Annotated in this window: 101 protein-coding genes, 2 tRNA genes and 1 riboswitch (2 of these 104 only partly in view); of the genes, 68 read left to right on the plus strand and 35 right to left on the minus strand. The window is 67.3% G+C overall.

Annotated features, from left to right (window positions below):
• The 8 genes from D3226_RS07615 to D3226_RS07650 all read left to right on the plus strand — a co-directional run.
• Positions 1 to 482: the 3' portion of a DNA/RNA endonuclease G gene (locus D3226_RS07615; RefSeq protein ID WP_202381874.1), read on the plus strand. 100 nt of this gene lie to the left of the window's left edge; 482 of the gene's 582 nt are visible here — the last part of the coding sequence; the start codon falls outside the window, past its left edge; the stop codon is at positions 480 to 482.
• A complete protein-coding gene (locus D3226_RS07620) occupies positions 479 to 1,096 on the plus strand; it encodes an Asp23/Gls24 family envelope stress response protein (protein ID WP_202381876.1) in 618 nt (205 codons plus the stop codon). Before D3226_RS07615 ends, D3226_RS07620 begins: the two co-directional genes overlap by 4 nt.
• Before the next feature lie 39 nt (positions 1,097 to 1,135).
• A complete protein-coding gene (locus D3226_RS07625; RefSeq protein ID WP_202381878.1) occupies positions 1,136 to 1,351 on the plus strand; it encodes a hypothetical protein in 216 nt (71 codons plus the stop codon).
• Positions 1,352 to 1,434: 83 nt separating this feature from the next.
• Positions 1,435 to 1,608 carry a CsbD family protein gene (locus D3226_RS07630; RefSeq protein ID WP_202381880.1) on the plus strand — a complete coding sequence of 58 codons (174 nt, stop codon included), beginning with the start codon at positions 1,435 to 1,437 and terminating at the stop codon, positions 1,606 to 1,608.
• 68 nt (positions 1,609 to 1,676) lie between these two features.
• Positions 1,677 to 1,943, plus strand: coding sequence for a GlsB/YeaQ/YmgE family stress response membrane protein (locus D3226_RS07635; RefSeq protein ID WP_202381882.1), 267 nt, complete (start codon positions 1,677 to 1,679; stop codon positions 1,941 to 1,943).
• Positions 1,944 to 2,065: 122 nt separating this feature from the next.
• Complete coding sequence (locus D3226_RS07640) at positions 2,066 to 2,632, plus strand: RNA polymerase sigma factor (protein ID WP_202381884.1); 567 nt, start codon at positions 2,066 to 2,068, stop codon at positions 2,630 to 2,632.
• Positions 2,629 to 3,249, plus strand: coding sequence for an Asp23/Gls24 family envelope stress response protein (locus tag D3226_RS07645; RefSeq protein ID WP_202381886.1), 621 nt, complete (start codon positions 2,629 to 2,631; stop codon positions 3,247 to 3,249). The genes D3226_RS07640 and D3226_RS07645 overlap by 4 nt, the downstream gene beginning before the upstream one ends.
• Positions 3,246 to 3,617: a hypothetical protein gene (locus tag D3226_RS07650; RefSeq protein ID WP_202381888.1), complete on the plus strand. Its 372-nt coding sequence runs from the start codon at positions 3,246 to 3,248 to the stop codon at positions 3,615 to 3,617. The genes D3226_RS07645 and D3226_RS07650 overlap by 4 nt, the downstream gene beginning before the upstream one ends.
• A gap of 400 nt (positions 3,618 to 4,017) precedes the next feature.
• Here D3226_RS07650 and D3226_RS07655 read toward each other — a convergent pair.
• A tRNA-Arg gene (locus D3226_RS07655) sits at positions 4,018 to 4,090 on the minus strand.
• 96 nt (positions 4,091 to 4,186) lie between these two features.
• Between D3226_RS07655 and argS the strand changes: the two genes are divergently transcribed.
• Positions 4,187 to 5,857, plus strand: coding sequence for an arginine--tRNA ligase (gene argS, locus D3226_RS07660; protein WP_202381890.1), 1,671 nt, complete (start codon positions 4,187 to 4,189; stop codon positions 5,855 to 5,857).
• A 49-nt stretch (positions 5,858 to 5,906) separates the two neighbouring features.
• Entirely contained in the window at positions 5,907 to 6,668 is a 762-nt protein-coding gene (locus D3226_RS07665; protein WP_202381892.1) for a hypothetical protein, read from the plus strand.
• Between the two features lie 38 nt (positions 6,669 to 6,706).
• Here D3226_RS07665 and D3226_RS07670 read toward each other — a convergent pair whose 3' ends face one another.
• A complete protein-coding gene (locus D3226_RS07670; protein WP_202381894.1) occupies positions 6,707 to 8,143 on the minus strand; it encodes a PucR family transcriptional regulator in 1,437 nt (478 codons plus the stop codon).
• Between the two features lie 164 nt (positions 8,144 to 8,307).
• On the opposite strand from D3226_RS07670, the gene D3226_RS07675 reads away from it, so the two are divergent.
• Together D3226_RS07675 and D3226_RS07680 are read left to right on the plus strand one after the other, a co-directional pair.
• A complete protein-coding gene (locus D3226_RS07675) occupies positions 8,308 to 9,405 on the plus strand; it encodes a Zn-dependent alcohol dehydrogenase (RefSeq protein WP_202381896.1) in 1,098 nt (365 codons plus the stop codon).
• A 44-nt stretch (positions 9,406 to 9,449) separates the two neighbouring features.
• Positions 9,450 to 10,877 carry an APC family permease gene (locus tag D3226_RS07680; protein WP_237462569.1) on the plus strand — a complete coding sequence of 476 codons (1,428 nt, stop codon included), beginning with the start codon at positions 9,450 to 9,452 and terminating at the stop codon, positions 10,875 to 10,877.
• Between the two features lie 178 nt (positions 10,878 to 11,055).
• Here the strand turns inward: D3226_RS07680 and D3226_RS07685 are convergent, their stop codons facing one another.
• Genes D3226_RS07685 through D3226_RS07695 form a run of 3 tightly spaced genes read right to left on the minus strand, consistent with a single transcriptional unit; the run spans position 11,056 to position 14,513 of the window.
• Positions 11,056 to 11,721 (minus strand): SIS domain-containing protein, encoded by a 666-nt coding sequence (locus D3226_RS07685; RefSeq protein WP_202381898.1) that lies wholly within the window; start codon positions 11,719 to 11,721, stop codon positions 11,056 to 11,058.
• On the minus strand, positions 11,705 to 13,186 hold the full coding sequence (locus D3226_RS07690; RefSeq protein ID WP_202381900.1) for a serine hydrolase domain-containing protein: 1,482 nt from the start codon (positions 13,184 to 13,186) through the stop codon (positions 11,705 to 11,707). The genes D3226_RS07685 and D3226_RS07690 overlap by 17 nt, the downstream gene beginning before the upstream one ends.
• Positions 13,179 to 14,513, minus strand: coding sequence for a M20/M25/M40 family metallo-hydrolase (locus D3226_RS07695; protein ID WP_202381902.1), 1,335 nt, complete (start codon positions 14,511 to 14,513; stop codon positions 13,179 to 13,181). The genes D3226_RS07690 and D3226_RS07695 overlap by 8 nt, the downstream gene beginning before the upstream one ends.
• Positions 14,514 to 14,725: 212 nt before the next feature.
• On the opposite strand from D3226_RS07695, the gene D3226_RS07700 reads away from it, so the two are divergent.
• The 14 genes from D3226_RS07700 (at position 14,726) to D3226_RS07765 (ending at position 33,496) form a co-directional block, all read left to right on the plus strand.
• Complete coding sequence (locus D3226_RS07700; protein WP_202381904.1) at positions 14,726 to 16,558, plus strand: ABC transporter substrate-binding protein; 1,833 nt, start codon at positions 14,726 to 14,728, stop codon at positions 16,556 to 16,558.
• Between the two features lie 3 nt (positions 16,559 to 16,561).
• Positions 16,562 to 17,617, plus strand: coding sequence for an ABC transporter permease (locus D3226_RS07705; RefSeq protein ID WP_202381907.1), 1,056 nt, complete (start codon positions 16,562 to 16,564; stop codon positions 17,615 to 17,617).
• The gene (locus D3226_RS07710; RefSeq protein ID WP_202381909.1) at positions 17,614 to 18,516 is read left to right on the plus strand and encodes an ABC transporter permease; all 903 of its coding nucleotides are present in this window, start codon (positions 17,614 to 17,616) and stop codon (positions 18,514 to 18,516) included. Before D3226_RS07705 ends, D3226_RS07710 begins: the two co-directional genes overlap by 4 nt.
• Positions 18,513 to 20,291 (plus strand): nickel ABC transporter ATP-binding protein NikE, encoded by a 1,779-nt coding sequence (gene nikE / locus D3226_RS07715; protein ID WP_237462570.1) that lies wholly within the window; start codon positions 18,513 to 18,515, stop codon positions 20,289 to 20,291. The genes D3226_RS07710 and nikE overlap by 4 nt, the downstream gene beginning before the upstream one ends.
• Complete coding sequence (locus D3226_RS07720; RefSeq protein WP_202381911.1) at positions 20,281 to 21,234, plus strand: S66 peptidase family protein; 954 nt, start codon at positions 20,281 to 20,283, stop codon at positions 21,232 to 21,234. The genes nikE and D3226_RS07720 overlap by 11 nt, the downstream gene beginning before the upstream one ends.
• Positions 21,227 to 22,549, plus strand: coding sequence for a serine hydrolase (locus tag D3226_RS07725; RefSeq protein WP_202381913.1), 1,323 nt, complete (start codon positions 21,227 to 21,229; stop codon positions 22,547 to 22,549). Before D3226_RS07720 ends, D3226_RS07725 begins: the two co-directional genes overlap by 8 nt.
• Positions 22,546 to 23,811, plus strand: coding sequence for an NAD(P)/FAD-dependent oxidoreductase (locus D3226_RS07730; RefSeq protein WP_202381914.1), 1,266 nt, complete (start codon positions 22,546 to 22,548; stop codon positions 23,809 to 23,811). Before D3226_RS07725 ends, D3226_RS07730 begins: the two co-directional genes overlap by 4 nt.
• A gap of 256 nt (positions 23,812 to 24,067) precedes the next feature.
• On the plus strand, positions 24,068 to 25,516 hold the full coding sequence (gene lysA / locus D3226_RS07735) for a diaminopimelate decarboxylase (protein WP_202381916.1): 1,449 nt from the start codon (positions 24,068 to 24,070) through the stop codon (positions 25,514 to 25,516).
• Complete coding sequence (locus D3226_RS07740; RefSeq protein ID WP_202381918.1) at positions 25,513 to 26,823, plus strand: homoserine dehydrogenase; 1,311 nt, start codon at positions 25,513 to 25,515, stop codon at positions 26,821 to 26,823. Before lysA ends, D3226_RS07740 begins: the two co-directional genes overlap by 4 nt.
• Entirely contained in the window at positions 26,820 to 27,755 is a 936-nt protein-coding gene (thrB, locus tag D3226_RS07745; RefSeq protein ID WP_202381920.1) for a homoserine kinase, read from the plus strand. Before D3226_RS07740 ends, thrB begins: the two co-directional genes overlap by 4 nt.
• Positions 27,756 to 27,976: 221 nt before the next feature.
• Positions 27,977 to 30,130, plus strand: a complete 2,154-nt coding sequence (locus D3226_RS07750) for a hypothetical protein (RefSeq protein WP_337248934.1) — start codon at positions 27,977 to 27,979, stop codon at positions 30,128 to 30,130.
• Positions 30,131 to 30,275: 145 nt separating this feature from the next.
• Positions 30,276 to 31,349: a peptide chain release factor 1 gene (prfA, locus tag D3226_RS07755; protein ID WP_202381924.1), complete on the plus strand. Its 1,074-nt coding sequence runs from the start codon at positions 30,276 to 30,278 to the stop codon at positions 31,347 to 31,349.
• Positions 31,350 to 31,483: 134 nt separating this feature from the next.
• The gene (locus D3226_RS07760) at positions 31,484 to 32,023 is read left to right on the plus strand and encodes a GNAT family N-acetyltransferase (RefSeq protein WP_202381926.1); all 540 of its coding nucleotides are present in this window, start codon (positions 31,484 to 31,486) and stop codon (positions 32,021 to 32,023) included.
• 81 nt (positions 32,024 to 32,104) lie between these two features.
• A complete protein-coding gene (locus D3226_RS07765) occupies positions 32,105 to 33,496 on the plus strand; it encodes an MFS transporter (protein WP_202381928.1) in 1,392 nt (463 codons plus the stop codon).
• Positions 33,497 to 33,575: 79 nt separating this feature from the next.
• Here the strand turns inward: D3226_RS07765 and D3226_RS07770 are convergent, their stop codons facing one another.
• From D3226_RS07770 to cysK, 3 genes are all read right to left on the minus strand, one after another.
• Positions 33,576 to 34,118, minus strand: a complete 543-nt coding sequence (locus D3226_RS07770) for a ClbS/DfsB family four-helix bundle protein (protein WP_202381930.1) — start codon at positions 34,116 to 34,118, stop codon at positions 33,576 to 33,578.
• Between the two features lie 61 nt (positions 34,119 to 34,179).
• A complete protein-coding gene (epsC, locus tag D3226_RS07775) occupies positions 34,180 to 34,749 on the minus strand; it encodes a serine O-acetyltransferase EpsC (RefSeq protein WP_202381932.1) in 570 nt (189 codons plus the stop codon).
• Between the two features lie 132 nt (positions 34,750 to 34,881).
• On the minus strand, positions 34,882 to 35,817 hold the full coding sequence (cysK, locus tag D3226_RS07780; protein ID WP_202382170.1) for a cysteine synthase A: 936 nt from the start codon (positions 35,815 to 35,817) through the stop codon (positions 34,882 to 34,884).
• A 160-nt stretch (positions 35,818 to 35,977) separates the two neighbouring features.
• On the opposite strand from cysK, the gene prmC reads away from it, so the two are divergent.
• The 14 genes from prmC (at position 35,978) to D3226_RS07850 (ending at position 48,234) form a co-directional block, all read left to right on the plus strand.
• Positions 35,978 to 36,859, plus strand: a complete 882-nt coding sequence (gene prmC, locus D3226_RS07785) for a peptide chain release factor N(5)-glutamine methyltransferase (RefSeq protein ID WP_202382171.1) — start codon at positions 35,978 to 35,980, stop codon at positions 36,857 to 36,859.
• A gap of 94 nt (positions 36,860 to 36,953) precedes the next feature.
• On the plus strand, positions 36,954 to 37,619 hold the full coding sequence (locus D3226_RS07790; protein WP_202381934.1) for an L-threonylcarbamoyladenylate synthase: 666 nt from the start codon (positions 36,954 to 36,956) through the stop codon (positions 37,617 to 37,619).
• A 1-nt stretch (position 37,620) separates the two neighbouring features.
• Positions 37,621 to 38,826 (plus strand): MraY family glycosyltransferase, encoded by a 1,206-nt coding sequence (locus tag D3226_RS07795; RefSeq protein ID WP_202381936.1) that lies wholly within the window; start codon positions 37,621 to 37,623, stop codon positions 38,824 to 38,826.
• Positions 38,823 to 39,326: a Cg1360 family ATP-synthase-associated protein gene (locus D3226_RS07800; RefSeq protein ID WP_337248935.1), complete on the plus strand. Its 504-nt coding sequence runs from the start codon at positions 38,823 to 38,825 to the stop codon at positions 39,324 to 39,326. Before D3226_RS07795 ends, D3226_RS07800 begins: the two co-directional genes overlap by 4 nt.
• A gap of 198 nt (positions 39,327 to 39,524) precedes the next feature.
• Positions 39,525 to 40,349: a F0F1 ATP synthase subunit A gene (gene atpB / locus D3226_RS07805; protein ID WP_237462571.1), complete on the plus strand. Its 825-nt coding sequence runs from the start codon at positions 39,525 to 39,527 to the stop codon at positions 40,347 to 40,349.
• A 53-nt stretch (positions 40,350 to 40,402) separates the two neighbouring features.
• On the plus strand, positions 40,403 to 40,627 hold the full coding sequence (gene atpE / locus D3226_RS07810) for an ATP synthase F0 subunit C (protein WP_025133963.1): 225 nt from the start codon (positions 40,403 to 40,405) through the stop codon (positions 40,625 to 40,627).
• A 37-nt stretch (positions 40,628 to 40,664) separates the two neighbouring features.
• The gene (locus D3226_RS07815; RefSeq protein ID WP_025133964.1) at positions 40,665 to 41,210 is read left to right on the plus strand and encodes a F0F1 ATP synthase subunit B; all 546 of its coding nucleotides are present in this window, start codon (positions 40,665 to 40,667) and stop codon (positions 41,208 to 41,210) included.
• A complete protein-coding gene (locus tag D3226_RS07820; protein ID WP_202381938.1) occupies positions 41,210 to 41,986 on the plus strand; it encodes a F0F1 ATP synthase subunit delta in 777 nt (258 codons plus the stop codon). The genes D3226_RS07815 and D3226_RS07820 overlap by 1 nt, the downstream gene beginning before the upstream one ends.
• 56 nt (positions 41,987 to 42,042) lie before the next feature.
• Complete coding sequence (gene atpA / locus D3226_RS07825; RefSeq protein ID WP_202381940.1) at positions 42,043 to 43,668, plus strand: F0F1 ATP synthase subunit alpha; 1,626 nt, start codon at positions 42,043 to 42,045, stop codon at positions 43,666 to 43,668.
• Positions 43,669 to 43,746: 78 nt separating this feature from the next.
• The gene (locus tag D3226_RS07830; RefSeq protein WP_202381941.1) at positions 43,747 to 44,637 is read left to right on the plus strand and encodes a F0F1 ATP synthase subunit gamma; all 891 of its coding nucleotides are present in this window, start codon (positions 43,747 to 43,749) and stop codon (positions 44,635 to 44,637) included.
• Positions 44,638 to 44,661: 24 nt separating this feature from the next.
• Positions 44,662 to 46,125 (plus strand): F0F1 ATP synthase subunit beta, encoded by a 1,464-nt coding sequence (gene atpD / locus D3226_RS07835; protein ID WP_202381943.1) that lies wholly within the window; start codon positions 44,662 to 44,664, stop codon positions 46,123 to 46,125.
• Between the two features lie 3 nt (positions 46,126 to 46,128).
• Positions 46,129 to 46,389 (plus strand): F0F1 ATP synthase subunit epsilon, encoded by a 261-nt coding sequence (locus tag D3226_RS07840; protein WP_202381945.1) that lies wholly within the window; start codon positions 46,129 to 46,131, stop codon positions 46,387 to 46,389.
• A 133-nt stretch (positions 46,390 to 46,522) separates the two neighbouring features.
• Entirely contained in the window at positions 46,523 to 47,320 is a 798-nt protein-coding gene (locus tag D3226_RS07845) for a peroxide stress protein YaaA (RefSeq protein WP_202381947.1), read from the plus strand.
• 29 nt (positions 47,321 to 47,349) lie between these two features.
• Positions 47,350 to 48,234, plus strand: coding sequence for a PP2C family protein-serine/threonine phosphatase (locus tag D3226_RS07850; RefSeq protein WP_202381949.1), 885 nt, complete (start codon positions 47,350 to 47,352; stop codon positions 48,232 to 48,234).
• Positions 48,235 to 48,244: 10 nt separating this feature from the next.
• Here D3226_RS07850 and D3226_RS07855 read toward each other — a convergent pair whose 3' ends face one another.
• Positions 48,245 to 49,048, minus strand: a complete 804-nt coding sequence (locus tag D3226_RS07855) for an ABC transporter permease (RefSeq protein WP_337248936.1) — start codon at positions 49,046 to 49,048, stop codon at positions 48,245 to 48,247.
• Positions 49,045 to 50,010 (minus strand): ABC transporter ATP-binding protein, encoded by a 966-nt coding sequence (locus tag D3226_RS07860; RefSeq protein ID WP_202381951.1) that lies wholly within the window; start codon positions 50,008 to 50,010, stop codon positions 49,045 to 49,047. The genes D3226_RS07855 and D3226_RS07860 overlap by 4 nt, the downstream gene beginning before the upstream one ends.
• 130 nt (positions 50,011 to 50,140) lie before the next feature.
• Between D3226_RS07860 and D3226_RS07865 the strand changes: the two genes are divergently transcribed.
• Positions 50,141 to 50,920: a TetR/AcrR family transcriptional regulator gene (locus tag D3226_RS07865; protein ID WP_202381953.1), complete on the plus strand. Its 780-nt coding sequence runs from the start codon at positions 50,141 to 50,143 to the stop codon at positions 50,918 to 50,920.
• 105 nt (positions 50,921 to 51,025) lie between these two features.
• Here D3226_RS07865 and D3226_RS07870 read toward each other — a convergent pair whose 3' ends face one another.
• Complete coding sequence (locus D3226_RS07870; protein WP_202381955.1) at positions 51,026 to 52,411, minus strand: aminotransferase class III-fold pyridoxal phosphate-dependent enzyme; 1,386 nt, start codon at positions 52,409 to 52,411, stop codon at positions 51,026 to 51,028.
• 55 nt (positions 52,412 to 52,466) lie between these two features.
• On the opposite strand from D3226_RS07870, the gene D3226_RS07875 reads away from it, so the two are divergent.
• The 7 genes from D3226_RS07875 (at position 52,467) to D3226_RS07905 (ending at position 58,542) form a co-directional block, all read left to right on the plus strand.
• Positions 52,467 to 52,958 carry an OsmC family protein gene (locus D3226_RS07875; protein WP_202381957.1) on the plus strand — a complete coding sequence of 164 codons (492 nt, stop codon included), beginning with the start codon at positions 52,467 to 52,469 and terminating at the stop codon, positions 52,956 to 52,958.
• A 41-nt stretch (positions 52,959 to 52,999) separates the two neighbouring features.
• The gene (gene metG, locus D3226_RS07880; protein ID WP_202381959.1) at positions 53,000 to 54,610 is read left to right on the plus strand and encodes a methionine--tRNA ligase; all 1,611 of its coding nucleotides are present in this window, start codon (positions 53,000 to 53,002) and stop codon (positions 54,608 to 54,610) included.
• Positions 54,607 to 55,512, plus strand: a complete 906-nt coding sequence (locus D3226_RS07885) for a TatD family hydrolase (protein WP_202381961.1) — start codon at positions 54,607 to 54,609, stop codon at positions 55,510 to 55,512. The genes metG and D3226_RS07885 overlap by 4 nt, the downstream gene beginning before the upstream one ends.
• Positions 55,509 to 56,384 (plus strand): 16S rRNA (adenine(1518)-N(6)/adenine(1519)-N(6))-dimethyltransferase RsmA, encoded by an 876-nt coding sequence (gene rsmA / locus D3226_RS07890; protein WP_202381963.1) that lies wholly within the window; start codon positions 55,509 to 55,511, stop codon positions 56,382 to 56,384. Before D3226_RS07885 ends, rsmA begins: the two co-directional genes overlap by 4 nt.
• Positions 56,385 to 56,642: 258 nt before the next feature.
• A complete protein-coding gene (locus D3226_RS07895; protein WP_202381964.1) occupies positions 56,643 to 57,581 on the plus strand; it encodes a 4-(cytidine 5'-diphospho)-2-C-methyl-D-erythritol kinase in 939 nt (312 codons plus the stop codon).
• Between the two features lie 43 nt (positions 57,582 to 57,624).
• Positions 57,625 to 58,320, plus strand: coding sequence for a DsbA family protein (locus D3226_RS07900; protein WP_202381966.1), 696 nt, complete (start codon positions 57,625 to 57,627; stop codon positions 58,318 to 58,320).
• A 39-nt stretch (positions 58,321 to 58,359) separates the two neighbouring features.
• On the plus strand, positions 58,360 to 58,542 hold the full coding sequence (locus D3226_RS07905; protein ID WP_202381968.1) for a hypothetical protein: 183 nt from the start codon (positions 58,360 to 58,362) through the stop codon (positions 58,540 to 58,542).
• A gap of 17 nt (positions 58,543 to 58,559) precedes the next feature.
• Here D3226_RS07905 and D3226_RS07910 read toward each other — a convergent pair whose 3' ends face one another.
• Positions 58,560 to 60,350 carry an alkaline phosphatase family protein gene (locus D3226_RS07910; RefSeq protein WP_202381970.1) on the minus strand — a complete coding sequence of 597 codons (1,791 nt, stop codon included), beginning with the start codon at positions 60,348 to 60,350 and terminating at the stop codon, positions 58,560 to 58,562.
• 8 nt (positions 60,351 to 60,358) lie between these two features.
• Complete coding sequence (locus D3226_RS07915) at positions 60,359 to 62,164, minus strand: lipase family protein (protein ID WP_202381972.1); 1,806 nt, start codon at positions 62,162 to 62,164, stop codon at positions 60,359 to 60,361.
• A gap of 131 nt (positions 62,165 to 62,295) precedes the next feature.
• Between D3226_RS07915 and D3226_RS07920 the strand changes: the two genes are divergently transcribed.
• Complete coding sequence (locus tag D3226_RS07920; RefSeq protein WP_202381974.1) at positions 62,296 to 64,149, plus strand: ABC-F family ATP-binding cassette domain-containing protein; 1,854 nt, start codon at positions 62,296 to 62,298, stop codon at positions 64,147 to 64,149.
• A gap of 159 nt (positions 64,150 to 64,308) precedes the next feature.
• Entirely contained in the window at positions 64,309 to 67,353 is a 3,045-nt protein-coding gene (locus tag D3226_RS07925) for a LamG domain-containing protein (protein WP_202381976.1), read from the plus strand.
• A 75-nt stretch (positions 67,354 to 67,428) separates the two neighbouring features.
• Here D3226_RS07925 and pdxS read toward each other — a convergent pair whose 3' ends face one another.
• A complete protein-coding gene (pdxS, locus tag D3226_RS07930) occupies positions 67,429 to 68,343 on the minus strand; it encodes a pyridoxal 5'-phosphate synthase lyase subunit PdxS (RefSeq protein ID WP_202381978.1) in 915 nt (304 codons plus the stop codon).
• Positions 68,344 to 68,483: 140 nt separating this feature from the next.
• Positions 68,484 to 68,649, plus strand: a riboswitch (M-box (ykoK) riboswitch).
• A gap of 60 nt (positions 68,650 to 68,709) precedes the next feature.
• Here pdxS and D3226_RS07935 point away from each other — a divergent pair.
• Genes D3226_RS07935 through D3226_RS07955 form a run of 5 tightly spaced genes read left to right on the plus strand, consistent with a single transcriptional unit; the run spans position 68,710 to position 72,241 of the window.
• Positions 68,710 to 69,039, plus strand: coding sequence for a hypothetical protein (locus tag D3226_RS07935; protein ID WP_202381980.1), 330 nt, complete (start codon positions 68,710 to 68,712; stop codon positions 69,037 to 69,039).
• Positions 69,036 to 70,028: a CorA family divalent cation transporter gene (locus D3226_RS07940; protein WP_202381982.1), complete on the plus strand. Its 993-nt coding sequence runs from the start codon at positions 69,036 to 69,038 to the stop codon at positions 70,026 to 70,028. Before D3226_RS07935 ends, D3226_RS07940 begins: the two co-directional genes overlap by 4 nt.
• 51 nt (positions 70,029 to 70,079) lie before the next feature.
• Entirely contained in the window at positions 70,080 to 70,328 is a 249-nt protein-coding gene (locus tag D3226_RS07945; RefSeq protein WP_202381984.1) for a hypothetical protein, read from the plus strand.
• A 60-nt stretch (positions 70,329 to 70,388) separates the two neighbouring features.
• Positions 70,389 to 71,366 (plus strand): magnesium transporter CorA family protein, encoded by a 978-nt coding sequence (locus D3226_RS07950; RefSeq protein ID WP_202381985.1) that lies wholly within the window; start codon positions 70,389 to 70,391, stop codon positions 71,364 to 71,366.
• Positions 71,363 to 72,241 (plus strand): CorA family divalent cation transporter, encoded by an 879-nt coding sequence (locus tag D3226_RS07955; protein WP_202381986.1) that lies wholly within the window; start codon positions 71,363 to 71,365, stop codon positions 72,239 to 72,241. Before D3226_RS07950 ends, D3226_RS07955 begins: the two co-directional genes overlap by 4 nt.
• Here D3226_RS07955 and D3226_RS07960 read toward each other — a convergent pair.
• Together D3226_RS07960 and D3226_RS07965 are read right to left on the minus strand one after the other, a co-directional pair.
• Positions 72,238 to 73,683 (minus strand): ABC transporter ATP-binding protein, encoded by a 1,446-nt coding sequence (locus D3226_RS07960; RefSeq protein WP_202381987.1) that lies wholly within the window; start codon positions 73,681 to 73,683, stop codon positions 72,238 to 72,240. The genes D3226_RS07955 and D3226_RS07960 overlap by 4 nt on opposite strands.
• 62 nt (positions 73,684 to 73,745) lie before the next feature.
• Positions 73,746 to 75,515 (minus strand): ABC transporter permease, encoded by a 1,770-nt coding sequence (locus D3226_RS07965; protein ID WP_202381988.1) that lies wholly within the window; start codon positions 75,513 to 75,515, stop codon positions 73,746 to 73,748.
• A 123-nt stretch (positions 75,516 to 75,638) separates the two neighbouring features.
• Between D3226_RS07965 and D3226_RS07970 the strand changes: the two genes are divergently transcribed.
• Positions 75,639 to 76,064 carry an ArsR/SmtB family transcription factor gene (locus D3226_RS07970; RefSeq protein ID WP_202381989.1) on the plus strand — a complete coding sequence of 142 codons (426 nt, stop codon included), beginning with the start codon at positions 75,639 to 75,641 and terminating at the stop codon, positions 76,062 to 76,064.
• On the opposite strand, the gene D3226_RS07975 is transcribed toward D3226_RS07970, so the two are convergent.
• The 5 genes from D3226_RS07975 to D3226_RS07995 are packed head-to-tail and all read right to left on the minus strand — an operon-like array spanning position 76,061 to position 81,271.
• Entirely contained in the window at positions 76,061 to 77,257 is a 1,197-nt protein-coding gene (locus D3226_RS07975) for a thiolase family protein (RefSeq protein WP_202381990.1), read from the minus strand. The two genes, D3226_RS07970 and D3226_RS07975, sit on opposite strands and share 4 nt — an antisense overlap.
• Before the next feature lie 2 nt (positions 77,258 to 77,259).
• Complete coding sequence (locus tag D3226_RS07980) at positions 77,260 to 78,549, minus strand: ArgE/DapE family deacylase (protein ID WP_202381991.1); 1,290 nt, start codon at positions 78,547 to 78,549, stop codon at positions 77,260 to 77,262.
• Positions 78,550 to 78,596: 47 nt separating this feature from the next.
• On the minus strand, positions 78,597 to 79,253 hold the full coding sequence (locus tag D3226_RS07985; RefSeq protein WP_202381992.1) for a 3-oxoacid CoA-transferase subunit B: 657 nt from the start codon (positions 79,251 to 79,253) through the stop codon (positions 78,597 to 78,599).
• Positions 79,237 to 79,929, minus strand: coding sequence for a CoA transferase subunit A (locus D3226_RS07990; RefSeq protein ID WP_202381993.1), 693 nt, complete (start codon positions 79,927 to 79,929; stop codon positions 79,237 to 79,239). Before D3226_RS07990 ends, D3226_RS07985 begins: the two co-directional genes overlap by 17 nt.
• Entirely contained in the window at positions 79,913 to 81,271 is a 1,359-nt protein-coding gene (locus tag D3226_RS07995) for an MFS transporter (protein ID WP_202381994.1), read from the minus strand. The genes D3226_RS07990 and D3226_RS07995 overlap by 17 nt, the downstream gene beginning before the upstream one ends.
• Positions 81,272 to 81,376: 105 nt before the next feature.
• Between D3226_RS07995 and D3226_RS08000 the strand changes: the two genes are divergently transcribed.
• Complete coding sequence (locus D3226_RS08000) at positions 81,377 to 82,342, plus strand: LysR family transcriptional regulator (protein ID WP_202381995.1); 966 nt, start codon at positions 81,377 to 81,379, stop codon at positions 82,340 to 82,342.
• A 36-nt stretch (positions 82,343 to 82,378) separates the two neighbouring features.
• On the opposite strand, the gene D3226_RS08005 is transcribed toward D3226_RS08000, so the two are convergent.
• Complete coding sequence (locus D3226_RS08005; RefSeq protein ID WP_202381996.1) at positions 82,379 to 83,047, minus strand: GntR family transcriptional regulator; 669 nt, start codon at positions 83,045 to 83,047, stop codon at positions 82,379 to 82,381.
• 122 nt (positions 83,048 to 83,169) lie between these two features.
• Between D3226_RS08005 and D3226_RS08010 the strand changes: the two genes are divergently transcribed.
• Entirely contained in the window at positions 83,170 to 84,501 is a 1,332-nt protein-coding gene (locus D3226_RS08010) for an aminotransferase family protein (protein ID WP_202381997.1), read from the plus strand.
• Entirely contained in the window at positions 84,498 to 85,562 is a 1,065-nt protein-coding gene (locus D3226_RS08015; protein ID WP_202381998.1) for a phosphotriesterase family protein, read from the plus strand. Before D3226_RS08010 ends, D3226_RS08015 begins: the two co-directional genes overlap by 4 nt.
• Positions 85,563 to 85,705: 143 nt before the next feature.
• Here the strand turns inward: D3226_RS08015 and D3226_RS08020 are convergent, their stop codons facing one another.
• The 3 genes from D3226_RS08020 to D3226_RS08030 all read right to left on the minus strand — a co-directional run bounded on the left by D3226_RS08020 (position 85,706) and on the right by D3226_RS08030 (position 88,508).
• Positions 85,706 to 86,959: an alpha-hydroxy acid oxidase gene (locus tag D3226_RS08020; protein ID WP_202381999.1), complete on the minus strand. Its 1,254-nt coding sequence runs from the start codon at positions 86,957 to 86,959 to the stop codon at positions 85,706 to 85,708.
• Between the two features lie 115 nt (positions 86,960 to 87,074).
• Complete coding sequence (locus D3226_RS08025; protein WP_202382000.1) at positions 87,075 to 87,770, minus strand: FadR/GntR family transcriptional regulator; 696 nt, start codon at positions 87,768 to 87,770, stop codon at positions 87,075 to 87,077.
• A 39-nt stretch (positions 87,771 to 87,809) separates the two neighbouring features.
• Positions 87,810 to 88,508, minus strand: a complete 699-nt coding sequence (locus tag D3226_RS08030; RefSeq protein ID WP_202382001.1) for a TetR/AcrR family transcriptional regulator — start codon at positions 88,506 to 88,508, stop codon at positions 87,810 to 87,812.
• 168 nt (positions 88,509 to 88,676) lie between these two features.
• Here D3226_RS08030 and D3226_RS08035 point away from each other — a divergent pair, with 168 nt between their 5' ends.
• A complete protein-coding gene (locus D3226_RS08035) occupies positions 88,677 to 89,906 on the plus strand; it encodes an acyl-CoA dehydrogenase family protein (RefSeq protein WP_202382002.1) in 1,230 nt (409 codons plus the stop codon).
• Here the strand turns inward: D3226_RS08035 and D3226_RS08040 are convergent.
• A complete protein-coding gene (locus tag D3226_RS08040) occupies positions 89,903 to 91,459 on the minus strand; it encodes a PucR family transcriptional regulator (RefSeq protein ID WP_202382003.1) in 1,557 nt (518 codons plus the stop codon). The two genes, D3226_RS08035 and D3226_RS08040, sit on opposite strands and share 4 nt — an antisense overlap.
• A gap of 115 nt (positions 91,460 to 91,574) precedes the next feature.
• Here D3226_RS08040 and D3226_RS08045 point away from each other — a divergent pair, with 115 nt between their 5' ends.
• Both D3226_RS08045 and D3226_RS08050 read left to right on the plus strand, forming a co-directional pair.
• Complete coding sequence (locus D3226_RS08045; protein WP_202382004.1) at positions 91,575 to 92,462, plus strand: arginase family protein; 888 nt, start codon at positions 91,575 to 91,577, stop codon at positions 92,460 to 92,462.
• Positions 92,463 to 92,525: 63 nt separating this feature from the next.
• Positions 92,526 to 93,938 (plus strand): MFS transporter, encoded by a 1,413-nt coding sequence (locus tag D3226_RS08050; protein ID WP_202382005.1) that lies wholly within the window; start codon positions 92,526 to 92,528, stop codon positions 93,936 to 93,938.
• A gap of 56 nt (positions 93,939 to 93,994) precedes the next feature.
• Here the strand turns inward: D3226_RS08050 and D3226_RS08055 are convergent, their stop codons facing one another.
• The 3 genes from D3226_RS08055 to D3226_RS08065 all read right to left on the minus strand — a co-directional run bounded on the left by D3226_RS08055 (position 93,995) and on the right by D3226_RS08065 (position 98,640).
• Entirely contained in the window at positions 93,995 to 95,425 is a 1,431-nt protein-coding gene (locus tag D3226_RS08055) for an amino acid permease (protein WP_202382006.1), read from the minus strand.
• A gap of 170 nt (positions 95,426 to 95,595) precedes the next feature.
• On the minus strand, positions 95,596 to 97,026 hold the full coding sequence (locus tag D3226_RS08060; RefSeq protein WP_202382007.1) for an amino acid permease: 1,431 nt from the start codon (positions 97,024 to 97,026) through the stop codon (positions 95,596 to 95,598).
• Between the two features lie 81 nt (positions 97,027 to 97,107).
• Positions 97,108 to 98,640 carry an aminotransferase class I/II-fold pyridoxal phosphate-dependent enzyme gene (locus D3226_RS08065; protein ID WP_202382008.1) on the minus strand — a complete coding sequence of 511 codons (1,533 nt, stop codon included), beginning with the start codon at positions 98,638 to 98,640 and terminating at the stop codon, positions 97,108 to 97,110.
• 75 nt (positions 98,641 to 98,715) lie between these two features.
• On the opposite strand from D3226_RS08065, the gene D3226_RS08070 reads away from it, so the two are divergent.
• The gene (locus tag D3226_RS08070; RefSeq protein WP_202382009.1) at positions 98,716 to 99,621 is read left to right on the plus strand and encodes a LysR family transcriptional regulator; all 906 of its coding nucleotides are present in this window, start codon (positions 98,716 to 98,718) and stop codon (positions 99,619 to 99,621) included.
• Positions 99,622 to 99,696: 75 nt separating this feature from the next.
• Here the strand turns inward: D3226_RS08070 and D3226_RS08075 are convergent, their stop codons facing one another.
• From D3226_RS08075 to D3226_RS08095, 5 genes are all read right to left on the minus strand, one after another.
• Positions 99,697 to 100,827 carry an amidohydrolase gene (locus D3226_RS08075; protein WP_202382010.1) on the minus strand — a complete coding sequence of 377 codons (1,131 nt, stop codon included), beginning with the start codon at positions 100,825 to 100,827 and terminating at the stop codon, positions 99,697 to 99,699.
• A complete protein-coding gene (locus D3226_RS08080) occupies positions 100,824 to 102,245 on the minus strand; it encodes a YfcC family protein (RefSeq protein ID WP_202382011.1) in 1,422 nt (473 codons plus the stop codon). Before D3226_RS08080 ends, D3226_RS08075 begins: the two co-directional genes overlap by 4 nt.
• The gene (locus D3226_RS08085; protein ID WP_202382012.1) at positions 102,242 to 103,357 is read right to left on the minus strand and encodes a mandelate racemase/muconate lactonizing enzyme family protein; all 1,116 of its coding nucleotides are present in this window, start codon (positions 103,355 to 103,357) and stop codon (positions 102,242 to 102,244) included. Before D3226_RS08085 ends, D3226_RS08080 begins: the two co-directional genes overlap by 4 nt.
• Positions 103,358 to 103,532: 175 nt before the next feature.
• Positions 103,533 to 104,969: a hypothetical protein gene (locus tag D3226_RS08090; protein WP_202382013.1), complete on the minus strand. Its 1,437-nt coding sequence runs from the start codon at positions 104,967 to 104,969 to the stop codon at positions 103,533 to 103,535.
• A 4-nt stretch (positions 104,970 to 104,973) separates the two neighbouring features.
• Complete coding sequence (locus tag D3226_RS08095; RefSeq protein ID WP_202382014.1) at positions 104,974 to 105,558, minus strand: TetR/AcrR family transcriptional regulator; 585 nt, start codon at positions 105,556 to 105,558, stop codon at positions 104,974 to 104,976.
• Positions 105,559 to 105,658: 100 nt separating this feature from the next.
• On the opposite strand from D3226_RS08095, the gene D3226_RS08100 reads away from it, so the two are divergent.
• The 3 genes from D3226_RS08100 to D3226_RS08110 all read left to right on the plus strand — a co-directional run bounded on the left by D3226_RS08100 (position 105,659) and on the right by D3226_RS08110 (position 112,396).
• On the plus strand, positions 105,659 to 107,359 hold the full coding sequence (locus D3226_RS08100) for an amidase (RefSeq protein WP_202382015.1): 1,701 nt from the start codon (positions 105,659 to 105,661) through the stop codon (positions 107,357 to 107,359).
• Positions 107,360 to 107,603: 244 nt separating this feature from the next.
• Complete coding sequence (locus D3226_RS08105; RefSeq protein ID WP_202382016.1) at positions 107,604 to 109,505, plus strand: hypothetical protein; 1,902 nt, start codon at positions 107,604 to 107,606, stop codon at positions 109,503 to 109,505.
• Between the two features lie 80 nt (positions 109,506 to 109,585).
• Positions 109,586 to 112,396 (plus strand): Ig-like domain repeat protein, encoded by a 2,811-nt coding sequence (locus D3226_RS08110; protein ID WP_202382017.1) that lies wholly within the window; start codon positions 109,586 to 109,588, stop codon positions 112,394 to 112,396.
• A gap of 48 nt (positions 112,397 to 112,444) precedes the next feature.
• Here the strand turns inward: D3226_RS08110 and D3226_RS08115 are convergent, their stop codons facing one another.
• Entirely contained in the window at positions 112,445 to 112,972 is a 528-nt protein-coding gene (locus D3226_RS08115) for a MarR family winged helix-turn-helix transcriptional regulator (RefSeq protein ID WP_202382018.1), read from the minus strand.
• Between the two features lie 129 nt (positions 112,973 to 113,101).
• Between D3226_RS08115 and D3226_RS08120 the strand changes: the two genes are divergently transcribed.
• A tRNA-Gln gene (locus D3226_RS08120) sits at positions 113,102 to 113,173 on the plus strand.
• 74 nt (positions 113,174 to 113,247) lie between these two features.
• Positions 113,248 to 113,728: the 5' portion of a bifunctional UDP-N-acetylglucosamine diphosphorylase/glucosamine-1-phosphate N-acetyltransferase GlmU gene (glmU, locus tag D3226_RS08125; RefSeq protein ID WP_202382019.1), read on the plus strand. It continues 956 nt past the right edge of the window; the window shows 481 of its 1,437 coding nt (coding positions 1–481); the start codon lies at positions 113,248 to 113,250; the stop codon falls past the right edge of the window.

The raw sequence follows: 113,728 nt of genomic DNA on the forward strand, positions 1-113,728 counted from the left end.
TCTATGCGGGTATCGAACTCGTCCTTCGCCTGTTGGGTGCTAGTCCTTTGCTGATCTCGCCAGGGGCAGCGCTGACATGGCCGCAGGAGGTACCGCACCAACGAGAGGGCATGATTGTTGCAGGCGGGTTCCTGGTGGTGGTGGTCGGAACCATGCTTATCTGGTTCGCTCTTGGCCCTGGCCGGAGGCCGAAGCATGAACTTGAGGTCTCCTCGCACGCTGTCATCGTTGACAACGGGGTGATTGCGTCGGCCGTGGCCGAGCGGGTGCGGCGTGAACTGGACCTCTCGAAGGGCGCCGTCGTGGTGGGAGTCGGGCACCGCAGCGCGGATGTCACGGTCAAGCCAGAACCCGGGCAATCAGTCGACAGATATCAGGTAAGCACCATTGCGGAGGCTGAGCTCTCCGGGTATCGGCTGTCGCCTCCTGTGAAGGTACGAGCGCGTGTCGTCCGGCCCACAGAAAAGGACGGTGGGTCATGAACGCCACGAATCGAGGCCTGAACCGAGCAATCCTCTTCACCGTTGGCATTCTGATGATTGGCCTGGGAGGGGCAATGCTGTTGGCCATGTGGTGGCCCGTCGCAGGTGAACTTTGGCTGCGCTGGTCAGCGACCGGCAGGGAATGGCTGGTAGGTGCAGAGCAAGCGTCTCGCCTTGCTGCGGCCACGACAGTGAGCTGGCTCACCATCGCGATCCTCGTTCTGCTGCTCGTGATGGTGACGATCGCGGTGGTTGTCATCGCCCGGCTCGGAGGCGGGAGAAGCAACGTAGTGATCCGTGAGGATGCCGGAACTGGGGTGAGAGGGTCGGTTACCATACGCCAAGAGTTCGTGGCTGACGCGGTCACGCAGTCTCTTGCCTCGTATGACGAGATCCTCTCCTCTAAGGTAAACGCCCGCAGGCTTCGGGGTGCCGACATTCTCCATGTGAGCGTGACACCGAGACAGAACGTTTCTCCTGCTGATGTCTCCGAAACACTGGCGGAACTCATCGACCGTCTGGGGGTCTTAATGGGGCAGGAGATTCCGACTATTGTGACGATCCAGGCCGGGATTCGCTCGCGGCTCGCGGCTGACAAATCCCGGGTGAACTGACTCCCTCAAATGCGGGGGGAGCGACGAAAGGAACAAGCGATGCGCAAAAATGTACTGATACTCGGTGTGATCGCCGTCGCCGCCTATCTGGTCGGTGTTGAGTCGGCGAAAGCACGCGGGAAGAACTACGAAGACCTTCGGCATCAACTCGAACGGCTCTGGACCAACCCTGAAGCCAAGAAGTCGCGCAAACGTATGGCGAAGAACGCCAGAAGATCATTCGAGAAGGCTCGCAAAAACTTCCTTGGAAGCTAGCGCACACCGACAGTGCGCCACTGTCCACGGAACCTCGCTCCCCAATCTGGTGAGCGTTTCAGAGAATGGAAGGAAATCACGCTATGAGCGCAGAAGACAAGATCAAGGCCGCAGCTGAGAAAGTCGTCGGGGGTATTAAGGAGACAGCAGGCAAAGCTACCGACAACGACAAGCTCGTCGCCGAGGGGAAATCGGAGCAAGCGAAGGGCACGATTCGGGAGAAAGCGGAGGATATCAAGGACGCATTCAAGAAGTAACACTGCCACCGGGGCGGGGAATCCCCGCACCGGTTCCCAAATCTCGCACATTCGAAAGGACGGCTCTCATGAGCTTTTTCAGTTTCCTCATTCTCGGCTTGATCGCGGGAGCGATCGCCAAGCTGATTCTTCCCGGCAAGCACGGTGGCGGCTGGTTCGTTACGTTGCTGCTCGGCGTCGTCGGGGCGATGCTCGGTGGATGGCTCGGCGGTCTCGTTTTCAATGTCAACTTGCAGGGCTTCTTTAACCTTTCAACCTGGCTTCTCGCGGTTGGGGGCTCCATCCTGGTATTGCTCATCTACGGTTTGCTCACCGGGCGACGTGCGGAGAAGTGACACAACCTCCTATCCCGTGGACTAACTGACGCTTACCGGTCATGATGAGGGGAAATGGGTGGGCATCGCACCGCCCGTTGGCCCTCGCTGGAGAGGTGCCCTTCAAATCAGGGGGATGAAGGATGAGCAGTGAGCCTTACCGCAACCCGTTGGAGTACGCGGACGATCGGATTCTCGCCGGGCGTGCTGCAGACGGGGACACGGCAGCATTCGCCGCTCTGGTTCGCCGGCACACTCCGATGATGCGTGCGTATGCGCGACGGATTCTCCCCGGAAGCGCGGATGTTGATGACGTTGTCCAAGACGCGTTTATCGCCGCTTGGGACCAGCTGCCGAAGCTGGAAGACGCCGGCCGAGTGAGGAGCTGGTTGTTGCGGATTGCGGGCCGCAAGGCTATCGACCGCATCCGATCCACCGGACCCCGCGCTGATCTGAACGAGACGGAACTAATGGCGCCTGAACGGATGGCCCCGCATCGACAGGCTGAGGCTCGAGCAGGGATCGCGGCGCTCAGCGATGCGATCAACCAACTCCCCGATGCACAGCGTGAATGCTGGGTGCTGCGTGAGCTCGGGAGCTACAGTTATGAGGAAATCGGCCAAGACTTGGATCTCCCGGTATCGACAGTTCGTGGTTTGCTCGCCCGTGCGCGTAAAGACATCATTGTTCGAATGGAGCATTGGCGATGAATGATCAAGAGATCTCTGATCTGCGGAGTCCCATGCCCCGGTTCGAAGACCTCGACGGGCACACCATTGAAGAACTCTCCGATTACTTGGACGCTGGGCGCACACCCACGGACCCCTCTATCGAAGCATCGCCCGGCTGCCGCATCGCCCTGGACGCGTTGGGCCGACTTCGCGACCTCACTCCCGAGCTCCTTGCCTTCGATACCGCTGGAGAACCTGAACCCGAGGAGACATGGGTACAACGCATCCTCTCCGGTATCGCCCTGGATGCGCATGCTGGACGACGCATCCCCCTCACCGCCCCCACTCCCGATGTTGATCTCGGGATCACTGAGGGCGCGGTCAGGGGGATGATCCGCGCAGCAGAGGCCACTGTGCCTGGCGTAGTTATCGGCAAATGCCGGTTCGAGGGCGATGTCACGGTGCTGGGGGAGCCGGTGCGGGTTCACGTTGAGGTCAGCGTCCCGTACGGTGTGCCGATCCCAGATATTGCAGAACGCCTCCGTACTGAGATCAGCGCTCGATTGGACGCGCATACCACGCTGAGCGTGGATGGGATTGATATCACTGTGCGAGATGTTCAGCAGTTTCGACCTGCAAAGAAAGGAATCCGATGATCAGCCCGGTAGATCAGGCAATGACCGCGGATATCGAAGCTGCAATCCGAACCGTTCCGGGGGTGACTACACTTTTCCGTGCGGGTGGCGTCATCTCGAAAGCGGTCGATGTTGGCGCTCAACTCCTGGGAACCCCTCAGGCCGAGCTACCGCTCATCCGCTGGGAGCACCAATCGGCTAAAAATGCTCGAGTAGAAGCAGTATTCGGCGTGCATGCGGACGCGGGTGCTACTGAAACTAGTCGCAAAGCACACGCCGCGATCACCTCGCTGTGTGCTGACCGCGGCTATTCTCCTGTGGCGATCCATCTCACGGTTGTCCATATTGACGACGGTCGAGGCTCATATTCATCTGGCACAACAAGGTAGCGATATGCGTAACTAGTGAATCAGGAGCGCGACTATCCCTCGCGGGGATTGCCGACCGCTCGGGCACTCATCGATCAGCACGACCGAGCGCTACGCTCACCGCCGCTCCAAGGTGCGAGCCGAAGCCGCAACTGCCATCCGAGACCCACGTCTTGCCCCGGAAGAGCTGCCGGCACCACCGGCGCCTACGGACGAGCTCCCCGACAACGTGCTCCGTTTCCCACTCGTGCGATAACGGCTTGCCCCACGTTTGCCCCACGCCGACCTACGGACCTTCAGAACGCTGAGCCAGAGGAGCGAGCCGGCCCGACGGGCAGAAGGGAATAAAAAAGAGGCTGACCAGCTATTTCTAGCCGGTCAGCCCCTCAATAGAACTCGCTCTGCGAGCCAAGTGTTGCAGTGCCCCCGGAGGGATTCGAACCCCCGACCTACGGTACCGGAAACCGGCGCTCTATCCCCTGAGCTACGGAGGCGAGCATGTGCAACCCTCTCAGCCTAGCGCACAACGGAACGCCGGCGCGCACCGCGTGGGGCCGGGGCGCGCCGCTTCAGGACTAGAATGAGTCCTCGTGACGCCACAAGAACTCTCCTCCGCCCTTGCCCGCATCGTGACCGACCTCGTTGGGGCCCGCGGCCTCGACCTCGTGGTCACCGATTCCGACACGCAGGTGGAGCGACCCAAGAACCGAGAGCACGGGGACTGGGCCTCGAACGTGGCAATGAAGTTTGCGAAGCGCCTCGGGGTGAACCCCCGCGAGTTTGCGCAGGAGATCGCGGCGGCTGCCGAGGGGATCGACGGCGTTGCCAAGGCGGAAATCGCCGGCCCCGGCTTCATCAACCTGACCCTTGACGCCGCGAGCGCGGGCGAAACCGCACGCCGCGTTGTGGAACAGGGCGAAAACTACGGCCGCAGCGACACCCTCGCCGGCCAGCGCATCAACCTCGAGTTCGTTTCGGCCAACCCGACCGGGCCGCTGCACATGGGGCACACCCGCTGGGCCGCGCTCGGCGATTCGACCGCGCGCGTGCTGCGCGCTGCGGGCGCCGAGGTGACGAACGAGTACTACATCAACGACGCCGGCGCGCAGATGAACAAGTTCGGCCGCTCGGTGCTTGCCGCCGCGCTCGGCGAGGAAGCACCCGAGGACGCGTACCCGGGCGAGTACATCCAGACGCTCGGCGCACGCGTGCGTGAGCAGATCCCGGGCCTTGCGGAACTCGCTGCGAACGACCGCGATGCCGCGCTCGAGCAGGCGCAGGAGCTGGCGTACCAGCTGCAGCTCGCCGAGATTCAGGATTCGCTTGAGCGCTTCAACGTGCACTTCGACGTGTTCTACTCCGAGCGCACACTGCACACGGATGGACCGAATGGCGAGCCCAGCCCCATTGCTGCGGCGATCGATCGCCTGCGCGAGCAGGGGCACGTCTACGAGGAAGACGATGCGATCTGGGTGCGCACCACCACGTTCGGCGATGACAAGGACCGCGTGTTCACCCGCGGCAATGGCATCTACACCTACTTCGCCGCCGACGCCGCCTACTACCTCGACAAGATGGATCGCGGCTTCACCGAGAAGATCTACTTGCTGGGCGCGGATCACCACGGCTACATCGGCCGCCTGACCGCCATCGCGGGTGCCGCGGGCGACGACATTGAGACGAGCATCACAGTGCTCATCGGGCAGCTCGTGAACCTCAACGGGGCGCGCCTCTCCAAGCGTGCGGGCAATATCATTGAGCTCGACGATCTGCTCGAGTGGCTCGGCGCCGATGCCCTCCGCTACTGGCTCGCGCGTTACCCGGCAGACTCGCCGCTCGCGCTCGACGGCGAGAAGCTGCGCAGCCGCTCGAACGACAACCCGGTGCACTACGTACAGTACGCGCACGCCCGCACCTGCGCGGTCGATCGGAACGCTGCCGCCGCGGGACTTGAGCGGAGCGCGTTCGCGCCCGAACTGTTGACCCATGAGACCGAGACGGAACTGCTCGGCAAGCTGCAGCAGTACCCCGGCATCGTTGCAGGTGCCGCGGAGCTGCGCGAACCGCACCGCATTGCGCGGTTCCTCGAGGAGCTCGCTGCAGCGTTCCATCGTTGGTACGACAACTGCCGCGTGCTGCCGATGGGTGAGGAGCCGATCACCGATCTGCACCGCACCCGCCTGTGGCTAAACGACGCCGCCGGCCAGGTGCTGCGCAACGGTCTCGATCTCATTGGTGTGAGCGCGCCCGAGCGCCTCTAGCCGCGAAACCGCTAGGCTCGGATCACAATAGTCCCGAGGGAGTGTGGCAATGGCGCGAGGTACGTCCAGCTGGTGGAAGAAACTCTTGGGCGTGCTCATCGCGCTCGCCGTGCTCGCTGGGTTGGGGGAGCTGGGGCTCAGGCTTTTCCTCCCCGGAGTGATCGAGGGTGTGGCACGCGCGCAGCTAAAGATCTCAGACGATCACCCCGTAGACGTAGATCTAGGCGGATCCGCCCTGCTCAACGCCCTGCGCGGGGGTATTGGCGATGTGTCAGTGAGCGTGCCGGATGCGCCGATCACCGATGGGATCGTTGCTGACGCGAAGGTGACCGCTGGCCTTGTGCCCTTCAACCCGCTGAGCGGTGAGATTCGAGATGGATCAGTCCGCCTCACGGTGCCGCAGGATCAGCTCGGCTCGATCGTGTCTCTCGTGACGAAGGGTGTCGCGACGACCGGTGAGGTACGAGACGGCTCGCTCCTCGTTGGGCGTTCGATTCCGCTGCTCGGGCAAGAGATTCCCGTGACCGTTGCGCTGGATCTCGGCGTGGCAAACGGCGACGTCATCCTCACCCCAAAGCAGGTGAGCGCGGCTGGGCTCGACCTCACGGCGGAGCAGATTGCGGCAGCTACTGGGACGCTCCTTGACCCGATCTTGCGGCCGGAGCCGGTGTGCGTGCGTGATCAGCTCCCCGCGGGCATCACGCTCACGGACATCGCCCTCTCGAGTACGGGCTCAGTGACGGTGTCTGCGGATCTCGCCCCGACTGCTGTGTCCGACCCGAAGATGCGCGCGAAGGGCGTCTGCGAGTAGCGGCCTGCTGCTCGTTCGCGAGCGCCGGGCGTCCGGGCCTACACGCCGGTGGCCCGCAGCGCGAGCCACGCCGCAGTGCGGTCGTCGGCGCGGTCGAGGAAGAGCCCCGTGAGTTCCTCGATTCGACGCACGCGCGACACGAGCGTTTGGCGGTGGATGCGCAGGCGCTCTGCGCTTGCGCGGTGGGCGCCGAGCTCTGCGAGAAACACCCGCAACGTCTCCGTGAGTTCCCCGTGCGCGCCATCTGCCCCGCGGAGCGGATCAAGCACGCTGGCAATCTCCGTGCCCGCAGCGTGATCGAGCGCGGAGAACACGAGACCGACGGTTGAGAGCGTTGCGTACTCGACCGCCGGTTGCCCGTCCTCAAACGCGGCGTCGAGGGCTTGGCGCGCCTGCACCGCGCTGCGTGAGAGCGCGTCCACAGGCGCGGGCGACCCGACTCCGAGATGGAGCCGGCTGCCCGCCACGGGTGAGAAACTCTGCACGCGAGCGATGATCTCGGGGGTGAGTTCGGGGCGCATGAAGCCGCGCACTCGGCCGGGCCCCGCGGCAAACACGTGCTCTGCGCCCAGCTCGTCGAACCAACGGCGAAGCAGGCGTTCTGCGTCAATGGTGCGCGTCTTTGCCCCGAGCTCGAACGCGGTGAGCATGGGCTCGTGCACACCCCATCGGTGCAGCAGCCGCGGCGCGGCCGGCCCGCCGGCGAGCAGAATGTCGAGCAACGCCTCGCGCCCCAAGTGCTCGGTGAGGGTGGGGTCGTGGGTGCGCAGCAGGAGATCGAACAATGCCGCGGCGAGCGAGGCGAGGTCGCGGGCGTGACTCGTACGGCTGGAGCGGGTGGCGATCACGAGGCGACCGGCCAGATCCCGATCCGATCCGACCTGGTGGAGCTGCAGCCCGAGGTGACGCACGCGCACGGGGCGCCCAGTCGCGACGGCGATCGCGTCGGAGACGTGGAGGCGGCCGGCGCCCGCGCTCGCGATGAGCTGGCCCTGCGCATCGAGGAGGACCGCCCAGCCATCGATGCGGTGCGCGAGCTCGGCAATCACCGCGGTAATCCCGCCGCGGCGGGCGACCTGTGTCAGCACGTTCATGCCCGCGGTGACGAGCCGATCCGCTGCTGCGCGATCCTCCGAGATGATCGTGGTGAGCGTCGCATGCAGGGCCACGTCCGCGAGCCGGGTGCCGAGGATCGCGGTCATCCCGTGCTCGGCGAGCGCTGCCGCGAGATTGGGATCGCTGCTCGGGCTGACAAACACCGCGCCGAGCAGCGCCTCGCGTGCGGGGCCACCCGCGGCGAGCCGGTCGAGAAGGTCCTGTTCAGGGCCGGTAATGAGCGTGGCGTAGTTCGGGTTGCCCACCACGACGTACGCGTGCAGTGCGGTTACGCCGTCGACGGGCGTGCGTTCATCGAGCCGCTGCGGAAGGCAGCGTCCGCCGACCGCGCGGACGACCGCGGAAAGGTCGAGAGCCATGCCTCAAGTGTACCAAGTGGTGATCTGAGTGTTCAGGAACCGACACCTGGTGCAGTGACAGTGCGCACCGAAGCTCCGTACGATCGCCTGAGTCGTCCTCGCGCCGAGCCACACTCCGGCTGGCACGCGAGCCGAATGAATCGAATTACGAAGGAGTTTTCCTGATGAAGGCTGTGGTGTTCCGCGATCCGGAGACCCGCGTCGAGGTTCTCGACGTCGAGCTCGCTGCCCCGAAGGCGGGGGAGGTGCGCGTCAAGATTGCCGCCGCCGGTGTGTGCCACTCGGATCTGCACGTGAAGCGCGGCGAGTGGGATGCGCCCGCCCCGATGGTGATGGGCCACGAGGGCTCTGGCGTTGTCGTCGAACTGGGTGAGGGCGTCACCTCGCTCGCAGTGGGCGACCACGTGGTGCTCAGCTGGGTGCCGCCGTGCGGCGAGTGCCGCTACTGCCTGCAGGGGCACGAGGCGCGCTGCCAGAAGGTGGCCACCGTTGTTGCGCCGCAGGGCGTGCTCTTTGACGGCACCTCGCGCCTCTCGGCCGGCGAAGAGCCGCTGCACCACTACCTCGGCGTCTCCTCGTTCGCCGAAGAGGTCATCGTGCCCGCATCGGGCGCGATCAAGGTGCGCGACGATGCCCCGCTCGATGTCATCGCCGTGGTCGGCTGCGCCGTTGCGACCGGTGTGGGCGCGGTGCTGAACACCGCCGCCGTCGAGCCAGGCGCAACCGTTGCCGTGATCGGTTGCGGTGGCGTGGGCCTCAACGTGGTGCAGGGCGCGAAGCTCGCGGGCGCCGAGCGCATCATTGCGATCGACGTCGTGGCCGAGAAGACCACGATGGCGCTGCAGTTCGGCGCGACCGACCGCATCGACGCGTCCGAGCGCGACGCGGTCGAGCAGCTGTTCGAGCTCATGCCTGACGGCGTGGACTACGTGTTCGACGCGATCGGCCGCACCTCGACCACCGAGCAGGCGATCCAGATGCTGGGCCTCGGCGGCGCTGCCGTGATCGTCGGGCTGCCGCCCACGGGTGCGAAGGCTTCGTTCGAGCCGCTCGTGCTCGCGGAGGCCGACCAGCGCATCCTCGGTTCGAACTACGGTTCCGTGCGTCCGTCGATCGACATCCCCGCGCTCGTCGACCGCTACATGGACGGCCAGCTGAAGCTCGATCCGCTGATCTCGGGCCGCCGCCCCCTCGACGAGGCCGCTGAGGCGCTCGACGACCTGCAGGCCGGCGGCGTGCTGCGCACGCTGCTCATTCCGTAACCCGACCCACTTCCTCGACGAAGAGAAAAGACTCACGTACTGACATGACTCAGACCACAGAACGAAAGGTCGACGCCGGCCTCCGCGAAGGGGTGATGTCTGGCCCCGAGCTCGCGGCCCAGGCCATCGCCAACATCGCGCCGAGCGCCGTCATCGCCTTCACCGCCGCCTCGATCTTCCTGGGCGCGGGCAACGGCACGATGTTCGCCTTCGTGCTCGCAACGATTGTGATCCTCTGCGTCGGCTACATCATCTCGATGTTTGCCCGTCGCCACGCCTCCGCGGGATCGCTCTACACCTACGTGTCGAAGGGCCTCGGCCCGACGGGCGCGTTCGCCGCAGGCACCGCGCTGCTCATCGGCTCGTGGGGTATCGCCGCAGGTTCGCTCGGCGGTGCGATCTCGTACATGTCCGACCTGCTGCAGATCTTCGGGATCTCGCAGGCCGGCAGCACCGGCTGGCTGATCGCGCTCGCCATTATCATCGGTGGCCTTGGCACCTTCTTCACGATCCGCGGTATTCGGATCTCGGCACGCGTCTCGCTCGTGCTCGAGCTCGCCTCCGTTGCGATCATCCTGATCCTGCTCGTAGCCGCGCTCGTGTGGCTCGGGCCGGACGCGTGGGATCCCACGCAGTTCTCCTTCGAGGGCGTGCCTTTCCAAGGCGTCGCGGCGGGCATGGTGCTCGGTATCCTCGGCTTCGTCGGCTTCTCCTCTGCTGACGCGCTTGGCCGTGAGGCACGCAACCCGCACACCGCAATCCCGCGGGCGATCATGTGGAGCGCCGTCGTGGTCGGCGTGCTGTACGTGTTCGCCGCGTACACGCAGATTGCCGTGCTGGGCGATGAGCTCGGCAAGGTGGCGAGCCCCCTGCAGGCGATCAACGACAAGATTGGGATGCCTGGCTGGTTCGCGCCTGTCCTGGTGTTCGGCGTCGCAGCATCCTTCTTCGCCGTGGTCGTCGCCCCGCTCAACGTCGTGGGCCGCATCGTCTACGTGATGGGCAAGGAGGGCATCATGCCCGAGCGCTTCGGCCGCACGCATGAGACGCACCTCACCCCGCACCGCGTGCTGCTCATTGCCGGCCCCGCCGCGATCATCCTCGACATCATCCTGTTGCTCGCGGGCACGCACCCGATGGATATCGTCGTGTGGGTCGACACGTACGGCACTTACGGTTACATGGTTGCGTACGCGCTCGTCGCGATTGCAGGTGTGGTGTACACGACGAAGGCCGGGATCCCGAACCGACTCGTGTGGCTCTGCGCGGTCATCGCAGTGGTGGCCATGGGATACGTCTTCTTTGCGAACGTGTGGCCCGTACCCGCGTTCCCGATCAACGTGATCCCGTACCTGTTCGCGCTCACGATGCTCGCCGCGTTCGCTCGCTTCTGGTGGGTGAAGCGGAACCGCCCCGAGGTGCTCGCCCGGGTGGGCAACACGCACACGGAGATGATGGAGGGTGTGGGCTAAATCCCCACCCTGTGGCCCGCCACCCGCAATGCCGGCGGGCGGGCCACGCCTCGCAGGGCACTGCATCCCGTGGCGAAATCGCGGTGTGCGGAGGAAAACGGAAGGTTTCCTCCGCACACCGCGATTTCTTTGTTCAGGGGGGAGAGAGGCTGTGCGCGCGTTCGCGGCTTGCGGCCGGCTAGACCACACTCCCGCCGAGGCGGGGATCGGGTGCGCGACCGTCCCACCGCTGGGCTGGGACGTAGAGATCGAGTGCCTCTCCCAGGCGGTCACGCTCCTGGGCCCGCCGCGTGGCCCCCTTAGAGCTTGCGGCGGCGAGGTCGGCGAGCAGTCGAAGCGCGAGCACGATGCCGGCCGAGGTGTCTCCCAGTTCCCGGTCCTCGGTGTCGACAATGACCTGTTCCGCCGCGAAGGCGCTCAAGGGGGAGTCCGCGCTGTCGGTCACAATGATGAGCGTGCCGCCAGCCGCGACGTACTGGCGCGAGATCTCCACGACGTCGCGCCGGTATGGACGCGTGCAGAGCGCGATGAGCGAGTCCCCGCCACGCACGTCTGCGAGGAGATCGAGCGCTTCGAGCGCCGGTGGTGCCGCGAGCGTCACCTGGCTAAAACTTGCGCTGAGCGCGGTTGCCAGCGCGGTCGCGAGCCCGTGTGAGGCGCCCCTGCCGAGCACGAAACGGCGGCGGCTTCCTGCGATCACGGAGGCTGCACGCTCAAGCGCCGCATCCGTTTCGAATGCAACGGCTGCGCGTTCGAACGCGGCCCGCTCAGCCTGCAGTATCCGTGACTTCAGCGCCGACGACCGACGCCGCGGGGTCGAGCTGCTGTCAGGGCTGGGGGGCATGCGCGTCCTCTCGGTCCGACCTGCGGTACACGCGAAGCGTGATCCGTTGAATGCGAGGCGGCTCGGTGGGGCTGAGGTCCACGCCGAGCTCGCATTCCTGCTGCCGCCCGATCATACGCCAGAGCGCGCGTGCGGCGGTGGGAAACCAGGGACCTGCGGGATCGGGGGCGGCGTCTGGCCCGAGCGCCACGCGTGCTCTCGCGAACTCATCACTTCGTTCAGCGAGCGGGAGGTCCTGCGCGACGCAGGCCGCGAAAGAAGTGCGTTCTGCCGCGGACCACCCAGAGAGCTCGGCCGGACGATCGAACAATTGCTGCACGGTGGTAACGGCCGCCCGGGTCTCCGGCCACGGCGAGGCCAGTTCTGTTGACGGCACGGGAATGAACGGCTGGGGATCGCCCAGCTCGACAATCGGCTGGGCGCGTTCCTGGAGCCGCGCGAATGCTCCAGGAACCGTGTCGTAGAGTCCGGAGTAGCCCGCGTTCTCGAGGCCGCACATGGCGAGCCCGGTCGTAGGGCTCCAGCGGAGGTGCGCGGAGAATCCCGGATAGCCACCGGAGTGTGAGATGACTCTGCCGTGCTCGGGGGTCTCCTCCACGATGAGGCCGTACCCGTATCCGGCGGTGGGGGAGAACGCGCACTGCACTCGCTGCATTTCGCGCCGACTTGCCGCGGAGAGTACGTGATCCTCGGCGTCGGAGGGCACTGCTGCGCCCCCGCCAGAAAACGCGGCGGCCAACCATGCAGCCCAGCGGAGCAGATCGGCCGCGGAAGCAAACAGCCCGCCGATCGCGGAGAAGGCTCCGGGCCCGGTGAGTGGCTGCGGAATCCACGTGCCACGCCTGCGCGCGTGACCCACCGCGAGCGGTCGTCCGGCGGGCGGGGTGAAACGCACGCCGGTGAGGCCCAGAGGTACGAGCACCTCTGCTTCGACCTGGGCAGGGAGCGGTCGGCCATCGATGCGCTCGGCGATCCTGCCGAGCATTGCCCAGCCGAGGTTTGCGTACTCGTATCCCGTGCCGGGAGCGCGGACGAGACGGATGCCGCTCTCGAGCAACGCGTCAAACTCCGCGGCCGGGAGCGCCTCGAGTCGATCGGCCCAGGCGTCATCGGTGGGGAGCCCGCCGGACATCGCGAGGAGATGACGAAGCCGAAGCTCAGCGGCCCAGTGCGCCGGGGTCATGCGTGCGCCTGGGAGGTATGCGGACACCGGGGCCTCGAGATCGAGAAGTCCGGCATCGCGCAGTTGGAGGATGCGCACCGCGGTGAATGACTTCGTCACCGAGGCAATCCGGAACACCGTCTCGCAGTCCGGCGGGAGGCCGTCCCCGCGGTCGCCTACCCCGGCCACGCGTGCGAGATCGGCTCCACTGACGGCAAGCACGGAAGCCGGGGAGCGCAGAGCGGCGACCCGCTCGGTAGCAAAGCGCTCTGCGTCGAACGCGAGCGATGCGGGATTAGACATGTCGGAGAAACTCCTCGAGAATCCGCTGACCACCGTTGATCGAAGCGACTGGCATCCGCTCGTCCGCGCCGTGGGCGCCGGCGGGGCGACGCCCGCCCGGGTCGGCCGTGAGCGGAGCAAAACCGTAGCCCGCGATGCCGAGCTGCGCGAACGCCTTTGCGTCGGTGCCGCCACCCATGCAGACGGGAGGCACGACCGCCTCGGGGTCGTGCGCGAGAATGGCGTCGCGCATCGCATCGAACCAGGGGGAGTCCGCGGGGGCGCTGACCGGGGACTGCCGATCGACGAACTCCCAGTCGAGATCGGGGCCGATGAGTTCACGAAGCGTCTCGACGGCTTCTTCCTCCGTGCCGGGGAGGCACCGCACGTCGACGAGCGCCTCGGCAGAGCCCGGAATCACATTGACGGTCATTCCCGCGTTCACCACCGTTGTCGTCGCCGTGCAGCGGATCGTCGCTGCTGCGACGTCGCCCGCGGGGCCGAGTCGATCGATCGCAGCGAGCACGCCGGCTTCGCTCTCCAGATCGGGATCATTGCCGAGCGCGCGGTCGATCGTCTCGATGTAGCTCCGGACGGTCTCGGTGAGTCGGAGCGGCCACGCGTACGTGTTGATGCGGTGGCAGGCCGCGATGAGTCGCTCGAGCGCGTGCCCGGGATGCGGACGCGACGCGTGCCCGGCCGTGCCGCGCGCGCGCAGGCGAAGGTGGAGCGTCCCCCGTTCCCCGGTGGCGATGGGATAGCAGCGCACGGGAGTGCCGTCCGCCGCCGCGAGTTCGGTCGCGTCACCGCCCGATTCGCCGATCGCGAAGCTCACCCCGGCGAAGAGCTCCGGCCGGTTTCGTACGAGCCAGAGCGCTCCGTGCTCGCCGCCCGACTCCTCATCCGCGACAAAGAGCACGACGATGTCGCGGCGCGGCCGGGTCCCCGCGCGGGCCCACTCGAGCAGCGTCGCGAGCGTCATCGCCACCATGTCCTTCATATCGGTCGCACCACGACCCCACACATAGCCGTCAGAAATGCGGCCCGCGAATGCGGGGACCGTCCACTGCGAGGGTTCGACGGGCACCACATCAGTGTGCGCGTGTACGAGGAGCGCGGGCAGCGTGGCGTCGGTGCCGGGAACTCGCAGCACCACGGATGCGCGCGCGGGCGACGGGCCGACGATGTGCGGTTCGTAGCCCGCCCGCTCAAGCGCAGCGTGAATCCACGTGGCGAGATCTGACTCTCCTGCGCTGCGACCCTCACCGTAGTTCGAGGTGTCGAAACGGATGAGCCGCGCACAGAGCTCTGCGGCGGTAAGGCGGGCGGCGGTGTCGGGTTTAGACATCGGATCCTCCTGGGGTGGGCGACCGCGCTGTCGCCAAAAGTTGATCTTGTGATTCCTATCATTCACCGATACCTTGTCGAGTGCAAGCTTCGTTCGGATTGAATTTCCTTGATTTTGTGCGGTTTTCCCGGGATATTCACGCGAAGGGCCCAGGCGGTCACTCACCGACGAATTGCACATTTGGGAAACGTAAACACAAAGGAGTGGCAACGATGACGGCACACACAACTGGGCGCGCTTCGCGCTGGCGGCGGCGCACTGCGCGCACGCTCGCCGGGCTGGGCGCGGCGAGTATTCTTCTGGCAGGGCTTGCCCCAGCTGCGAACGCTGAGGCGCAGAAGCCCGCGATTCGCGTCGCGCTGTTGGGCGACGTCGACACAATGAACCCCTTTCTCTCAGTCCTCTGGACGAGCCTCGAGATCATGCGGCTGCAGTACGAACCGCTCGTGGAATGGGCGGCGGAAGACAACACGGAGACGCCCGCGATCGCTGAGTCGTGGGAGGCGAGCGACGATGCCAAGGAGTGGACTTTCCACCTGGAGCAGGGTGCGAAGTGGTCGGACGGCGAGCCGATTGTCGCCGACGACGTGATTTGGACGGTCGAGGCAATTCAGGGCGACGACGCGCTGAAGATGGCCAACGGCTCGCTCGTGGAGAACATCGAGAGCATCTCGGCGCCCGACGCGGAGACCGTCGTGATGCAGCTGCGCGACCCGCAGGGCGCGAACCCCGGAACCGATCTGCCGATCGTTCCGAGCCACGTGTGGTCCAAGATCGACGACCCCGCAGGGTTCGCGAACGACGCGGATGCCGTGGGGTCTGGCCCGTTCATTGTGCAGTCCTCCTCGAAGACTGATGGGGTCGTGATGACGGCGAACCCGAACTACCGCCACGGGATTGCGCCGTCCGGCGGTGTGACGTGGATTCCCTTCAAGAACTCGGATGCCGCAGTGCAGGCGCTCAAGACCGGTGAGCTTGACATGATCGGCGATCTCACGGTGGCGCAGTTCGAGGCGCTCGAAGGAATTGACGGGATCACCACCGTTTCGGGTGCGGGCCGCGGCTACTCCTCAATCGCGATCAACCCGGGGGCGACCGACATTGACGGCAAGCCTCTGGGCGATGGGAACCCGGTGCTCCACGACCCCGTCGTGCGGAGCGCGATTATCCGCGCGATCGACTCGAAGACTCTGCTTGACAAGGTGCTTGGCGGGCACGGTGCGCAGGCGACCGGTGAGGTGCCGCCGCTCTACCCGAAGTTCTACTGGGATGTTGACCCCGCCTCGCTGCCGCTCGCGTTCGACCCTGCTGCGGCGAACAAGATGCTGGACGATGCGGGCTACGAGATGGGACCGAACGGTTTGCGTCTTGACAAGAACGGGGCACCGATCTCCCTGCGCCTCATGGGCAACTCTGCGAGCTCCACGCACCAGCAGGTCGCTGACTTCGTGAAGCCGTGGCTCACAGACATCGGCATCGAGATCAAGACCACCATGCTGTCCGCGGCACAGGTGAACGACGAATCGGTTCTGGGTCGCTACGACCTGTACTTCACCGGCTGGTCGATGGGACCCGATCCCGACTTCCTGATGGCGCTCAACCAGTGCAGCTCGCGCCCGAACGCTGACGGCTCAGGCGCAACCAGCGAATCGAACTGGTGCTCACCGGAGTTCGACGCGATGTACGCGCAAATGCACTCGGAGCTCGACGCGGACAAGCGTGCGGAACTGATGGTTGGGCTACAGAAGCTGATTTATGAGTCGGCCTCGAACAATGTGCTCTACTACGGCGATGCCTTCCAGGCGTACCGCTCCGACCGCTTCACCGATGTCCAGAAGCAGCCCGCTGAGGGTGGCGTGATTCTCGCCCAGAATGGGCCGTGGGGTCTCTACTCGGCCACCCCGCTCGCGGCTGCTCCCGCGGGCGATGGCGGGTCCGGTGCTGGTGCGACCTGGTGGATCGTTGGCGGCGCGGCGGCAGTGCTGCTCCTCGGCGGTGTCCTCTTCGCGCGGCGCCGCGCAACCGCTGCGGACGATCGGGAGTAACTGATGACCGACGTCGTACTGACCGGCGGGGCCCACCCGGGCCCCGCCGGGGCGTCGGGGCCCGACCCCGATGAGCCGCGCCGCAGCGGCAGCTGGTGGCGTTTTGCTGGGACAAAGGCAGCAGGGGCGCTGGTGTCGCTCCTCATGGTCGTTGTGCTCGGCTTCTTCGCGTTCCGCATCCTGCCTGGCGACCCGGTGCGTTCGCTCGCCCAGGGCCGCCGGGTAAGCCCCGAACAGCTCGAGGCGATGCGCGTCGAGATGGGGCTTGATCAGCCGCTCATGTCGCAGTTCTGGCGATACCTCACCAATCTGTTCAGTGGCGACCTGGGCTACTCGTACACCTACAACCAGCCGGTGCTCGAACTGATCGGTGAGCGCATCGTGCCCACCCTGCTCCTTACCGGAACCGCGTTTCTGCTTTCGCTGGTGCTGGGACTCTGGCTCGGACAGCGCGCAGCGTGGCGCCGCGACTCGTTCTTCGATCGCAGCCAGACCGGCATCGCGCTGACGCTCTGGTCGGTGCCAACGTTCTGGCTCGGACTGCTGCTCCTGCTGGTCTTCGCCGGCACGCTGCACTGGTTTCCCACCGGGGGCATGGTGACTGTCGGTGCGCAGCACACGGGGCTCGCATACGTGCTCGATGTTGCCCACCACATGGTGCTCCCCGTGCTCACTCTCGCTGCGGTCGTGTATGCGCAGTATCTGTTGGTGATGCGGGCGTCGCTGCTCGAGGAGATGAGCTCCGACTACCTCACCACGGCCCGCGCGAAGGGCCTGCACGAGAGCGGGGTGCGTCGCCGCCACGCGATCCCGAATGCGCTGCTGCCCACCGTCACACTGGTGTTTCTCGCCCTGGGCGGGCTGATCGGTGGTGCCGTGACTGTTGAGGCCGTGTACTCGTGGCCGGGCCTCGGCTACCTCACCTTCCAAGCGCTCCGGGCTCCTGACTTCCCCGTTCTGCAGGGCACCTTCGTCGTGTTCTCCGCGATCGTGATTCTGATGAACTTCATTGCCGATCTGCTGTATCGATCGCTCGACCCGAGGTTGCGCACCGCATGAGTACTCCGACCCTCACCGCCCGCGGCGTTGCCGCCGCTCGCCGCCGCGCTCGTGCGGCCGAAGTCTGGCGCGAGTTTCGCGCTCAGCGCTCCGGCATGATCGGCCTCGTGCTGCTCGCGATTGTGGTGGGCCTCGCGCTCGCCGCACCGCTCCTGTTTCCCGCAGTGACGCTTGACGTGACGCGGCTCACCACGCTGCCCAACCAGCCACCCAGCTGGGAGCTGCCGCTCGGCACCGACCCGCAGGGGCGCAGTGTGCTCGCGCTGCTGGTGTGGGGTGCACGGGCATCCTTGCTCGTCGGCTTCGCCGCGACGCTCGTATCGATGGTCATCGGGACCGCGGTGGGCATGGCGGCAGGCCACTTCCGCGGGGCGACCCAGGCGATCCTGCTTCGGGTGATCGACTTCTTCCTCGTGGTGCCTTCACTGGTGCTCGCCATTGTGCTCTCCAGTGTGCTCGGTCCTGGCGTCGTGACGATCATCATCGCGATCGGAGTGACGTCCTGGGCCTCGACGTCGCGCCTCGTGCGGGCGCAGACCCTCACCGTCGAGTCGCGCGGATACATCGAGCGCGCCTGGGCACTCGGCGCGGGTGACGGGCATGTGCTCGTGCGCCACGTACTGCCCGCGGTGCTCCCGCTCGTGCTCGCGAACACCACGCTGACGGTTGGCTCCGCGATTATCTCGGAGTCGACTCTGTCCTTCCTCGGCCTCGGCGACCCCAGCACCATCTCCTGGGGCTCGATGCTGAAGCTCTCGCTCGACACCGGGGCCGCGACCGGCGGCTACTGGTGGTACGTGCTGCCACCCGGTATCGCGATCGCTGTCGTGGTGCTCGCGTTCACGCTCGTTGGCCGCGCGTTCGAGTCCGTGATCAACCCCACACTGCGAGGTCGATGATGCCCCAGCTTGTTTTTGACAATGTTCGAATCAGTTACCGCACGCACGATGGCCGCGGTCGCGGCACCGTCGAGGCCGTCCGCGGAGTGAGCCTCACGCTCGCCGCGGGCGACACGGTTGGCCTCGCTGGAGAGTCCGGGTGCGGGAAATCAACGCTCGCCATGAGCGTGCTGCGCCTCCTCCCCGCGAACGCGAAGATCGAGGGCCGCATCCTGCTCGGAGACGAATCGATCGCGGATATGCGCTGGGGTCGCCTGCGCGCCGTGCGCTGGACGGAGGCCGCGATCGTGTTCCAGGGCGCAATGCACTCCCTGAACCCGGTGCAGCGCATCGGCGACCAGATCGGCGAAGCGCTGCGCCTCCACGCGAGCGGCGATCGAGCGCAGTACCGTGACGCGGATCGGCGGCGCGCTCGTGTCGCCGAGCTGCTCGGTCAGGTCGACCTTCCCGCTGGTAAAGCCGCGAGCTATCCGCACGAACTCTCGGGCGGCCAGAAGCAGCGCGTCATGATCGCGATGGCGCTCGCCTGCGAACCGGAGATCATCATCGCCGACGAGCCGACCACCGCCCTCGACGTGATTGTGCAGGACCAGATCCTGAAACTGCTGCGCGCAATGGTGCGCGAGCGTGGGCTGACGCTCCTCATGATCAGCCACGACCTCTCGGTGCTCGCATCAACCTGCGAGCGGATCGTGGTCATGCAGCACGGCCAGATCGTTGAGGAGGGGCCGTCTGCCGAGGTGATGGGAGCGCCGCGTCACCCGCACACGCAGGCGCTTGCCGCAGCATTCCCCACCATCGGTGATTGGGCCTCGCGTTTGTCGCTGCCCGGCTACACGGCACCAGACGCGCCGGGGCCCGACGGTCCGGGCTCCCGCCCGCGTCCGGAGCCGACGGCCATCTCCGCGACGCCAACGAGCGTGCTCTCGCTGGAGGACGCGGTGATCTCGGCGCGCGGGTTGAACGTGGTGTTCGGTCGTGGTGAGCGTGCGCACGCCGCTGTGAAGGACGTCGACCTTACCTGCCGTCCGGGGGAGATTATCGCCCTCGTGGGGCAGTCAGGCTCCGGGAAAACCACGCTCGCGCGTACCGTGCTCGGGCTGCAGGAGCCCAGCTCGGGTGAGCTGAACTACCGCGGTGCGCCGCTTTCGACCCGCCGACGCGATCTCAAGGAGTACCGACGTCGTGTGCAATTTGTGTTGCAGGATCCCTCCGCGGCGCTCAACCCGAAGCACACGGTCTATGAGGCTGTGGCTGAGGGGCCGCGACTGCACCGGCTGCCGGGCGACGAGCGTGAGCGGGTGGCCCGAGCACTCGCTGACGCTGAGCTCACGCCGCCCGAGCAGTTCTTCGAAGCGATCCCGCAGGAGCTTTCCGGCGGCCAGCGTCAGCGCGTGGTGATCGCGGGCGCACTCGCGCTCGGCCCCGAGTTCCTGGTCGCCGATGAGCCGGTTGCCAGCCTCGACGCCTCTGTGCGTGCGGGCGTGCTGTCGCTCCTACTGCGGCTGCGGTGCGAGCTCGGCCTCGGGGCGCTCGTGATTACGCACGACCTGGGCCTTGCCTGGAACATCGCGGACCGGGTCGCGGTGATGTATCGCGGCGAGATCGTCGAACACGGCACGGTCGAGCAGGTCTTGCTTGATCCCCAACACGAGTACACCCGTCGACTCCTCTCGGTGGTGCCATCGCGGCAGCTGCGAGACACCGGCGCCGAGCCCGCCCGCACGCACGAGAACACGAAAGTGAACACGAAAGAGAACACCCATGTCGCTTAGCACTCCCGTTCCTTCAACGTCGTCGCTCGCGCTCAGCCCGGAGCCCGTGCGCCCGGGCGATCGCGTGGGCCTCGTCTCGCCCTCCAGTGCGGTGCCCAAGAAACGATTGCGCGAAGCGGTCGCGCTGCTCGAATCGTGGGGCCTCGTGCCCGTGGTGGGCGACCACGTGCTCGACACGCACCCGCGCGCGGGAAGCTACCTTGCGGGAGAGGACCGCGACCGGGCGGAAGACCTGCGTCGCGCCTGGCTCGACGATTCGCTCGCTGCGGTGTTCTGCATGCGCGGCGGGTACGGGGCCGCGCGGATCCTCGATCTGCTCGATCCTGCTGAATTGCGCACCGCTCGGCCGAAACTGCTCATCGGATCTTCGGACATCACGGCGATCCACGAGTTCTGGGAGCACGAGCTCAACGTGGTCACGCTCTTTGCGCCGATGCTGGGTACGGGAGATCTGATGGGGGATCCGGGAAACGTTGCTGCGCTGAAGCGCGCGCTGTTCAACCCGATTGCTGGTCGGGTGCTCACCGGGCCGGGGGTCGACCCCATCGTGCCGGGCACCGCAGAGGGTCGCATTGCTGGGGGAAACCTCAGCCTGCTTGTCATGACCGCGGGTGCGCATCCCCGCGACCGGGTGCGGGCAGACGGTCGCATTGTGCTGCTTGAGGACGTCACGGAGGATCCGTATCGAATCGATGGCTTCCTCCTGACCCTGCTCCGCTCTGGCTATTTCGAGGGGGCGCGCGGCATCGGACTGGGCACCTGGGTGAAGTGTGGCCCGCTGCAGGAGATTCACGCGATCGCCGAGGAGATGCTCGCGCCGCTCGGGGTACCGCTGCTGTGGGGGCTGCCGTTCGGCCACGGCTACGGTGTCGACTGCGTACCGCTGGGCGCGCGCGGTCGACTTGTCGCCGAGGGTGCTTCGCCAAGGCTCGACATTGTTTAGTGAGCGGCCCGATTCGGGGGAGCACGGCGCCTACTCCGACGGGATCCCCGTGCTTGCCTGGCAGCTGGTTGTGGAGGCGGACGCAGGAGACGGGAGCGCCCGCGCCGTCGGGTTTCGTGCTGCGGCACCGTTCGCGGGCGATGGTTTTCCGGAGCGGCCTGACCCAGCTGCGCGGCACCCGGTGACCGCGGCGAGTATTGCCGATTGGCTCGAGCGCGACGCGGCGTGGGGAGCCCAGGTCCCTGGGGCTGCTGAGGGGCCGATCCGCTCCGCGCTCCGTGACGGCGCGGTTGAGCGCGAGGTGTGGGGCGGTCGTGGCGGCCTGCGGTTCCACGCGGCACGGATCCGCACGGGATCGGGGGTGCGTCGCGTAGCGGTCGTCACGCGCGCGTTCTCGGCGGCGGACGCCGCTGCCGCTGCCGCCGCCATCTGCGCGCTGCTGTGCCCCGACCTCGCTCGAGACCAGGCCGTGCCCACGGATTCATCCGTGGCGGGCACCCACGACACCGCGCCCATCGCGACGTTCGCGGTGCTGGCCGCCGGGGGCGAGCAGCTTGCAGCGCGTGGCTCTCAGCGCGTGTTCTACGCGGCGAGCACGATCAAGCTGGGGCTCGCGCTCGCGGTGCTTCGGGCGGTCGACCATGGCGCACTCGACCTCGACGAACAGGTGGTGAGCCAGCACCATTTCGCGAGCGCGGTCGCCGGCGCGGGGAGCTTCGGATTCACACCCGACGAGATCGACGCGGGCTTCCCGCCTGAGGGGCGCCAGGTATCGCTCGCTGTGTGCCTCGCCCGCATGATCGAAGTCTCGGCGAACGAGGGCACAAACATGCTGGCGCAGCGCGTGGGTCTTGCGGCGGTCACCGCGGCATTTGGTGCAGCGGGCGCCCCGACCGCGCGCATGACGCGGCTCATCGGTGACTACGCGGCGCGCGAGCGTGGCGACACCCACGAAGCGAGCGCCTCGGATCTTGCCGCGACGATGCGTGAGATCATCGCGGGCACCCTACTCAGCCCCGACTCCGCAGCTCGGCTGCAGCGCCATCTCCGTGCGCAGCGCTTCCCGGTGCTCGCAGACGGCTTCGCCGATGTGCGCGAGTGGGGATCCAAGAGCGGCTGGGTGACGGGCCTTCGCCATGACGTCGCCTGGTTTACCCGCAACGGTGAAGACACCCCCACCGTGATCGCCGTGTGCACCTCAGGATTTGAGACATCCGCGGCGCTCGAAACGATCCGCGCGCTCGGCGCTGCTGCCGAACGCGGGCTTCCCACGGCTATCCTGGCCGCAACGAACAAAGGAGTTCACCAGCAATGACCCAGCAGCACATCGTTATCGTCGGCGGCGGGCTCATCGGCCTGTGCTCTGCATTCGCGCTCGTGCGGGGCGGCCACCGCGTCACCATCGTGGAGCGCGACCACCTCGGAGCGGGGGCCGCAACCGGCAATGCCGGGGAGCTCACCCCGCAGCAGGTCGCACCGCTCGCATCCCCGAACACCGCGCGCGACATCTTCACCGGCCTCTTCACTCGCTCGTCGTACCTGTCGATCGCGATCCCGAGCCTGCCCAAGCTCGCTGGCTTCGGGCTGGGCTTTCTCCGCGCTTCGATGCGGGCACCCGCCGCCCGCGGTGCTGCCGCGCTCGCACAGTTCGCTGACGAACTGTTGCCCGCGCTGCACCGCTTCGCTGCCGCGGGGATCGACACCTCCGGCGGCGGGATGGGGTACCTCATGACGTGCTCCGACGAGGTGGACCTCCGCGCAGCACACGCGAACTATGCGGCGCGCGCCTCGCGCGGGTGGGGCGAGGCCCCAGGGCCCGTGCTCCGCGGCGCGGCGCTGCACGCGCAGGAACCCGTGCTCGATCCCGCCATCGACGGCGGCTTCCTGCTGCCCGGGGAGCTCTCACTCGACCCGGTCACATTCGTGGCGAGCCTCATTGCCCACCTGGAAGCGGCCGGCGTCACGGTGCGCACGGGGCTCACCGCGCTTCGATTGGGATCAGGGGCCAGCGTCATCTGCCGTGACGCCGCAGGTGGCGAGACGACGGTGACGGGAGACCGCGTGCTCGTCGCGGCGGGAGCCTGGACGACCCCGATCCTGCGCCGCTCCGGTATCCGCTCCGCATGCGTGGTGTCAGGAAAGGGGTACAGCTACACCGTGCCCGTCGAGCGCATGCCGAGCACGCTCATTCATTCGATGGATCGGCACTGTGTGGTCATCCCGATGCACGATCGACTGCGCGTCGTCGGCATGATGGAGTTCGACGGGAAGCCAGAACAACTGAATCGGGATCGCTTCGACGTGCTCACCCGCGCCGCCCGCGGCCTCATCACCGGGGCCGACTGGGCCGGCCGCACGGACGAGTGGGTGGGCGCCCGCCCCATGACCTCGGACGGCATGCCGCTGCTCGGCCCCGTGCCGGGCCGCCCGGAGATCATCGTCGCGGCGGGGCACAACATGCACGGGCTCTCGCTCGGTCCCATCACTGGTGAGGTCGTCGCGCAACTTGTCGCGGGGGAGACCCCTACCGTGGGCGAGCGCCCGCTCGACCTCTCTCCGTTCGCCGTGCGGCGCTGACGACGTTCGCACTCAGCGTGCGGCCCCGGGCAGAAGTCCGGGGCCGCACTGCGTCACCGCGCGGTACAGACCCACCCGCGCGGCACCCCTGTAACACTCCCGATTCGGCATGCGCAGCACGCTAAGCTAGACGGGTCCGTTCTGAGCTCCGGCTCCGTTCGCACGGCTTCAGGGGCCAATCCGGGTCCGCTCGCCATCGGTCGCCCGTTGCGACCCGCGAGCGTTGACGACACGATTCACACCCCAGGAGCACACCATGACCCAGGCGACCCGCACGGACACGTCCAACGCGATCGACCCACGCGTCTTTCCGCCGACCGCGCGCCGCGGCCGGAACTGCGGCGAACTCAAGCTGAACGGCATTCGCGCCACCGCGCTCACGGAGCAGTTTGGCTCCCCGCTCTACGTGGTCGACGAGAACGCCGCCCGCGCACGCGCCATCGAGGTGCGCAGTGCCCTGCAGTCCGAAGCCGAGCGCATCGGTACCTCCGCCACCGTGTACTACGCCACGAAGGCGTTCCTCTGCATCGAGGTGGCGCGCTGGATGGCCGAAGAGGGCCTCGCGATCGACGTTGCGAGCGGCGGGGAACTCGCCGTTGCGCTCGCCGCAGGTGTTGACCCCGCGCGTATCGGCTTCCACGGAAACAACAAGTCCGTGCAGGAGATTGAGCGCGCGGTAGCTGCCGGGGTGGGCACGATCATCCTGGACAGCGAGTTCGAGACCGAGCGCGTCGCTCAGGCCGCAGCGCGTGCGGGGATTCGCCAGCGCGTGCGCCTGCGCGTGAACAGTGGGGTGCACGCCTCCACGCACGACTTCCTCGCGACCTCGCACGAGGACCAAAAGTTCGGCCAGCCGCTCAGCGAAGCCCCGCGCCTCGTGCGCGACATCCTGCGCCACGACAACCTGTTGTTCGTTGGCCTGCACTGCCACATCGGCTCGCAGATCTTCGCGACCAGCGGCTTCCGCGAGTCTGCGCGCCGCCTGTTGGGCGCCTACCCGGAGCTCGCCGCGATCACTGGCCGCCCCATCCCCGAGCTGAACCTCGGCGGAGGGTTTGGTATCGCGTACACGAGCGCCGCGGCAGACGAGGAGCCGGCCGTTGCGGACGTGGCCCGAGAACTCGCCGACATTGTCGCGGAGACCGCGAGCGAGCTGGGCGTGCCGCTGCCGCACCTCGCGTTTGAGCCCGGCCGCTCGATCATCGGCCAGGCCGGTGTGACCCTCTACACCGTTGGCACCACGAAGTCCGTGCAGCTTGCGGGCAGCAACGTCGCGGCGGACCCGGCCGACCTCGGCTACGCGGAGCGCCTGTACGTCAGCGTTGACGGGGGGATGAGCGACAACGCGCGCCCGGCCCTCTACGGCGCTGACTACCAGGTGCGCATCGCCAACCGCGTGAGCGAGGCCGAGCCGGCCCTCGTGCGCGTGGTGGGGAAGCACTGCGAGTCCGGCGACATCGTCGTGCAGCGCGACGAACTGCCGGGCGACGTACGCCCCGGCGACACGCTCGCCGTCGCTGCGACTGGCGCGTACTGCTGGTCACTCTCCAGCAACTACAACTACGTGCCGCGCCCGCCCGTCGTCGCGCTGCGCGATGGCGAGGCCCGCCTCATTGTGCGCGGCGAAACCGAAGACCAGCTGCTCGCGATGAGCGTGATCAGCGAAACACACGACACCCCCGATACGAACGGAGCAACCAAGTGAACGGATACCGTGACCTGCGCGTTGCGCTACTGGGCTGCGGCTCGGTGGGCGCACAGACGGCCCGCCTGATCCTCGAGCACGGTGAGGAGCTGGCTGCGCGCATCGGGGCGCGGCTGACGCTCAGCGGGATCGCGGTGCGCGACGTGAACGCGAAGCGCGACGTCGAGCTGCCGCAGGAACTGTTCACCACCGACGCCGAGCGGCTCGTGCAGGGCGCCGACATCGTCATCGAGCTGATGGGTGGCATCGAGCCCGCAAAGACCCTCATCATGCAGGCGCTGCAGGGCGGCGCCGACGTGGTGACCGCCAATAAGGCGCTCATCGCCGCGCACGGCCGCGAGCTCTCTGACGCCGCCGAGCAGGTTGGCGCACAGCTGTCGTACGAGGCGGCAGTGGCGGCAGCGATCCCGATCCTGCGACCGCTCCGTGAGAGCCTCGCCGGTGATCACGTGACCCGCGTGCTTGGCATCGTCAACGGTTCGACGAACTACATCCTCGATCGCATGGACCGCTTTGGTGATAGCTCGGAAGACGCGATGCGCGTTGCCAGCGAGCTCGGCTATCTCGAGGCGGATCCCACGCTCGATGTTGAGGGCTACGACGCCGCGCAGAAAGCAACGATCCTCGCCAGCATGGCTTTCCACACCGAGGTGCCGGTCGACGCCGTGCACCGCGAAGGCATCGCGAACATCACGCTCGAGCAGATCGAAGCGGCGAAGCACGCCGGCTACGTGATCAAGCTGCTTGCCATCGCCGAGCGCATCACCTCATCCGCGGGCGTCGACGGCGTCTCCGCGCGCGTGTACCCCGCGCTGATCCGCCGCGATCACCCCCTTGCCGCGGTGCACGGGGGGAAGAACGCGGTGTTCGTCGAGGCTGAGGCCGCGGGCGAGCTCATGTTCTACGGCGCCGGTGCCGGTGGCGCCGAGACCGCCTCCGCGGTGCTCGGTGATCTTGTGTCGGCCGCGCGTCGCCACGTGGTGGGCGGCCCCGGCATCCCGGGATCGCTCCACGCAGAGCTGCCGCTCTTGCCCGTCGGTGAGGTGAACACGGCCTACCAGGTGATGCTCGAGGTGCGCGATCAGCCCGGCGTGCTCGCCGGGATCGCCGGTATCCTCGCGGAGCACGGTGTTTCGGCCGCGAGCGTTGAGCAGACCGGTGTCGAGGGTCAGGACGATCGCGCCGCGCTCGTCATCGGCACCCACGTTGCGCGCGAGGCCGATCTCGCCGCGATGGTAGAGGCGCTCCGGGGCTCCGACATGGTGCTCGGCGTGACGAGCGTGCTGCGTCTCGAGGGCAACGCGTGAGCGGGGGAGCGCAGCGCGCTGTTCGCGTCCGCGTCCCGGCAACGAGCGCGAACCTCGGGCCCGGTTTCGACACGCTCGGGATCGCACTCGCGTACGGCGATGAGCTGACCGCGGTGACTCGCGACGCGCCCGGCGCCACGGTGCACGTCTCTGGCGTTGGTGAGGGGGAAGTTCCCACAGATGCGTCAAATCTTGTGGTGCGCTCCGCAGCGCACGTCTTTGAGCAGCTCGGGCGCGAACTGCCCGGGCTCGAGGTCTCAGCCACGAACCGCATTCCGCACGGCCGCGGCATGGGATCCTCCGGCTCCGCAATTGTCGCCGGCGTGATGATCGCGGCGGGCCTCCTGGAGAGCGATCCCGTCGCGCCGCTCGAACTCACGGAAGAGCAGCTGCTCGCGTTCGCCACCGAGCTTGAGGGGCACCCGGACAATGTTGCGCCCGCGCTGTTCGGCGGCCTCACGATCGCATGGTCGACGGAGAACGGGCCGAAGTTCAAGCGACTCATGGTGCACCGCGGGGTCGCCCCGCTCGTGCTGGTGCCGAGCTTTACGATGTCCACCGAGCTGGCGCGCAGCCTGCAGCCGAAGCAGGTGCCGCACGAGGACGCCGTGTTCAATGTGTCGCGCTCCGCGCTGCTCATTGCCGCGCTCACGCAGAGCCCCGAGCTGCTCATGGAAGCCACGCAGGATCGCCTCCACCAGGACTACCGTGGCGAGGCGATGCCCGCCACACGTGACCTGATTCGGGAGCTGCGTGACGCCGGGTTCCCCGCAGTGGTCTCCGGTGCTGGGCCGTCGATTCTCGTGCTGAACAGCGGTCCCGCAGAGCGGCTTGCCGCGGCGGATCTCGTCGCGGAGCGTCACCCGGATTGGCGTGTGCTGCTCCTCGCGGTGGACACGAAGGGTGCTACAGTGGAGTCGATCCCCGCGTAGCCGCGCTCTCTTCGTGAGTGGTACGGGTGCCCGAGGCCGAGCCGATTTCGGTGCTGACTTACACGGTCGGTTGCTGGTGAGCGGTTCTGGCCCGGTGGTGGATTGTTTTCCTCACCGCGACGCTCATGTCCGGTGATCCCGACGCACCTCGAGGTGCACCACCGCGGGGGAGCGGGCCAGAGCGCTCGCGCACACCCCACGGCGTTCCGAAAGGAAGAAACGTGGAATCCAACGTAGAAGACCAGAACACTGCTCCCGCAGCCGAGGAGACCGCGGCGCCGCGGCGTCGCGCTTCGCGACGCGTGAGCGCCGCGGCCGGCGCGACGAGCGACGCTGCGGTTACCGTCACGGCGACCGAGGCTCCTGCGGCTTCCCCCGCTGCGGAGGCCCCCGCCGCTGAGGCGGCACCGGCTGAGGCGCCGGCTGAGGCCGCGCCGAAGAAGCGTGCGACGCGCAGCCGCAAGAAGGTGGAGGAGGCGCCGGCCGAGGCCGAGGCTCCCGCCGCCGAGACTTCTGCGGCTGAGGCCCCCTCCGCTGAGGCCGCACTGGCTGAAGCGCCGGCTGAGGCCGCGCCGAAGAAGCGTGCGACGCGCAGCCGCAAGAAGGCGGAGGAGGCGCCGGCCGAGGCCGAGGCTCCCGCTGCTGAGGCTCCCGCGGCTGACGCTCCCGCCGCAGACGCCGCGGAGGAGACCCCGGCCGCACCCGCGAAGCGTACGCGCAGCCGTCGGGCCAAGACCGAAACCGCTGCCCCCGCGGAGTCCACCGAGGCTCCCGCCGGCGACGCTTCCGCTGCAGGAGAGGCCGAGGCAGCTGCCGAGACCCGTGCTCCCGCTCAGCGTGGCCGTGGCCGTGCTGCTGCACAGGCGAGCAACGCCGCGGACGCGGCCGAGGCGGAGGCGCCCGCGGCCGAGGCTGAGACCGTCGCCGCACCGAGTGAGGCGAAGACCGAGAATCAGGATGGCGACACGGCCGAAGGCGAGAAGCCGAGCCGCAACCGTCGTGGCCGCGGCCGTGGTCAGAAGGGCGAGTCCGCCGAGCAGAACGACTCGGCTGAGGCACACGCCGAGGGTGACGACTCGAACAAGGGTCGTGGCCAGAACCAGGGCCAGCAGAACCAGCAGGGCCAGGGTGGCGAGCGCGGCGGTCAGGCGAAGAACGGCGCGGATCAGAGCGCACGCTCGAGCCGTACGCGTCAGCGCGATCGCAAGCGCCGGGGCGCGGGCGATGAGCTCGAGCTCGAGATCACCGAGGACGACGTCCTGCTGCCCATCGCGGGCATCCTTGACGTGCTTGACAACTACGCCTTCGTGCGCACGAGCGGGTACCTGCCGGGCACGAGCGACGTGTACGTTTCGCTCGGCCAGGTGAAGAAGTACGGTCTCCGCCGCGGTGACGCAGTGGTGGGCGCGATTCGCCAGCCCCGCGAGGGCGAGAGCGGCAGCCGCCAGAAGTACAACGCGATCGTGAAGATCGACTCGGTCAACGGGCGCACGCTCGAGGAGAACGAGAAGCGCGCCGACGTTGCTGAGCTCACGCCGGTGTACCCGGAGACCCGCCTGCGCCTCGAGCGCGCGGGTGACGCGCTGCTCGGCCGTTCGGTCGATCTTGCTGCACCCCTCGGCCTGGGGCAGCGAGCACTCGTCGTGCTGCCGCCTCACGCAGACGGCACCGCAATTGTTACCGAGCTTGCGGAGTCCGTGAGCGCAACGACCCCGGACGCCCACCTCATGGTGGTGCTCGCTGATGCTCACCCGGAGGACGTTACCCACCTGGAGCGCACCGTTCGCGGTGAGGTCGTCGCGGCGACCTTCGATCGTACGGCCGAGGACCAGGCGACGATCGCTGAGCTGGCCATCGAGCGCGCTAAGCGCATGCTCGAGCTCGGTCACGATGTGGTCGTGCTGCTCGACTCGCTGAACAGCTTCGCTCGTGCCTACGCACAGGCGCAACATGCGCAGGCACGCCCCGCACACGACGAGCTCGACGAGTTCGCGCTCGGCCAGATCAAGAAGCTGCTCGCAGGCGCACGCAACGTGGAGAACGGCGGCTCGCTGACGCTCCTCGCGACTGTGCACCGCGGCACGAAGATCGCCGCCGACGAGACGCTGCTGCGCGAGGCACGTCGCGTTGCGAACAGCGAGATCCGCATCAAGAAGACCCGCGCCGGTCTCGCTGCGGCCGTCGACATCACGGACTCGCGGACGAGCCGCACCGCGGCGATCCTCAGCGAGGACGAGGCGCGCGTGCTCGAGTCGCTCCGCGCCGCGCTGCACGATGACGACGATGCCGAGAAGAAGCTGGTGTCGCGCATGCGCGAGACCGCCTCGAACGCCGCGCTGCTCGCAGAGATCCAGCGCACCGGGAAGCTCTCCTAGCACCCCGCGCGCTCCGCGACTGATCACGGGTTCCCGTCATCCTGCGCGCGCGGAGCTGGCCGTGAGGCCCACCCCGGTGGGCCTCACGGCTCCGGCCGTTCATCGCCGGGCGCAGGATGCGTGAACGAACAAACCCGGAGGAATCATGTTCGAACAGGTGACGGGGCTGCTCGCTGAGCACGAGCAGCTGCAGGAAGAGCTCGCCGATCCGGCGCTGCACGCGGATGCCGCGCGCGCGAAGAAGGTCAACCGGCGCTACGCCGAGCTCAGCAAGATCAAGGCCGCACACGAGCACTGGGTGCAGCTCGGGGAAGACCTCGAGGCCGCGCGCGAGCTCGCGAAGGAAGACGAGGCATTCGCCGAGGAGATCCCGGAGCTTGAGGCGGGACTGGCGGAGGCGCAGGAGAAGGTGCGCCGCCTGCTGATTCCGCGCGACCCCGACGACGCACGCGACGTCATCCTTGAGATTAAGGGCGGCGAGGGCGGCGCGGAGTCCGCGCTCTTCGGCGCTGACCTGTTGCGCATGTACATGTACTACGCAGAGTCGAAGGGGTGGAAGACCGAGATCCTCGAGAAAGACGAGAGTGATCTCGGCGGCTACAAGAACGTGCAGGTGGCCATCAAGGCGAACCCGAGCGATCCGTCGCAGGGCGCCTGGGCACACCTGAAGTACGAGGGCGGCGTGCACCGTGTGCAGCGCGTGCCCGTGACCGAGTCGCAGGGGCGCATTCACACGTCGACTACCGGTGTGCTCGTGTACCCCGAGGTGGACGAGCCCGAAGAGGTCGAGATCCACCAGAACGACCTCAAGATCGATGTCTACCGCTCCTCGGGCCCCGGTGGGCAGTCGGTCAACACGACCGACTCCGCCGTGCGCATCACGCACCTGCCGACCGGCATCGTGGTCGCGATGCAGAACGAGAAGAGCCAGCTGCAGAACCGTGAGGCCGGCATGCGCGTGCTGCGTGCCCGCATCCTTGCGCGCCAGCAGGAGGAAGCGGCAGCCGAGGCCAGCGCACATCGCTCGAGCCAGATCCGCACGATGGATCGCTCGGAGCGCATCCGCACGTACAACTTCCCGGAGAACCGCATCGCGGATCACCGCACGGGCTTCAAGGCGTACAACCTCGATCAGGTGATGAACGGTGCGCTCGACGCAGTGATCGAGTCGTGCATTCGTATGGACGAAGAGTCCCGCCTGGCCGCGCTCGGTCAGTAATTCGCAGGCGGGTGTGCCTCGCCCCGCAGCGCCACTGTGGCCCCGCGTCCGCATCCATTTCCTCGGAAGTGGACTGCGTGTGCGGGGCCAAATTGGTCTGCTCGGCTGTGTCGTCTGCGCACTACGCTGAAGCCATGACTGAAACAGCTTTGCCCCTCGTTGGCCCCCTGGTGACGCTCCGCGCCCCCCGCGCAGAGGACCAGGCGCCTCTGGTAGCGATCTTGAGCGAACCTGAGGTGTCGGTGTGGTGGGTTGGGTACACCCCGGAGCGCGTGCAGGCCGAGTTCATCGAGGACTCCGCGAACGTGCGCATCATCGAGGTTGCGGGGGAGTGCGCGGGAGCGATGTACGTGCTCCGTGGCGCCGATGCGGAGTACCCGACCACCGTGATGCACCTCTTCATCGGCACGCGCTTCCGCGGCCGCCGCGTTGGGGAGGAAGCACTCGCCCTCGCAATCCGCGCGGAGTTCGCTGACGGCATCAGCCGCATCACGCTCGATCCCAATGTCAACAACGGCGGCGCCATCCGCGCCTACGAGCGAATGGGCTTCCAGCGCATTGGCGTGCTGCGCGACTACCAGGTGCGCCCCGGTGGCCACCTTGAGGACGCGCTGTTCCTCGACCTCACTCGCAGCGACTTCCCGGACGGCCCGCCGCTCCCCGAACGCGCGTAGCACGGCGGCGGTGCGGCGCCACTGAGCTCCGCGCCGCGCCGTGCCCCAGCCGTGCTGGCCCGCAGGAGTAGCATGGTGAGCATGCGCGCCGCACGACCATTCCTCCCCTGGGTGGTGTGGGGAATGGCCGCCCTGCTCTACGCCGTGGCCATCATCAACCGTTCCTCGCTCTCGGCGCTCGGGCCGGCCGCGCAAGACCACTTCGGTATCGACGCGACGACGCTCGCGTTCTTCCCGATGATTCAGCTCATCGTGTACGCGGGGCTGCAGATTCCGGTCGGCGTGCTGCTCGATCGGATGGGCGCAACATCAATGCTGCTCGTCGGCTCGCTGCTCATGGTGGTGGGGCAAGCGTTGATGGCCACGGTCTCTGACGTGAGCCTTGCGATCCTCGCGCGCGTGCTCGTGGGCGCGGGCGATGCCTGCACATTCATCAGCGTGATGCGAATTCTGCCCGAGTGGTTCGCACCACGACAGCTCCCCACAGTCAGCCAGCTCACGGGCCTCATTGGCCAGGCCGGGCAGCTCGTCTCGGTTGCGCCACTTGCGTTGCTCGTGAGCGTTGCGGGCTGGATGACGGGCTTCCTCGGGCTCGCCGCGGTGGGCCTGCTCTCCGCGCTGCTTGCGGCGCTCGTGCTGCGCAATCGGCCGGGGGACGGCACCTTCGCGGAACGTCTCACGGGGCGCACGAGCAAGCTCACACGTAACGCCCGTGGACTCGGTGGACTGAACCAGGGTGGGGCGGTCGAGATGGCCCCGCCGAGCACGGAGATGCTCCCGGTGATCAAGGAGCCGCGCGTGCGCGGGCTGCGATTCTGGACACAGGCTCGCCGCCTCCTCCGCCTGCCTGGGGTGCGCCTTGCGTACTGGGTGCATTTCACCTCGCCGTTCGCGATGAACGTGTTCCTGCTGCTCTGGGGCACCCCCTTTCTCGTCGGTGGTGTGGGACTTTCGCAGCCTGCCGCCGGCGGCATGTTGAGCTTCATGGTGGTCTCTTCGATGCTCGCGGGCCTCGTGCTCGGACCCATCAGCTCCCGCTTCCTCGAGCGCCGCGTCTGGGTCAACCTCGGCATCTCGATCGGGATCGCGTCCGCGTGGATCGCCGTACTCGTCTGGCCGGGAACACCGCCCATGTGGCTCCTTGTGGTGCTCCTCGTTGTGATGCCGCTCGGCGGGCCCGCTTCGATGATCGCGTTCGAGGTGGCGCGCTCGCACACGCCGCGGAGCCTCTCCGGTTTCGCAACCGGGCTCGTCAACACGGCGGGGTTCACCGCCTCCCTGCTGGTCATCCTGCTGATCGGCCTGGTGCTCGATCTCCAGGGCGCGGGGTCGCCGGAGCACTACTCGCTGGGTGCCTTCCGCGTGGCGTTCGCCGTGCAGGTGCCGTTCTGGCTGCTGGGCATCGTGATGGTGATCGTGGAACAGCGCCGCACGGGCCGCTGGATGCGCGAGCACGGCCGCCGGCTGCGCTGAGCGTGTTTCGTTGAGCTGCCTTGCGCGGGACGCGGCTGTGCTGGGGTTGGTGCACTGAAAGCCGCTGTGCTGGACGCCGCTAGGCCGCGCGCACCGCTCGGAGATAGGCGCGTAGCTTCGTGGTCGCCCAGCGGGTGTGTGCGGAGGTTGCCGAGACGCAATACGAGCCCAGCGAGGTCGTGCCTGTCCACGTGAAGTGGCGCTTCTCGAAGAGCTCCGCCTCTGTGTGGCGCTCGATGAGTGCGATGACCTGGGCGTGGCTCGTCGCGAACCGGGTGCGTGCCTCGCGAAGACTCAGCTGCGCCGCCGCATCGCGGAACGCGACGTTCATGGGCGCGTAGTCGCGCCAGCTGTACGGGGCCGGCAGGAACGGTTGCTCGTCGCCCGCCTCGTTGCTCGCCACCCAGTTGAGCAGGAGCTCGTGCCACGCGGACAGGTGCGCGAGGACGTCGCGCACGGAGCGGTCCCGCTGCCAGTGCGCCTCGGTTCGCGTGGTACTCGCCGGGAACACGAGTTCACCCTCCTGCTCCGCGGGAGTCATGCGGTCGATCAGCGCGTCAAGGTCTGCAGCTCCCTGGGCGGCAGCGGCGAGGAGCTCAGGCTTGCTGGTGGGGCGGGCCATGCAGACTCCTCACGTGTGCGGGTGTGGCGCAGCCGGCCGTGCGGGGAAGGGCGACGTGCACCTAGATGATGTAGAAGTCTGCCATGTCTGGCTTCTCCGCGACGGGAGCGCCGCGCCGCGGCCGTCCCTGGGCGGGAATACCCGTGAGGGTGGTCCACTCAGGCGCAGAGCGCACCACCACGGCGTTCGCGCCGACCGCCGAGTCTGCGCCGATCTCGATGGCGCCGAGGAGCTTGGCGCCCGCGCCTAGAACGGCGCGGTCGCCCACGGTGGGATGGCGTTTGCCGGTGCCGTGGCCGGTGCCACCGAGTGTGACGCCGTGGTAGATGAGCACGTCGTCGCCCACTTCAGCGGTCTCGCCGATCACCACGCCCATGCCGTGATCGATGAAGAGCCGACGGCCGATGGTGGCGCCGGGATGAATCTCGATGCCCGTGAAGAAGCGAATAAGCTGCGAGAGCGCTCGGGGAATGAAGCGCATGCCCCGCGTCCAGAGCGCGTGCGAGACCCGATGCCACCAGACTGCGTGCAGGCCCGAATAAATGAAGAACACCTCCGCGCGGCCGCGCGCTGCCGGATCGTGCGCGCGGGCTGCGTCGATGTCTTCGCGCATGCGGGAAAAGATGCTCACGCTTCGGGATCCTCCTGTGCTGAAGCCGCGCCGTGCTGAGGCTGTGCCGTGCTGGCGGTGGGTGCAACAGCGGGCCCGGGGGTTTTATGCCCGGGCCCGCTCGTGTGTGCGGCGCTGTGCGCCGGATGTTCCTTAGACCGCGAGATCTTCGTAGAGCACGGTCGAGAAGTAGCGCTCACCGAAGTCGGGGATGATCACGACGATCTTCTTGCCCGCGTTCTCGGGACGCTGCGCGAGCTGCGTCGCGGCCCACACTGCGGCACCGCCCGAGATGCCTGCGAGGATTCCCTCATCGGTGCCGAGCGCGCGCGCCGTGGCGATCGAGTCGGGGAGTGCCACGTCGATCACCTCGTCGTAGACGTCCCGGTCCAGGATGTCGGGAACAAAGTTTGCGCCGAGGCCCTGGATCTTGTGGGGGCCAGCCGTGCCCTCGGTGAGCAGCGGCGAGTCGATGGGCTCGACTGCCACGACGCGCACGTTCGGGTTCTGCTCCTTGAGGTAGCCACCCGCACCCGTGATCGTGCCGCCCGTGCCGATGCCGGCGACGAAGATGTCGACCGCGCCATCGGTGTCTGCCCAGATCTCGGGTCCTGTGGTGGCCCGGTGGATTGCGGGGTTCGCGGGGTTGCCGAACTGGTTCGCGAGGATGGCGCCCGGCGTGTTCGCGACGATCTCCTCGGCCTTTGCCACCGCGCCCTTCATGCCCAGCGGGCCCTCGGTGAGCACGATCTCTGCACCGTACGCGGCGAGCAGCTTGCGGCGCTCCACGCTCATGGTCTCGGGCATCGTGAGGATCACCTTGTAGCCTCGTGCAGCTCCGACGAACGCGAGCGCAATGCCGGTGTTGCCGCTCGTGCCTTCCACGATCGTGCCACCGGGCTGCAGCGCGCCCGACTGCTCCGCCGCGTCGATGATCGCGATGCCGATGCGATCCTTCACCGAGCCGGCGGGGTTGTAGAACTCGAGCTTCGCCAAGACCTCGGCGCCAGCGTTCTCGGTGACGCGGTTGAGGCGTACGAGCGGGGTGCCGCCGAACGCCTGGGTGATGTTGTCGTGAATCCGTGCCATGGGTGGGACCTCCGGGATGTCGAGTGCGGCCATCGAAAACTATAGCTCCACCTTATTGGAGAAGTATCTGGGAGTTATAGCCTGTGACGCCGTGTGACCTGCTCCCTGAGGTGCTGGCCGAGAGCACGGCGACCCGGTATGGCAGGGTTGAGGGGTGCAACTGCAGGAGAACACTGGAATCGACGCGGCCCTCGCTGCAATTCGCGGCGCGCTTGAGGCGGGTGGGATCGAGGACCCCTACGCCGATAGCGAGCTGATCGTGGGTCACGTGCTCGGGGTGTCCCGTGGTCGCGTGCAGGCGCTTGCCGTGCTCGGCGAGCGACTGTCCGGAGAGCAGGCCGAGCGGGCAACACTGTTGACCGAGGAGCGTGCGCGGCGCGTGCCGCTCCAGCACCTCACCGGACGCGCGCCGTTCCGCGCGATCGAGCTTTCGGTGGGCCCCGGCGTGTTCGTACCCCGGCCCGAGACTGAGACCGTCGCGCAGTTTGCCATCGACGCGCTGCAACTCGCGCCGACCGCGGAGCCGATCGCGGTCGACCTGTGCACGGGGAGCGGCGCGATTGCGCTGTCGCTCGCGCATGAGGTGCCTCGCGCGCGCGTCTGGGCGCTCGAGAAGAGCCGCGAGGCGCATGCCTGGGCGACCCGCAACGTTGCGGAGTGGGGCGACGATCGCGTGAGACTCGTCCAGGGCGACGTGGCAGATCTCGAGCGAATCCCCGAGTTCGCCGCCCTCGCGGGGCGTGTGCACGTGCTCATCTCGAACCCGCCGTACGTGCCGGCTGACATGGTGCCACGCGATCCCGAGGTCCGCGACCATGATCCCGAGCTTGCGCTCTATGGGGGCCCGGACGGTCTCGATGTGGTGCGCATCATCAGCCGCGCCGCACGCGAGCTGGTGCTGCCGGGCGGCCTGCTCGTGCTCGAGCACGCGGAGCTGCAGGGCGCGGCGATTCGCGCACTGCTCGCGGCGGACGGCTGGCGTGCGGCGGCAACGCACCCCGACCTCACGGGGCGAGACCGCACCACCACGGCGCTGCGCTGAGCAGGCCACCCCAACCAAGCACTCCGCGCGAGTTTGCCCGTCCTGCGCGGGTGCGCGCCCGTCGTCCAGGGGCGCAGGAGTAGAATCGGGCGCTATGTCCGAGGTCTTCGATTGCTCTGATAACTCCCAGCTGCTGAGCGGCACCCGCACCGCTCGGCGCACCATCGGGCAGGGGGCGCTCGTCGTGCTCCCCACCGACACGGTGTACGGGGTTGCCGCCGATGCGTTCTCGCCCGAGGCCGTGCAGCGATTGCTCGACGCCAAGGGGCGGGGCCGACAGTCACCGCCGCCCGTGCTCATCCCAAACACGAGCACGCTCGCGGCGCTTGCGGCCGAGGTCACGGAGCCGCTCACCGCGCTCGCCGAGGCGTTCTGGCCTGGGCCGCTCACCATCATCACTCACGCGAACCCGTCGCTCAGCTGGGACCTGGGGGAGACGCGCGGCACGGTTGCATTGCGTATCCCCAACCATCCCCTGGCGCTCGAGCTGCTGCAGGAGACGGGGCCGCTTGCCGTCTCGTCCGCGAACAAGACGGGAGAGCCCGCCGCACGCACCGCGGCGGCCGCCCAGGAGATGCTCGGCGACAGCGTTGCCGTGTACCTCGAGGCCGGTGAGGCTGAGGGCGATGGCGTGGCCTCCACGATCATCGATGCGACCGGGCTCACCGCCGAGGGCGGCTCGATCCGGATTCTGCGTGCTGGCGGCGTGACCCGCGAGGCGCTCAGCGAGCTCCTGCCCCAGGTCACTGTCGAGGACTAGCGTGCTGCCCTACCTCGTGGTCGTCGCGGTCGCGGCGCTCGTCACCGGCGCCGCGTCGTACGCGGTGCTGCGGCTGAGTCGACGCTTCCGGCTTGCGCCCGAGGTTCGCGCACGAGACGTGCACCGGACTCCCACGCCCCGACTGGGGGGAGTGGCCATGTTTATCGGTGTCCTCGCCGCCTTTGCGCTCGCGAGCACGCAGCGCGAATTCCACTCGCTCTTCGCGGACAGCACCAAGATGTGGGCGCTCATCGGCTCGTGCGCAATCATCGCAGTCGTCGGTGTGCTCGACGACCTGCTCGACCTGGACTGGATGATTAAGCTCGCCGCGCAGCTTGCCGCGGCGGGGCTCCTCGCATGGAATGGCGTGCAGATTCTGTCCTTGCCGTTCGGCGACGCGCTGATCGTGGGATCGCCGGCGGTGAACTTCGCCCTCACCGTGTTCCTCATGACCCTCGTCATGAACGCGGTGAACTTCGTTGACGGGCTCGACGGACTCGTCGCGGGCGTCGCGCTGATCGCCAACGCACTGTTCTTCATCTATACCCGCATTCTCAACGAGCAGACGGGGCGCGTCGATTCCGTGACGCTTGCCAGTCTCATCGCCGCGGTTCTGGTGGGCATTTGCGTTGGCTTCCTGCCCTTCAACTGGCACCGGGCGAAGATGTTCATGGGGGACACGGGAGCACTGCTCGTCGGTCTGCTCATGGCGACGTCGACGGTGTCGGTCACGGGACAGCTCAATCCGGCGACCCTCGACGTGAAGCTCGTTCTCGCGAGCTACATCCCGATCCTGCTGCCGGTCGCCGTGCTCGTGCTGCCGCTCGCCGATTTCACGCTCGCGGTGGTGCGCCGAATGAAGGCGGGGAAGAGCCCGTTCGAGGCCGACCGGTTACACCTGCACCACCGCCTCCTCGACATGGGTCACTCGCCCGTGCAGGCAGTCTGCATCTTCTATCTTGGTACCGCAGTGCTCTCGGTGGCGCTGCTGCTCGCGTTCACGATGCAGACGCTGTTGGTGCCGAGCATTGTGCTCGTGCTGGGCACCGCCGCGTGCGCGCTGCTCCTCTTCTTCCCCGCACAGCGGGTACGCGCAGCTCTTGACGCGCGCGGCTTGGTACCGTTGTTCCGGCGGGGCGCACCCGCCGACGCCCCGGACGCGGCCGCCGCGACCGGAGGCCCGCCCAACGAAAGGACCTCCGAGTGAGCACTCCCGCGCAGCCCGAATCGCCGCGGACGCCGACCACCCCCGAGAGCAGCGGGAGCGCTGCCGAGGAGTACCCCATGCCCACCTCGCAGCCGATGCTGCTGCGCGGCGTGCGCTGGGGCATCATCACCACGGTGGTCGCGATGGCGGCGTTTGCGGGCATCGGCTTCGCGGTCAGTGGAAGCCGAGGCCTTGCCGGCGGTTTGCTCGGCGCAGCGATCGGTGGCGTTCTGCTGCTCATCACGGTGGGCAGCATCGCGTTTGCGAACCGTTTCGTGGGCAGCCCGATGTACCTGCAGATTTTTTTCAGCATCGTGCTGGGGGCGTGGGTCGTGAAGCTCATCGGCTTCGTCGTCGCTGCACTGTTGCTGCGGGACCAGCCGTGGCTCGATCCCAAACTGCTCTTCATTGCGCTCGTGGCGACCGTGCTCGCCTCCATCGTGATCGACGTCATTATCGTTGCCCGCGCACGCGTGCCGTACGTCGCTGACACCCCGTAGGGGAGCGGGCGGGCAGAAAACTGCGAAAATTTCGCTTTTTCCCCTCGCCAGGCCGGGCCTCGAGTTTCGCTCGGGGTGAAATGTTGTTAGGATAAATTCGTTCCCTGCTGGGCTGCGGTGCTTCTGAGTGCCCGCTGGCTCCGGGGGCACGACCATCGTTCGAAGCCGTGCGGCCACGCCGCACCCCGAATCAGGAGAATGGCGCTGTTCGCTAACGCTATGCACCTCGTTGCCCCCGGACTTGTCCGCACCGAAGAGGGCGGGTTCCACGGCCCCACCCTGGATGACTTCTTCCCGGCCGCGCTGCTCTTTGAGGGCACGCCGTTCGAGATGAACCGCATCATGATCATCCGAGTGATCATGGTGCTCGTCCTCCTCCTGCTGTTCTGGCTCGGCACGCGCAACCTGCGTGTCATTCCGGGTCGCGGCCAGGGCGTGCTGGAGTTTGCACTCGACTTCGTTCGCAAGAACGTGATCGAGGAGCAGCTCGGTGTCAAGGAAGGGCGTCGATTCGCGCCCCTGCTGATGACCATCTTCTTCCTGGTCTTCGCCTTCAACATCACCGGCGTGATCCCCGGCTTCAACATCGCGGCATCCTCGGTGGTCGGCTTCCCGATCTTCATGGCCGTGGTTGCATACATCGCCTTCATCTACGCGGGCCTCAAGAAGCACCCGGGCAAGTTCCTCAAGAACTCGCTGTTCCCGGCTGGCGTGCCCAAGGTGATGTACCTCCTCGTCACCCCGGTTGAGTTCCTCTCGACCTTCGTGATGCGCCCCGTGACGCTCGCGCTGCGACTCCTCATGAACATGCTCGTGGGTCACATGATCCTCGTGCTGCTCTTCGCTGCGACGAACTTCTTCGTCACCCAGGCCGGCGGGCTCTTCCCGGTCCTCGGCGCGGGCACCTTCGCCTTCGGCTTCGCGTTCACGCTCTTCGAGATCTTCGTCTCGGGCCTCCAGGCATACGTCTTTACTCTGCTCACCGCTCTGTACATCCAGCTCGCGCTGGCTGAAGAGCACTAAAAACCTCTGGGTTCGGCGACCGCCGCACTCATATACGGAAGGAAACACATACTGTGTCTGTTCTCGCTGAAATCTCGGGCAACATTGCAACCGTCGGCTACGGCCTCGCAGCTATCGGCCCGGCCATCGGTGTGGCCATCGTCGTCGGCAAGACCATCGAGAGCACCGCTCGCCAGCCTGAGCTCGCGGGCAAGCTCCAGGGCATGATGTGGATCGGTATCGCCTTCACCGAGATGCTCGCGCTCATCGGTGTTGCTACCTACTTCATCTTCGCGTAACCCGTCCACCTTTCCCTAGTCTCGAAAGGGAGGCACGATGAATTCCGCAGTGCAGATCGCTGCAGAGAGCGCGCCCAACCCGCTGCTCCCGGCGACCTACGACATCGTCTGGTCGGCGATCGCGTTCATCATTATCCTCATCGCTTTCTGGAAGGTCTTCCTCCCGAAGGTGCAGGTCATGCTTGACGCTCGCGCCGAAGCGATTGAGGGCAACATCGCCAAGGCCGACGAGGCTCAGGCGAAGGCCGAGGCGGCGCTGCAGGAGTACACCGCGCAGCTCGCTAGCGCTCGTCAGGAAGCCGGCGAGATCCGAGAGGCCGCCCGTGCGGATGCCTCGAAGATTGTTGCCAAGGCGCAGGAGGATGCAACCGCCGAGCAGGCACGCATCACCCACGCAGCCCAGGTGCAGATCGAGGCGGAGCGCCAGAGCGCTGTCGTTTCGCTCCGCAAGGATGTCGGATCGCTCGCGATCGACCTCGCCTCGAGCGTGGTCGGCGAGTCGCTCACCGATGATCAGAAGGCGTCCGCTCTCGTGGACCGCTTCCTCGCTGATCTCGAAGCATCCGAGAAGGCGGCTCAGTAATGGGCAGCGCGTCACGCGAAGCACTGGCTCAGGCCCGGACCGCAATCACTGGGCGACTCGCTCAGAGCGCCGGTGCCGAGCTGCTGCAGGCCGCGAGCCGTCTCGCTGAGAACCCCGCGCTGGCCGCGGCCCTCGGCGACGCCGCAGCTCCGGCTGAGGCGAAGGCCCAGGTCGTTGAGCGGCTCTTCGGCGGGTTCTCCGCGGGCGCGCGCTCGGTGCTGTCCGCAGCCGCCCAGGGCCGCTGGTCGAACACCGACGAGTTCGTCGACGGTGTGGAAGAGCTCGGCCTCCGCGCCGAAAGCGTCTCGAACGCTGCGCTCTCCGACGAGCTGCTCGCAGTGGCCGACGTTGTCGGCAGCAGCCACGAGCTGCAGCTCAACCTGGGCAGCAAGCTCGCTGAGCCGGCCGGCAAGGTCGCGCTCGTGCAGAGCCTGCTGAACGGCAAGATCTCGGCGCAGTCGACTCAGGTCGTCAGCTACCTCGTCGCGAACTCGCGCGGTCGTCGTCTCGACACGATGCTCCGCAACGGCGCGCGCGTTGCTGCCGATCAGGCCGGCACCGAGCTCGCCACGGTCACCGTCGCTGCACCGCTCTCGGCTGATCAGCAGTCACGTCTCGCACGTGCGCTCGAGCAGACCGCCGGCCGTCCGGTGAAGATCACCACCGTGATTGACCCCGCCCTCGTCGGCGGAATCCGGATCCAGATCGCCGACGACATCATCGACGGCAGCGTTCGCGCTCGCCTCGAGGAACTGCGTCAGCAGCTCGCAGCGTAGAGCACCTACTTTTTACCCCCGGGGGCGGCGCTTCCGGAACAGACAGAGGAAACGAAATGGCAGAACTCTCCATCAGCCCGGACGAGATCCGGAATGCGCTGAAAGACTTCGCAGCGTCGTACGAGCCGACCCAGGCGGGCAAGACTGAGGTCGGTACCGTCGTGGACGCCGCTGACGGCATCGCACACGTCTCGGGTCTCCCCGGCGTGATGGCGAACGAGCTTGTCCGCTTCGCGGACGGCACCCTGGGCCTCGCTCAGAACCTCGAGGAAGACGAGATCGGCGTTGTGGTGCTCGGTGAGTTCACCGACATCGCAGAGGGCCAGCCCGTCACCCGCACGGGTGAGGTGCTCTCGGTTCCCGTGGGCGAGGGCTACCTCGGCCGCGTGGTCGACCCGCTCGGCAACCCGATCGATGGTCTCGGCGAGATCGCTGGCGTTGAGGGCCGTCGTGCGCTCGAACTCCAGGCTCCCGGCGTGATGCAGCGTAAGTCGGTCCACGAGCCGCTGCAGACCGGCATCAAGGCGATCGACGCGATGATCCCCGTTGGCCGTGGCCAGCGTCAGCTCATCATTGGCGACCGCCAGACCGGTAAGACCGCGATCGCGATCGACACGATCATCAACCAGAAGGCCAACTGGGCTTCGGGCGACAAGACGAAGCAGGTGCGCTGCATCTACGTCGCGATCGGCCAGAAGGGCTCGACCATCGCTTCGGTGAAGGGCGCGCTTGAAGAGGCTGGCGCGATGGAGTACACGACCATCGTGGCCTCGCCCGCATCGGATCCCGCTGGCTTCAAGTACCTCGCTCCCTACACGGGCTCGGCGATCGGTCAGCACTGGATGTACGACGGCAAGCACGTCCTGGTCATCTTCGACGATCTGTCGAAGCAGGCTGAGGCGTACCGTGCTGTGTCGCTGCTTCTCCGTCGTCCGCCGGGGCGCGAGGCGTACCCCGGTGACGTCTTCTACCTGCACTCCCGTCTCCTGGAGCGTTGTGCAAAGCTCTCCGACGAGCTCGGCGCAGGTTCGATGACCGGTCTGCCGATCATCGAGACGAAGGCCAACGACGTCTCGGCGTACATCCCGACCAACGTGATCTCGATCACCGATGGCCAGATCTTCCTCCAGTCGGATCTGTTCAACGCGAACCAGCGCCCCGCAGTTGACGTGGGCATCTCGGTGTCGCGAGTCGGCGGCGACGCACAGGTCAAGTCGATCAAGAAGGTTTCGGGCACGCTGAAGCTTGAGCTCGCTCAGTACCGTGCGCTCGAGGCGTTCGCGATGTTCGCATCGGACCTCGATGCGGCAAGCCGCAAGCAGCTCGAGCGTGGCGCACGCCTCACCGAGCTCCTGAAGCAGCCGCAGTACACGCCGTACCCCGTCGAGGAGCAGACCGTCTCCATCTGGGCCGGCACCAACGGCTTCCTTGATGAGGTTCCGGTTGAGGACATCCTGCGCTTCGAGCGCGAGTTCCTCGACTTCCTCGGCCGCAACTCGGAGGCGCTCGCAACGCTTCGCTCGACCAACGTGCTCGACGACGCAACTGTCGCTGAGATCACCGCGCAGATCGAGAAGTTCAAGAGCGAGTTCCGCACCTCTGCCGGCAAGAGCCTGAACGAGCAGTTCGAGCAGCTCGACGAGGCCGAGATCAAGCAGGAGCAGCTGGTCGTCAAGAAGTAGTGCGCTGTCCGGTGGGGGCTCCCAGCCCCCACCGGCTCCACCACTTGATCAGTAAGCCCCGACCACTACAGGAGAGACATGGGAGCGCAACTTCGGGTCTACCGGCAGAAGATTCGTTCTGCCCAGACGACCAAGAAGATCACCCGTGCGATGGAGCTGATCGCAGCCTCTCGCATTCAGAAGGCAAAGGCACGCGTCGAAGCTTCGACGCCCTACGCCACCGCGATCACCCGCGCCGTTTCGGCCGTTGCGACGCACTCGAACACCGATCACCCGCTGCTCACCGAGGCCGACAAGGTCGAGCGCGCAGCAGTGGTCATTTTCACCTCTGATCGCGGCCTCGCCGGCGCGTTCAACTCGCAGGTGCTGCGCGAGGCCGAAGAGCTCTCCGAGCTTCTCCGCGCCGAGGGCAAGGACGTCGTCTACTACCTCATCGGCCGCAAGGCTCAGGGGTACTTCGCGTTCCGACGCCGCGCGTCTGAGCGTATCTGGGCCGGCGACACCGAGAACCCGACCTTTGAGACCGCGAAGGAGGTCGCCGAGGCACTCCTCGAGATCTTCGGCCGCGATGCCTCTGAGGGCGGCGCTCAGGAGCTGCACCTGGTGTACAACCGCCTGATCAGCATGGTGAGCCAGGTTCCCGAGGTTCACCGCCTGCTGCCGCTCCAGGTGGTCGAGGGTGTTGCTGAGCCGACGGACGAGCCCGCACCGCTGTACGAGTTCGAGCCCGAGCCCGATCTCGTTCTGGAGCAGCTGCTTCCCGCCTACATCGAGTCACGTATCTTCAACGCGATGCTCGAGTCGGCCGCTGCGAAGCACGCCGCAACCCAGAAGGCGATGAAGTCGGCAAGCGACAACGCCGACACGCTGATCCGCGACTACACCCGCCTCGCGAACAACGCTCGCCAGGCCGAAATCACCCAGCAGATTTCCGAGATCGTCGGCGGCGCTGACGCGCTGTCAAGCTAATCTGAAGCACGAAGAGAGAGAATCATGACCGAATCCGCCGCTGTGGCGACTGAGGCTGCCGCACAGGTCATCGGGCGCATCGCCCGCGTGACCGGCCCCGTCGTCGACATCGAGTTCCCGCACGACGCGATCCCCGCTGTCTACAACGCGCTCCAGACCACCGTCGATTTCGGTGACGGCCAGGAGCCGCTGAAGCTCGTCCTCGAGGTTGCTCAGCACCTCGGCGACAACCTGGTTCGTGCAATCGCCCTGAAGCCCACCGACGGTCTCGTCCGTGGCCAGGAAGTCTTCGACACCGGTGAGTCGATCACCGTGCCCGTCGGCGACATCACCAAGGGCAAGGTTTTCAACGTCACCGGTGATGTGCTCAACCTCCCCGAGGGCGAGACCATCGACGTGACCGAGCGCTGGAGCATCCACCGCACCCCGCCGGCCTTCGACCAGCTCGAGTCGAAGACGCAGCTCTTCGAGACCGGCATCAAGTCGATCGACCTCCTGACCCCCTACGTGCAGGGTGGAAAGATTGGTCTCTTCGGTGGCGCTGGCGTCGGCAAGACCGTCCTCATCCAGGAGATGATCCAGCGTGTTGCGCAGGATCACGGTGGTGTGTCGGTGTTCGCCGGTGTGGGCGAGCGTACCCGTGAGGGCAACGACCTCATCCACGAGATGGACGAGGCTGGCGTCTTCGACAAGACGGCACTCGTGTTCGGCCAGATGGATGAGCCCCCGGGGACGCGTCTGCGCGTCGCTCTCTCGGCCCTCACCATGGCTGAGTACTTCCGCGATGTTCAGAAGCAGGACGTGCTCCTCTTCATCGACAACATCTTCCGCTTCACGCAGGCCGGTTCTGAGGTCTCGACGCTGCTCGGCCGTATGCCCTCCGCTGTGGGCTACCAGCCGAACCTCGCCGACGAGATGGGTATCCTCCAGGAGCGCATCACCTCGACCCGCGGTCACTCGATCACCTCGCTGCAGGCGATCTACGTCCCCGCGGACGACTACACTGACCCGGCTCCCGCGACCACGTTCGCGCACCTCGATGCGACCACCGAGCTTTCGCGTGAGATCGCCTCGAAGGGCCTCTACCCCGCGATCGACCCGCTGACCTCGTCCAGCCGCATCATGGATCCCCGCTACTTGGGCGCGGACCACTACCGCGTTGCGACCACGGTCAAGCAGATCCTCCAGAAGAACAAGGAGCTCCAGGAGATCATCGCGATCCTTGGTGTCGACGAGCTCTCCGAAGAGGACAAGATCACGGTATCGCGCGCACGTCGCATCCAGCAGTTCCTCTCGCAGAACACCTACATGGCGAAGAAGTTCACCGGCGTCGAGGGCTCCACGGTTCCGCTCAAGGAGACCATCGAGTCGTTCGACGCGATCGCCAAGGGCGAGTTCGACCACGTTGCTGAGCAGGCGTTCTTCAACGTCGGTGGCATCAGCGATGTCGAGGAGAAGTGGGCTCAGATGCAGAAGGACATGGCCTAAACCATGGCTTCGCTGAACGTGAGTGTCGTCTCGGCCGACCGTGAGGTCTGGACGGGCGCTGCCTCCCAGGTCGTCGCACGGACGGTCGAGGGCGAGATCGGCATTCTCGCGGGCCACGAGCCGCTCCTGGCACTGCTGGGCGCCGGCGAGGTCCGCGTGACCACTGGCTCCGGTGAGAAGGTGACGGTCGACGCAGAGGGCGGGTTCCTCTCCGTGGATCACGACACCGTGACCATCGTTGCTGGCAAGGCGACGCTCGCATAGCGAGCCGCCTGCACACGAGCTTGAGGCCGGCGGCCACCCCACGGGGTGTGCCGACCGGCCTCGAGCCGTACTCAGGGTCATTCTGCGCACGGCGACGTGCTGACCCATCACCGATACTTCGTGAAAGGCTCTCGTGCTGATTCTCCTCCCGCCGTCCGAGACGAAGCGTTCAGGCGGCACTGGGACGTTCGTGCCTGACCGTCTGCGCAATCACGATGCGCTCGGCGCTGCACGCGCCTCGGTGCGCGCGGCGCTCGAGGAGCTGAGCGAGGATCCCGTGGCCTCTGCGAAGGCGTTGAAGCTCGGCGTGAAGAACGGCGCTGAACGCGAACACAACCTCGTACTGCGTGAAAGCGGAGTGCTCCCGGCAATCGAACGCTACACGGGCGTCCTCTACGACGCGCTCGATGCACCATCGCTCGATGCGCCCGCCCGAGCGTGGCTCGACTCGCACGTTGCGGTGCAGTCCGCGCTCTTCGGCTTGATCGGTGCGGGCGAAGAGATTCCTGCATACCGGCTCTCTGCGGGATCGCGGCTCCCCGGGCTCGGCACGCCGCTGAAGCGCGTGTGGGGGAGCGCACACGCCGCCCTGCCCTGGGCTGAGGCGGGGCTCGTCCTCGACCTTCGCTCCCAGGACTACGCCGCCCTCGCATCGGTACCCGGGGATCGGAGCTGGTTCTTGCACGTCGCCCAACGCGGAGAAGACGGAGCCGTGCGCGCGCTGAATCACTTCAACAAGGCCGCGAAGGGCGACTTCGTGCGACGACTCGCCCGATCCCAAGCTGATTTCACCACCGTCGAAGACGTCGTCGAATGGGCGCGTGAAGCGGGGCTGGAACTCAGCTGCAGCGCAGATTCCCACGAGCTGACGCTCATCACCGAACTGGGTGCGCCGGGAGCCGCGTCCGCGCGCTCGGCTGCGGCGCGGTAGGATACTCGGGTGCTGAAGAGGTGGACGCGATGACCGTGCGCGGGGAGAATGGCTCCCGGCGCCGTTTGCGCTACCGTGCAGACTCCGAGCTCGAGATTGAACTCTCGTGGTGCGGCATTACAGATGTCGGTCGCCGCAGGGAAACGAATCAGGATAGCTACGTGACGACGCCGCCGATCTTCGCGGTGGCGGACGGCATGGGGGGTCATTCTGCGGGCGAGGTCGCCTCCGCGGCCGTCGTGCGTCGGCTTGCCGAGCTCGGGGGCAACCAGACGGTGCTCGAGACCGACATCGACGCGATGCTCTCCGACGCGGTCGACGATATTGAGCTCGACGCGGGGGAGACCGAGCTGGGTGCCGGCACGACGGTCACCGGCGTGTGCTTCGGCTCGGCCGAGGCCCCCACCTGGACCGTCTTCAACATCGGCGACTCGCGGGTGTACCAGTACTTCAAGGGCGCGCTCAGCCAGATCACGGTCGACCACTCGGTGGTGCAGCATCTGATCGACACCGGCGCGATCACCGAAGAGGAAGCCGAAACGCACCCGCACGCGAACGTGATCACGCGCGCCGTTGGATTCAACGAGGCGCCCATTCCGGACTACACCTCGCTCGCCCTGATCCCGGGCCAGCGGCTTCTCATCTGCTCCGATGGTCTCACGAAGGAACTCACGGACATCGGGATCCAGCACTTCCTGGCGACGCAGGCCACGGCTGAGGATGCGGCGCGCATGCTCGTGCAGCAGGCCGTCGACAACGCGGGCCGCGACAACGTGACCGCGATCGTCATCGACGTGCACGCCGTCGGCGACGTGATCGACACGGGCAGCATGGAGTCGGCGGGTATCTCGCTCGATGAGCTGGGCGACCCCGAGGTGGACACGGAACCGGTTCCCGTCCCCACCTCGGAGTAGCGCGTTTGAGCTAGCCGCGACGACGCAGCGCGAGGATGGCGGCCACGACCGCGGCGGCGCACCAGATCAGCACGACCGTGAGGTCGCGACCCGACGCTGTGAAATCGTTGCCGGCGAGACCCGCGCGCATCAGATTGGCCATTGGCTCGATTGGCAGGATCGCGTGTACGGAGCGGAGCCACTCAGGAAGGTTTTCCGCCGGGAAGCTCACGGGGGAGAAGAGCAGCAGCAAGAACACCAGGAGCTGGGTGAGTAGCTGCGCCACTACGGGCGGGAGCAGCACCGCGAAGGCGTAGCCGATCGCCGCCGCAGTGAGTGAGATGAGGAGCGCCACGGGCACGATCCACGGCTGGATCGAGTAAGCGATGTCGTAGCGCAGCGCGCCAGCGAGCGCTCCCAGCACGAGCCCGGGCAGCGCAAGGAGCGTCCACACGGAGAGATCGGCGATGAGAAACGCTGCGCGTGGAACTGGGAGTGTGCGGAGCCAGTCGGCGCTTCCCTCGGTGCGCGACTGCGCCATGAGCTGCGGCGTCATGACGAGGCCGACCGTGATGAGCGTGATGGTGGGCGCGCCCGTCGCGAGGAAGAGCGCGGCTTCGGGCTGCACATCGCCGATGAGGATGCCGTAACCCAGCACCGTCGACACGGCGAGCGCCGTCTGCACGACGACCATGAGCGGGAGGAACTCGGCTTGGCGTCGCAGCTGCCACACCAGCAGGAAACGGGTGCTCGCGAGTCCGCCGCCGCGCGCAGCCGGGGCCACGTGGGCGAGTGCGGGTGTGCTGCGGTCTGTAGTGGTGCTGATCGTGCTCACGCTGCGGCCTCCGATTCTGCGCCAACAAGTTCGAGGTATGCGTCTTCGAGCGACGGGGGCGTGAGCGCGAAACGCTCGATCGTTCCGCGCGCCTGTGCCGACTGAGCCCAGTCGACGACTTCCGCGCTTCGAGACGTGGGCACCGCAACGGTGGTACGGCCGCTGTTCGAGCTGAGGGGATCGAGCCCCGCGGGAAGTGGCGGGAGGGCCGAACTGTCGAGTTCAAGGAGGAGCTGATCGCTCAGGTGCGCAGTGAGGTGCGCCGGCGTGCCCGCGGCGATGGTGCGGCCGCGATCGAGCACGATGAGCTCGTCGACCGCGCGCTCCGCCTCACGCACATTGTGCGTCACCAAGAGCACCGCGGCCCCCTCGGCTGCTGTGGCGCGAATCGCGTCCCAGAGCAGCCGGCGGCGGGCCGGGTCAACATCGTTCGTTGGCTCATCGAGGATAACGAGTGCTCCCGGGCGCACAACGGTCATGCAGAAAGCGGTGAGCCGCGCGACGCCGCCGGAAACCTTCTGCGCCGGGGTGTCGGCCCACGCGCCGAGATCCAGCGCCTCGAGGAGATCGCTCGCTCGGGATCGCACCTCCCGCTTCCCGCCCCCGCGGATCCGGCCAACAAGTTCAATCGCCGCACGCGGGGTGAGCCCGGTGATCGGCACATTCGCCTGTGCCTGCACGGAGACGAGCTCGCGAGCGCGGGCGGGGTGTGCGATGGCATCGACCCCGGCGAGCGAGATCGTGCCCGAGTCTGGGCGGAGCAGGCCCACGATCTGGTTGACGAGCGTGGTTTTGCCGGCGCCGTTGTGGCCGAGCACTCCGAGCACGCGACCCGGCCGCGCAGTGAGCGTGATCCCGTCGTTTGCTGGAGCGCTGCGGCGGCGGTACCGCTTTACGAGATCGGTGACCTCGAGAACGGGCGGCGGTGCCGAGCCGTGGGACTGCGGGGGAGCGCTGGGCATGGTGGATCCTCTCTCGACTGGGCGTGTGCCACAAAATACCGATTGGTATGAACATACCGACCAGTATGTTCCGATGCAATCGGGATTCCCATAAGTATTTTTCCGGCCTGCCCCGCGCTAGACTGCAGGCATGGCAGCACGGCAGAGTGATCAGGGGCCCGCGGGCAACGGTGAGCAGAAGCTCCGGGACGCGGCGAAGGCGCTCGCCGATGCTGCGGGCCAATTGGGGCAGAGCCTGGGCGTCGCCGGTGCCTCTGCCGAGACCGGGGTCACGAAGGGATTGCTCGCAGCGGCGCAGGCGCTTGCCCAGGCCACGGCGTGGGTCGAGCAGCGCGCAAAGCCGCTGAGCACGCGCGAACAGCTGATGGAGCAAGCCGCACGACTCTTCGCGGAACGCGGCTTCTCTGGGGTGTCGCTCGAGGACATCGCCCAGGCCGCCGGGTTTACGAAGGGAGCGGTGTACAGCCACTTCGGGTCAAAGGAGCAGGTGTTTCTTGCGGCGGTGCGCAACACGATCGAGCGGATCGAAGCCGGACTCGCGGTGCTTGACGCGGGGGGCGACGCTGCCGGGCTGACCGAGGCGGCGGAAGGTGCGGCGCCGAGCGCGGTGGGTGGGGTCGGGGCTCCCCTCAGTTCCCAGCTCTCCCGTGCGGGGCTTTCAGCAGCTGCGACGCTCGGCGTTGAGGCCCTGCTCTTCGGTAAACGCGTGCCCGAGCATCGCGCCGAGGTGCGTGAGCTGAGCGCGGCGCTCATTGCTGTCCTCGCGCGTGCGGATGAGGGGCTGCGGGACGAGGGGCTGCGGGGTTCGGAGGAGCCCAGTGATGAGCGGGTCCTGGCGCGCGACGAGGCACAGTACGCGGTACTCGCCTTGCGCGCGCTCCTCGCGGGAATCGCCGAGCCTACGGCCTAGACGCTCTTCCACCGCCCGCGCTCACCTGCGGTCGGGGCCCGGGGAAACGGCTGAGCGCCCGGACTCCGAGGGGAATCCGGGCGCTCAGTTCGTGTTCGCGTGTGGCTATGCGCCGGCGGCGGTGAACGCGGCGTCGAGCACGCTCACCACGTCTTCCAGCAGCTCGTCCGTCATCTTGAGCGACGGGAGGAAGCGGATCGCCTGGTTGTGGACGCCCGAGCTGAGCAACAGCACGCCCTGCTGCGCGGCGAAGTCGATGACCTGTGCCACGAGCTCGGGGTTCGGCGTGAGAGTGCCGGGCTGGACGACCTCGATCGCGAGCATCGCGCCCTTGCCGCGAACCTCAGCGATTGCGGGGTGCGCGGCCTTCAGACGCTCGAGCCCTGCACCGAAGACGCGCTCAATGCGCTTGGCCTCGGCGAGGAGATCCTGCGACTCGATCTGCTCGAACACCGCAACCGCCGCGGCGCACGAGACCGGGTTGCCGCCGAAGGTGCCGCCGAGCCCACCGGGCTGCGACTTGTCCATGATCTCGGCGCGGCCGGTGATGCCAGCGAGCGGGAGGCCGCCGGCGATGCCCTTTGCGGAAAGCACGATGTCGGGCTGCACGCCGAACTGCTCGATCGAGAAGACCGTGCCGGTGCGGGCCATGCCGGCCTGCACCTCGTCGGCGATGAAGACGATGCCGTTCTCGCGGCACCACTCGGCGAGCGCGGGGAGGAAGCCCTCCGCGGGGACAATGAAGCCGCCCTCGCCCTGGATCGGCTCAACCACGAGGCAGGCGAGGTCCTCAGCGCCAGCGGACTTCTCGAGGTAGGCGATGGTGCGCGCGGCAGCCTCTGCGCCGGTCAGGCCATCCTGCAGCGGGTACGAGTTCGGCGCCTTGTAGATATCGCCGGCGCGGGGGCCGTAGCCCAGCGCGTACGGTGCGCCCTTGTGGTTCATGCTCGAGGTGAGCATGGTGCGGCCGTGGTACGCGTGCTCAAGCACGGCGACGCCGGGGCGCCCGGTGAACTTCCGCGCAATCTTGACGCCGTTCTCCACCGCCTCGGCTCCCGAGTTCATGAGCAGCGTCTTATAGGGCGCGGCCTCCGTCGAGCCGGGCACGTTCTTGGCAAGGTGCTCGGCGACCGCGACGTACGGCTCGTAGGGGGTCATCGTGAACAGCGTGTGCGTGACCTTCTGTAGCTGAGCGGTTGCCGCCGCAACCACCGCGTCGTCGGTGTGGCCGATCGTGGTGACGCCGATGCCGCCGCACACATCGATGATGTGGTTGCCGTCGACATCGACCAGGATCGAGTCGTGCGCGCGCTCGATGTAGACCGGGAGCACACTGTGCACCCCGGGCGGCACAACGGCCTGTCGACGAGCGTGGATTGCCTGGGACCTCGGCCCCGGAATCGCTGTGACGACGCGGCGCGCTTGGGGGACGGTGGTCTCCGGCTGCGACGCCTCAGAACTGACAGGTGCTTCGATGGTGCCTTCGGTCATGCACTCGATACTACTCCGGGGGCGAGAACATGGGGGAGCGCGCTACGCTGACCCCATGAAGGATGTGCACGAGTACCAAGTCGGTGTCGAGTGGGTGGGAAATCGCGGATCCGGCACGAGCGGGTATCGCGACTACGGCCGCGAGCTGCTCATTCACGCCGCAGGGAAGGCCGCGCTCGAGGGCTCGGCGGATCCGACCTTCCGCGGCAACGCTGAGCGGTGGAATCCCGAGGAGCTGCTGGTCGCGGCCCTCGCGCAGTGCCATATGCTCTCCTACCTCCACATGGCGGTGCGTGCCGGTGTGGTGGTCACCGCGTACGAGGACGCGGCGTCCGGCACGATGCGCCAGGACGGGATCGGCGGTGCCTTTGAGGAGGTCGTGCTGCGCCCGCGCGTCACCGTGACCGACGCGGAAATGGTCAAGCCCGCCCGCGCGGCACACGCGGAGGCTCGGGCGGCCTGCTTTATTGCGAACTCGGTGAACTTCCCCGTGCGCCACGAGCCAGAGATTGTAGTCGCTGGCGCCGCTGCGAGCACCGCGCTGTAACACGGGGCACAAGTGCCCGCCGAGCGAATAGACTGGTGGGTATGCCCAAGACCCCGTCGTTCTCCGTCTCCACCCCGATCTTCTACGTCAACGATGCGCCGCACATCGGACACGCGTACACCGAGGTGGCCGCCGACGTGCTCGCGCGCTGGCACCGCCAGGCGGGTGACGACACGTTCTTCCTCACCGGCACGGACGAGCACGGTCAGAAAATTCTGCGCACCGCGACCGCGAACGGTGTCGCACCGAAGGAGTGGGCTGATCGCCTCGTCGAGACCGCGTGGAAGCCGCTGCTCGACACGATCAACATCTCGAACGATGACTTCATCCGCACCACCGACGCGCGGCACGAGGCGGGCGTCGCCACCTTCCTCCAGAAGCTCTACGACGATGGGCACGTGTACGCGGGCGAGTTCGAAGCGCTCTACTGCGTAGGCTGCGAAGAGTTCAAGCCGAAGAGCGAGATTGTCGACGGCGAGGGCGCCTTCGAAGGGCAGAAGGTGTGCGCCATCCACTCGAAGCCGCTCGAGCTGCTCCAGGAGAAGAACTACTTCTTTAAGATGAGCGCGTTCCAGGACCGACTCCTCGCGCTCTACGAAGAGCGCCCCGATTTTGTGCAGCCGGCGAGCGCGCGCAATGAGGTCATTGCGTTTGTGCAGCAGGGGCTCGAGGATCTCTCGATTTCGCGCACCTCGTTCGACTGGGGCATTCCGATTCCCTGGGACTCCTCGCACGTGACCTACGTGTGGTTTGACGCGCTGCTGAACTACATCACGGCGCGCGGGTACGGCACGAACCCCGAAAACCCAACCGCGGATCTGCAGCACTGGCCCGCCGTGCAGATCGTGGGTAAGGACATCCTCCGGTTCCACGCAGTGATCTGGCCCGCCATGCTCATGGCGGCAGGGCTCGAGGTGCCCTCGAACGTGTTTGCGCACGGCTGGCTGCTCGTGGGCGGCGAGAAGATGTCGAAGTCGAAGCTCACCGGCATCGCGCCGAATGAGATCACCGACACTTTCGGGGCCGACGCGTTCCGCTACTACTTCATGCGTGCGGTGTCGTTCGGTCACGACGGTTCGTTCAGCTGGGAGGACCTCGCTGCGCGCTACCAGGCCGAGCTCGCCAACGGGTTCGGCAACCTCGCGAGCCGCGTGCTTGCAATGAACGCGAAGTACTTCGAGGCGCGTGTGCCCGAGGCTGGCGCGGAGACTCCCGCCGATGCCGCGATCCGTGAGCTTGCTGCGAGCGTGGCGCGCCGCGCAGACGAGAAGATCGAGGCGTTCGCGATCCACGAGGCCATCGCTGCCATCTGGGAGCTGGTTGACGCGCTGAACGGATACATCACGGAGCAGGAGCCCTGGGCGCTCGCGAAGGATCCGGCTCAGCGCGATCGCCTGAGCACCGTGCTCTACACGACGAGCGAGGGGCTCCGCGTGCTCGCTGAGCTTCTCGCGCCGGTCGTTCCCGAAGCCACTGCGAAGCTGTGGACCGCGCTCGGTGCAGAGGAAGCGCTCGGCGCCCTCGCTGCGCAGCCAATCCGCGAGGCTGGCGCGTGGGGTCGCCTGCCCGCCGGGACGCAGCAGCACTCGCTCGCGGTCCTGTTCCCGCGCATCGAGACCGAGACTCCTGCCACGGGTGGTGCCGCGAAGTGAGCGCTGAAACTCCCGCACCCGGCCTGCGCAAGCGGGTCGGGGCTCCGGGGCGCGATCTGACACGCCCGGAAGCGCCCGAGCCGCTTCCGGTTCCGCTCTACGACAACCACACACACCTCGAGTTCGAGGATGGGATCGACCAGCTCGAGCCGCTCGACTCGCTCGACCGGGCCGCCGCGGTGGGCGTGCGCGGTGTCGTGCAGGTGGGAACTGACCTCGAAACGAGTCGCTGGAGCGCGCAGCTCGCAGCGAGTGACCCGCGCGTGCTCGCCGCGGTCGCGCTGCACCCCAACGAAGCGCCGAAGCTCTTCGCGCGTGGGGAGCTGAGCGCACACCTCTCGGAGATCTCGCGGCTCGCGGCGGAACCACGTGTTCGCGCGGTCGGGGAGACCGGACTCGACTTCTTCCGCACGGGCGAGGACGGGCGCGAGGCCCAGATCGAGGCGTTTGAGACCCACATTGAGATCGCGAAGGCGAACGGGATCGCGATGCAGATCCACGATCGAGACGCGCACGATGAGGTCGTTGCGACGCTCACTCGCGTCGGCGCACCAGAGCGCACCGTGTTCCACTGCTTCTCGGGCGATGCGCGCCTCGCCCGTATCTGCAACGAGCATGGGTGGTACATGTCGTTCGCGGGCACCACCACGTTTAAGAACGCCCCCGCTCTGCGAGAGGCGCTTGCGGTCGCCCGGCCCGAGCTCATCCTCGCGGAGACTGATGCCCCGTTCCTCACCCCCGAGCCGCACCGGGGCCGCCCGAACGCGCCGTATCTCTTGCCGGTGACCGTGCGACGTATGGCGGAGACCCTGGAGATGCCGCTCGCCGAGCTCTGCACGCAGATTGCGGCGAACACCGAGCGCGTGTACGGTTCCTGGGATCCTGCGGAGGACGCCGCGTGAGCGCGGCCGAAACCCCCGCGCTCCTCGGCCCCGCCGAGGTGCGCGAGCTCGCCGAGCGGCTGGGCGTCTCGCCCACGAAGAAGCTCGGGCAGAACTTTGTGATCGACCCGAACACCGTGCGCAAGATCGTGCGCCTCGCCGGGGTTGAGGCGGGCGACCGTGTCATCGAGGTGGGCCCCGGGCTGGGCTCGCTCACGCTCGGTGTTACGGAGGCCGGCGCTGATGTGACCGCGGTGGAGATCGACCATCGCCTGGCGGCTGAGCTCCCCGCGACAATTCGCACGATGCAGCCCGAAGCTGCCGAACGCTTCCGTGTGGTGCGCAGCGACGCACTCGAGGTGACCGCGGAGATGCTCGCCGAGCTTCCCGCTGCCCCCGAGCTCCTGGTCGCGAACTTGCCGTACAACGTGTCGGTGCCGATCCTGATGCACTTCCTTGAGCTCATCCCCGAGTTGCGCGGTGGGCTCGTGATGGTGCAGGCGGAGGTGGGCTACCGGATCGCCGCGCAGCCGGGCAGCAAGGAGTACGGTGCGCCGAGCGCGAAGGCCGCCTGGTACGGTCCGTGGCGGATCGCCGGAACGGTGAGTCGGCGCATCTTTTGGCCGGTTCCCGGAGTCGACTCGGTTCTCGTGGGATACGAGCGCCGCGCAGAGCCCCGCGGCACGATCGAGGAGCGGGATCGCACCTTTGCGCTCGTGAACGCGGCGTTCGCGCAGCGGCGCAAGATGCTGCGTCAGTCGCTTCAGGCGGTGCTGGGGCCGTTCGAGGGCGCGGTCGCCACGATTGAGGCGGCGGGCATCGATCCGACGCTGCGCGCGGAGCAGCTCAGCATCGACGACTACCTCGCGATCGCCCGCGCGCAGGCCCGCTAGCCCGAGCTCACCCGCACGCCCCGCCCGCGGGAGAAATCCGCGTTCTCGGTCGAATCCGTTCGAATACGTCCGAGAGTTCAGATTTCTCCTGCGCAGTGGGGCGCGGGGAGGTGAGTGTCTGCAGGGGCGCCGTCACCATGCGGTGACAGGAAACCCCTCACTCTTGCGTGCAGGGTTCGCGCGCGTGGCGAGACCACCGAAAGTCGCCGTGTGACCGGGTGGGAAAGCACCGGTGTCCGGGTGCGCTAGTTTGTACATATGAGCCCGATTTCGAAGCGCACGGTCACCGTGCGGGCACCGGGGAAGATCAATGTCTACTTCCGTGTGGGTGCGTTGCAGGAGGACGGCTACCACGACGTTGCCTCGCTCTACCAGGCGGTGTCTCTCTTCGAGGAGGTCACCGCGACCGCCGCTGACGATTTTACCGTGCGCTTCACCGGTCCAATCGACTCGAGCGAGCTCGCAACCGACCATTCGAACCTCGCGATCATTGCCGCGCGCCGGCTCGCCGAGCACACCGGCTACACGGGCGGGGTCGCGCTCACCATTCTGAAGCGGGTGCCCATCGCGGGCGGCATGGGCGGCGGCTCCGCTGACGCCGCCGCGACCCTTGTTGCGTGCGATGAGCTGTGGGGTACCGGCCTCGGACGCGCGGGCCTGCTGCCACTTGCCGCTGAGCTCGGCGCAGATGTGCCGTTCGCGCTCGAGGGCGGCACTGCCGTCGGTACAGGCCGCGGTGACGAGCTCAGCCCCGCGCTTGCGAAGGGCAACTTCCACTGGGTGTTGGCGCTGTCCGATCTCGGGCTCAGCACTCCGACGGTGTACGGCACGCTCGACCAGCACCGCGACACGTACGCGGTCGACCTCGGGCCGCAGCCCGACCTCGTGAAGGTCGACACTGCGGTGCTACAGGCGGTGCGCATTGGGGACGCGGATTCGCTTGCCGACTCCATGCACAACGATCTGCAGGTCGCCGCGCTGAAGCTCGCCCCTGAACTCGCCGAGCTCCTCGAATTGGGCGAATCACGGGGTGCGCTCGCGGGCATTGTTTCCGGTTCGGGCCCCACCGTTGCGTTCCTCGTCGACGATGCGCAGTCGGCAGCCGAACTGCGCAGCCTGCTCGTGAAGCGCGGCATCCGTGCCCTCACGGTCACGGGTCCGGTGCCGGGCGCACGCCTCCTCGACTCGCAGCTCTAGGAATCCCGGGAATACTGCGCTCGCGGACGTGGTTGCACCGGACGTGAGTGAAACGATCCGCGTAGATATTTGGTCCGACATCGCCTGCCCGTGGTGCTACATCGGCAAGCACCGCTTCGAGGCCGGCGTTGCCGCGTTTACGGCGGAGCACCCCGGCGTTGAGATTGAGGTGGAGAGCCACAGCTTCGAGCTGGCTCCGGATACCCCGCTCGACTTCCAGGGCAGCGAGATCGACTTCCTGGTGAAGCACAAGGGCATGCCCGTTGCACAGGTGGAGCAGATGCTCGGTCAGATGACCGAGATGGCCGCTGCCGAAGGCATCACCTTTGACTTCTCCCGCGTGAAGCACGCGAACACCCGTCGCGCGCACCGCGTCCTGCACCTCGCGAAAGCGGAGGGCGTACAGCCGGCAATGCAGGAGCGCTTGTTCCGCGCATACTTCGCGGAGGGGGCGGACATGTCGGACCCCGAGACCCTCGCCGCGCTCGGTCAGGAGATCGGTTTGGACCCCGCCGCGGTGCGTACGGCACTCGATGACGAGGCGCTCGGCGCCCAGGTCGATGGCGACATCACCCGCGCCCAGATGCTCGGCATCAGCGGCGTGCCGTTCTTCCTGCTCGACCAGAAGTACGGCGTTTCCGGCGCGCAGCCCGCTGACGCGTTCGCGAACGTGCTTGCACAGGTGCTGGAGCTCGGCCGTGCGGGCGAGAAGAACGAAGCCGCACCCGCCGACGCCTAGACCGCGATCCCGTTTCCACACCCGCTGAGAGGACACATGATGACTGAGACCACGAAGACGACCCCCGCCGAAACCGCTGCAGAGACCGCTGCTCAGACGAACCCGGCCGCGGGACTCGAGAGCGCCGCGAGTTTCGCGGACGCGGAGACCCGCGAAATTCTGAACCTGCTGGGCGACAGCGAGGCCGGCGGTTCCTGCTGCGGCGGTTCCTGCTGCATCTAGCGCTCCGCAGCGTGCGACTACTTCGCCTGGACTCCGAATAGTCCAGAGCCATACTTGGTGAGCACTCGGTAGGCCTCGCCGAAGGTCTCAGGCGGGCTTTCCCGCTCCGTTGCCGTACCAAACTCATGCAGGAGGAGCCCGATCAATCCGCGCGCGGGCGGACTCAACGGGCGCTCGGAGTCGACCTCTGCAGGGTGCGCCTCAGGGTTTGGCGGAACGTATGCTGGAACGGGCTGCGGCCAATCTGCGACATGCCGGGGAACGGGGCGGTTGAACGCCCCTCGGAGCGTGCGTGCGCCATGATCGCGCTGAGTCAGCGCTTCGATTCCGAAGCGCTCTGAAAGCGTGGCCGCGAGCGAACCATGGTGCATCTCCTCGGTGAAGACACTCCCGCGCTCGGTGTGTGCGGAGACGATGATTGCGGGAACCCGGCAACCCAGCCTGTCAAAACCGAAACCCATCTCGCCAGCGCCGGACGCATCAGGAGGAGTCGCGCGGGGAGGCGGGACATGGTCGTACGTTCCACCATGCTCATCGAAAGTGATGAGCAGCGCTGTGTTGAGATAGTTGGATCCTTGAGCCGCGGTCGAGTTTCGAATTGCGGCATACACCTCGTTGACCAGCGCTTCGCCTGCCCGGACGTCTGAGATCGCGCCAGAATAGACGCGTTCACCGTCCTCGCTGCCCTCGCGGAGCCTCCCGACCGGTGGATGGAAGTCGTTGTGGTTGAAGACCATGCGTGGTTCGACGAATGCGTACTCGGGGAGAGTCCCGTCTGCGACGTCGCGGTGGAACTGCGCCATGGTGGCGAACCGCTCGGTTCGCCAGTACTTCCGTAGAACAGGCGCGTGCAGCACACCCGTGAAGGAGACCAGCTGCAGCTCATCGAAGTAAATGCGCCAGCTGAGTCCAGCGTCCTCCAAACGGGTGAACACCGTCGGGGTTGGTGCGGCATCGAGCCACTTGCGATATCCGCCGTTCAGCATGTTCGTCACAAAACCATGCGAGGTCGAAGCATGGAAAAAACTCCGGTTGCAAAACGTCTGGCTTGGCACAGCACAGAACCAGTGATCATACACACCGAACTCGCGCGCGAGCGTGGAGAGTACGGGCAGCATTTCGGGCGAGAACGACCCCATGATCTGGTTGCGCTCGCTCGCCGTGGGTGGGCGGCCGGTTCTGGTGCTGAAGTCGTGCTCGTAGTCGAGCACGAAGCCGGACATGGTCGCGGGAGTGCCGGGCGGCGGTGCGTGGAAGGGCACGGTGAGGTCGGCAAGATCCTTGCCGCGATTGTGGTCGTCAATTCTGCCGAACAGCTGCGTATTGACGTGCGGATATTCTTCGCCGGGATCGGGATCAGGGCTGCCCATGATCTGATCAGTCGGGCCAGAGTAGACGTGCGCGGGCACGACGGAGCCGTCCTCCGCGGTGTTGCTGTGGTTCGCAAAGGCGAGCCCCTCGAAAGACTTTCCCGGCGCGGGTGAGTCCGGCGAGTAGAGATATCCGAGGAGGTTGTCGAATGAACGGTTTTCACCCATGACCACGACAAGATGGTCGAAACCTGGTTCTGATCGAGGTTTCGGCCGCGCAAACCGCTCGGGGATATACGGCGAGCCTGGGTCAGGAGAACTTGCCGCGGATGTGATGGCGGCTCCTGCCGCTCCGCCCGCTGCAATTCCCGCGGCAATGGCGCCGCCCGTGCGGAGAAAGCCCCGCCGGCTCGTGAGCCGTGATTTCTCCGTCGGCGTGGCCTCTGGTCTCTCGGGCTCCGTCGGCTGTGGTGACCGCGGCTGTGGGGTCTCGCTCATGCTGCTCCTTATGACGTCGAAGGTACCTCGGCGGATGATTCGTCTGTTGTCCACGCAGTGCAGGTGCCCCTTGTCGGGGTCCCCGCCCAGCGATCCAGCGTCCAGGTGACGAGCTCGGTCGTGAGGGGCGAATCCGCCGCCACCAGGGACAGATGATCGAGCCCCGCGTATTCGCGGTACTCGAGCTCGGCGTCTGCCGCGCAGCGGTCAGCGACCCACTCGCGCTGCTGCTCTGGCCGTACGAGCGGATCCGCGAGCCCCTGAGCGACGAGCACCGGCGCGGGGAACGGGCCGGTGGGCGTCTGCTCGCGGAGCAATCGACCGAAGTCTCCCGCAAGCACGCTATCCGGGAAGATTTGGTTCGGCACCTGCGTGCCGCGAAGAATCGCGGCCAAAACGTCCTGCCCGTTGAAGCAGAGATCCTGGATCTTCTCGACGCCACGCGAGGATCCCGGGGTTAGCTCGGCAGCGAGGTCAAGCTCCGGGAAAAGCTCATTCCAGGTTGCCGCGATGTAGGCGGACACGGTCTTGCCCGTCGCCTCGTTCTTGTTCACCTCGGCCAAGCCGTACAGGTTTGCGGCAGGCGCGAAGGCGGCGACGCCCGCGATCCCAATCTCTGGTGCGTACTCTGCCGCAAGCTGCCCGGTCCAGAGCGCACCCTGCCCGCCCTGCGAGTGCCCCCACACGACCGTGTTGCTGGTGAGCGTAAGCTCCGTGAACTGATGCGCCGCACGCGCCGCATCGAGCACGTTGCGCGCCTCGGCCTCGCCCACCAGGTATGGGTGCGTTCCTGCGGTGCCGAGCCCGATGTAGTCGGAGGTCACCGCCACCCAGCCGTGCTCGGTGACCATCTGCTCAAGCGCTGCGCCAGCGCCGTCCGAAAACGGAGTTGCGCTGAGCGACGGCGCGCACTTCGCCGCGACTCCGGTGGTGCCGTGTGCGATGGACAGGAGCGGGAGCGGATCGGAGCCGCGCTGCTTCGGCGCGATGATGGTTCCGCTCGAGAGCGCTGCCGTGCCGTCGGCGTTGGTGGTCGTGTAGAGCATGCGCCACGCCTCAGCGCCATGAGGCACGCCCTCGCTGAGGCGCTCGGTTCGCAGCAGCTGCCCGGGCTCTGTCGGCACGCTGTCGGGCGCCGCGTAGAACCGCCCCGGCTGGGGGAGCGGAACGCCGCCGAGGATCCACCCTGTGCCGAGCGCGAGGGCAACGGCGAGTACGAGCGCGAGCGCTGCCCCCGCAGTGCGCGACCAGCGTGCGAGCGCGCTGCGCGGCGCGCGTGGCCCCGGTGCGCGCTTCGTCAGCGCGAAAAACACGATCTGCAGCCCGAAGAACACAAGGAACGCGCCGGTGCCGAGGCGGAACACGGTGAGCGTCAGCACGGGCCACGAGAACGCGACGATGCCGAACACGACGCTTGCGAGCGCCCCAATGATGCTGGTCGCCCGGGAATCGCCGCCGTTGCGCACGACCTGCACAACCTGGAATATCCCGGAGCAGACGAGCGCCGCGCCGACCAGGAACGCCAGCCAGGGCGCGCCAGCGGTGGGCCAGAGCGCGAGGATCCCACCCACGACAACGAAGACGATGCCGAGTGCGCGGGCCGCCGCGCGGGTGACGCCGTCAAGTGTGGGGAAGAGGAGCGCCGCGGAGCCGATCAGTGCGAGACCGAGCCCTGTGACAATCGCGACCTGTTGCACGGAGAGCGGGGCGAGGATCAACACACCCCCGAGTGCGGCGGCGGCGAGGCCGATGAGCGCGCGTGCCGGGCCGGCGAGCGGCGCAAGGGCCTGGGTGATCCGAGTCCGAACGGGCACGTGCGTTCCTCTTTCTTCGGCGCCCGGGTCGCTCCGGGAGGGGCCTGCCGCGCAGGGCGACGCTCCTAGCGTAGTGGCGGGCGCGCAGGGTGCGGGGGATCCTCATCGAACTGAACTACGCTGGAGGGGTTATGGCACATCTTCTCGGGGCTGAAGCCCTCCACCTCGAAGTTCCGACCAAGACCGTGTTCGACTCGGTGACGCTCGGCGTCGCTGAGGGCGACCGGATCGGTATCGTCGGCCGCAATGGCGACGGCAAGTCGAGTCTCCTCATGATGCTCGCAGGACGCCGCGAGCCCGACAGCGGCAAGGTGACCGTCCGGGGCGGCACGACGATCGGGGTGCTCGATCAGGCGGATGTGTTTGATGCGGGTGAGACCGTGGGGCACGCGATTGTGGGCGACCGCGTGGAGTACGAGTGGGCGGGCGACCCGCGCACTCGCGAGGTCATTGCGGGGCTGGTGTCCGATCTCGACTGGGAGGCGCCCGTCGACTCGCTCTCGGGAGGCCAGCGCCGCCGTGTGGCGCTCGCGCGTCTGCTCTCCGGTGACTTCGACATTCTCTTCCTCGACGAGCCCACGAACCACCTCGATGTTGAGGGCATCGCGTGGCTCGCCGAGCACCTGAAGCGCCGGTGGCCGCGGGGTCAGGGCGCTCTGCTCGTCGTGACGCACGATCGCTGGTTCCTCGACGAGGTGTGCAACACCACGTGGGAGGTGCACGATCGCATCGTGGAGCCCTTCGAAGGCGGCTATGCGGCGTACATTCTGCAGCGGGTGGAGCGCGACCGCCAGGCGGCAACCATTGAGCAGAAGCGCCAGAACCTCGCACGCAAGGAGCTCGCATGGTTGCGGCGCGGTGCCCCCGCACGCACCTCGAAGCCGAAGTTCCGCATCGACGCCGCAAACGAGCTCATCGCTGACGTGCCGGAGATTCGGGATCGCGTGTCCCTGCAATCGATGGCGGTAGCTCGACTCGGCAAGGAGGTCGTCAATCTGCTCGACGCGGGGGTGAGCTACGGCGATCGCGTGATCCTCGAGGATGTCGAGTGGCGGCTCGCGCCCGGTGAGCGCACCGGCATTCTGGGCGTCAATGGCGCGGGCAAGTCGACCCTGCTCGGGCTTATCTCGGGCACCACCGAGCCCACGAGCGGCTCGGTGAAGCGCGGCACCACCGTGAAGGTCGCCACGCTCACGCAGCGCCTCGACGAGCTCGAGGAGCACTTGAACGAGCCGGTTCGCACGGTGATCGGGCGTCTCCGCTCGAGCTTCACGGTGGGCAGCGGCTCGAAGGCGCAGGAGCTCACGCCAGGCCAGCTACTCGAGCGCATGGGATTCTCGAGCGCGCAGGTCTCTACGCCCGTGAAGGATCTCTCCGGTGGCCAGAAGCGGCGCCTCCAGCTGCTCCTCATCCTGCTCAACCAGCCGAACGTGCTGATCCTCGATGAGCCCACAAACGACCTCGATACGGACATGCTTGCCGCGATGGAGGATCTGCTCGACTCGTGGCCCGGCACCCTCATCGTGGTGTCGCACGACCGGTACTTCCTCGAGCGGGTCACCGATCAGCAGTACGCCATTTTCGATCGCACGCTGCGTCACCTCCCTGGCGGGGTCGACCAGTACCTCGAGCTGCGTGCGGCCGAGGAAGCTGCGAAGCGCGATGCCGCGGTGAGCGGGGGGAGCGCGGCAGTGAGCGCTCCGGCCGCGAGGTCCGCGGCATCACCCAGCGCGGGATCGGCTCCGGCCGCCGCCCCGAAGCTCGGCGGTTCCGAGCTGCGCGCGGCGCAGAAGGAGCTGTCTGCGGTGGAGCGCAAGATGGAGAAGCTGCAACAGCAGATCGTGAAGGATCGGGATCGGCTCGCAACGCTCGACCAGAGTGACTACACGCTGCTGAACGCGGAGATGGCGAAGATCGCGGCGCTCGAGGCCGAGGTAGGCGAGCTCGAAGAGAAGTGGCTCGAGCTGTCCGAAGAGATCGGCTAACAGACCGCACCGCTGCGCAACTGTGCACAGCGGTGCAGGGATGTGGGGCGCGGCTAGCGCTTGTTCGCGGTGCGTTTACCCGGGCGACACCGGTCGACCCCCTGCGAGTGGATGAATGATGGGGCACCTCGGTGCATCTCCCCATCTGAAAGGACATCCATGTTGCACGCCCACCGCCCGCCGCAGCAGCCCGCCTGCCTCGCGGCATCCTCGCGTCGTGCCCTGCGAGCCGGCACCGTCGCCGCGTTCACCGCGCTCACGCTGCTTGTTCCCGCGCTGCCCGCGGTCGCCGTGGAGCAAACGCCGGCCGCCTCCGGGGCCCCGCAGGCGATGACGCAGGAACGCATCGACGCCGCAAACGATGCCTACAACGGCGCCGACGCGAAGCTCGAGTTCATCACGATGTCGGACACCGAGCTCGGCGGCACAGCAACCGCCGACAAGACCTCGGAGCAGGTTGCATACGAGGGGGCTGCGCGTCACTTCGAGAGCATTCGCAAGTGGGCGGACGCGAAGGGCTTCGACCCGAAGGCCGTGGTCGACAACGGTGACGTGGTCGGGGCGAACGACCCCGAGTACTCCGCGCACCTCGCGGGCGACAGCGAGAAGGTACGCGGCTGGTACCGTGCGATCGAACGCGTGTTCCGCGAGAACTTCCCGGACTCGCAGGTGCTGCTTACCCAGGGCAACCACGACATTGCGGACCTGATGGGGAAGTCGATTGCGGAGGCGCGTGCCGAGCGCGCACCGGCGGGAGCTCCCGAGTGGTTCTACCCCAACGCTGACACGGAGTACGTCAGCAACTTCCACACGACCATCGAGGGCATCGACTTCATTGGCCTGGACTACAACGGCAAGGAAACGTTTGGCTACGGCGGTCAGCGGAGCGGTTACCAGGCGTTCTTGAAGCAGACGCTTGCCGACATCGCGGCGAAGCCCGACTACGACCCGGCACAACCAATCTTCGTCTCGATTCACAGCGGCTACGCCGGCACCTCGTTGGGTGGCCCGTTCCACGGCGACTACGATCTCGCTGGCCCCGAGCTGCAGCGCATCCTTGCTGAGTACCCGCAAGCGGTGCTCGGCTCGGCGCACACGCACTTCTCGTCGAACCCGGAGACGAGCATTTACCAGAAAGACTTCACCGTCTACGAGAACGCCTCCATGAACTACATCTACCAGGATGTGCCGGGCGACTTTATTGGCGGCGGCTATTTTGGGGGCAACCAGGGTGACGCGAAGAATGGGACTCCGCAGAAGAGCGCAAACTTCATCACGGTGCTCGAAGACGGCGAGACGGTCATCCGCCGCTTCGACGTCACGCACCAGCGCTGGATCGGCATGCCCTGGGTTGTCGACACCACCCAGGGGAAGGCCGGCTTCACCTACACGAAGGAACAGCGCAGCACCGTCGCACCCTGGTGGGACGCAGCCGCGGTGCGCGCGAGTGACGTGACCGAGACTTCGCTCACGCTCGGCTTCGATCAGGCGAAGGACGACGAGCTCGTGAACTACTACGAGGTCTCGATCACGGACGCTGCGGGGAAGCCAGTAACGTTCACCGCGAACCAGGTTCCTGACTTCGGGAGCAACGCGGCAAAGTCGTTCTCTGGCACGTTCAAGGCGTACTCGCGCTTCTACATGACGCCGAACATGATGGGCTTCGACATCCAGGGCCTTGACTCGGCAAAGAACTACACCGTGTCCATCACCGCCTTCGACGACTTCCAGAACAAGTCGGAGCCCCTCATCGGCACGGTCCGCACCGCAGGCACACTCGAGTTCCCTGAATTCCCGGAAGCACCGGGCGAGGCTCCCACGGGCGAGTTCCTGAACCTTGAGTTCGAGGGCGACCTGAGCGACACAGGTTCGGCATCCGCCACGGCTCCGGTCGCGCAGCCCGTCGGCTCCGTCACCTACGTCGACACGGATCGTGCGGGGGCCGATGGGCAGGCGCTCCGGGTTGGCGCGGGCGCCGGCAGCTACGTCGACCTCGGCTCGCGTCCCGAGTTCGATCTCGGCACGGACAAGAACCTGACCATCAGCTTCTGGACGAAGGTCACCGGGGTCAACGGCTACGGTGCGATTATCAGCAACAAGAACTGGGCCAACTGGTACCGCTCGGGCATCAATCTCGCGCCGCAGGGCGGGGACACCAGCAAGCTCGAGTTCACACTCGGCGATGGCGTCAACGGGGTCTACGCAACGGGCGACGTGACAAACTACCGAAACGCCTGGCATCACATGACGCTCACCGTCGACCGTGCACAGAACGTGGCACGCGTGTACATGGACGGCGAGCTCGCGAAAGAGACGAGCATCGCCCAGATCGGCAGCATGACGAGCGGACTCAACATACTCGTCGGTGTTGATGGGAGCAAGAGCTATGGGGCGGGCCTCGATATGGACGACCTCAAGATGTGGGACTCTGCACTGTCTGCGGAGGAGATCGCCGGTCTGTTTGCCGCGGATGATACCGGAGCCGAAACGACGGCGCTGACGCGCGCCGTTGACTACGCGAAGGAACTCATCGCCGCCAACGCGGTCGAGGCCGAGAATGGGCGCGTCTTTGACGCCGCACTCGGCGACGCGCTCGCCGCAGCTACCGAGGCAAGCGCTCAGCTCGTGGCGAGCGCTGCGCCCACGAAGGACGCGTTGCGCACGAGCTTCGCGTCGCTCAAGGGTGCCGTTGACGCGGTGGAGGCGCAAACGGTGCGCTTCACGTACCAGGTCGCGGCGCAGGGCGGCGCGGTGACACCGAGTGAGGGCGTTGCAGACCGAGGTGCCGAGGTGCGCCTGGCGCTTGCTCCCGCGGCCGGCTTCCAGATCGCTGACGCGGAAATCACCGTGACCGGTGCGGAGAGCTTCGCCCTTGTGGGCGAGGAGCTTGTGCTGAGCGGCGTGAACGGCAAGGTGCTCGTGTCGGTGGCATTTGCGGCGATCACCGATGGCGGCGAGAACGGCGGCGAGAACGGTGGGAACACCGGCGGTGAGAACGGCGGGAACACCGGTGGTGAGAACGGTGGGAACACCGGCGGCGAGAACGCCGGAAGCACGGTCGGTGCGGGAGCTCAGCCGGCCGGAGGCGCGCTCGCCGAGACCGGCGGAAACGCGATGACGAGCTGGGCGCTGGCCGGCGGCGCTGCGGCGCTGCTCGCGGCTGCGGCGGGTGTGTTCGGCCTCCGTCGCGCGCGCAAGCAGTAGCCACGACGGCGTACACGGGCGGGGGCCGCATCATTTGGTGCGGCCCCCGCTCCTGCTACGGCGAGAAGCTCGCGCCTACCAGCCGCGCTCGGCGAGCCGGTGCGGAGCCGGCAGATCCGCAACGCTGATGCCGACCATGGCGGGGCCGAGCCCCCGGGACGCAGCGAGTACGGCCTCGGGGTCCGTGAACTGCTGGGTTGCCGACACAATGGCCGCGGCTCGGCGGGCGGGATCGCCGGTCGTGAAGATGCCGGATCCCACGAAGACGCCGTCAGCACCCAACTGCATCATCATTGCCGCGTCCGCTGGGGTCGCGATTCCTCCGGCGGTGAGCAGTGGCACGGGCAACCTGCCCGCGGCTGCGACCTCGCGCACGAGCTCGAGTGGGGCCTGGAGCTCTTTCGCCTCGACGTACAGTTCAGCTTCATCCAGCCCCTTCAGGCGTGCGATTTCCGCGCGAATCGTGCGGAGGTGGCGGGTGGCCTCAGAGACGTCGCCCGTCCCTGCCTCGCCCTTCGAGCGGATCATGGCGGCGCCCTCGGCGATGCGACGGAGCGCTTCGCCAAGGTTGGTGGCCCCGCACACGAATGGGGCACTGAACGCGTGCTTGTCGATGTGATGCGCATAGTCCGCGGGGCTCAGCACCTCCGACTCATCGATGAAGTCGATGCTTAGGGTCTCAAGGATCTGGGCCTCAACGAAGTGCCCGATGCGAGCCTTCGCCATGACTGGAATAGCTACCGCGTCTTGAATCCCCGCGATCAAATCGGGATCGCTCATGCGGGCAACGCCACCCTGTGCGCGAATGTCCGCGGGCACCCGCTCGAGCGCCATCACAGCGACCGCGCCGGCCTGCTCAGCGATGCGGGCCTGCTCGGGCGTCACGACGTCCATAATGACGCCGCCGGTGAGGTGCTCGGCGAGGCCGCGGCGTACGCCCGCGGTGAGGAGCGGGGCGGGGAATGCTGGTGGGGTATCGGTGTGTGTCATGCAGCCAGCCTGCCCGGCGTTTTGGTTCTCCTCAAGATCCACTTTTATTCGTATGGAGTGGACCAATTCGTCTTGCGTGCCTCTTGGCATTGCTGTTCATGCAGTTATTTGCGCAAGTGGTTGAATGTTGTTAGAGTGGTGCTGCGCTTCGTTCGGTGAGGCTCTTGCGTGAACACAGGCCACTGATCTGACGACATCGAGAGATGCCCAAGATCAGGACAGGTTCCCTCGGATTAAGGGGGTGCCCCAAGTGGCTGCCACAGGATTACGTCACGCAATGCCGAAGCTCTGACATGGAAGCGCGGTCCCTGAGTCGACGGCTTCGTCGTCGGCTCCACTCTGCGTGCCGTGAGAGGAAACAACGCTATGCCCGCAGCGATCATTGAACCCATCCTGTTCTGGCAGGTCCATCAGCCGCTTCGCCCGGGAGCGCCCCCGCAGTCGGGTGACGACGACCCGCGACCGACCCGGGAGGCCGAGCCCTGGCGCAGCCAGTCATTCAGCCGCACCGCGAGCGACTCACGTTCGCGCCGCAAGCCCACCCGCTACGAGAAGTTCACCACCCGAATCGTGGCGGTGAGCAGCGTGCTCACGCTCGGTATTACCGCGTGTTTGCACGTCTTCAATTACGACCTTGAGACCCAGACGTCCTCAACGTCCGGGACCCACAGCGGCTTCTACAAGGAAGGCGAGTGAGCGCGGAATCTCCGCGCCTCACGAAAGAGAGCGACATTATGTACACCATCGAAGAACAGATCGCCCGCTTCGGCCGGATCGAGCGGCTGAGTGGCGGCCGCTGGGTGCGCTTGGTGGGGGACGACCCCCAGCTCGTCGAACAGGTGCAGAAGGAGACCGGGGTTACGCTCCCCGCTCCCGGCACCCCGGCGTTCGCGGCGGACGGCGAGGTGACCCACATCGCTGTCGGGACCGTTGAACGCGACCATCTCTCGTACTCCGAGACGCGCATCGCAATTGCAGTGAGCGCGGATACTGTCGTGACCGTGGAACCTCTGCGAGGCTGCGCGTCGCTCGACCTCGCGGTGACGCGGATGGCTCGTGACTCGCGCGACGATGACACCCCGATCGAGATCACCGCGAGCATCCTGCAGGCGATCGCTGACACGACCGACGAACTGGTCGGAAGTCTCAGTGACGGGACCGAACACATGATGACGCAGACGAGCGCCATTTTGCACAGCCTCGAGACGAAGAAGGCTCGTGAGTTCGGGGTGAGTGACGTCACGACGACGCAGCAGGAGCTCGCCGACATGGAGGAACTGCTCTCTCACTGTATGGAGCATCAGCTTGTGCTTGCTGAGGCCGCGCGGCACTTGCGCGGGCACCTGCGAGTGCTCGGCGGGGAAGCGCGCACCGATCTTGCGCGACTGATCGACGACATTGAGGCCATTGAACCGCACATTGACTTCGTGCACGACCGGGTTCGTCTGCTCCAGCAGACCAACAACCTCGCGCTCAACGTCAAGCAGAACCAGATCATCAAGGTCTTCTCCGTGGTCACGGCCGTGTTCCTCCCCGTGATGCTGCTCTCCACGTACTACAGCATGAACTTCGAGTACATGCCCATCCTCAGCTGGGACCTCGCCGAGCCCGCCATCATCGTGCTCAGCTTCGTCTTCGCGATGCTGCCGCTCATCTACGTGCGCCGTCGCGGCTGGCTGCGCTAGGCGCGTAGCCAGTTTTTCCGCCCCACACTTCACACGCAAAGGACACAGAACATGACTCACCAGAACACGCAGCCCCAGCAGGATCGCCGCGCTACCCCGCTTGCCTGGAGCTCGCGCCTCGAACTCACCGCGCTCGGCACGGATCAGCCGGGGCAGGCGGGGAACGCTGGCGCACAGGACGATCGACGCGCACGCACCTCGAAGATCGAGAAAGAGATCATCTGGGCCGTGGTGGTGCTCTACGCGGGCATCATCGCCTGCTTCGCGGGCCTCCACCTCTACGGCGTCGCCCTCGGCTAGGCCGAACCCACACACTTGGTCGCGCTCGCACCGCGACCCCACACACGAAAGGTGACGCGCATGTACGAGAACACCGCGCCCATCCCGGTTCAGAGCGGCGGAACCGCTGTGGCTGACACCTCACTCCGAACCGAGCTTCCCCGCACCGGCTGGCTGCGCGTGCGCGCCGCCGATCGGCCGTTGCTCGCCGATATTCGAGCGCAGCTGGGCATCGACCTCGATCGACGGGTGCCGCACCCCGTCGACGAACACGGTTTCGCCCTGCTGCCCCTCGAGCTTCCCCTGCCCTTCGCCTCAGGACCCGCCGCCACAAGCACGGTGTTTACGAGCGCCACGATCCTCATCGCCGTGAGTGATGAGCTCCTCATCACGGTGGAGCCGGATCGCCCGGTGCCCGCGCTTGCCGCGGCTCAGGCCCGAGTCTCTGGACTGTCCTCAGCAGCGACGAGCCGCGAGGTGCTCCTGGTGATCATCGAGGGGCTCAACGATGCGATGCAAGACACGGTGAACCAGATTTCGCTCGTCTTGAACGACCTCGCGGATGAAGCGGTCGACAGTAGCGGCGGCTTCAAGATGGAGGGGCGCCAGGTTGGCGTCGCTGACATCGCGCAGACCGCGGTCTCCCTCGGCGGGGCGGAGGAGCTCATTGCCCGCGCAGTCCAGGGGCAACTCATGCTGGAGCGGGCGGCCCGGCGCATGCGGCGCTCGAGCGCGCACGCGGAGCGCGAGTACTCGACGCTGCTCTCTGACGTGCAGGGCGGACGCCGCCACGCGCGCTTCCAGCACGCGAAGGTGCGCAACATTCAGCAGTCGCTCATGACCACGCTCGATTTGAAGCAGAACCAAATTATTAAGGTGTTCACGGTGGTGACGGCGGTGTTCACGCCGCCCACGCTCATTGCCGCGTACTACGGCCAGAACTTCGCGAACATGCCGGAGCTGGCGCTGCCGTGGGGAGAGTGGTTCGTCATGGCGACCACCGCAATCTTCGCCCTGGTTCCGCTCTGGTACATCAAGCGGAAGGGGTGGCTGCGATGAGCCTGCAGAAGATCAGTCAGCGCGGTTGGACTCGCCTCTTCGTCGACAGCGTCGCGGATGCCGAGCTCGCAGGACGCACCCTGGGTGAGGAACAGACATTCGAACAGCGCATTCCGCTCCGCTTCGTGACGGTGGACGACACGGGTGCGCAGCTCGCGGAGGTCACGGTCGTGCTTCGCTCCGGTGAACTCACGACGGTGGAGCCCGGCGATGGACTGCCGCTGCTGCAGGACGTCGCAGCGCGCCTGCAGTGGGACGACGCCGCGGATCCGGACGCCCTCGTCGCGGGCGCCGCGATCGTGCGTGCCGGTTTTCAGGCGTGTGCGGTAGCGCTCTCGAGCATTGAGTCGGACATTCGCGGCGTCCGTCGAGCCGTCTCCGACCTTGAAGCGGAGCGGGGGGCCGACCGCGGTATCAGCGTGAGTGACCTACCGCGCGTGAGTGAGCGGCTCGTGGACATCGACGCGGTGCTCTCGCACGTGGCGACGTCGGTGTCTCGTCTCGGTCAGCTTGCCCGCCTGCTGCGGCGGGAAGCGGCGGTGTGCGCGGCGCACGACCGCGCTGATTTCGACGCGCTCATTCAACAGGGCGACGCGCTGGCCACGCGCGTCGAGTTTCTTGTGGATCGGCATCGCTTCCACTCGCGCGGTACCGCGCAGCGAATCTCGACGAGCGACCTCAACATCGTGAAGATCTTCACGGTGCTGTGGGCGATCCTCATCCCGGGCTCCACGCTCATCAATTGGTACGGGCAGAACTTCGAGTTCATGCCCGAGCTGAGCTGGAACATGTCGGCCTGGATCCAGATCGCGGGCGTGTTCTGCCTCGCAGTCCTGCCGATCTACACCGTGAAGCGCGCGGGGCAGCTCCGTTAGGGAGTACGACTGTCCGGAGCCGGGCTCGGATCTGCGTCGGGATCCGGGCCCGGCAGCATCTCACCGGGTGCTTCTCGAGTGGGATCACGACGCGCGTCCGGCCCCGCCTGCTCCGCGAGGAATGCGGTGAACCCCGCGGCGAGTTCATCGAGCACGAACTCCTCGGTGTCCGCGTCGTAGTCGTAGAGTTCGCCGTAGCGACCCCAATCGATCGCGAGCTCGAGCTGGCGCTGCGCGTCGGAGGCGCCATAGCCACGCGCGAGCAGGTCGCGGAAGAAGTCTGCGCGCAGCGCACCCTGCGAGCTATGCTCAAGCGCCCGCACGATGGTGCGCACGAGCGGGGCGTGCTCGCCCGCCAGCGCGGCAAACTGTGCCTTGCTCTCGGCAATGCTTGCACCGTGCCAGGCCCACCCTGCGTCCGTAAGAAACGCTTGCGCGCCAGCCACCTCTAGCAGCTGCAGCAGTTGGGCGGCATCGACGAGCGGCAGGAGGTCGGAGACGTCAAACGAGAGTTCGTCTGCGAGATCTGGGAGGTCTGCCTGGCCATCGTGCGCGACCACGATCTCGATGAGCCCGGCGAGCCCGCCAACGGTTGCCGCGGGAAGCGGATGCGTGAGCGGTCCGGGAGGTCCGGTCTCTCTCCCCGCGGCGGCGGGGCGCCCGGTGAGCTGCGCGTAGAGCTCGTCGACCGCGGCGGCGAAGGTGGGACTGCGCCGATCGCGGGGGCGGGGCAGTGGCACAGCGATCTCGGCGGCAATGGTCGCGGGGCTTCCGTCGAGCACCAGGACGCGATCGGCGAGGAGCACCGCCTCTTCGATGTTGTGCGTCACGATGCAAATGGCGCCCGCGGGGGCGGTCGGCGCGCCCCACACCTCGAGCAGTTCGCTGCGCAGGTGCTCGGCTGTCAGCACGTCGAGGGCAGAGAACGGCTCGTCCATGAGCAGCACGTCGGGGCGCTGCACGAACGCGCGCGCGAACCCGACGCGCTGCTGCATACCCCCCGAGAGCTCCCGCGGGTAGGCGCGCTCAAACCCGTCGAGCCCGATGGTGTCGATGGCTTCGCGCGCGCGGCGCCGGCGTTCCGCGCGGGGGAGGCCACTGGAACTGAGCCCGAGCTCGACATTGTCGAGCACGGTGAGCCACGGCAGGAGCGCAAACGACTGGAACACCATCGCCGTGCCGGGATTTGCGCCGGTGAGGGGCTCGCCGCGGCTGAGCGCGGCTCCCGAACTGGGCTGGGCGAGTCCCGCGAGGAGACGGAGGAGCGTTGACTTCCCGGAGCCTGATCGGCCGAGCAGCGCGACGATCTCGCCGCGGTGCAGCGTGAGGGAGACATCGCGCAACACCTCGAGCGCGGGTTCGCCCGCGGCCGCGAACGTCATGCCCATTCGCTCGGCGCGCAGCAGCTCGTCACCTGCGGGGCGGGTGCGGAAGTCACTCATGCGGGCTCCTCGGTGTCGATGGTTGGGGTGGCGGGCAAGGCAGGGAGCCTGTAGCCGCACATCTAGGTGAGCGCATACCGTCGTTCCGCGAGCACGTAAAGGGGGCGCCAGACGAGCCGGTTGAGTGTGACCACGAAGACGCTCATCACCAGAATGCCGATCAGCACGCGCGTGAAGTCTCCTGTCGCGGTCGCCTCCGCGATGTATGCGCCAAGCCCGCGCGCAGTGAGCGTGTGCCCGCCGTAGCTCACCACCTCCGCCACGATGGAGGCGTTCCAGGCCCCGCCCGCCGCGGTGAGTGCGCCGGTGACCCAGGATGGAAAGAGCGCGGGCGCGTAAAGCCGCCGCCAGCGCGCGGCCGGCCCCAGGCGGAGGCTCCGTGCGGCCTCGCGGAGATCGTTTGGGATCGCGGCTGCGCCGGCAATCGCGTTGAACAGCAGGTACCACTGGGCACCCAGCGCCATGAGCACGATGCCGCCGACGTCGAGGCTGATTCCCGTGCTGACGAACGCGAGCGCGGCGAACGGGAAGAGGAAGTTGGCGGGGAAACTCGCGAGCACCTGCACGAGCGGTTGCGCGACGCGGGTGACCCGGGGCGTGAGGCCGATCCAGAGACCGATCGGCGCCCAAACGAGTGTGCCCACCACCAGGAGCACGAGCACGCGAGCGAAGGTGAGCAGCCCGAGCCCACCCGCGACGGCGAACTCGGCGAGCCCGGTGTCACGCGCGACCCCTGCTAGAAGGGCAAGCGCACCGAGCGTCAGCCCGATCCCGAGCACCACCGCCGCCGCGGTGCGGCCGCCGCGTCGGGTCCGTGCGAGCCGGACTCGGGGGTGCGGTGCGGACGCGGCGCGCGAACGCCGGGCGGACTCGAATGCCCGGGCGGCTCGATCAAGGCCCTCATGCACCGGTGCGAAGGCAAGCGCGAGGAGGCGAGGGAACGATGAGCGCCGGAGCAACTCGAGCACCACGCTGCGCTGCGGGTCCGCGGAACCCGAGACCCCTGTGCGAAACCGCTCCGCCCACGCGGTGAGCGGACGCCAGAAGCACACGTTCACCACAAGGATCATGAGCACCATCACACAGATCGCGAGCACCAGGTGACCGGGTTCCGCTTCCTCCGCCGCGGTCGCCGCGTACGCACCGATCCCCGGGAGCGCGTAGCGGTGCGAGTTCACCGTGATGACCTCCGAAGCGAGGAGGAAGAACCACCCGCCACCAAAACTCATCATGCCGTTCCACACGAGCGGAAACGCACCGTGCGGGGCATCGAGACGCCAGAAGCGCTGCCAGCGCGTAAGGCCCAACGAGCGGCAGGCCTCGTCGAGGTCGCGCGGCTGTGTGATGAGGGACTGGTAGAACGCAAACGTCATGTTCCACACCTGGCTCGTGAAGATTGCGAATACCGCCGCGCTTTCGAGCCCGAGCATCGACCCGGGGAAGAGCGCCAACCACAGGCCCACCGTGACCGAGAGGAAGCCTAACACCGGAACCGACTGCAGCACGTCGAGCGCGGGGAGGAGGAAGCGCCTGGCGCGGGGGAGCCGTGCGGCCGCGGTTGCGACAACGAACGCGAACAGGGTGGACAACGCCAGCGCCGTGAACATGCGCAGCAGGGAGCGGCCCGCGTAACCGGGGAGCATGCGCGGGTCAGTGGAGACGCGGTCGGGGGCACTCACCGGGTCGAAGCTCGCGCTGATTCCGCGCGTGAGTTCGAGGAGGCCCCAGAGGAGCAGCGCGACGCTGACGAACACCGCGACATCAGCGAGGAGCCGGTCGCGGGTGCGCAGCGCGGCATCGTGTGCGCTGAAGGCCGCGGGGGTGGCCGCCATGCGTTCACCCCCTCGCCGGTGTTCTCGACCCGGTGCGCCGCGGAGGAGCCGCGCGCACCCCAGTCAGCATAACGAGAATATGCGCCTACTTGCGCAAGTCTCAGAACACGGGATCATAGAGGTATGGATGAACACCCAGCGCCCGCCGTGACCCCGGCGCAGCTCGCCGCTGCGGCCGGCACCTTCGACATGCTGTCGACCCCGAACCGACTGCACATTGTGTGGCTGCTTGCATCGGGCGAGTATGACGTGTCGACGCTCGCGGAACTCTCGGGTGCCGCCGTGCCAGCGACGAGTCAGCACCTGGCCAAACTCCGGGCCGCCGGCATCGTCGCTGCGCGGCGAGAGGGTCGCCGACAGCTCTACCGGGTCGAGGATCCGCACATCCTCGCGGTGGTGGCCCAGATGTTCAGCCACATTGCGCCGGACGGCACGCTCGCGGGCGAGTCCGACGAGCGACGCCCGCCCCGCGCACCTCGGTTCGCGGGTGCGGCGGCGGGAACCCCCGCGGGAGCTCCCGCCGCTCACGCGATCGCCGCGCGGGATTAGGCGCGCGCGGCGTCCGGGAAGATCTCGAGCAGCGCGGCTGAGCCCATGCCCCAGCCCACGCACATGCTCACCACCGCGTACCGAGCTCCACGCCGCCGCCCCTCACGCAGGGCGTGCCCCACCATGCGGGCACCGCTCATGCCGTAGGGGTGGCCGATGGAGATTGCGCCACCATTGACGTTCAGCTTCTCGTCCGGAATGCCGAGGCGGTCGCGGCAGGCAACGAGCTGCGCGGCAAAAGCCTCGTTGATCTCCCACAGATCGATGTCTTCGATGCCAAGCCCGTGATCCGCGAGTAGGGCTGGGATGGCGAGCGTGGGGCCGATCCCCATCTCTTCCGGGGCGAGGCCCACGGAGCGCATGCCACGGAACGCGCCGAGCGGCGCGAGGCCGCGGCGGCTCGCCTCGGTCTCCGACATGAGCACCGCGGCCGCCGCGCCGTCGGAGAGCTGCGAAGAGTTCCCGGCTGTGACCGTCGAATCCCCACCGAGCACGGCCGGGAGGCCCGCAAGCCCCGCCGCCGTGGTGCCCGGGCGGTTGCACTCGTCGTGGGTGAGGGTGACGAGCTCCTCGTGCTCCGCTGAGGTGGCGCGATCCACGACCCGACGGAGCGCATCGACAGGCACGATCTCATCGGCGAAGACGCCGGCCTCTTGTGCCGCGGCCGTGCGCTGCTGGCTGAGGAGCGCGTACGCGTCTTGCGCCTCGCGGCTCACGCCGTAGCGCCGCGCAACGAAGTCGGCGGTGTCGAGCATGCTGAGGTAGTACCCGTCGCGGACGCTCGCGACACGGAACGCGTGATCGTTCCAGTGACTGTTCTGCACGAGTGACACGCTGTCGACCCCGCCTGCGAGGGCGACGCGAGCCTCGCCCACGCGAATCTGATTTGCGGCGGTGGCGATCGCGCTGAGGCCCGAGGCGCACTGGCGGTCGATGGTTGCGGCGGGGACCTCGTCGGGGAGGCCCGCGGCGAACACGGTGTGGCGCGCGACGTTGACGGCCGCGGACCCCTGCGTCAGTGCGCAGCCGAGAGTGAAGTCCTCGATCTCCGCGCCGGCGAGCCCGGCGCGGGCAACCGCCGCGCTGACCGCGTGGCCGGCGAGCACGGGCACCTGTGTTGTGTTGAACGAGCCGCGAAAGGCTTTGCCGATGGGCGTGCGTGCGGTCGAGACAATTACTGCTTGCTCGGTCATGGCTACATCTCCTCCAGGCCGCACCAGTCGGCAATAAAGAGTGCGGTCGCTTGGGTGACGCGACGTACCGACTCAAGGTCTACCCGCTCATCGAAGCCGTGAATCGATTCGGCCTTTGGCCCGTACACGAGCGCCGGGGTGTCTGCGTACACGCCAAAGAATCGGGCGTCCGTCGTTGCGGTAATGGCTTCGTGTTCGAGCGGTGCGCCGGCAACCTCGGCATGGGCCGTGGCGAGGCTTGCTGTCGCGGCGAGCGCGGTAGGGCTCGTGTCATCGGCAAGCGCGTAGCCCTCGGCAGCAAACCCGAAGTAGGTGATCTCCGGCAGACTGTTCGCCAGGAAGGGGTGCGCAGCAGCGGCCGTTCTGATCGTCTCCTCGATTGCCGCGCGCAGCTCACCAAGATCCTCGCCCGGAAACACTCCCATGCGGGCGTCGAAACTGCACCACGCTGGGACGGAGCTCGCCCAGTCGCCGCCGACGATTTTGCCGATATTGAGGTTGAGCGCGTGCGCCTGCTCGGCGAACTCGGGGTGTCGGCGCTCGGGGGCGTTCCGCTGCGCTTCGAGCTCGTGCAGCGCCGTGACGAGTGGGAACGCCGCCTCGATGGCGTTTGCGCCGCTGCCCGCGTATGCGACGTGGGTGGGGCGGCCGCGGAGGTGTACCTGGAACCAGAGCACGCCCACCTGCGCGGAGACGAGGTGCTCGCTGAACGGCTCAGAGATCAGCGCAGCGTCCGCGCGATACCCGCGCTGCAGACAGGCGAGCGCACCGTTGCCGGTGCACTCTTCCTCAACCACCGACTGGTAGAACAGGTCGGCCGCGGGGCGCATGCCGAGTTCGCGCAGGGCCTCAACCGCAAAGAGGTTTGACGCGAGCCCCGCCTTCATATCGCCACCGCCGCGACCGGAGAGCCAGGTGCCCGACACCTCGGGGGCGAACGGGTCGTGGGCCCACATCTCGCGGGGTCCGGTGGGAACCACGTCGATGTGCCCGTTCACGATGAGGCTGCGGCCGGTGCGGGTTCGGCTGCGGAGCGCGCCCACGACATTCGGTGCGTCGGTGTAGGGCGTCTCCACGGGGGAGTAACCGCGCAGCTCGGCGATGTCCTCGGTGCGCACCTCCCACCGGTCGACCTCGAAGCCGCGCTCGGTGAGCTCTGCGGCCATGAAATCTTGCGCCGAGCGCTCGGCACCCCGAAGCGAGGGGTGCCGCACGAGCTCGGCAAGAAACTCGACCTCTCGGTCGAAGAGTCGGTCGACCGCGGTGCGAATGGTGGTGGGTGTGAGATCCACGGAAACTCCTTTCGGGAGAGGGACGCGGGGAAAGAGGGAAAGCAGAGTTAGAACCGCGGGAGCGGGCCCTCGGGCACTGAGAGCGGCGCCGCCGTGGCGGTGAGCACGTCAGCGACCGACGCGTCTTCCGAGAGCTCGACGAGCGCGAGCCCTGCGGGGGTGACGTCGATGACGGCGAGGTCGGTGTAGATTCTGCCGACGTGACCGCGGGCCGTGAGCGGCAGCGTGCAGGCCTCGACAATCTTCGGGGCACCCGCGCGGTCGACGTGTGTCATGATCACGCCGACGCGGCGGGCCTTCTGCGCGAGTTCGATCGCGCCGCCGACACCGGGGGCGAGTTTCCCGGGAATGCGCCAGTTCGCGAGATCCCCGTTCGCGGCCACCTGGAACGCGCCGAGGAGCGTGAGGTCGAGCCGTCCGGAGCGAACGATGGCAAAGCTCACCGAGCTGTCGCAAAACGACGTCCCTGGGAGGCGGCTCAAGTACGCGCCGCCCGAGTCGATCAGAGTGCGATCCTCCGTGCCCGCGGGGGAGACCGGACCCGCGCCGACGATTCCGTTCTCGGAGTGCACACACACGGGCAGCGCGGGGTCGAGGTGTGCGAGGACCTGCGTGGGCAGCCCGATCCCGAGGTTCACGGTCATCCCCGGAGCGATGTCTGCCGCGGCGCGGGCGAGCATCCGCTGCTTAGCGCTGAACGACATGGTAGACCTCCGGCAGATTCGTGATGGGGGTGACATGGTCAACGAATGCGCCGGGGAGGTGCACGTCTTCTGCAGCGATCGCACCGAATCCGACGACGCGCTCCGCCTCGACGATGGTGCGGTCGGCGGCCATGGCCATGAGCGGATTGAAGTTGCGGGCCGAGCCCGCGAAGCGGAGATTGCCGAACGGATCCGCCTCTGCGGCATGCACGAGTGCGAAGTCCGCGCGCAGCGCAGGTGCAAAGAGCCCTGGCGCGCCGGCCACGGTGACGTGCTCGGTGCCCCGCTCGAGTTCGGTGCCCATACCGATATCGGTCACGATCCCGAGCAGCCCGGATCCCGCCGCACGAATGCGCTCAGCCAAGATGCCCTGCGGTACGAAATCGACCTGAAGTTCGCCCGAGTTCATTCGCCGCATCGCGTTGGCGTTGAGGCCGATGTGCGTGGCGATGAGGCGATCCACCTGGTCGTTTTCGAGCAGGAGATCAACGCCCATGCCGGCCTCGTTCGCGTCATTCTTGATGATGGTCAGGCCGCGCGGACCGCGCCGCACAAGTTCCGCAATGAGGTGGAACGGGGTGCCGGGAACGCCGAAGCCGCCGAGCATCACCGTTGCGCCATCGCCAATCTCCGCGATGGCGTCCACCGCGCTCGTGTGTTTAGTGGGCAGTGGCATGGTGATCCTGCTCCGTTTCGGTATCGGCGGCTGCCTGGGCGGGGGCTTCGAGGACCTCGTCACGCAGCTGCGGCGCGAGAATGAGGCACACCAGCGCAACGACGGTGAGGAACACGTAGAACGCGATGACGCTCCAGATGCTGCCGGTGGCGATGAAGAGCCCGGTCGCGATGAGCGGGGAGAGACCGCCCCACAGTGCCGAGCCGGCGCTGTAGGCGATCGAGAGGCTGGTCTGGCGGGAGTCCGCATCAAACATCTGCGACATGATCGCTGCGAGGGGTGCCCAAGTCGCGTTCATGGTGACGCGAACGAGGGCGAGCAGCGCAAAGAGAAGCCAAGTGGAGTGGCCCATCACGAGGAACGTGGGGATGACGGCGGCAACCGACACGACGAGCCCGATCGCCATCACCCGCTTGCGGCCCCAGCGATCAGCGGCGATGCCGAGCGGCAGGGTGGAGAGCAAGTGCCAGAACGATGCGAAGGTCATGGCATTCAAGACGAGCGTCGGATCGAGGCCCACGGTCTCGCCGGTGGCGTAGGCCGTCGCGAACGTCGTCATGATGTAGTAGCCGCCAGACGAGATGGCGATGAGGCCCGTGCCGATGATAATGGCGCGCCAGTTCCGCTTGAAGGCGAGCTTCGCGGGGAGCTCAGCGGGCTGTGCTGCTTCGCTTCGCCGCGCCTGCGCCTCGGCAAAGACGGGGGTCTCCTCGACCTTGAGCCGCACCCAGAAGCCAACGCCAATGAGGATGGCCGACAGCAGGAAGGGGATGCGCCACCCCCAATCGAGCATGAATTCTTGGCCGCCCAGTGTGAGGAGCGCAAAGATGCCCGAGGCAAGGAGCGCTCCCATCGGGTTGCCAAGCTGGGGGAAGCTGCCGTAGAAGGACTTGTACTTCTCGGGGGCGTTCTCGACGGCCATGAGAACCGCGCCGCCCCATTCGCCGCCGACGGCCAGGCCCTGCAGCACGCGAAGCGCCACCAGCATGATGGGTGCGGCGAAGCCGACGGTCGCGAAGGTCGGGAGGAAGCCGACTGCCATTGTCGCGATGCCCATGAGCAGCAGCGTCAGTACGAGCGACTGGCGACGCCCGATTCGGTCGCCGATGTGGCCGAAGATGATTCCGCCGAGCGGGCGCACAAGAAAGCCGGTTGCGTAGGTGGCGAAGGACGCAAGGACGCCAAGTGCGGGCTCCACCTCCGGGAAGAACAACGGCCCGAAAATGAGCGCCGCGGCAGTGGCGAAAACGTAGAAGTCGTAGAACTCAATCGCCGTGCCGACGAAGGAGGCGAAGCCCGCGCGGAGTGCACGCCGGTGGCTGAAGGGCTGCGAGGAGGACATGGAGCTCGGATCTCCTTTGATGCGATGAAACGGGACAGAACACCCGGGGGTGAACACTTGACCGAGATTATCAGTTTCGTGCATAGTTGATCATTGTGATTATTAATGGAGGTTATTATGCGGCCGTATGAGCAGCGCTTCGTGTGGAACCTCGATTGGAACCTGCTCCGCACCTTCGTGGTGGTGGTGGAGCAGGAGGGGGTCACTCGCGCCGCTGAGTTCATGAGCGTGAGTCAGCCGACCGTATCGAGCGCACTCAAGCGCCTTGAGTCCACGCTCGGGCAGAGCCTGCTGGATCGACGCCCCGGCCACTTCACGCTCACCGCCGCGGGCGAAGCGCTCTATGCGCAGAGCCGCGAGATGTTCGGTACCGTCGCCCGGATCCCCAATCTGCTCGCGGCGTCAGGCAGTGTCGTCTCTGGGCATGTGTCGATCGCGACCACGAGTCACGTGGTGTCGCCGCACTACGATGCCGCGTTTGCCGCGTTCGCCGCGGCGTATCCCGAGGCGACCTTCACGGTGACGGTGACGGACAGCGCGGAGGTTGTGAGTCGGGTGCGGCAGGGCACTGCCACGCTCGGGCTGTGTCTGCTTCGCGGTGATGACGCCGGCCTCGCGCACGAGGTGCTCTATCGGGAGCGCTTCGGCCTGTTCTGTGGCCCGACGCACGCACTCTTTGGGCAGGAAGGCATTGCGCCCGAGCGGCTTGCCGGCCAGGCGGCCGTCTCTTTTCAGACGGAGGCCGAGAATGGGCCGCTGTTCCATGTGCGTCAGCTGCGTGAGCGCGCGAACCTCGAAGCGGAGCCTCGCGCGGTGTCCGCGAACCTGCTCGAGGTCCGCCGCATGATCATCGCGGGGATTGGGATTGGCGCGTTGCCGCTCCACGTTGCCCGCGAGGATGTCGACGCCGGACTGCTCTGGCCGGTGCTGCCCGAGCGTGAGCTGCACGAGACCGACATCTGCCTGGTGACCCAGCCCAAGCGGGCGCTCGATCGGGCGGAGCGGACATTCCTTGCTGAACTCCAGCGGCTCATCGCGGAAGTGCCGCTCGCCGAGCGGAGTTATCGCTAGCGAGGGCCCGCCCCCCGGAGGTGCCTGATCGCCCTGCTAAGCGTCGTCGAACGGGTGCTCGGTCAACAGTACCTGAGCGGTGTGCTCGATGTCCGCCGCGAGTGCGAGCGCGGCGCCCTGCGTGTCGCCTGCTCGGAGCGCCGTGAGGATGTCGGCGTGCCGCGCGTGGAGTGATCGGGTGCCGAGGAGCACCCAGCGCGCCTCCCAGAACAGTGGGCTGCGTCGCAGCCACAGGGTTTCGATAAAGCTGAGGAGTAGCGGGGAGTCCGCCGCGCGGAAGACCGTAAATAGAAACTCGGTGTCGGCGCGCTGGGTTCCCACGGGGTCGCCTGCGAGCTTCGCCGCTTCGAACTGTGCGAGTGTTCGCTCGAGCGTGCCGAATTGCTGCTGAGTGAGGAGCGGTGCCGCGATGGTGAGCGCGTGCGGCTCGAGCTTCCCGCGGAGGCCAGTGAGTTCCGTAAACTGGGCGCGGCTCAGGCGGGGCACCACCGCGGTGCCGGCGGCGGTGGTGTCGAGTGCTCGCTCGCTCACGAGGCGGCGGATCGCCGCGCGCGTGGGCATGGGGCTGAGCTCCAGGCGACTGGCAACGCCGCGGATTGAGAGGCGGTCGCCGGGTGCGAAGCCGCCGGCGATGAGCTCGTGGCGGAGTGCCGCGTACGCCTCGTCTTCGAGGCCGCCGGGTGGTGTCGTATCTGCCGCGGTCATGGCTCCATTGAATCAGAGATGTTCGCGGGAGATCACCCATGGTGTCATTTTGTGATCACAATTTATGACATAGTGTGATCCAGAACTACCGCACTTCATTGGTGAATCTGAAAGGACCGCGCATGTCGAACCTCTTTTACCAGGCCAAGGGCCGCCGCCCGATCGGCACTCGCGCCGAGGGGGTGTACATCTGGGACGAGGACGGCAGGCAGGTGATTGACGGCGCGAGCGGCGCGATGGTTGTCAACATCGGCCACTCGAATGAGCGGGTGCTTGCGGCGATGCGTGAGCAGCTCGACAAGGCCACGTTCCTGTACCGGCTGCAGTTCGAGAACGAGCCGGCCGAGCGGTTCGCCACTGCGCTTGCCGAGCGGCTGCCTGCCGAGCTGGAAGAGGTGTTCTTCGTATCCGGGGGCTCAGAGGCCGTCGAATCCGCACTGAAGCTCGCGCGCCAGTGGGCGGTCGCAACGGGGCAGCCCGAGCGCTGGAAGATCATTTCTCGTTTCCCTGGCTACCACGGTTCCACGCTCGGCGCCCTCTCCGTGACCGGCTACGACCTGCTCACGCAGCACTACCTTCCGCTCATGACGGAGATGCCAAAGATCCCGGCCCCCACCGCGTACCTCGATCGCGATGGGCTGACGATGGCCGAGCGGGGCCTGCGCTACGCCGACATGCTCGAGGCGAAGATCCTCGCCGAGGGGCCCGAGAGCGTGCTCGCGTTCATCATGGAACCCGTGGGTGGGGCAACCACGGGAGCGTTGGTCGCTCCGGACAGCTACTACGCCCGGATCCGCGAGATCTGCGATCGCTACGGGATCCTGCTCATCCATGACGAGGTGATGAGCGGCGCGGGGCGCACTGGCAAGTACCTCGCCGGCGACCACTGGGGGTGCCAGCCCGACATCGTGGCGCTCTCGAAGGGACTCGGCGCGGGGTACGCGCCGCTCGGCGCAATGGTGGCGCCGGAGCGGATCGTGGGGCCGGTGCTCTCCTCGGGGGGCTTCGCGCACGGTCACACGTATGCGGGCAATCCGCTCGCGAGCGCGGCGGGTCTTGCGGTGCTCGAAGAGATCGACCGGCTCGGCCTGCTGGGGAACGCGAGCGACATGGGGGACCGCCTCATGGCGGGGCTCCGTGAGCTCGCCACCCGCCACCCCGTGATTGGCGACGTGCGCGGGAAGGGCCTGCTGCTTGCCGCTGAGTTTGTTGCAGACCGCGACACCATGGAGCCCCTCGCCCCCGAGCTCAACGCGCACGAGCGCATGGTGGAACTCGCTTTCGAGCGCGGCCTCATCCTGTACTCCCGCCGCACGCGCGGCGGGCGGTCCGGAGATCACTTCCTCGTGTGCCCGCCCATGATTGTCACCGCGGACGAGGTCGATCGGATTCTCGAGATCCTCGACGATACGCTCCTCGCGCTCGAGCGCGAGCTCGGGCTGCCGAACGCGTGAGCGGGGGAGCGCAGAAGCGGTCAGCCGTCGCGCCGGGCAGTGTGGAGACCGCGCGTGGGCCCGTGCCGCTGTCGAGTCTCGGTCCCGTGCTCTCGCACGAGCACCTCTTCATCAATTTGATGGCGGAGCGCCGCGGCGACGGGCTCCTCCACGACGAGGCGCTCATGGCCCGTGAGCTCGCGGTATTTGCGAAGCAGGGCGGGGGTGCGATCTTCGACCTGACCACCGCGGAGCTCACCCCGGGTTCGACGCTTGACTCAGAGCGGAGCTTTGACGCACGCCGGGCCGGTCAAACGCGGAACCCGCGAGCAGTCGAGGCCGTCAGGCGGGTAAGTGAGGCGACCGGGGTGCACGTGGTGCTCGGAACCGGGCGCTACCGCGATCCGTTTCTTGACCCCGAGCTGATCGCGGAGCTCGGCGTTGCGGGGCTCGCGGCTGAAATGGTGCACGACCTCACCGTGGGGTTCGCGGATACTGGGATCAGGGCTGGCCTGATTGGTGAGGTGGGTGCCGACAAGTGGTTCATCTCGGAGGTCGAGGAGCAGGTGTTTCGTGCTGCTGCTGCGGCGAGCGTGCAGACCGGTGCGCCCGTGTACACCCACGCGGCGCGCTGGACGGTGGGGGTCGAACAGTCGGAGCTGCTCGTTTCGTGCGGCGTCGCGCCCGAGAAGATCGCGATCGGGCACGTCGACACCGTGCCGAGCGTTGACTACGCGGTGGAGCTCGCGGCTCGCGGCCACTACGTGGGCATCGACACGATCTACTCGACGGCACCCGCCGCGCTTGAGCACCGCGTCGCCCAAGTGCTCGCGCTGGTGCGCGCCGGCCACCGCGACCGGATCCTCCTCGCGCACGACGTGTGCGTTGCTTCGCTGCTGCAGGCGAATGGCGGGCCCGGCTTCGGGCTCGTCATGGGCGAGTTCCGCGCCGCGCTACTCGCTGCAGGAATCGGCGAGGACGAGTTCCGCTCGATGATGGTCGAGAACCCGGCCCGGTACCTCGCTCCCTCGGAGAGCGGCGCAGCCGGCACTCCGAAGAAGCGAGCCAGCCCAAGCGCGTGAAATAGTTCAGGCGCGTGAAATAACCCAGCGCCCATCCGGGTGGGCGGTTCCGGAAGGGCGCTGGGAGCGAGTGGGGTGTGGCCGCGTGCGCGCGCGGCCACACCGCCCGGGAAGCTCCGTGGAGCTCCCGGCTGTGTGCGGGGCTACGCCTCTTCGGGCGGTGCCACCGGGGCCGGGGCGAGGCGGGTCAGCTGGGTGACGTGCCGAGGCTCGAGCTCCTCGAGTGACGAGACCCCGAGCAGGGTCATCGTGCGTTCAATCTCGCTCCGCAGAATGGTGATCATGCGGTCGACGCCCTCGCGGCCACCCGCCATGAGCCCGTACAGATACGCGCGTCCCACGAGCGCGAAGCTCGCGCCCAGTGCGACGGAGGCAACGATGTCCGCGCCGTTCATGATGCCGGTGTCGACCATGATGTTGGCATCGCGCCCCACCTCGCGCACCACGCCCGGCAGGAGGTGGAACGGAATGGGGGCACGGTCAAGCTGGCGCCCCCCGTGGTTCGACAAGACGATGCCGTCAACCCCGCGCTCGACCAGTCGCACGGCGTCCGGAACGTTCTGCACGCCCTTCACCACAAGCTTTCCGGGCCAGAGCTCGCGAATAACCTCGAGATCCTCGTAGGAAATGGTGGGGTCCATCGCCGAGTTCAGCAGTTCGCCGACGGTGCCGCCCGTGGTGGACAGCGAGGCGAACTCGAGCTTCGGTGTGGTGAGGAAATCGAACCACCACCAGGGGCGGGGGATCGCGTTCAGGATCGTACCTGCCGTCAGCTGCGGCGGGATGGAGAAGCCATTGCGCGTGTCGCGCATGCGGTTGCCGGCGACCGGGGTGTCGACCGTAAACATGAGGGTGTCGAACCCGGCCGCGGCGGCTCGCTCGACGAGCCCGTAGGAGATGTCGCGATCGCGCATCACGTAGAGCTGGAACCAGTTGCGGCCATTCGGGTTTGCTGCGCGCACGTCCTCGATGGAGGTAGTGCCCAGCGTGGAGAGCGTGAACGGGATGCCCGCGGCGGCCGCGGCTCCGGCGCCAGCGATTTCGCCCTCGGTCTGCATGAGTCGGGTGAAACCGGTCGGCGCGATGCCGAAGGGGAGCGCGGAACTGCCGCCCAAGATGTCGATCGACGTGTCGACATTGTTGGCAGGGCGCAGAATGTCGGGGTGAAACTCGACGTCCTCGAACGCCTGACGTGCGCGAGCCAGTGAGATCTCGGCCTCGGCGCTTCCATCCGTGTAGTCGAAAGCAGCCTTGGGAGTGCGGCGCTGGGCGATCCGGCGCAGATCGTAGGTGGTGAGCGCTCGGTCGAGGCGGCGCTTCTTGCCGTTGAGCTCGGGGGCTTTGAATCGCATGAGCTCGAAGAGCTCCGCGGGGCGGGGGAACTGGCGCTGCACCATTGGACTCCAATCGAGTGAGGTGGGCGTTCGCCGCGCCTCATGTGGTCGGGCCATGTGGTCCGACCACATGAAGTGTAGGCCGCAACGGGTGAACGCGTCAAGCCTGCGGCGAAGCCTAGGGCGTGCGCGTCGCTGCGGTGGTCTCCGCGTAGTACCCCGAGATATGCTCCCGCAGGAGATCGCCCGCAGCCACGCTGTCGCCGCCCGCGAGCGCAGCGAGAATGGCGCGGTGCTCCGCGCGGAGCCGGTCGGCGGTGCGGGTCCACTCGGGGAGCGCACGCGCCAGCTCGGCGGTGTGATCCGCGATGGCGAGCCGCAGCGCATCCATGAGGGTGCTGATGAGCGGATTCCCCGCTGCCCGAGAGAGGGTCGCGTGGAACTCTGCGTCGAGCGCGAGGAACTCTTCCACGCTCAAGCCGGCCTCATCCATGCGATCGAGCAGCGCCCCCGCGGCGGCCTGGTCCACCTGTTCAGGGGCAGAATGCAGCGCGGCCCAGCTCTCGAGAAGCAGTCGCGTCTCGGCGACGTGCTCATGCTCGACGCGCTGCGTCGCAAGCTCGAGGTTGAGGGAGAGCGCGAATGCCTGCTCTGGCGCGGCAGTGATGATGGTGCCCGAGCGTGGGCCGGAACCGGTCGCGGTGGTGATCGTGCCGAGCGCCTCCAGTACGCGCAGCGCCTCGCGAAGCGAGCTCCGTGATACCTGCAGCGTCTCCGCGAGTGCGCGCTCCCCAGGGAGGTGGTCGCCGATGTGGAGTCGTCCGCTCGCGAGCTCGGAGGTGACCCAGTTCATCACGACTTCGTGGGCTTTCATGGTGCTGATTATCTCAGTCGAGCGCGTCGGTCGCGCCGCTCATGCGCGCGCGGACTGGCCTTGGGTGAGCTGCGCGGCGACCGCGTCAAGGACCGCGTCCGGCGAACCGATCGCGTCGTACACCGCCACGACCACGCGCTGCGGGGTGCCGGCGCCAGCCGGATCGAGCCAGGGTGCATACAGTCCGGCGACGCGGCGGAGGTCTTGCGTGACCTCACCTGCGGCGTCCGTGACGCTGCCGCGCAGCCAGGCGCGCAGGGTGGCGTTGTGCACCGCGACGAGCGAGGCGGAGAGTGCGGGTGCCACCCAGTCGGGGGTCGTGTGTGGGGTGGCCGTGCGGATGAACCGCGTGTACACGCGCTCGTAGCGGTGGGTGATGATCAGTTCGCGATCCCGCAGCGCGGGGGTGAGTCGCATGAGCTCGAAACGAAGCTGCGCGGCCTCCGGGTCGCGAGTGAGGAGGCGCAGCACGTCTGCGGTTCCCTGCACCAGCGCCTCGCCCGGCGGCAGCTGCGTGCTTCCGAGGAACGCATCGAGCTGCGCGAGTGCGTGATCGTGATCGGCGAAGATCACGTCGTCCTTGCTTCCGAACCGGCGGAAGAAGGTACTCCGACTCATACCCACAGCGTCGGCGAGGTCCTCCGCGGTGGTCGCTTCATACCCTCGCTCGGCGAGGCGCCGGATCGCCGCGGCCGCGCTCGCGGGTGCCGTGGCCTGACGCACTGCCTTCGAACTCATACGCCGAAGCTAGCACAAATCCCGGTTGTGGGACTCCGTTTCAATTGATTGGGATCGGGCTTCACGAATTGTGGGAACCCGAGACGGCGCCGGGTGGTGCTTGACCTGGCACCGCGTCTCAGGCAGTCTCGGGGGCAGGCACCAAGGCGGTGCGGAGAGGACGTCGTCATGTCGAAGCCTGGAACCGGCCCCACCCCGCAGGGTACGCAGGAGCCCGAATACGAGCTGTGGGAGCCGCTGGATCCCGATGTCGCCGGGGTCTTCCGCGATATTCCTGAAGATGTCCGCGCATACCGGGATCGGGCGCGCGCGTTTGTGCAAGATGAGGTGCGCCCGGTGATCGCCGGCATCTGGGACCGCGCGGAGTACCCGCTCCACCTCGCCGCGCGCCTGGGCGAGCTCGATCTGCTTCGCGATGGCGTCGATGTTCCCGGTTTCCCAGAGCAGAGTCTCCTCGCCGCAAGCCTCACCACGATGGAGCTCGCCCGCGGAGACGGCTCGGTCGCCACGATCGTTGGCGTGCAGGGCGGCCTTGCCCTGCGCTCGGTCGCGTGGTGTGGGTCTGACGCGCAACGCGAGCGCTGGCTTGCCCCGCTCGCGCGTGGAACCGAGCTCGGCGCGTTCGCGCTCACCGAGCCCACGCACGGCTCGGACTCGGTGAGCCTCGAGACCCGGGCTGAGACCGCAGCGGACGGCGGCTTCGTGATCACCGGCCACAAGAAGTGGATCGGCTCCGGCAGCGTGGGCCACCTCGCCGTAGTGTGGGCGCGAGGCGACGACGGGCAAGTGCAGGGCTTCCTGGTTCCGCAAGACGCGCCGGGCTACCGCGCCAGCACTATCGAGGGGAAGGTGTCGCTCCGCGCGATCTGGCAGGCGGAAATCGAGCTTGACGGTGTGCGGGTCGACGCCGATGCGAAGCTGCCCGGGGCGAACTCGTTCAAGGACACCTCGCGCGTGCTCCAGGCGACGCGGTTGGGCGTGGCGTGGGCCGCGCTGGGGCAAGCCACCGCGGTGTACGAGACCGCCGTGCACTACGCGAAGCAGCGCGTGCAGTTCGGCCGACCGCTCGCGGCCTCCCAGATCGTGCAGGCGCGTCTCGCCGAGATGTTGAGCAAGCTGACGGGGCTGCAAACGCTGCTGATGCAGCTCACGCAGGCGGAGGAGCGCGGCGAGCTTTCGGGCCCCGGTGCCTCGCTCGGCAAGTACACCGCCACCCGCACCGCACGCGACATGGCTCGCGATGCGCGCGATCTCCTGGGCGGCAACGGCATCTTGCTCGAGAACCGGGCGGCGCGGCACTTTGCCGACATCGAGGCGCTGCACACGTACGAGGGTACGGAGACCGTGCAGGCGCTCATTATCGGGCGCGAGATCACGGGCCTCTCGGCGTTCGCCTAGCGCGGGAGCGCGCGCGTTTCGAATGCGAGCCAGAGAAGCGCGCGCTCCGTGGGCGAGTCGAGCGCGACGCCCAGCAGACGTTCTGCGTCGCGCAGGCGGGAGTTCAGCGTCTGCCGATGTACCCCGAGCGTCTCGGCGGCGCGCTCGAGTGCACCATTCGCCGCAAGGAATGCGTGCAGCGCCTCGCGCACGCGTTCGCCGTGTGCCTGGGGGAGCCCGTCGAGCCGGGCCTGCCACTCGCTGAACACGGGAGGCGACTCGCTGCGCAGGAGCCAGTCGGAGAGCGCGTCCTCGGTGCCGAGCTGTGCGGTGGTGAGCGCGCGCAGCTCGGGGTGGCCCGCGGAAGCGCGGTGCGCGCGCCGTGCTTCCTCGCACAGCTCGAGTGTGTCGGCTGGCGTGCCGGTGCGGCTCACCCCGGCCCGCCACTCGGCGAGCGCCCCGCGTTCCGCACGGATGAAGCGGTCGATTGCGTCCGCAGCGGGGCCCGCCTGGGTGGCCGGCAGCACCACGAAGAAGCCATCCTCGGTGGGGGCAAGGAGCGGCGTTGCGGCGGGCACGCCGACAGTGAGCTCCGCGGCGAGCGCTGCCTTCAGGAGCAGGCCCGCCGCGGGTTCCCTGCGTGCGCGTGCCCCCGCGTGCGTGGCCGGGCCGAAGAACGCGACGGTGCACCGGGCGGCGCCGGGAGACAGTAGCTCGAAGAGTCGCGGGTCCGCGCTCATGCGCCCGGAGACCGCCTCGGCAATCAGCTGCTCCCGGAGTGAGGCCGCGAGCCCGGTGCGGGCCACGGTGTCGCGCGAAAGGTCGATGAAGGTGGCGATCGAGCCAATGAGACCCTGCTCGAGCGGGGTGTATCGACGGCGTCGCACGACGGCGATCGGGGAGCCCGCCGTGCTCGCGAGGTGCAGGTAGAGCGGGCCGATCGACGCGCTCGCCGCGGTGCGACCTGAGGCCACGTGCCGGGAGAGCTCGGTCGCCACGGCCTGAACTTCAGCAGGGTCGAGCCGCGCGTGCTCGGGCGCAAGCTGCTTGAGCCCGCCCGGCGCGGCCCACAGGACGGCGGCGTCGAGCTCGCGACCGAGCCGTTCGAGCCCCTGCTCCTGCTGCTCAGGGGTGGCATCCGTGTACGCGAGCCGTTGCTGCACCTCCAGCATGTGCCGCACCTGATCGAGCTGGCGGTCCGCGTGTCGGCGAGCGACGAACTCGGAGACGGCAATGTACGGCGTGGAGAGGGGAATGCGCAGGAGTGGGATTCCGTGCGCATCCGCGGCGCGGAGCCAGTCTGCGGGGATCTCCTCGACGATCAGCCCGACGCCAAAGCCGACCGCGGCGACACCCCGCTCCGCGAGCGCCACGAAGTATCGATCCAGCTCCTCACTCGTGCGCTCGACGAGGCCGGTCGTGAGGAGGAGCAGGTCGCGAGCGAGCCAGGGGCTCGGATCTCGGATCTCTGCGACGTGGACCTGAGAAACGGAGCGGTGCAGGAGGTGATGTCCCGCGGCGCAGCTGAGCGCGAGGGACCGGTCTGCGAGAAGATCGGCGAGCGTGGGGGCCATGTTCACGATGATAGTGAGTGTGTTCGAATACTTCACGCAAACCGTGATGGTGGATGCCGAGAGGAGTCGCCAAGCTGGAACACACAACGCATCACCAGCACGAGGAGTTCCCACCATGTCCGCATCCGCACGCAGCTTTGAGCTCATTGGCGCCCCGTTCGACGGTGCATCCACCCTCGGCTTTCCGGGCTCGCGATTCGCGCCCGAGCGCATTCGTCACGCGCTGGGGTGGATCACGCAGCGCGTGGAGGACGGACGCGTGTTCTCGCTCGAGACGGGGGAGCTTCACGCGGCACCTGTGATCCACGATGGGGGTGACGCCGCCGTCGTCGCGCACGACCTGATGACCACCCTCGCTCGTACCAGCGAGCGCGTGAGCGAGAGCGTGCGTGCAGGACATGTGCCGATCCTGCTGGGCGGCGACGACTGCTTCCTGTTCGCAGGAACGCAGGGACTCCACGACGCTACGAGCGGCTCAGTGGCCGTCATCCACTTTGACGCGCACCTCGATGTGATGGATGAGAACGTGCAGCAGGGCACCCACAGCCAGTCGAGCGGCATGCGACGCTCGCTCGAGCTGCCGCGTGCGAGCACGGAGCACAGCATTCAGGTGGGCCTCCGCCACTTCAACTTCCCGTCCTCGCACGACTACCTCGCGGACTCCGGCCTGGCACGGATCACCGCGGCGGAGTTCGCCGAGATCGGCACCGAACGAGCTATCGCCCGGATTCTCGAGCGGATCGCCGGCGCCGAGCACGTCCACCTCTCCTTCGATATCGATGCGATCGACCCCGCGCACGCCCCCGGCGCCGGCGCACTCGAGCCCGGCGGCATCACGTCGCGCCAGGCCATCGACACGATTGCGGCCCTCGCGCCACACTGCGACTCGTTCGCGGTGACCGAGGTGAACCCCATGACCGACCATCAGGACATGACCGCGACGCTCGCGGCATACCTCTGCTACTACTTCGCGGTGTTCGGCCAGGAGGCCGCGGCGAAGTAGTGCGTGTGGCCGCGGCCCCGCCGCCACGCACACCGTGAGACCATGAACAAAGGAGTGAATGCGATGACGATAGGAAGCGACGCGACGAGCGCGCGCCTCGACACCGGGACCATCAACGTGGTCCGCAAACAGGAGCTGCGACGAGCCGTGCGCGGCACCTTCGTTGGCAACGTGATGGAGTGGTACGACGTTGGTGTCTTCGGCTACCTCATTGTGACCCTCGGCCCGGTCTTCCTGCCCGACGCCGATCGTGCAACGCAGGTCATCTTCATGCTCGGCACCTTCGCCAGCACGTACCTGTTCCGGCCGCTCGGCGGGCTATTCTTCGGCTGGCTGGGGGACAAGATCGGGCGCAAGCGCGTGCTCTTCCTCACGCTCACGCTCGTGGCGGTCGCCACGTTCCTCATCGGGCTCCTGCCCAGCCACGCGGCGATCGGCTCGCTGGCCGCCGTGCTCCTCGTCGCCCTCAAGATCTTGCAGGGCTTCTCCGCGGGCGGCGAGTTCACCGGCGCGCTGACGTTCATCACGGAGTCGGCGCCGGACAAGAAGCGGGGCTTCTACGCGGCCTTCCTGGACGGCGGCAGCTACCTTGGCTTCGTGCTGGGCGCCGCGATCGTCACCGCCATGCAGGTCATGTTCGGCCAGGCGGCGATGGAAGAGGGGCTCTGGCGCGTGCCGTTCCTGATCGCCGGACCGCTCGGTCTCGTCGCGGTGTACCTGCGAATGCGGGTCGAAGAGTCGCCGCACTTTGCAGCTCTCGCAGCGGAGCAGGCCGCAACAGGTCAGGCCGCGATTCGGGTCAACCCGCTGCGCGTCTTCGCTGCGAACTGGCGGCCCATGCTGCTCGTCATCCTGCTCGTGGCCGCCGCGAACACGGCGGGATACGCGTTCACCTCGTACATGCCCACGTATCTGTCGACCGTGCTGGAACACGATGCGGTGCAGGGCAACCTGTTCTCACTGCCACTGATGCTGCTGATGGCGTGCCTCATGCCGTTCGTGGGGATGCTCTCCGACCGCGTCGGCCGAAAGCCGGTGCTCACCGCCGCCGCGGTGTGGATCGTGCTGCTCAGCTTCCCCGCGTTCATGCTGATCGGGTCTGACGCGCCGCTTGCGATCATCTCGGGTCTCGCGCTGATCGGGATCCCGGTCGCGCTCTACATGGGCACGCTCGCGTCCACCTATCCGGCGCTGTTCCCGACCGCGTCCCGGAACACGAGTCTCGGCGTCTCGTACAACATCTCGATCGCTCTCTTCGGTGGCACGGCTCCGCTCGTCATCGACACGCTCGTGCGTGCGACGGGGAACCCAGCGGCGGCCGCGTTCTACCTCATGGGCATGTCGGTGATCGGCTTGATCGCGATCCGCCTCATCCCAGAGACGGCCGGCTTGCCGCTCGAGGGATCCGAGCCCAACGTCGAGACCGAACTGGAAGCGCACCAGCTGCACACGGCGCGCGTCGCAGCCGGGCGCTAAAACGCCTGAGGGCCCCGCGTGCGCGGGGCCCTCAGGTGGTGCCTGGTGGAGTCGTTCTATGCGCCCGTGCCGGGCAGGTCGACTGCCGCGGTGAGCGGCTGCCCGTTGCGCAGCAGTCGCCGCTTGGTGAACTGCCAGCTCACCGCAAGCGCGATGAACCAGACGGGCGTGAAGAGCAGCGGGAGGCGCGTGTCCTCCGCGAGGAACAGCGTCACGAGAATGAACGCAAAGAACGCGAGCACGATCCAGGGCACGACCCGGGGGAGCGGCGTCTTGAACGCCGAGCTTGCGTGGCGCTCGGGGTACTTCCGCAGGTACTGAATAAAGGAGATCGCGATCATGCTCCAGATGAAGAGAATGAACGTCGAAGCGACGGAAGTAACGAAGGTGAACGCCTCGATGACACTGTCACCGAGCAGCAGAATCGGTACGGCGGAGAACACGAAGACCGCGGAGAAGAACACCGCGCGCCGGGGCACCCCACGCGAGTCGGTCAGCGCGAATCCGCTGGGTGCATGACCATCGTGCGCGAGCGCGTGCATCATTCGTGTGCCCGAGTAGAAGCCCGAGTTGGCGCTCGAGGCCGCGGAGATCAGCACAACGAGGTTGATGGCGAATGCGGCGGCCCCGAAACCCGCGTAGGCAAACGTCGTGACGAACGGGCTCTGATCCGGATCGAGACGATCCCAGGGCGTGATCGCCATGATCACCGTGAGCGCACCGATGTAGAAGATGAGCACACGAACCACGATCGAGTTGATCGCGCGGGGGAGGTTATGGTGCGGATCCTTCGTCTCAGCGGCGGCGGTGCCGACGAGCTCTACGCCGATGAAGGAGAAGATGCCGAGCTGGAACCCGAGCAGGAAGCCGCTCGCGCCGAACGGGAACATGCCGCCGTGATCCCACAGGTGCGAGAGCGCCGCCTGCGTGCCGGTGTCGGGGTTCTGGAAACCGGTTGCGAGCAGCACGATGCCGGTTGCGATAAGCGCGAGGATCGCGACAATCTTCACGAGGGAGAACCAGAACTCGAACTCGCCGAAGAACCGCACGGGCTGCAGATTCAGCACCATAAGCACGGCTGCGGTGATGAGCGCGGGCAACCACGGCGGGATCGACGCGTTGATGTAGGAGACGTAGCTCGTGATCGCGATGATGTCGGCCACGCAGATGACCACCCACGTGATCCAGTACGTCCACGACACGAAGTAGCCCGCCCACGGGCCAATGAGATCCTTCGCGATGTCGCCGAACGTCTTGTAGTTGAGATTCGACAGCAGCAGCTCGCCGAGAGCGCGCATGAGGAGGAACATCATGCAGCCGATCACGGCATAGATGAAGAGGACGGACGGGCCGGTGAGGCTGATGACCTTGCCCGAGCCGAGGAACAGACCGGTGCCGATTGCGCCGCCGATGGCGATCAGCTGGAGGTGACGATTGGTGAGGCCGCGCTGCAGTTCTTCGTGCGCGCCAGGAGCGGTGCCGCTCATGTGAACTCCCATCCCGAGGGTAGGTTTCCGATTGTAGCGAGCCGCGCGCGGGGCGGTCGGCTCGGCGGGTGCGAAACAACGCACATACGCGGAGAACTTCGATATCTCAGTGGACCCCTGAGGGATCGAATCAGAGATGTCGAAGTTCTCCGCGTGGAAGTGAGACTGGCTCAGTCCTCCGAGTCCGGCAGCGGAATCGCCGCGGTCAGCGGGCGGCCCTCGCGCTGCAGCTTCCGCTTGCGCAGCTGCCACAGCACCGTGAGGAGGAGGAACCAGATCGGCGTTGCGAGGAACGGCGGACGCGTGTCCTCACCGTAGAGCAGCGTGCCGGCAATGAACACGAAGAACGCGAGCACGGCCCACGGCATGATCCGCGAGAGGGGCATCTTGAAGCCCGAGGTGGCGTGGCGCTCGGGGAAGCGCTTGCGGTACACAATGTAGCTCACCACGATCGAGCCCCAGGTGAAGAGAATCATCGTGGCGCACATCGACGACACGAAGGTGAACGCGGCCACAACGCCGTCGCCGGCGAAGAGCAGCGGGATTGCGGCGAACAGGAACACCGCGGTGAAGAACACCGAACGACGGGGCACCCCACGCGAGTCGGTGAGCGCGAACGACTTCGGCGCGTGGCCGTCCTTCGAGAGGCCGAAGAGCATGCGGGTGCCCGAGTACAGGCCGCCGTTGGCGCTCGACGCGGCGGAGGTGAGCACCACGAGCTGGATCGCCGCCGCCGCGAGGCCGAAGCCCGCGAGGGCGAGCGTCGTGACGAACGGGCTCTTGTCAGCCTCAATCTGGTTCCACGGGGTGACGCTCATGATGATCGCGAGGGCGCCCACGTAGAAGATGAGGATGCGCAGCACGATCGAGTTGATCGCCTTGGGGAGGGTCTTCCGCGGGTTCTCGGTCTCGGCCGCCGCGGTGCCGACCATCTCAACGCCGATGAAGGAGAAGATGCCCATCTGGAAGCCGAGCACGAAGCCTGAGGCGCCCATCGGGAACATGCCGCCGTGCTCCCACAGGTTCGCGAAGGAGGCCTGCGTGCCCTCGGGGCTCGTGAAACCAGTGATCACGAGGATGAGGCCCACCGCGATCAGGCTGAGGATCGCGACGATCTTGAGGATTGCGAACCAGAACTCGGTCTCGCCGAACCACTTCACGGGCTGCAGGTTGAGGATCAGCAGCACTCCGGCCGTGATGAGGGCCGGCAACCAGCTCGGGATCTCGGGGTTGAACCACTGCACGTACGCAGTGATCGCGATGATGTCGGCCACACACGCGATGACCCACGAGAACCAGTAGTTCCACGACACAAAGAAGCCAGCCCACGGGCCGAGCATGTCCTTCGCGATGTCCCCGAACGTGTGATAGTTCAGGTTCGACAGCAGCAGCTCGCCGAGGGCACGCATGATGAAGAAGACAAAGAAGCCGATCACCATGTACACGAAGATGATCGCCGGGCCGGACACGCTGATGAGCTTGCCTGAACCGAGGAACAGCCCCGTACCGATCGCCCCGCCAATGGCGATGAGCTGCAGGTGGCGGTTTTTCAGGCCGCGCTGCATCTCACCGCTCGGTGAGGTGGTTGCTGTTGTGGACATGACACTCCCTTGTGTGGGTTTCTTGGCGCGCCCGGATAAGGCGCTGGTATTCGAAGGGTGACCTGGAGATTGTAGTGGGCGTTACGCCACGACCCGGAACGTGGCGAGCGCGGGATCAGCCGCGCCGCGGACATAGCCCGAGGGGGCCGCGCCCGTCGCGCGAAGGAAATCGACGACCTCGGCGCTCAAGATCTCGCCGGGCAGCACGTTCGGCACGCCGGGCGGGTAGGCAGCGAGCGAGTCCGCGGAGATCCGCCCCACCGCCTGATCGAACGGCACCACCTCGACGGGGCTGTAGAACGCCTCGCCGAGTCCCATTGCGCGCTCGCACGGGGCGGGCAGCACGATCGGCCGCTCGGGCTCGATGGCCGCTTCGGGAAGCGCCTGCAGCGCGTTCCAGAATCGGTCAACATCGACGGGGGAGATCGCGCCGACGAGCAGCAGCAGGGCCGATGGGGTCGACAGCTCGGCGTAGACCTTGTGGTCGCGCAGCAGCTGGTAGTGCGCGTCACTGCCGGTGATGCCCGCGCCGCGCGTGTCGATGAGCACCTTGAACGGGTCGTTCGTCACCGCGTCGGGGCTCGCGAGGATGTCGGGGGTCGCGTCGCGGAAGCGGCGGTCCGCACGAACGCGGCGACGGATTTCCTCGGCGGTCTCGAGGGCCCGCTCAACGAGCTCGGGGCGCGTCACAATGTTCTTGCGGGCCTCGTCGAGCGAAGCGAGCAGCAGAGCGCTGCAGCTGGTCGACTGGTGCGAGCGCACCACGCGGTCGACGAGCGGGGCGAGTGCCTCTGCGAACGAGCCGTGGCCGAGCTGGATCATGGCCGACTGCGTCAGCGAGCCGACCGCCTTGTGCGTGCTCGACACCACGAGATCGGCACCGAGGCGGGCAGCGTTGACGGGCAATTTCGGGTGCAGGCCGAAGTGCGAGCCCCACGACTCGTCGACGATCAGCGGGACACCGTGGTCGTGTGCGACGCGCGAGATCGCGGCGATATCCGCGACCGCACCAAAGTAGCTGGGGGAGACGATGTACACGGCGGAGCTCGCCGGGTTCTCCGTCAGCACGGCCTCGACCTGCTCGGCGGTGACGCCGTGCGCGGAACCGAGTCCCGTGTCCACGTAGCCGGTGACGAAGTGGGGCGTGAGGCCCACGTGGGTCATACCGTCGATCACGCTGGAGTGCACGCTGCGCTGCACCACGAGCTCGGTGCCGAGCCCGCGCACCACGGTCGTTGCAACATGGTTGCCGCCCGAGGCGCCGTTCGTGATGAACCAGGTGCGGCTGGCGCCCCAGGCCTCAGCCGCGAGCTCCTGCGCACGCATGAGCGGCGTGACGCGGCCGGGGGTGACGAGCCGCCAGGTCTCCTGGTCCACGCCGCTGAACAGCATGGGGAAATCGACCGCGAGTGCGGCTTCGCCCACGAGGTTTGCAACGCCAGGGGCGTTCTCCGGGTTCGCCTGGTGGCCCGGAACGTGCAGTCGCTGCCAGTCGTGCTGCGCAAGCGAGCGGATCGCGTCAGCGTACGGGGTCTCGTACTGGTGCGCGGGGATAGCAACCGATGCCTCGGCGGGCGTTTCGGGTGCGACGTGTGGAGCGGGGGCGGTCTGCATGGGACCAGAGTAGGTAAAGCCGCGACCCTATGCGGGATATCATGTTTTCGCGCGTGGTGACATAGTCTCTATAACATGATGACGCTCCAGCAGTTCCGCGTGCTCCTCGCAATTCGCGAGCACGGCAGCCTCACCCAGGCGGCCGAGGCGCTCGAGTACGGTGTGCCCACGGTGACCCACCACCTCCGCGCACTCGAAACACACCTGCGCGTGCGGCTCGTCGAGCGGGATCGCCGCGGCGCACACCTCACCCCGCTCGGAGCGGCGTTCGCCGCGGAAATCGCACCGGTGCTCACACGCATCGAGCGGGCTGAGCGGGCAGTTGCCGATCAGCGAGATGCGGGGGTGGTCACCCTCCGCGTCGGGACGTTCTCGTCAATCGGTGCCCGGCTCATGCCCGCCGCAATCGCGCAGTTGCAGCAGCGCACCTCTGTGCGGGTCGAGGTTGTCGAGGCAGAACCGACCGAGGTGCTCCGGCTCCTCCGCGTCGGTGAGGTGCACGCCGGACTCATCTACGACGTGTCAGACGAGCTCGCGCTGCAGGTGCCCGACGTGGAGCGCACCACGCTGATGTCGGAACCGTACCGGGTGATGGTGGCGAAGAGCGGCCCGTTTGGTGACCGTGCGGAACTTGATTTTGCCGAGCTGGCAGAGACCGCGTGGGTGTGCAGCCGCAACCCCGATGAGGCGTCAGACCGCGTGCTGCGCCGCGTGTACCACTCGCTCGGCCTGCCCGTGCGTGAGGTCATGCGCACGGATGACCTCACGATGATCCACGGTCTCGTTGCCGAAGGACTCGGCTGCGCGCTCACGACCGCCGCCGCGGTCGACGCCGACTTCGACATCGTGCTGCGGCCGGCGCTGCAGGATCTCGGGGAGCGGCGCGTCTCCTTCGTCACCCGCCGCGGAGCGGTGCCCCCGGCGGTGCAGTGGCTCGGCGAGATCCTCAGCGCACTCGCCGCGGAGCGCGTCGCGGCCTAGCACCCAGCGCTCGCCGCTGGGCTATCTCGCCGCGCGGCAGGCCGATGGCTATCTTGCCGCGCGGCAGGCCGATGGCTATCTTGCCGCGCGGCACGCCGCGACGAGCACGTCCGCCGCTGGGCTGAGCCGCGAGACGTCGTAGCGCATGGCGGGGTCGTGCAGCCCAGGGGTGACGTCCGCGCCGACGCCCAGCATGGCCGCCTGCAGCGCGGGCCGATGCAACGTGTAGCAGTGGAAATCGTCAGACCCCGAGGTGACCGCGCGCGGCGCGAGCGCGGCTTCACCTGCGACCTCGCGAATGGCGGCGGCGAGCTGCGCTTCGGCGGCGTCTCCGACGATCGCGGCGGGCACATAGTCCTCCTCGGCAAGCGAGATCTCGACACCGTAGCGGACCTCGAGCGCTCGCGCGATGCGCGCCACACCCTCGCGGAGTGCGCCCATCACCGAGTTGGACTGCGCGCGCAGATCGATCCCGAACGAGGCGGAACCGGGGATCACATTCAGGTTGCCCGAACCCGCACGAAGTTCCGTGAACTTCGCCGACGAGGCCACCTGCGGATCCACGCGCAGACCCGCGATCATGCTCGCAAACTCGGTCGCAACCTCAATCGCGTTGACGCCCTGGTGTGGGCGCGCGCCGTGGTGGTCGGCCCCCGCGATCCTGCCCCGCACGAAACAGCACGAGCCGTGCGAGATGGAGGGCGCGAAGCGGGGAGCTGGGAGCTCGCTGCCCGGGCGCAGATGCACCCCGAACAGTGTGTCGAGCTGGTCTGCGACGCCGAGCGCGGCAACCGATGCGGCGCCGTTGCCCTGTTCCTCCGCCGGCTGGAAGATGGCGCGCACGCCGTGCGAGAGCGCACCACCGAGCTCGTGGAGTCGCAGCACGGTCTCCGCGACAATCGCGAGGTTTGCATCGTGTCCGCAGGAGTGCGCGAGCACTGTGCCCGCGGCGGTCTCGTGCGCTAGGGCGTCGAGATCGCCACGGAGCCCGACCACGGGCTCCCCGGGCCCCACGTCAACCGTGAAGCCCGGGAAGTCCGCGAAATGCTGGGGCGTGAGCCCGGCCGCCTCGAACAGCTCCGCGAGGTATGCCGCGGTGCCGTGCTCCTGCCAGCTGGGCTCCGGGTGGGCGGCGAGGTGCTCGCGGATCCGAATGATCCGCGGCAGCTCGTCGCCCGTGCCCGACGCCGGGTGTGCGAAGGTCACGCCGGCACTCCCCAGATGGCGCCCGCGACGAGCGCGAGAGCCGCGACGACGAGCCACACCGCGATGAGCTTCCAAATGAACTTCACCCACAGCTCATACGGGATCCGCGCAACCGCGAGATATCCCATGAGCGCGCCCGAGGTTGGGATGATCGAGTTGGTGATCGCGTCACCGTACTGGAACGCGAGCACGGCAACCTGGCGGTCGATCCCGAGCAGGTCGGAGAGTGGCACCATGAGCGGCATCGTGGTTGCGGCCATGCCGCTGCCCGAGGGGATGAAGAAGTTCAGGATCGCCTGGAATACGAACATCCCGATCACCGTGAGCGTGGGCGGCCAGTGCGAGATGCCGTCGGCGATGAAGTTGACGATCGTGTCGAGCGTCTGCCCGTCCTGCATCACCACGAGGATCGCGCGGGCAAAGCCGACGACGAGGGCGCCGAAGACAACAGCGCGCATGCCCTCAACCAGGTTCGTGAACGAGCCGTTGATGCCCAGCCCACCGATGATGCCGGAGAGCATCGCGACGATGAAGAAGTTCGCGGCGAGCTGGTCGAGGAACCAACCCCAGTTGAACACGCCGTACATGTTGATGGCGATGCCGAGCGCGAGCAGGATCAGCACGATGCTGCGGCGGGCGGTGAGCGGCGGGATCTCCTCGCTCACCGCGTACTCGGTTGAGCCGACGCCGCCGACGCGACCGTAGAGGATGGACGTCTCGGGGTTCTTCTTGATCCGCGCGGCGTAGCGCATCACGTAGAAGATCGCGAAGGCGAGGATCGGAATGTAGACCGCGGTGCGGAACCAGATGCCTGAGAACAGCGGGACCTCGGCGATGCCCTGTGCAACGCCCACCGTGAACGGGTTCATCATGCCGCCGATGAAGCCGGAGGCCGCGCCGATCGCCACCATCGCGGTGCCCACGATCGCGTCGTAGCCGAGGGACAGGGCGATGCCGATCCCAATCGGAACAAAGATGATGCACTCCTCCGCCATGCCGGTGGTGAAGCCGAGCACCGAGAACACGATCATGACGAGCGGAATGATGAAGCGCTCGCTCTTGCCGATCTTCTGCACGAGACGATTGATGCCCGCATCGATCGCTCCCGTGGCGCGGATCACGCCGAACGCGCCGCCCACGAGGAAGATGTAGAACACGATCTGCGCGGCGGCCTGCATGCCGCGAGGGATCGCGGTGAAGATGTCGAAGGGCGCCATGTGCGTCTTCGCGATGGTGTCGAAGGTGCCGGGCACCACCATCATGCGGCCGTCGACATCAATGCGCTCGAACTCGCCCGAGGGGATGACGTAGGACAGGATGCCCACGAGGATGACGATCGAGAGGATGATCGCGTAGGTGTGTGGGATCGAGAGGCGGTCGCGTAGGCGGCGCTTCGGGGATTCGGTGATCGTGGTCATTCGACGATCAGCTCCTTCGCTGAGACGGTGAGGCGGTCGAGCGCCGCGGGGTCGAGGGTGACGCCGAGGCCGGGGCGATCGGTGATGTCGACGTAGGGGAGGGGGAAGTGGAGATCGCCCGGCTCGTCAGAGAAGGCGACGGGGCCGGAGAGCTCCGTGGAGACGATGTTCGGGTGCGCGAGCGCGAGGTGGTAGCCCGCGGCGGAGGAGACGCTCGTTTCGAGCATGGACCCGATCTGCACGGCGAGGCCGCCGAGCGCCGCCTGAGTGGCGAGGCGCTGGCAGGGCAAGATGCCACCGGACTTCATGAGCTTCAGGTTGACCATGTCGACGGACTCGTCGTGGATGAGGCGCGCGAGATCGCCCGTGGTGATGACAGCCTCGTCAGCCATGATCACGGCGCTCGTGTGCGGGCGGAGGCGGCGGAAGCCGTCGAGATCGTCGGCGGCGATGGGCTGCTCGATCCAGTCGATGTCGTAGGGCTCAATCGCGGCGATCATCCGGCGCGCGGTCGAAACATCCTGCCAGCCCTGGTTCGCATCGACGCGGATGCGAATGTCGGGGCCGACGGCCGCGCGCACGGCGGCTACGCTCGCGATGTCCTGCGCGGTGTCGGTGCCGAGCTTCATCTTCAGGTGTGTAAAACCATCGGCGATCGCGGCGCTCGCCTGGGCGGCCACCTCCGCGGGGGGCAGAATGCTGAGCACCTTCGCGATCATCGGCTGCTCGGGCTTCCGGCCGCCGAGGAGCGCGTGAACCGGGAGGCCCGCGTGCTTGCCGAGCAGGTCCCAGCAGGCGATGTCGAGTGCGGCCTTCGCGGCGCCGTTCGCGACGAGTGCGGTGTTCATGCGCTCGTGTACCTGGTTCAGGTTGCGCGGGTCGGTGTCGCGCAGCGCCGGCAGCAGGTGCTGGGTGAGGGCTGCGACGACGGACTCGACCGTTTCGCCGGTGACGTGCTCATCGGGAACCGCTTCGCCAATGCCCTCGAGCCCCGTGTCGGTGCGGAGCGTCACGATGACGCTCGGCATGACGTCGTAGCGGGCGTAGGAGACGATGAACGGTACCTTCAGCGGTGCCTCGATCACTCGGATGTCGGCGCTGACAATTCTCATATTGGGAAAACCCACCTCGTCGTTGATTGTGTCGTTTGAGTGTCGGTAATACGAGAGAGTAGGGCGCGCGCCGCCTCGCTGTCAAAGCGACGGGCACCCCGATCTTGCTGATGCGCTCCAGAGTGAATCTGGTGCGGCGGGCAGTGGAAGATCGCGACGGGCCGAGGCGGCCGCGTCACGCGCCGGTGCCGCGCGGGTGAAACGACGTGTGCATCTGTGCGGGATCGCCGCTGCCTGCGCGCCGCTGCCGCGCTGCGGCCTCGAGCTCCTCCGAGAGGGCGTAGACCGTGCGCGGGCGCCCTGCGTCGAGCGGCTGCTCCTGGCCGGCGACGCGTAGCGCCGAGGCGTCGAGGAGCTTGCGCACCGCGCGCTCGGCCGTGCGGGGAGAGGTCTGGCTCGCTGCCGCCCACTCTGCCGCCGTGAACGGGGCGAAGTCGCGTCCCGCGAGGAAGGCGATCAGGCGCGTCACCGAGCGAGCCTGCATGCCCGCGCTCGCCGCAAGCTCGATGAGCCACGGCTCGGTGTGCCGGGCCTCCTCCGCGCTGTCTGCCGCCCCCGGATCGCCCAGCAGCGCGTGCACGCGCGAGGCCTCGTCCACGAGGAAGGCGGCGGTGTCCGCCTGGGCAATGGCGCGCCGAAGCGCCTGCAGCGCGCGATCCTCCGCCTCGTAGAGATGTTGGCCCACGCCCACGCCGAGGGACGCGGCGCGCTCGGATGGACCCGCGCGACGCAGTGCCGCGGTGAGCGCCGGCAGGCGGGTATCAAGCTCGCCGCGCGTCGTGTAGAACATGTCGAGACCACCCCGCTGCCACGAGGCGAGGCGGTGCTGCACGGGCGTGGCGAAGCGGCCGAGCTCGCCGGCGAGGTGAGCGCGCAGCTCAGTGGCGGGGGAGTCCGCGTCCGCGGGGGCCGTGGTCGTGAGGTAGACGACGGCGATGAGGCCGCCCTCGAGCCGCTGCACGGACACCCGCTGTTGCGCCGTGCGAATGAGGTCGAGGTCATGCTGCAGTGAGTCGATCATGAACATGACGGGCTGTCCCGCCGCGTGCAGCCGGTCGTAGACCGCGTGCACACTCGTGATCGCGAGCCGCGCGCCGGCTTGCTCCGCGCGATCCGCGTGGAATCGCGCAATCTCGTCGACGTCCACGGGGCGCGAGAAGCGCGACTCGTAGACCCAGCGGTAGTCAGTCACCTGTGCGGGATCGAGGTGGATCCCTGTGTCCCGAGCGACGGCGGCCGCGACTTCCGGGTTCGGCATATCGATGGAGATCTCGGGAATCGTGAGGGGCCGCTGTGCGAGGTCCCCCGGCCTGACCTTCGGTTGCCCGCCCGCGGTTGCCGCGAGGAGCGAGGCAACGAGCGTGTAGTCGGAGAACCGCCCCACCAGCACGGGCGTATCGCCGTCGAGCTCGCGTTCGCGGTGATAGTGCGAGATGGTGCCCGAGAAGCAGACGGCATCGTTCTCCGCGAGCGCGCGGCGGTACTGCTCCGCGGTGTCGTGCGGGTCCGAGTACGGATACGAGCGCAACGCAATACCCGGCAGCTGCGCCTCGGCCCCGGCAAGGCGGGCAACCGAGTGCGCCGAGCCGATGAATCCTACGCGTACGCTCACACGCTTAGCTTGGCACAGCCTCGCCCGAGGGTGTGGCGTCGAGGCCGAGCGCGGCGAGCGTTTTGCGCACCGCGCCCTGCGCCTCCGTGGCGGAAAGCTGGCCCGTAAGCCACCGGCCCGAGAGCCCCTCGACAAGGGCGGTGAGCGTCAGCGCGAGCCCCGCAGCATCCGCGTCGGGTGCAGCCTCAGCGATGAGCGCGCGCACGTCGGCTTGCCAGGAGGCGGTGGAGCGGGCGACTGCGGTGGCCCGATCCCGATCGAAGACCGCCGCAGCACGCAGCTCGTTCCACGCAGTCGACCCGGCGCGGATACCCGGCTCGTCGCCGAACTCGGAGCACAGCAGTGCGGCCAACCGCGCCGCCGGGGTATGCGTCCCGGAGACCTCGTCCGCCCGGCGCGTGGCGCTCGCCGTCACCTCGTCGAGCGCGGCCTGCAGTAGGCCATCGCGATCGCCGAAGTGGTAGGGGAGCAGGCCGATCGATACGCCGGCCTCGCGGGCAACTGCGCTCATGCGGAAGCGCGCCAGGCCACCCCGCGCGATGACCGCGGCGCAGGCGGCGAGGATGCGTTCACGGGCGTCCTGAGACATGCGGGCTCCTCTTTCGTGTGGCGCGGCGGGCTTGACACCGCGCCCCGCAGAACTGAAACTATTTTCAGGATACCGGTTCGGAACAGGAACGAGGAAGTGCATGAGCGACCCGACCGCGAAATTTGAGCTGATCGAAGCGACGATCGAAGACGTGCTGAGCGCATTCGAGCGCGGCGAGATCACGAGCGTGTGGCTCACCGAGCGCTACCTCGCCCGCGCCGCGGCCTACGATCAGGGCCCCGAAGGCTTGCACGCGATCATCGTGCCCAACCCGCACGCGCTCGCCGCAGCGGAGGAGTCCGATCGTCGCTGGGCTGCCGGCACCGCTCGCCCGCTTGAGGGGGTGCCCTTCACTGTGAAGGATTCCTACATGGTGCAGGGGCTCACCGTGGCCTCGGGGTCGCCCGCGTTCGAGCATCTCGTCGCGCAGTGGGACGCGTTCTCCGTTGAGCAGCTGCTTGAGGCTGGCGCCGTGCTCGTCGGGAAGACAAACATGCCACCGATGGCAGACGGCGGCATGCAGCGCGGCGTCTACGGGCGCGCCGAGAGCCCGTACAACCGCGACTACCTGGCCGCCGCGTACGCCTCCGGCTCCTCAAACGGCTCGGGTGCGTCGACCGCTGCGAACCTCGCCGTGTTCGGCATGGGTGAGGAGACCGTGTCGTCCGGGCGCAGCCCCGCCTCGAACAATGGCCTGTGCGCGTACACGCCAAGCTGGGGCGTGCTGTCGATCCGTGGCAACTGGCCACTCTTCCCGGCCCGCGATGTTGTCGTGCCCCACACGCGCACCATGCCCGACATGCTCCGCCTGCTCGACGTGCTGGTGCAGGACGACGCGAACACCCGCGGTGACTTCTGGCGCAACCAGAGCATCGTCGAGCTGCCGAAGCCGAGCGCGCATCGCCCGGCAAGCTACCTTGAGGTTGCTGACGCGGACGCGCTCCGCGGAAAGCGCTTCGCGGTGCCAGCGATGTACCTGGGTGAGGATCCGAACTTCCCGATCGCGGTGCGCCCGAGCGTGCTCGAGCGTTTCGCCGAGGCCCGCGCACGGCTTGAGGAGCTGGGTGCCGAGGTGGTTGTGACGGGCTTCCCCTTGATCGAGCAGTACGAGGGCGACCGCCCCGGCCAGGAGAACGTCGACGCGCTGGGTGTGCTACCCGCCGGCTGGATGGACACCGAGTTCTCTGACTTCCTTGCCTTCGGGTGGGACGACTTCCTGCGCGCGAACGCGGATCCCGCGATCCCGAATCTCGGCGTCGTCGATCCCGATCAGATCTTCCCTCAGCCCGAGGGCACCCTGCCCGATCGCTACGAAGAGGTTGAGGACTACCCGAACCGCTACCGCGCCACCGTGGCGCTCGCGCAGGCGCCCGGCGGTGTGTCAGATCCGCGCGAGCGTGCGGACTTTGCGGACGGGCTTCGCGCACTTGTGCAGCTCCGCGAAGATCTCTTCGAGCGCTGGCTGCGCGAGGAGAGCTTCGACGGAGTCGTGTTCCCCGCGAATGCCGATGTGGGGCGCGAGGACGCAGAGCGAGATGTGGCCGCGGCCGACCACGCCTGGTCGAACGGGGTGTTCTTCTCCAACGGCAACTACGCGCTGCGCCACCTGGGCATCCCCACGGTGACGGTGCCGATGGGGCTGATGAGCGACATTGGCATGCCGATCGGCCTCACCTTCGCCGGGGCCGCCTACTCCGACCCGACGCTGCTCGGCTACGCGGCAGCGTTCGAGGCCCCGGGCTCCATGCGCGTTGCGCCCGCGAGTGCCCCCGCGCTGCCGGAGGACATCCTGGGAAACTAGCGCGCTCGGCGCCGCACCGCATCGGCGAAACCCCTCCCGGACCCCTGAAGGCTCCGGGAGGGGTTTTTCGCGGAAGAAAGTTCACATCCGATGTTGTTAAGGGCAACCTTAGCTAGATAGGATGAACTGTTTTTGCCCGCGTATGCGCGGTTTCAGCGGCGAACAGGAGCCCACATTGACCCCGACGAACAGTCGCCAAACGCGGAGTTCACGGGTGTCTCCCGTGCGTCGTGCGGCACTTCTTGTGAGCGCCGCACTGTTGCCACTCGGCCTTCTGGTCACCTGCCCCACTGCTGCGCTCGCTGCGGCGCCCCAGAAAGTGACTGTGAAGGCGAGCGTCGGCACGGATCGGGTGGTCTCAGCGACGGTCACCTGCGCGAGTGCGCGAGCCTGCGCGGGATCGCTCTCCCTGAAGCTCAGCACCGGTGGGACGAAGACGCTGAAGTATGAGGCGAAGGCCCGCGGAACGAAGACCGTCACGTGGACGCTCAGTACCGCGCAACACGGTGCCCTCGTGAAGCGGGGGAGCGCTACGCTCACCGTTACCGGGAAGGCCACGCGTCCGGGCAAGAGTAGCTTTACGCAGCGGGCCACAGTCAAGCCAGCAGTCGCCCAGGTGAGTGCGCGCAGCACGAGTTACACGGTTCCCACGACTCGCAAGTTGGCACTGTCACTGAATTGCGCCGCCGCCGCGGGGTGCGCTGGGACGATCCAGCTTGAGCTCGGCAAGACCGCGCTTGTGAAGACCCCGGTGCAGTTGAAGAAGGGCGCGCAAACGGTCACGCTGCAGCTCAGCGCGGCTCAGTACAGCAAGCTCACCGAGCAGCCGGCCACCTACACGCTGAATGTGCGCGAAACACAGCCGGATGTGACCCAGCGCACCACTGCGTTGAAGCTTGCGCGACCTGCAACGGTTCCCGAGCCGAAACCCGAGCCCCCTGTGCGCACGGCGTCGAAAGCGTACGCTGAGCGGAACTGGACCCCGGCGGCAGTGGACACCTGCCCCGCAGCGCTTCACGCGTCGTACCAGACGATTGGACCGGATGGAAAGATCTATCCCACCTGGCACCCGGCTCAGGTGACTGACCCGGCAACGGGTGAGACCTGCAGCTTCGGACACGAGCACGGGGCCGATCCACGCAGCTCGAACATTTTCGACTGGGTTTCGGCGTTCTACGCGCCGAGTGATCTTGCGCAGGGTGAACCCGTGGGGATCCCGTTTGGCTACACGAGCGAAGAACTTGAGAACTATGGCCATGAGCATGGCGGCATGGCAATGCGGCATGAGGACAACGCCGGGCACAAGGTGTTTGTTGCAAATGGCGTGAAGATGCTTGACGCGGATCGCAACTGGCTGCGCCTCGCGGATGGAAGCCAGCTGCTGTGCGACGTTTTAATCAAGCAGCACCAGGGGAGTTGGTCTCCGGATGCGACCTCAAACAATGCACACGAGAGTGAGTTTGCGGCACGCTGCAACGACGGGACCGAGATCATCACGTCGATTCTGACGCGCTTCGGGAATGCAAACGAGATGTTCGGCACCTGTGCGCCGGAGGAAGCGATCGCCACGGTGGGCAGTGTGCTGCCGGCTGGTGACGGAGGTCGCCGGATCATCCCGACAACCGACTGTGTGCGGAACAATCCCACCGACTGGACCCTGTACGAACTTTGGGAGAGCGACAGCAAGATTGTCGCCTCGGACGGCACCGTGCTTGCCGCGTTCGACCCCTGGTTCGGAGTGCGTAACCCGAGTCGAATCTACGACCGCGCATCGAGCACCGCGACCACGAACGCAATCAGCCGGCCCCTCGACTTCGCTTGGTACGCGGACCGGCCGGCCACTGACTACCTGTGGGCGGGGCTGTCTGCGACCGAACGCTTTGACTACGCCGACCCGCGCTCGCCATTCAACGGAGCACAGCGCGATTTCTACCTTGGCGAGCTTCAACTGGCGAGTGGGCCGACCGCGGACGGCATGGTCTACAGCGATCCGTACGGCGGCTCCGCTCGTGCGGATCGCACGGTGGGCGCGATCCGCCAGCTGATCCGTCCAGGAAGCGTGCTGGGCGACGTTGCGCTGAGCCGCCAAAAGTTTGACGCAAAGGCTGACTTTGGCAAGAACAACGGGGTGCACGCGCCGAACTGACGCGTCCCGTTCCGCGGGCGGCGTCGCGCCGAACACCCGCGTCCTCTGAGAGAAACAGGAACACTGTGAACAGATCAGTTATGCGCGCCCGCGCTACGCTCGGCTTGGCAGTCGCGCTCGGGCTCGTCTCGAGCGCGTGTGTCACCGCGCCGGCTCTGGCAGCACCCACCGCCACCCCCGAAGTGACTCCGGCCACGGCCACGAGCCCGGGCGCACCGCCCGTCTCGGAGGTCCGCTGGACCGGTGAAGCTGGCGGTGACCTCGGCTACGGTTCGAGCCGCTCCTCCTGCGATGTCAATGGAGACGGCTACGCGGACACCGTGGTGGGGGATTGGTGGTGGAAACGGGGCAACACCGCGAACGCGGGAGCTGCCTATGTGCTGCTGGGCGGGGCAGACCCCGTAGGCGGCGCGATTGGCACCGGAGTCGCGGTTGGCGCGGTTCGGATCGATGGCCCGAACATCCCCAACGCCTTTGCCGGAATGAGTGTGTCCTGCGCTGGGGACATCAACGGGGATGGTTTCGATGACGTCATCGTGGGTTCCAACCGCACGCAGCGCACCTGGGTGGTGCTGGGGGCAGCCGACTTCGAGCCGGTCGACGTGACCACGCTCGGCACGCGTGGCTTCGAGGTGACCAACTCGGCTGCGGTCGCCGAGAACGCTGCGCCGGGAGGTGCGGCAAACTTTGGTTTCTGGGTCACCGGCCTGGGCGATGTCAACGGCGACGGCCTCGATGATTTCGCAATCACCGACAACCTCTTCAGCAAGCCCGCCAATCCTGCGACAGGGGCGCCCGCCGCTTCGAAAGTGGGACGGGTCTGGGTGATTGCTGGCTCTGAAAACGTCAACACTATTGATGTTGCCTCCGAAGCAGGTGCGGCTCGCGTGCTCTTCACGATCGACGGGGCAGGTGGGCAGATTATTTCCGCTGAAAATGTCGGTGACTTCAACGGCGATGGCCTCGCCGACGTGGTGGTCGGCAGCTACGGCGCTACGCCCTGGGGTGCTGCGACGCCAGTGCCCGGAGCGGCCTACGCTGTGTTTGGTTCCACCACACCGCAGAGCGTCGATGTAGGGGCGCTCGGCGACCGCGGCTTCGCGGTGTACGGGCCGCAGCGCGGCCGGGACCGGCTCGGCACATCAATCGCGGCGCTCGGAGACATCAACGGTGACGGGAAGGCCGACTTCGTGGTTGGTGGCGACGGCGTTACGAATGCCGCGACCGGCCCGCGCGCTGGTGGAGCAGCCGTCGTCCTGGGCTCCGACTCCACGCAGACCGTGTTCACCCGTCCCGGTGCGACGAACAACGCGGTCTACCAGTGCGAGGACGCGACCACGAACACGAGCGGCAGCTGCACGGCGGGCGAAGCGCCGCGCGGATACTGGATTGACGGTGCCGCCGCGGATGACAAGTTGGGTTGGGCCTCTGCAGGGCTCGCCGATGTGAACGGGGACGGGGTTCCCGAGACCCTGCTCGGCGCATGGGGCCATGATTCCGCCGGCGCAAACGCCGGTGCAATCTATGTGGTCTACGGGCGGCCGGGGTTCTCGGGAACCATCGCGACTGCGGGGTTGAGCGCTGCGGACGGTTTCCGGATTGACGGGGCAACCGCTGGGGCGCAGCTGGGCCGCTCGGTGGGCGGCGTGGTCGATTTCGATGGCAACGGGGTGCCTGACGTGTTGGGCGGAGCGAATGGCACCGACTACGCCGCTGTCTACCTCCTCGGTGCGGCGAAGACCCAGATTGAGCTCGCTGCAAACGAGCTGAGCGTTGGGACAGGGGGAACGATTACCGCGACAGTCTCTGCTCCTCGCACCGGGGCAGGATCCCCGCACGGGACTGTCACGTTTGACCAGGCGGGCGCCACGATTGCACAGTGTGAGGCCGTCCCCGTCACCGACGGGAGCGCCACCTGTGCGGTTTCAGAGCTCCCCGCGGGTGGCTCGCAGACATTTGCCGCGGAGTTCTCCGATGAGAGCGGCAGCTTTGCGCCCGCTCGCGCAGAACTTGTCGCTGAGGTTGCGAAGCTCAGTTCCGCCACGCGTCTCGGAGGCGATAGCACTGGGACGGCGGGCGATGAGCTCGAGTTCACTGCGACCGTAGCCGCGGGCGCCGGTGGAGAGGTCACGTTCTTTGCGGGGGAGACGGAACTGGGTTCGGCTCCCGTGGAGCAGGGCCTCGCCACCTTCGCCTACACGTCCCCGGTCGCCACGACGTTCCAGCTCACCGCAAAGTACTCGGGTGACGCGCGCACCAACGCCTCAACCGCGAAACCTCGTCGTGTCACAGTTGGACTGATCCCGGTCACGCTTGGCGCGGTCACGGTCGAAGCCGCAAAGGTCGTGTACGGCGTTCGGCCGAGCGCAACTGTTCGCGTGACCGGCGCACAGGCCGGAACGGTGTTGTTCAGCGCGGGCTCGCGCGATCTTGGAACGGCGCGCGTCGTGGGCGGGAAGGCGACGCTCAAGTTGCCAGCGCTGAGTGTCGGCAGCTACCGGATCGGGGCGGAGTACATCGGAGATGATGCCCATTCCGATACACCGCGGCGCGTGTCGGTGAACACCCTGAATGTGGTGAAGGCCACCGTCTCCTCGGCGAGCGTGACAACGACTCAGGCGAAGTATGGTGCCCGGCCAACGGTCACGGTGAAGCTTGGCAAGCTGAACAACGGGGCATCCCCCACCGGAAAGCTGGTTGTTGCGTTCGGCTCCGCGAAGCAGACCGTCACTCTCCGCGCTGATCACCGAGGGGTGATCAAGGTGACCGCGCCGCGTGCGCTCACGGGCAACGTCACGGTGACGGCTGAGTTCCCGGGCTCGGCGAACATCGCCGGCAAGAAGGCCACAGCAACCCAGAAGGTCGCGAAGAAACCCGGAAAGAAGAAGTAGGCGGGCGCTGGGCCGGGGCAACCCCGGCCCAGTTCCTCCGGCCGCGGACTACTCCTGGTCTGATGGAAGCGGTTCGGGTTCGAAGCGGTCAACGCTCAGCGCCAGGCGGCGCAGCAGCACGGAGAGTCGATCGCGCTCAGAGCGTGCCAGCCCGCCGAGGAGGCGCTCCTCCGAATCGCTCAGTCGCGTCATTGCCGCGTCGACGAGCGTGAGCCCGAGCGGCGTCATCTCGACGAGCACGCCTCGGCCATCATTCGGGTCGGTGAGGCGGAGCACGAGGCCGCGATCCACCATGCGATCGATGCGGTTCGTCATCGTGCCGCTCGACACCATGGTCTGTTGCACGAGCACCTTCGTGCTTTGGCGGAACGGCTCGCCACCGCGTCGCAGCACGGCGAGCACATCAAACTCCCATGACGCGAGGCCCGAGCGCTCAAACGCGTGCGCGCGTGCGCGGTCCAGGTGCTTCGTGATGCGCCACAGCCGCGAGAAGATGGCGAGCGGCGCGAGATCCAAATCCGGGCGCGCCGAACTCCAGTCCGCGATGATCCGATCGACCTCGTCCTCGTGCTTCATCCCCCCATTATCTCGTGCGCTCGCGGGAAGTCGGTGCGCACGCGCGGGAGGGCGGCGCCGATTCTTGCGCGAGGGTGTCACGAGCGGTCGCGGATTCTGGCAGACTAGTCGGGTGCTGTTTGGGCACGGTCCGCCTTGGTGTAATGGCAGCACGACAGCCTTTGGAGCTGTTAGGTCTAGGTTCGAATCCTGGAGGCGGAACTGGTGCGCTGCTGCGGGGGATCCTCGCGGGGCGCACACGGCCGTACCGAGCGGCCGGGAGAAAGGAAACGCACATGGCTGAACGCTCACTTGCGGTTGTGATCCTCGCCGCCGGTCAGGGAACCCGCATGAAGTCCTCCCTGCCGAAGGTGCTCCACCCCATCGGGGGCCGCTCGCTGATCGCTCACGTGCTTGATACCGCGGCAGGGCTCGCCCCGACGCAGGTGGTCGCGGTGGTGCGCCACGATCGTGACCGCGTCGCCGCCGCGATCCTGGATCACGCGCCCGACACGGTGATCGTGGACCAGGATGCCGTGCCGGGCACCGGCCGCGCCGTGGAGCAGGCGCTTGAGGCGCTGCCCGCAGACTTCGACGGCTCGGTCGTTGTGCTCTCCGGCGATGTGCCGCTCGTCGACACCGCAACCCTCGACCGCCTCGTGACGGGGCACCTCGAGGGCGGCCGAGCGATGACGATGCTCTCTGCGATCTTCGCGAACCCCACCGGTCTCGGGCGCATCTTGCGGACCGCGGACGGTGCGGTGACCGGCATCGTTG

The sequence above is a fragment of the Leucobacter chromiireducens subsp. chromiireducens genome, assembly GCF_016758255.1.
In the GTDB taxonomy this organism is placed as follows: Bacteria; Actinomycetota; Actinomycetes; order Actinomycetales; family Microbacteriaceae; genus Leucobacter; species Leucobacter chromiireducens.

What these genes read in the sequence shown, in the direction of transcription:
- D3226_RS07970 (WP_202381989.1), top strand. Translation starts at nt 75,639, where the DNA reads ATGGATGAACACCCAGCGCCCGCCGTGACCCCGGCGCAGCTCGCCGCT.
- D3226_RS08115 (WP_202382018.1), bottom strand. Translation starts at nt 112,972, where the DNA reads ATGAAGCACGAGGACGAGGTCGATCGGATCATCGCGGACTGGAGTTCG.
- D3226_RS07830 (WP_202381941.1), top strand. Translation starts at nt 43,747, where the DNA reads ATGGGAGCGCAACTTCGGGTCTACCGGCAGAAGATTCGTTCTGCCCAG.
- D3226_RS08035 (WP_202382002.1), top strand. Translation starts at nt 88,677, where the DNA reads ATGTCGAAGCCTGGAACCGGCCCCACCCCGCAGGGTACGCAGGAGCCC.
- D3226_RS07895 (WP_202381964.1), top strand. Translation starts at nt 56,643, where the DNA reads ATGAGCCCGATTTCGAAGCGCACGGTCACCGTGCGGGCACCGGGGAAG.
- D3226_RS07870 (WP_202381955.1), bottom strand. Translation starts at nt 52,411, where the DNA reads ATGACCGAAGGCACCATCGAAGCACCTGTCAGTTCTGAGGCGTCGCAG.
- D3226_RS08095 (WP_202382014.1), bottom strand. Translation starts at nt 105,558, where the DNA reads ATGTCTCAGGACGCCCGTGAACGCATCCTCGCCGCCTGCGCCGCGGTC.
- D3226_RS07640 (WP_202381884.1), top strand. Translation starts at nt 2,066, where the DNA reads ATGAGCAGTGAGCCTTACCGCAACCCGTTGGAGTACGCGGACGATCGG.
- D3226_RS07670 (WP_202381894.1), bottom strand. Translation starts at nt 8,143, where the DNA reads ATGGCTCTCGACCTTTCCGCGGTCGTCCGCGCGGTCGGCGGACGCTGC.
- D3226_RS07770 (WP_202381930.1), bottom strand. Translation starts at nt 34,118, where the DNA reads ATGGCCCGCCCCACCAGCAAGCCTGAGCTCCTCGCCGCTGCCGCCCAG.
- D3226_RS07685 (WP_202381898.1), bottom strand. Translation starts at nt 11,721, where the DNA reads ATGCCCCCCAGCCCTGACAGCAGCTCGACCCCGCGGCGTCGGTCGTCG.
- D3226_RS08040 (WP_202382003.1), bottom strand. Translation starts at nt 91,459, where the DNA reads ATGGCCCCCACGCTCGCCGATCTTCTCGCAGACCGGTCCCTCGCGCTC.
- D3226_RS08110 (WP_202382017.1), top strand. Translation starts at nt 109,586, where the DNA reads ATGCGCGCCCGCGCTACGCTCGGCTTGGCAGTCGCGCTCGGGCTCGTC.
- D3226_RS07815 (WP_025133964.1), top strand. Translation starts at nt 40,665, where the DNA reads ATGAATTCCGCAGTGCAGATCGCTGCAGAGAGCGCGCCCAACCCGCTG.
- D3226_RS07820 (WP_202381938.1), top strand. Translation starts at nt 41,210, where the DNA reads ATGGGCAGCGCGTCACGCGAAGCACTGGCTCAGGCCCGGACCGCAATC.
- D3226_RS07695 (WP_202381902.1), bottom strand. Translation starts at nt 14,513, where the DNA reads ATGTCTAAACCCGACACCGCCGCCCGCCTTACCGCCGCAGAGCTCTGT.
- D3226_RS07905 (WP_202381968.1), top strand. Translation starts at nt 58,360, where the DNA reads ATGACTGAGACCACGAAGACGACCCCCGCCGAAACCGCTGCAGAGACC.
- D3226_RS07865 (WP_202381953.1), top strand. Translation starts at nt 50,141, where the DNA reads ATGGCAGCACGGCAGAGTGATCAGGGGCCCGCGGGCAACGGTGAGCAG.
- D3226_RS07680 (WP_237462569.1), top strand. Translation starts at nt 9,450, where the DNA reads ATGACTCAGACCACAGAACGAAAGGTCGACGCCGGCCTCCGCGAAGGG.
- D3226_RS07765 (WP_202381928.1), top strand. Translation starts at nt 32,105, where the DNA reads ATGCGCGCCGCACGACCATTCCTCCCCTGGGTGGTGTGGGGAATGGCC.
- prfA (WP_202381924.1), top strand. Translation starts at nt 30,276, where the DNA reads ATGTTCGAACAGGTGACGGGGCTGCTCGCTGAGCACGAGCAGCTGCAG.
- D3226_RS07645 (WP_202381886.1), top strand. Translation starts at nt 2,629, where the DNA reads ATGAATGATCAAGAGATCTCTGATCTGCGGAGTCCCATGCCCCGGTTC.
- D3226_RS07730 (WP_202381914.1), top strand. Translation starts at nt 22,546, where the DNA reads ATGACCCAGCAGCACATCGTTATCGTCGGCGGCGGGCTCATCGGCCTG.
- atpA (WP_202381940.1), top strand. Translation starts at nt 42,043, where the DNA reads ATGGCAGAACTCTCCATCAGCCCGGACGAGATCCGGAATGCGCTGAAA.
- D3226_RS07635 (WP_202381882.1), top strand. Translation starts at nt 1,677, where the DNA reads ATGAGCTTTTTCAGTTTCCTCATTCTCGGCTTGATCGCGGGAGCGATC.
- D3226_RS07625 (WP_202381878.1), top strand. Translation starts at nt 1,136, where the DNA reads ATGCGCAAAAATGTACTGATACTCGGTGTGATCGCCGTCGCCGCCTAT.
- D3226_RS08050 (WP_202382005.1), top strand. Translation starts at nt 92,526, where the DNA reads ATGACGATAGGAAGCGACGCGACGAGCGCGCGCCTCGACACCGGGACC.
- D3226_RS08020 (WP_202381999.1), bottom strand. Translation starts at nt 86,959, where the DNA reads ATGGTGCAGCGCCAGTTCCCCCGCCCCGCGGAGCTCTTCGAGCTCATG.
- D3226_RS08070 (WP_202382009.1), top strand. Translation starts at nt 98,716, where the DNA reads ATGATGACGCTCCAGCAGTTCCGCGTGCTCCTCGCAATTCGCGAGCAC.
- D3226_RS07910 (WP_202381970.1), bottom strand. Translation starts at nt 60,350, where the DNA reads ATGAGCGAGACCCCACAGCCGCGGTCACCACAGCCGACGGAGCCCGAG.
- D3226_RS07965 (WP_202381988.1), bottom strand. Translation starts at nt 75,515, where the DNA reads ATGGCGGCCACCCCCGCGGCCTTCAGCGCACACGATGCCGCGCTGCGC.
- D3226_RS07840 (WP_202381945.1), top strand. Translation starts at nt 46,129, where the DNA reads ATGGCTTCGCTGAACGTGAGTGTCGTCTCGGCCGACCGTGAGGTCTGG.
- lysA (WP_202381916.1), top strand. Translation starts at nt 24,068, where the DNA reads ATGACCCAGGCGACCCGCACGGACACGTCCAACGCGATCGACCCACGC.
- D3226_RS08080 (WP_202382011.1), bottom strand. Translation starts at nt 102,245, where the DNA reads ATGACCACGATCACCGAATCCCCGAAGCGCCGCCTACGCGACCGCCTC.
- D3226_RS08065 (WP_202382008.1), bottom strand. Translation starts at nt 98,640, where the DNA reads ATGCAGACCGCCCCCGCTCCACACGTCGCACCCGAAACGCCCGCCGAG.
- nikE (WP_237462570.1), top strand. Translation starts at nt 18,513, where the DNA reads ATGATGCCCCAGCTTGTTTTTGACAATGTTCGAATCAGTTACCGCACG.
- D3226_RS08055 (WP_202382006.1), bottom strand. Translation starts at nt 95,425, where the DNA reads ATGAGCGGCACCGCTCCTGGCGCGCACGAAGAACTGCAGCGCGGCCTC.
- D3226_RS07620 (WP_202381876.1), top strand. Translation starts at nt 479, where the DNA reads ATGAACGCCACGAATCGAGGCCTGAACCGAGCAATCCTCTTCACCGTT.
- D3226_RS07850 (WP_202381949.1), top strand. Translation starts at nt 47,350, where the DNA reads ATGACCGTGCGCGGGGAGAATGGCTCCCGGCGCCGTTTGCGCTACCGT.
- D3226_RS08030 (WP_202382001.1), bottom strand. Translation starts at nt 88,508, where the DNA reads ATGAGTTCGAAGGCAGTGCGTCAGGCCACGGCACCCGCGAGCGCGGCC.
- atpD (WP_202381943.1), top strand. Translation starts at nt 44,662, where the DNA reads ATGACCGAATCCGCCGCTGTGGCGACTGAGGCTGCCGCACAGGTCATC.
- D3226_RS07705 (WP_202381907.1), top strand. Translation starts at nt 16,562, where the DNA reads ATGACCGACGTCGTACTGACCGGCGGGGCCCACCCGGGCCCCGCCGGG.
- D3226_RS08000 (WP_202381995.1), top strand. Translation starts at nt 81,377, where the DNA reads ATGGAGGTTATTATGCGGCCGTATGAGCAGCGCTTCGTGTGGAACCTC.
- D3226_RS07665 (WP_202381892.1), top strand. Translation starts at nt 5,907, where the DNA reads ATGGCGCGAGGTACGTCCAGCTGGTGGAAGAAACTCTTGGGCGTGCTC.
- D3226_RS07630 (WP_202381880.1), top strand. Translation starts at nt 1,435, where the DNA reads ATGAGCGCAGAAGACAAGATCAAGGCCGCAGCTGAGAAAGTCGTCGGG.
- D3226_RS07995 (WP_202381994.1), bottom strand. Translation starts at nt 81,271, where the DNA reads ATGTCCTCCTCGCAGCCCTTCAGCCACCGGCGTGCACTCCGCGCGGGC.
- D3226_RS07760 (WP_202381926.1), top strand. Translation starts at nt 31,484, where the DNA reads ATGACTGAAACAGCTTTGCCCCTCGTTGGCCCCCTGGTGACGCTCCGC.
- D3226_RS07925 (WP_202381976.1), top strand. Translation starts at nt 64,309, where the DNA reads ATGTTGCACGCCCACCGCCCGCCGCAGCAGCCCGCCTGCCTCGCGGCA.
- D3226_RS07675 (WP_202381896.1), top strand. Translation starts at nt 8,308, where the DNA reads ATGAAGGCTGTGGTGTTCCGCGATCCGGAGACCCGCGTCGAGGTTCTC.
- D3226_RS07950 (WP_202381985.1), top strand. Translation starts at nt 70,389, where the DNA reads ATGTACGAGAACACCGCGCCCATCCCGGTTCAGAGCGGCGGAACCGCT.
- D3226_RS07975 (WP_202381990.1), bottom strand. Translation starts at nt 77,257, where the DNA reads ATGACCGAGCAAGCAGTAATTGTCTCGACCGCACGCACGCCCATCGGC.
- D3226_RS07985 (WP_202381992.1), bottom strand. Translation starts at nt 79,253, where the DNA reads ATGTCGTTCAGCGCTAAGCAGCGGATGCTCGCCCGCGCCGCGGCAGAC.
- D3226_RS07955 (WP_202381986.1), top strand. Translation starts at nt 71,363, where the DNA reads ATGAGCCTGCAGAAGATCAGTCAGCGCGGTTGGACTCGCCTCTTCGTC.
- D3226_RS08005 (WP_202381996.1), bottom strand. Translation starts at nt 83,047, where the DNA reads ATGACCGCGGCAGATACGACACCACCCGGCGGCCTCGAAGACGAGGCG.
- D3226_RS07790 (WP_202381934.1), top strand. Translation starts at nt 36,954, where the DNA reads ATGTCCGAGGTCTTCGATTGCTCTGATAACTCCCAGCTGCTGAGCGGC.
- D3226_RS08085 (WP_202382012.1), bottom strand. Translation starts at nt 103,357, where the DNA reads ATGAGAATTGTCAGCGCCGACATCCGAGTGATCGAGGCACCGCTGAAG.
- D3226_RS07650 (WP_202381888.1), top strand. Translation starts at nt 3,246, where the DNA reads ATGATCAGCCCGGTAGATCAGGCAATGACCGCGGATATCGAAGCTGCA.
- D3226_RS07710 (WP_202381909.1), top strand. Translation starts at nt 17,614, where the DNA reads ATGAGTACTCCGACCCTCACCGCCCGCGGCGTTGCCGCCGCTCGCCGC.
- D3226_RS07700 (WP_202381904.1), top strand. Translation starts at nt 14,726, where the DNA reads ATGACGGCACACACAACTGGGCGCGCTTCGCGCTGGCGGCGGCGCACT.
- D3226_RS07920 (WP_202381974.1), top strand. Translation starts at nt 62,296, where the DNA reads ATGGCACATCTTCTCGGGGCTGAAGCCCTCCACCTCGAAGTTCCGACC.
- D3226_RS08045 (WP_202382004.1), top strand. Translation starts at nt 91,575, where the DNA reads ATGTCCGCATCCGCACGCAGCTTTGAGCTCATTGGCGCCCCGTTCGAC.
- D3226_RS07720 (WP_202381911.1), top strand. Translation starts at nt 20,281, where the DNA reads ATGTCGCTTAGCACTCCCGTTCCTTCAACGTCGTCGCTCGCGCTCAGC.
- D3226_RS07935 (WP_202381980.1), top strand. Translation starts at nt 68,710, where the DNA reads ATGCCCGCAGCGATCATTGAACCCATCCTGTTCTGGCAGGTCCATCAG.
- D3226_RS07860 (WP_202381951.1), bottom strand. Translation starts at nt 50,010, where the DNA reads ATGCCCAGCGCTCCCCCGCAGTCCCACGGCTCGGCACCGCCGCCCGTT.
- D3226_RS07875 (WP_202381957.1), top strand. Translation starts at nt 52,467, where the DNA reads ATGAAGGATGTGCACGAGTACCAAGTCGGTGTCGAGTGGGTGGGAAAT.
- D3226_RS08060 (WP_202382007.1), bottom strand. Translation starts at nt 97,026, where the DNA reads ATGTCCACAACAGCAACCACCTCACCGAGCGGTGAGATGCAGCGCGGC.
- metG (WP_202381959.1), top strand. Translation starts at nt 53,000, where the DNA reads ATGCCCAAGACCCCGTCGTTCTCCGTCTCCACCCCGATCTTCTACGTC.
- D3226_RS08100 (WP_202382015.1), top strand. Translation starts at nt 105,659, where the DNA reads ATGAGCGACCCGACCGCGAAATTTGAGCTGATCGAAGCGACGATCGAA.
- D3226_RS07945 (WP_202381984.1), top strand. Translation starts at nt 70,080, where the DNA reads ATGACTCACCAGAACACGCAGCCCCAGCAGGATCGCCGCGCTACCCCG.
- atpB (WP_237462571.1), top strand. Translation starts at nt 39,525, where the DNA reads ATGGCGCTGTTCGCTAACGCTATGCACCTCGTTGCCCCCGGACTTGTC.
- D3226_RS08010 (WP_202381997.1), top strand. Translation starts at nt 83,170, where the DNA reads ATGTCGAACCTCTTTTACCAGGCCAAGGGCCGCCGCCCGATCGGCACT.
- D3226_RS07990 (WP_202381993.1), bottom strand. Translation starts at nt 79,929, where the DNA reads ATGCCACTGCCCACTAAACACACGAGCGCGGTGGACGCCATCGCGGAG.
- cysK (WP_202382170.1), bottom strand. Translation starts at nt 35,817, where the DNA reads ATGGCACGGATTCACGACAACATCACCCAGGCGTTCGGCGGCACCCCG.
- pdxS (WP_202381978.1), bottom strand. Translation starts at nt 68,343, where the DNA reads ATGACACACACCGATACCCCACCAGCATTCCCCGCCCCGCTCCTCACC.
- D3226_RS08025 (WP_202382000.1), bottom strand. Translation starts at nt 87,770, where the DNA reads ATGAAAGCCCACGAAGTCGTGATGAACTGGGTCACCTCCGAGCTCGCG.
- D3226_RS07690 (WP_202381900.1), bottom strand. Translation starts at nt 13,186, where the DNA reads ATGTCTAATCCCGCATCGCTCGCGTTCGACGCAGAGCGCTTTGCTACC.
- D3226_RS07960 (WP_202381987.1), bottom strand. Translation starts at nt 73,683, where the DNA reads ATGAGTGACTTCCGCACCCGCCCCGCAGGTGACGAGCTGCTGCGCGCC.